Raw genomic sequence first — 91,656 nt, 5'->3', positions numbered from 1 at the left:
GAAGACCAACTCGAAGAAGCCCTGCGCATCAACGAACAACTCCGCCGCGACGCCGGACAGCAACCCGCCGCCGACACCTGATCCACCCACCAGGCCGACGAGACCGGCCTGTCGGTGAGCGAGACGCGCTCACGACAGGCCGCCCCGGGCACCGTCCCCCGGCAACCAGCAACCAGCAACCGGCCACCGGCCACCGGCCACCGGCCGACCGAGCAGCCCGTTCGCGGTCCCGTACCGCGTGACGCCTCAGCGGGGACCGAGGGCGCCGGCGCGTCGGAGGAGGTGGTGCGCGGCCGGCCGTCGGGAGTGGGGAAGCAGGAGGCCGGGTATCCGTGCCCTGGCCGCGCGGGCACGCCGGGAGGTCAGCATCGGGTAGACGTCGAGGAACTCGTGCCAGGTGGCGCAGGCGGCTTCGACCCGCCCGGCGGCGAGCTGGCGTTCGGCCAGCTTGCTCAGGACGACGGCACGGGAGCGGGACTCGGTCCGCGACCTGCGGGCGGCGGACGTCTCGAAGAACTCGATCGCCCTGGCCGGATCGCCGAGTTCGGCCTCGACGAGGGCACGTTGGTGGTCCCACGAAGCCCGGTGGTAGTCGCCGACCGGCGGCGGCGGGCCGGTCACGTCCGCCAGGAGGTCGCGGGCGCCGCCGATGTGGCGCAGTGCGGCCCTCCGCTCGCCGACCGCGGCTTCGGACAGGGCGAGCTGCCCCAGGACGGAGGCCCGGAGGCGCGGTGCCGAGGGACTGATGCGGCAGTCGGCGGCGGCCTGCGCCAGTCTCAGGCTCTGCCGCCGATGGCCGAGTTCGTAGGCCTGGGCGGCCATGATCCGTAGCGTCATCGCCTGGGTGGCCGTGTCGCCGGCGAGGCGGGCCAGGTCGAGGGCGAGGTGGTAGTACCGGGCGGCGAGGCCGTTGAGGTCGTCGTCGGCGTGCATGAAGGCGCACAGGTAGCACAGCCGGGCGGTGGCTCCGAGGATTCCGGCGCGCCGGACCGGCGGCGCGGACGCGGAGAGCATGTGCGCCGCCGTGGTCGCGAGGAACACGGCGAGCGCGATGCGGGCCCGGCCTCCGCCGTGGGCCCGGTCGATCGTGGAGAAGACGGGAAGCAACAGCTCCAGCATGTCCGGCTGTGCCGGGGGCCCCGCGTCGCCCACGGCCACGACCGGGCCGACGAGGTCCCCGAGCAGGACCGGCAGCGGACCCGGCCGCACGGTGACGCCCCCGCCGACGGACGGCGCCCGGTACGGGAGGAGGTACCCGTGGCGATCGGGTGCGGCGGCCGCGGAGGCGAGCTCCACGAGCGCTGCCGGGAGTTCCGGCGGCGGGACGACCGGTGGCGGGAGGACCGGCTGCGAGTCGCCGAAGCCGGCGTCGTCCAGGGTGACGGGCCGTCGCAGCCGACGGCTCAGGGCCGAGCAGACAAGGTGGGTGACGGGCTTGCGGGGGACCACGCCGGTGAGCCACTGGTGCACCGAGGCGCGCCCGTAGGACAGGGCGCACCCGGACTCCGTGCCGATCCGGTTGACGGCCCGGGCCAGTTGTTCTCCGGTCCACTCGGCTTCGCCGAGCAGTTCGCGAAGGCGGGTGTTCGGCACACGATGGACGCCCATGGCTCTCCTGCCGGGTCTTCGAGGCCCTGCCGACGGATGCCCGACCCGACCTCCGAGGCACGCGGTCGCGCTCCGCACTCTGCGCCATCCTAGCCGCCCGCACCATTTCGACGGATGCCCTTTTCCTCATCAACTCCGCTGATTCCAGTGGAAGTTGACACATCCGAACAATTGACGGCCCGACCGCCGGGAAGGCCCCGCGAGTTCGGTCGCAGACTCCACCATCAAGGACGACGGAACGTTTCTTCGAACCCAGCTCAGGGCGGAGGCGGGATCCATGATGTCCGGCCCACAGAGTCCCACGACCACCGGAAGTGTCGTACACATGTTCCCGGGTCAGGGGGATTTCGGCCTGACGGCACTGCTTCGTACACTTCCCCGCGCCCGGTCGCTCGCAACCGCGGTCACCGAGGTCTTCGAGGAGGCCGACGCCGTGGCCCCCGAATTCGGCGTGCCGCCGATCGGCCCCCGCCTGGCCGGCAGCCCACCGCTCAGCGTCGGCGCACTGGCCGCCGACCCGCCCGGGACCGTACAGCTCGCGCTGTTCGGCGTGTCGCTGGCGGTGCACCGGGCCCTCGAAGCCGACGGCTGCCGGGCGCACCGCCTCCTGGCGGTCAGCTTCGGCGAGATCCCCGCGCTCACCGCGGCCGGGTGCTGCTCGACCGCCGACGGGGCCCGCCTGGCATGCCGGCTCGGCCAGGTGCTCACCGGCCGCAGCGGCGGCATGACGCTGCTGGGCACGGGGCCGGCCGCAGCCGCCCGACTGATCGCCGCGGCAGGGCCGGGCGCCGGCGCCGTGGTGGTGGCCTGTGTCAACCACAGCGGGGAGACGGTGCTCTCCGGGCCCCTGGACGGGCTCTCCGTCCTCGAACGCTCGGCGACGGCGCGCGGCATACCGGCGCGACGGCTGCGGCTGCCGTTCATGAGCCACCATCCGGCGCTCACCCGCGAGGCCCGAGCGTTCGCGGACTTCGCCGGGCGGCTGCGCCTGACTCCCCCGCGCCGACCGGTCTACTCGGTGGTGAGCGGCCGGTTCCACCGGTCGGACACCGATCTGCCGGGAGCGCTGTCCGCCTGTCTGATCAGGCCCTTCGACCTGCCGGCGGTGCTCGGCGCAGGCCTGACGGACGCCTCGCTGATCGTCGAGGCGGGCACCGGCAGCACCTTGACGAACAGCGTGCGGCGGATCGATCCGTACCGGGAGGCGCTGGCCCCGATCGCCGACGGCCGATGGCCCACCGGCCCGCCGGCGCCGCTCCCCTCCCCGCCTCCCGGCCCGTCCCCCACCGCGACGGACACGGGTGCGTCGCACCACAGCCCGACCGCGACGACCCCTACGACCGCGACGACCGCGCGGAGGCACACATGAGCGCCGGACGACCGGCCGACGACCGGGCCCGGGCGATCGACGTCCTGACGCGCCTCTCGGGACTGCTCCCGCCCCGGCGGGCCACGGAGTTCGGGCAGCTCCTCGGGGACCACCGGGCAGGACACGAAGCCCTGCGCACCGACATCAGCGCGCACCGGCGGCTGGCGCGCCTGGCGGCATCACTGCCACCCGCCGCCGAGGTGGTCGCCGACCCGGCCCTTCTGGCCGCTCTCAGCGAGGCGACGGCACTGGCCGACCCCTCGCTCTACCAGACCTTCCTGTCCCACTACGTCCTGTGCGTCGGCTCGCTCGTCCTCCTCGGCGGCGAAGCCGCGGACGGGGGCGGCGCGCTCGCCCACGCCCGCACCAAGGGCTCCTTCATGGTCACCGAGATCGGCGAGGCCGGCAGCCACCTGGAGATCCGCACCGAGGCCCGGTTCGACCCGGTCCACCGCGAGTTCACGCTGCACACCCCGGACCGTCGGGCCGCGAAGTTCTCCTCCGTCGCGGCGTTCGGCCTGCCGCAACAGGCGGTGGTCTGCGCACGGTTGCTGGCCGGTGCCCAGGACGGGGGCGTGTTCTCCTTCCTCGTCGACATCACCGGAGCGGACGGCCGCCCGGTGCCGGGCGTGTCCGTCTCCGACCCGATAGCGGTCGACGCGCTCCCCCTGCCCTACGGCCTCGTCCGCTTCCACGGTGCCCGCGTCCCGTACGGCCGGTGGCTGGCGGACGGCGCCGCGATCGACCCCGCGGGCGTACTGCACGACCCCCTGTCCGGTCCCGACGCCCGGCTCCGGCGAACCCTGAGCTGTGGTCAGGGGCTCTGGGCCACCCTGCCGTCGGCGATGGCGGCCCTGTCGGGCCGCAGTGCGGCGATGGCCTGGCGGTTCAACGCGGGCCGCCGGTCGAACGGACGTCTGGCGCCCGGGAGGCCGCTCCTGGAGTACCGCACCCAGCAGCACGCCGTCGTCGGAGCCCTGGCAGCGGCCCACTCGCTGCGCCGCACCGCCCGGGCCGCCCTGTCCACCTGGGCGGACCTGCGCGCCTCGGGGGCCGCCGCCGGGCCGGACCCGGCGATGGCCTTCTCCCCCTGGGCCGCGGTCGACCGCTCGCTCGCCCTCCACAAAGCGCACAGCACCCGGACCGCTGCCGAGGTCATCGGCTCCCTGCAGCACCGCTGCGGGGTGTCGGGCCACTTCGACCGGAACCGGCTCCCGGGCTACCTCGGGTTCGCCCGAGCCTTCGACAACGCCGGCGGGGACAACACCCTCATCCTCCTGGACGCCGGCCGCGCCCTCGCCGAGGAAGCCGAGGAACGGGCCCGCTCGGGTCCGCCGCCGACCGACCCGGGCGCACTCCCGACCGACCCGACCGACCCGGATTGGTGGCCCGCGGTCGTCACCGCCCTGCAGGACCGCCTCGCCGCCGACCTCGCCGCGGCACGGTCCTCCCGCGCCGGGGCGGGCCACCGCGACCTGGAGCTGTGGAACCCGCTGCTGGAGGATGCCCTGGAACTGGGTGACGTCCAGGCCCGCCGGCTCGCGGCCGAGGCCGCTGCGGGAGGCAAGGACACGGACGGGCACGACCGGCCGGTTCCGCAGGCGGACGACCTCGCCGCGCTGGACGGCCTCCGCCAGGCCCGACGCCTGGCCGGCCCCCTGCTGGCCGCCGGCGTGCTCGCACCCTCCACCGTCCGCGGCCTGCCCGCGGCCATGGACGCCCTGTGCGACCGGCTGCACCGGGCCCTGCCGGACATCGTGGCCGCCCTCGATCCCGGCGCCGCCGTCGCCCGGACCCCCTTGGACGGGCCCGACTGCACCACCGCACTCCTCACCGCCCACGGCGCCGCCACCGACGCCGACGAACGCACCTGGAGCACCTCGTGAACCCGAGCGGATCCCCCGGCATCGGCGTCCTCGGCATGGGCACCCACCTGCCCGCCACGGTGCGCGGCAACCACGAGGTCGGCCCGCCCGCCGGTGTCTCGGCCACCTGGATCACCGAACGCACCGGCGTGACCGAACGGCACCGGGCCGCACCCCACGAGGCCGCCTCGGACCTGGCGGCAGCCGCCGTACTGGCTGCCTGCGAAGCCGCCAAAGTCGCGCCGGACCGGCTCGACCTCGTCGTCGCGGCCACCTCCACACCGGACGAGCTCGGACCGGCCACCGCCTGCCGCGTCCAGGCCCTGACAGGCGCCACCAACGCCGTCGCCCTCGACGTCAGCGCGGCCTGCTCCGGCTGGCTGTTCGCCGCCAAGGTCGCCCACGCCTGGCTGGCCACGACGCCCGGTGCCCGGCACGCGGCGGTCGTCGGCGTCGAGGCCTACTCGAAGTTCGTCGACCCCACCCACCGCGGCACCGCCGTCCTGTTCGCCGACGGCGCCGCCGCGGCGGTCCTGGGCCCCGTCGACGGGGACGGCGGCTTCCACGACTTCCACCTCGGCTCGGACGGCCGCGGCGCGCACCACGTGCTCATCCCCGCCGGCGGCAGCCGGATCCCCGCCGGGACGGCGAGCCTGGACGCGGGGCTGCACCACATCCACATGGACGGCCGCGCCGTACGCGACTTCATCACCGAGATCTTCCCCCGCCTGGTGGAGCACGCCCTCACCCACCACGGTCTCGGCCTCGACGACGTCGACGCCTTCATCACCCACCAGCCCAATCCCGTGCTCCTGCGCGCCGTCGCGGACCGGATCGGCATCCCGGCCGAACGCCTGCACATCACCGGGGACCTCACGGGCAACATCGGCGCGGCCTCCGCCCCGTTCGCACTCGCCGACGCCGCCGCCCGGGGGCTGCTGGCCGACCGGGCGCGCGTGCTCGTCTGCGTCTTCGGCGCCGGCCTGACCTGGGGCAGCACCCTGCTCACCTGGACGGGGGCGCGCTCCCTGCGCGCGTCCGCCCGAAGCGCCGACTGACACCCCGCCGGAAACCGGAGGAAGCCCCATGACCGTCCTCGACCACTTCCGCCTCGACGGCCGCCGCGCGCTGGTGACCGGCGCCTCCCGCGGCATCGGCCGGGCCGTGGCCGTCGCGCTCGCCCAGGCCGGCGCCCGACTGGCCCTCTCCGCCCGCACCGCGCCCGCGCTGAAGCACACCGTCGACCAGGTGCTCCGCTACGGGGCGTCCCCGGTCCTGGTGCCCGGCGATCTCGCCGACACCGGCCGGGCCGTCCTCGTCGACCTCGCCGCCGAGGCCCTGGGCGGCCTCGACATCGTCGTCCACAACGCCGGCGTCCTGCCCACCAACCCCGACGGAAGCACGCTCCTCGCACCGCTGCAGCACCTCCCCCAGGCCGCCTGGGACGAGGTCGTCTCGGTCAACCTCAACGCCACCGCGGCGATCTGCCGCCACGCCCACCCGTACCTGGAGCGGTCCGACGGCGCCAGCCTGGTGCTGATGTCCTCCGTCGCGGGTCTGGTCGGCACGCCCATGATGGAGGCGTACGCCGCGACCAAGGCCGCCCAGGTCTCCCTCGCCCGCAGTCTCGCCGCCGGCTGGGCCCGCAGCGGCATCCGGGTCAACGCCCTCTGTCCCGGCTGGGTCCGCACCGACATGACGGCCGCCGTGCACAGCGACGCCGCGCTCAGCGACTGGCTGCTGGCCCACGTTCCCCTGGGGCGCTGGGCCGAACCGGAGGAGGTCGCCGCAGCGGCGCTGTTCCTGGCCTCGCCCGCGTCCGCCTTCCTCACCGGGCAGGCGATCGCCCTGGACGGCGGCCTCTCGGTCCCCGACGGCGGACTCGCGGGCACCCCCAAGCCGCCCTCCCCGTTCGCAGCGCCATGACCTCCCCGCCTTCCGCCCCCGGCGACCGCGCCAGGGCGGTGATCGCCGGCATCGGCTCCTGCCTCCCACCCCTGGTGGTGACCAACACCCAGGTCATCGCCCGTGGCAACCTGGACACCACCGATGCGTGGATCACCGGCCGCACCGGCATCCACCGCCGACGGCTGGCCGGGCCCGCCGTCAGCACCGGAGACCTCGCCACGGCCGCCGCCCGCGCGGCGATCGACTCCGCCGGATCCGCCGTCCCGCGACCCGACCTGCTGCTGCTGGCCACCACCACGCCGGACCGGCCCTGCCCCGCCACCGCACCGGAGGTCGCCCACCGGCTCGGTCTCGGAACGGTCCCCGCGTTCGACCTCGCGGCCGTCTGCTCGGGCTTCCTCTACGGCCTGGTCACGGCCTCCGCCCTGCTCCGCAGCGGGACCTGCCGGGCACCCCTGGTGGTCGCCGCCGAGAAGTACTCGACGATCGTCGACCCCTTCGACCGCGACACCGCACCGCTGTTCGGCGACGCCGCCGCCGCGGTGGCGCTCCGTCTCGGGGACGCCGACGAGCCCGGGGCCGTGCTGGAGACCGACTGGGGAAGCGACGGCGGTGGAAGCGACCTGATCACCGTCGCCGCGGGCGGCTCGCGGCTGCCCGCCGCCGCCGCCACCGGCATCGGCATCGACACCGGCATTGGCATCGACACCCCCGGACACGGCGACCGCTGCTTCCGGATGCGCGGACGCCAGGTCTACGCCCACGCCGTGCGCCGCATGACCTCCTCCTCCGAGGCCGTGCTCGCCACCACCGGCTGGCGGCCCGAGGAGGTCCGGGCCTTCATCGGGCACCAGGCCAATCAGCGGATCCTGGACGCCGTCGCCGACCGCCTCGGCGTCCCGCCGCGGCACCGCCTGGGCAACATCCGCGAGGTCGGCAACACCGCCGGCGCCTCCGTACCGCTCGCCCTCGCGGACGCAGCCGCCCGGCACGCCTGCGCCCCGGGCGCCCGCACCCTGCTCACCGCCTTCGGCGGCGGCCTCACCTGGGCGTCCGCGACCCTGCTGTGGCCGGACGCACCCGTGCGGACGGCCGCCCCCGAACCCCGCCCGCCGCTCCACGACCACCAGGAGGTCAGCCCACCGTGAACCCCGTCCGCGAACACCTGGTCACCCTGCTCACCGAGAAGTTCGAGGCGCCGCCCGGCTCGATCCACGACGATGCCGCCCTCGGGGACCTCGACCTCGACTCCCTCGCCCGGGTCGAACTGGTCTTCAGCCTCCAGGACCACTGGGGTGTGCCCCTGGACGACGACCGCGACTCCACCGGCGATGTGACGGTGGGCCGACTCGTCGACCGCATCGAGACCCTGCTCGCGCAGTCCGCCCAAGAGCCCGACCGATCCGAATGAGCACGGCTCACCCACCGCTCGCCGTCACCGGGATCGGCCTGGTCACCCCGGCCGGCCACGGAGCCGGGCCGACCTGGCGCGGTGTCCTGGGAGCCGTCGGCACAGCCGCCCCCGACCCGGCGCTCACCGGCCTGCCCGTCGTACTGTCCTGCCGGGTCCCCGAGGACTCCGCGACGCAGGCCGGAGAACGCCGCTCCTGGCAGCTGGACCGCGCCACCCGCTTCGCCCTCGCCGCGGCCCGGGAAGCCGTCGCAGACGCGGGCCTCGATCCCGCACGCTGGGACGGCGCACGGGTCGCGGTGGTCCTCGGCTCCGCGGCCGGAGGCGTGGGCAGTTACGAGCACGCGGCGGAGCGCCTGCGCACCCTGGGACCCGCAGCCGTGTCCCCCGCGGCGCTTCCCGCCTTCCTGCCGAACATGGCCGCGGGCCGGATCGCCATCGAATTCGGCACGACGGGCCCGGTGATGCACACCGCCACCGCCTGCGCCTCCGGGGCCACCGCCATCCACACCGCGGCCCTGCTGCTCCGCACCGGAGCCTGCGACGTCGCCCTGGCCGGCGGCACCGACGCCATGATCACTCCGGTCTGCGTCTCCGGGTTCGCCAGGATGAAGGCCCTTTCCCGCAACACCGATCCCACCCGCGCCTCCCGTCCGTTCGACGCGGACCGCGACGGCTTCGTCATCGGCGAGGGGGCGGGCTTCCTCGTCCTGGAACGCCTGGCGGACGCGGCCTCGCGCCGGGCCGCCCCCAGGGCGCTGCTGGTCGGCGCCGGGACGGCCGCCGACGCCTTCCACCCGGTCGCACCGCACCCGGACGCCCGCGGTCTCGAACAAGCCGTCCGACTGGCCCTCGCCGAGGCCGGGGCCGGCCTCGGCGACGTCGACCACATCAACGCGCACGGCACCAGCACCCCGCTCAACGACTCCGCGGAGGCCCGCCTGATCCACCGGCTCTTCGCCCGGCGCCCCCCGTCGGTCACCTCCGCCAAGGGCGTGCTCGGCCATACGATGGGCGCCGCCGGCGCCATCGAGGCAGCCCTGACGGTTCTCACCGTGCAACACCGACTCGTGCCCGGAACAGCGGGGTTCGCCCTCCCCGACTGGGACACCGGTGGGATCGACCTGGTCCTCGACGGCCCCCGCCGCCAACGCCTCCGGCTCGCGCTGAGCACCTCGGCCGGATTCGGCGGCCACAACACCGCCCTCGCCTTCGCCCCCGCCGGCCCGTCCCCGGACTGACCGGTGCGCGCGGCGCCGGTGCGGGAGCAGTCGACGCACGGTCCCTGGTCGTGCCGGAGGGCGAAGAGCTCCAGCAGGTGGGTGCGTTCCCGCAGGTGGTGCGGATCAGTGGGCACGTCGACCCCGGGCATCAGGCTCGGCGGCGGCCCGCGACGCGCTCGGGGATCGGCCGGCGCACGTCGTGCACCCGTCCGAGACGTTCGGCGAGTCGGACGACGGCGGCGGCGGTGGGGTCGATTCGCTCCAAGGGGTGACCTCCATGGCACCGCCCTGGAGAACGTCGAGGGCCTGCGGCCGCTGACGGACACGGCCTCAGGCGCACGGAGATCCCCGGAGGGTCTGGCGCGCGGGCCCGGGCTCCACCCACGAGCCCGCGATCACTGCGTCCCGTGCCACGCCGTGGTGACGGCGACGATGGTCCGGGCCAGGGCCGCGGGCTGCTCGCGGGCGATGAGGTGTCCGGCGCCCTGGACGGGCCGGACGGTGGTGCGCGGAGCCAGGCGCAGCAGCTGGTCGATGTCCTCGGCGGTGACCGAGGAGCCGGTGTCACCGTGGACGAGCAGGACGGGGAGGTCGAGTTCCGCGGTGATCCGCCGGAGCCGTGGGACCTGGCCGAGGATGTCCTCGACGAGCAGGGTGTAGGCGCCGGTCAGGCCGCCTGCGGCGAGGAAGCGGCGGACCCGGGCGGGGTCGAGGCAGGGGACGACATCGACCAGCACCAGTCCTGCCACCCGTGCCCGCGTCGCCGGATCGGCGAGGGCGGCGACGGCGGCGAGTCCGCCCAGCGAGGCACCGACGACCACGGCGCCCGGCGGCTCGGCCAGGAGCATCGCGGCGATGTCCTCCGCGCACGGGGCCAGCGCCTGCGGACGGCCGTCACTGTCACCGTGGCCCCGCTGGTCGTAGGCGACGCAGCGGAAGCCGGCCCCGACGAGGACCTCGCTGACGGGAGCCCACACCTTGCGGCGTTCACCTCCGGCATGGAGCAGGAGGTAGGTCGGTCCGGCACCGACCTCCTCCCCCCGCAGGACCGCATCGGGGCGAGCCATCCACCGAGGCTGCGGGACGGCCGGATCTACCGGTTCCATCATGGACCTGACACCTCACCTTCTTCTCCCCCGCCCGAAGGAATCGGGTCGTCAGGGGCCGCCCGGTCCCCCCGAACCCGAACGCGACGTCCAGTACCGCCCGAAGACGCACACCAGGAACCGAAACTACACCGGGCCCGTGCCCGTCGAAGGCACAACGGCAGACCGTGCTCCCCATCGCCCCGCCGGCCAGCCGGCTCGGGGTGGTTCCTCCGCGTTGCGGCCGTCGCCGCTCGCGGCGGGGCGGGCACCACTCCGGGCGCCGGCCCCACCGCAGCGGGTCAGTGATCGTCGGCCGGGGTCAGAACGCCGGCCGCCAGGCGCGGGACGGGTCGGAGTCGCAGTTGTAGATGACGGTGGGCGTGTTGTTCGCGCCGCCGCCACCGGCCGGGCTCAGGCACTTGCCGCTGCTGTAGTTCACCAGGTAGGTGCCGCTGAAGTACCACAACCGCGACGAGTCGTCGTCGCAGAGGTAGATGACGGTGGCCGTGTTGTTGCCGCCGGCACCGCCCGCCGGGCTCAGACACTTGCCGCTGTTGATGTTGAGCACCTGCCAGGTGTTGTTGCCCTTGTTGACCAGGTACCACTGGCGGGACGCGTCGGAGTCGCAGTTGTAGATGACGGTGGGCGTGTTGTTGGCCCCGCCGCCACCGGCCGGGCTCAGGCACTTGCCGCTGTTGATGTTCTGCAGGTACGAGCCGAGCCCTGCCCGGACGGCCTGGCCGGTGGCCGAGGCGGCGGGCGCGGAGAACAGCGCACCGCCGATCATGGCTGCCGCCGCTACGGCGACAGAGGTCCTACGGGAGATCCGTGCCACGGTCTGTGCTCCTTCTGATCGAGAGGACAGAGGAACCGGGGTAGCAGAAGAAGCCTCGCAGACGACCGATGACAGGTCCATGCCCATCCACGAAGAAGGCACAAAGACGTTCCGTCCCGTACGGACACCGTGGATCACACGGATCGGGAGAGCTGTTCGCGCACCCATTCGGGATCGGGGTTGGTGTGGGACCGACCTGCCACGACGACCGTCGGCACGGTCTCGTTGCCGTCGTTGGCCGCCCGGGCCACGGCGGCGCCCGCCGGGTCCCGCCAGATGTCGACCCAGTGAAGGCGGCGGGCGCTACGGCCCAGCCGGATGCGCAGCCGGATGCAGTACTTGCAGCCCGGCCTCCAGTAGACGACCGGTCGGCCGTCGACCGCGCTGCGGCGCTGCGCCTCCGCCGCGGCGACCGACCTCGGGAAGATCAGGGGCGAGTTCACGCCGGCGAGCGCCAGGAACGCCAGCAGGAGCCCCGCGGCCGCGCCGGGGCTCCCGGAGAAAAGCAGCCCGGCGGCGACGAACGAGCCGCAGAGCACGAACAGCAACGACAGGAACCATGGGCGTATCACGGTGACGCACGCTACCAACGGGGCGGCGTACTCCCCGGACCGGGCCGCCCACCTGGGAGTTGACCGGGCAGCACGGGGAGCCTCGCTGGGGCAGCCGCACACCGGACGGCATCGGCCCCGCCCTGCCGGGGTCGACCGACAGGGCGGGGGACGGGGCGGCAACTGGCCTACGACGGCTACTTGTTGACCGTGAACCCCTGGTCCTTGCCGTACTTGACGCTGGTCTCCTGCCAGGCGTTCAGGCCGGCCGTGAGCGTGGTGGAGGAGACGTACGCCTTGCCGACGGTGTCGTTGAAGACCGAGTTGGCGTACACCTGGAAGGGCAGGTAGGACCAGTCGGCGCCGACGTTGCGGGCGGAGTCCGCGAAGATCCGGTTCGCCTGCTGCCCGCCGAAGTACGGGAAGTCGGCGTCCAGGAAGGCCGGCGACTCCAGGTCGGCCCGGGTCGCGGGGAAGGCCCCGGCGGCGACCCGGGTGCTCGCGCCCGCGCCGGTGGTGGCGAACTCGGTGAAGGCGTAGGCGAGTTCCTTGTTCTTGGCTGCCTTCGGCACGGCCAGCGAGCTGCCGCCGTTCTCCGCGCTCGCCGTACCGCCCTTGGTCCACTGCGGGAGCGGGGCGACCCGCCAGTCGCCGGACGCGGCCGCCACACCGGAGACGAAGCTGGCCGGCATCCAGGCGCCGATGGCCAGGGTGGCCACCGTGCCGTCGGCCAGGCCCTTGTACCAGGAGTCGCTCCAGGAGCTGATCGGCGCGACCAGCTTCTCGTCGAGGAGCTTCTGCCAGGTGCCGGCGTACGTCCTGGTGCCCTGGTCGCCGAAGTCGACGGTGACGTCGGTGCCCTTGCTCTTGTAGGGGCGGCCCCCGGCCTGCCAGATCAGGCTGGTGGCGAAGCCCGCGTCACCGGTGTCGTTGGTGATGAAGAGCTTGGGGTCGGCCTTGTGGAGGGCACGGGCCGCCTCCACGTACTCGTCCCAGGTGGTCGGCACGGCGATGCCGTGCTGGTCGAAGACCTTCTTGTTGTAGAAGAGCGCCATGGGGCCGGAGTCCATCGGCAGGGCGTCGACGGCCCCGTCCCGGTGGACGGCGTTCCACGGGCCGGGGGTGAAGCCGGAGGCGAGCTTGTCCGCTCCGTACGGGGCGAGGTTCTCGACGGACTTGCCGATCGCGAACTGGCCGAGGGCGTAGTACTCGATCTGCGCCACGTCGGGGGCTCCGGAGCCGGCCGCGATCGCGTTCTGCAGGGCGGTGTACTGCTTGTCGCCGGTGCCCGCGTTGACCAGCTCCACGTCCACCTTCGGGTACTTCTTCTCGAAGTCCTCCGCGACCTTCTTCAGCGTGGGTTCCCAGGCCCACACCGTCACCTTGCCGCCCTTCTCCAGCGCGGCGGCGACGTCCTTCGGTCCTGCGGAGGCGGAGCCGTCGTCCGTGCCGCCGGAGCCGCAGGCCGTTGCGCCGAGGGCGAGTGCGGACACCACGGCGACGGCGCCGAGCAGTCTGCGGGTGACGGGGGTGCGCATACGCATGGGGGAGCTCCTGAGGACGAGGGTGGGAGAGGGTGCGGTGCGGGTGGTGCAGGTGGGAGGGGAAGCTATGAGGGTGGTGCAGTCACTCCTTGACGCTGCCCGCGGCCAGGCCGGACTGCCAGTAGCGCTGGAGCAGCAGGAACACCGCCACGATCGGGACGATCGTGAGCAGGGACCCTGTGATGACGATGTCGAAGACGGGTTCGCCGCCGGCGGTCTGCGCCTGGGCGTTCCACGCGTTGAGCCCGAGGGTGAGCGGGTACCAGTCAGGGTCCTTGATCATGATCAGCGGCAGGAAGTAGTTGTTCCAGGTCGCGACCATCGAGAACAGCAGCACGGTCACCGTCCCCGGCATCAGCAGCGGCAGGGCGATGCGGAAGAAGGTGCGCAGTTCGCCGGAGCCGTCGATCCGGGCGGCCTCCAGGAGTTCCGTGGGCACGGCCTCGGCGGCGAACACCCACATCAGGTAGAGGCCGAACGGGGAGATCAGGGAGGGGATGATGACGGCCCACGGGGTGTTGGTGAGCCCCATCCTGCTGAACATCAGGAAGGTGGGCACGGCCAGCGCGGTGCCGGGTACGGCCACGGCCCCGATGACGACCGCGAAGACCGCCCGGCGGCCCGGGAAGGCGAACTTGGCGAGCGCGTAGCCGCCGAGGACGGCGAGGACGGTGGCGCCGCCCGCGCCGGCGGCCACGTAGAGCAGGGTGTTGAGCAGCCAGCGGACGAAGGCGCCGTCGTCGTAGGTGAGGGTCCGGGTGATGTTGTCCCACAGGTTGACGTCGTCGGCGAACCAGAGTCCGAAGGAGTTCATCAACCCCTTCTGGTCCTTGGTCGCGTTGATGAACAGCCAGGCGAGCGGGAGCAGGGTGTAGACCAGGACCAGCGCGGTGACCAGGGTGAGCGGGACGCTCGGACGGGGGCTCAGCGGGGTGCGGGGGCTCCGCCGGCGGCGCTTCGGATCGGAGCGTGCGGCGGACGGGGCGCCGGTGGTGGTGGCGCGGTCGGCCGGTGCGGTCATGGACGCAGCGGTGGTGGAACTGGACACGGAGGGGGTGGAGTCGGACGCGGAGGTGGCGGGGGTGGCCGCCGCTGCGGGCGCGGGGACGGGAGGGGTGGTCATCGGTTCAGCCCTTCCGCATGCCGCGCAGCTGGACGGTGTAGGCGATGACCGCGGTGATCACGCCCATCACGATGGCCACGGTGGCCGCGTAGTTGTGCTGCTGGCCCGCGAAGGACAGCGAGTAGGTGTAGAGGTTGGGGGTGAAGTCGCTGGTGATCGCGTTGGGGGCGAGCTTCTGGAGGATGCTCGGCTCGTTGAAGAGCTGGAAGCTGCCGATGATCGAGAAGATCGTCGCGATGACCAGCGAGCTGCGGATGGCCGGGAGTTTGACGGAGGCGATCACCCGCCACTCCCCCGCGCCGTCGATCGCCGCCGCCTCGTAGAGCGAGCGGGGGACGACCTTGAGGGCGGAGTAGAAGATCAGCATGTTGTAGCCGACGAACTCCCAGGTCACGATGTTGCCGATGGAGGCGAGGACCAGGGACGGCGAGAGCGGGTCGGGCAGGGTGACGCCGAGGGCGTCGTTGATGTTGCCGACCAGGCCGAAGCGGGTGCCGTACATGAAGCCCCAGATCAGGCTGGCGACGACGGCGGGGACGGCGTACGGGAGGAACACCGCGACCCGGAAGAACGTCCTGCCGTAGAGTCGGCCGCTGTCGATCGCGAGTGCGACCAGCAGCGCGACACCCAGCATCACGGGCACCTGGACCAGCAGGAAGAGCCCTACCCTGGCCAGGCCCTCCCAGAAGCGGGTGTCGGCGAGCGCCTCGCCGTAGTTCTCGAGGCCGACGAAGGAGGTGCCCCCGATGAGCCGGTCCTTGAAGAGGCTCAGGTACAGCGCGTACCCGATCGGGGCGAGGAGGACGAGGCCGAACACCGCGACGAACGGGCCGGCGAACCCCCAGCCCACGAGGGCCTCCTTGCGCAGCCGGAGGCGGGGACGTGGTCGGCGCGGGGGTGGTGCTTCCGTCGCGCGCGTCGAAAGGAGCGTCATGGCGGGGGTCCTTGCATCGGTGACCGGAAAGTGCGGTGGCGGAGGACGGGTGGCGAGTGCCCGGGGACCGGTGAACGGCTCCGCGGCGACTGGCCAACGAAGGATGTTTACGTAATCATCGGTGTGGCGATCGTGGCACTCCCGATGAGGAGCGTCAAGCACGAAGCAGAGACGAACGAGAGGAATCCGGTGAGGGGCATGCAGACGAGCGACCGGTCGGCCGGCACGGGCGCGGGGGGCGCGGGATCCGGCTCGGAGGCAGGCCGGGCGACCGACGGGGAGGCCGGCGGGACAGCCGGCGGCGGGCGCGGCCGGGGCCGGGCCCGCCGGGTCTCGATGGCGGACGTCGCCGCCCTCGCCGGGGTCTCCTCGCAGACGGTCTCGCGCGTCTCCAACGGCGACCCGGCCGTCATCGACAGCACCCGCCAGAAGGTCCTGGACGCCATGAAGGAGCTCGGCTACCGGCCCAACAGCGCCGCCCGCGCCCTCAAGCGCGGGGAGTTCCGGGCGATCGGCGTGATCACCATGGGCCTCTCCAGCACCGGCAACGTCCGGACCCTGGAGGCGATCGCGGGCTCGGCCGCCCGCGCCGGCTACGCCGTCACCCTGATCCCCCTCGACGCCCCGACGCAGGACAACGTCCGCGGCGCCTTCACCCGGCTCGACGAGCTGGCCGTCGACGCCGTCGTCCTCATCATGGAGGTGCACCTGCTCGACACGACCGCGTTGACCCTGCCGCCGCACGTCAAGGTGGTCGTGGTCGACTCCGACGCCACCGGGCGCTTCCCCGTCGTCGACACCGACCAGCGGCAGGGCGCCCGCACCGCCGTGCAGCACCTGCTCGACCTCGGGCACGAGACGGTCTGGCATGTCTCGGGCCCCGAGGAGTCCTTCGCGGCGGACCGCCGGTCGGACGCCTGGCAGGCGGTGCTGCGCGAGGAGGGACGACGGGTGCCGCCGGCGCAGCGCGGCGACTGGACGCCCGAGTCCGGGTACCGGGCAGGGCTGCGGCTCGCCGAACAGGCCGACTGCACCGCCGTGTTCGTCGCCAACGACCAGATGGCCCTGGGCGTGCTGCGGGCCTTCCACGAGCGGGGCCTGCGGGTCCCGCAGGACGTGAGCGTGGTCGGCTTCGACGACATCCCGGAGGCGGCCTCCTTCATTCCGCCGCTGACGACGATGCGTCAGGACTTCGCCCGGGTCGGCGAGTTGTGCGTGGACGCGGCGCTGCGGGAGCTGCGCGGCGAGACGGTGACGGGCGTCCGGCTGGTGCCGACCACCCTGGTCGAGCGGGCGAGCACGGCGGCCCCGCGGCCGGGCGCCGCCGTGACTCGGCAGAGGCCGGGCGGGCGGCGCTGACGGGGGCGCTGACAGGGGCGCCGAAGGACGCGTCCCACGGGCCGACCGACCGGCGGCCCTCCGGAGCGGCCGGACGCCGGGTCGCACAACCCGTCGTCCGGCCGCTCCCCCGTCACTCCCCGATCGGGCCGAGGTCCGGCGTCCCGCGGAACTCGACCGTGCGGGCGCGGTGCGCGGAGTGGAGTTCGAGCACCACGACCTCGTTGGTCCCGGCCCGCAGGACCGGTGCGGGCACGTACAGCGAACGCTGCGGCCCCCGGGACCAGTAGCGGCCGAGCGGGAAGCCGTTGACCCAGGCGTTGCCCTTGGTCCAGCCCTCCAGGTGGAGGAAGGTGTCGGCGGGCGCGGCGACCTCGAAGCCGCCGCGGTGGAAGGCGGGCCCGACGGGCGTCGGCGCACCGGCGGCGAAGGGCACGTCCGCCAGGCTGCTCAACGGGAGCGGGCGGCAGCTCCATTCGGCGGGTTCGGCCCCGTCGAGCAGGACCTTGCCCAGCAGTCCCTTGCGGTCGTGGATGCCGGGGCCGTAGTTGACCCGCCCCTGGTTCTCCACCAGGACGGTGAGGGTGCTCCCGGCGGCGGGGGCGGTGAAGGCCAGGGCGTGCTCGTGGTTCTCCCGCTCCAGGACGCCCACGGGCCGCCCGTCGACGAAGACCTGGGCGCGGTCGCGGACCTGCTCGACCTCCAGCAGGACCGGGCCGGCGGCCGGCAGCACGGTCTCGTAGAGCACGAAGCCGAAGTCCTGTGCCAGTTCCTCCATGGTGAGCGGCCGGGGCGAGCGGACGGCCGGTGCCAGGGCGGCGGCGTTCGGCAGCAGTTCGGCGCTCTCACCGAGCACGACCGGGGGGAGGGCGAGCTTGGGGCCGCGCGCGGGCACCGGCTCCTCGGGCACGGGGGCGTGCTTGGCGATGACCTCGCGGAAGGCGTGGTACTTCGCGGTCGGGTCCCCGGCCTCGTCGAGCGGCGCGTCGTAGTCGTAGGAGGTCACGGTCGGCCGGTAGGTGTGCTTGTCGTTGGCGCCGTTGGTGAAACCGAAGTTGGTGCCGCCGTGGAACATGTAGAAGTTGACCGAGGCGCCGGCGGAGAGGAGCTCGTCCAGCTCGCGGGCCGCGTCGTCCGGGTCGCGGACCACGTGCCCGGCACCCCAGCGGTCGAACCAGCCGATCCAGAACTCCGTGGTCAGCAGCGGCGAGTCGGGCCGCTTGCGGCGCAGCTCGGCCAGGTGCTCGGCGGCGCGGCTGCCGAAGTTGGCCGTGGCGAGCACGCCGGGCAGCGCGCCGCGTTCGAGGTCCGACGGCTGGTCGCAGGTGAACAGCGGCACGTCGATCCCGCAGCGTCGCAGCGAGTCGGCGAGGTGTTCCAGGTACGCGGTGTCCTCGCCGAACGCCCCGTACTCGTTCTCCACCTGGACGGCCAGGATCGGGCCGCCCCGCGAGGCCAGGTGGGGCAGGAGCGGGGTGAGCAGGCGGCGGAAGTAGTCGTCCACGGCGGCCAGGAACCGGGGGTCGCGGGAGCGCAGCCGGATGTCGGGTTCGGCGAGCAGCCAGGACGGGAGGCCGCCGCCCTCCCACTCGGCGCAGATGTAGGGGCCGGGGCGCAGCAGGACGTGCAGACCCTCGGCGGCGGCCAGTTCGACGAACCGGGGCAGGTCGAGCCCGCCGTCCAGCCGGAACTGCTCCGGCCGGGGCTGGTGGAGGTTCCAGGGCACGTAGGTCTCCACGGTGTTGAGGCCCATCAGCCGGGCCTTGTGCAGCCGGTCCGCCCACTGCGCGGGGTGGACCCGGAAGTAGTGGAGCCCACCGGACAGCAGCCGGAAGGGTTGGCCGTCGAGCAGGAAACCGGCCTGGTCTGTCTGGAGAACGGGCATGCGCGTCTTGCTCCTGTGGGAAGGGGTGCGGTGCGGCAGTGGGCCTGCCCCTTCGAATATGTTTACGTAACCATCGACCCCGTGGCAAGCTTCCGGGCAGCCGGGACGGTCCCACCGGAAGGGAGCATTGACGGGCGGACCGGGCAGCCCGCAGACTTCGCGTACCGGCGGCGCTCCCGTCCGGACCATCAACACCACCGCGGGCCGTCGCCCGCGGGCCGGCGGCGCCGCGAGCTCCTTGTCCGGTCCCGCCTCGGCGCGGATCCGCCCGGGGCCTGCCGACGGGCGGGCCTCCGAACACCAGCCGAGGTCCGGGTTGAGCAAGCTGATCAAGGTAGCGAAGACGTCCAAGGCGCTCGGCGCGCCCAAGGCGCCCAAGGCGTCCAAGGACCCCGAGGGCCGGATGGCCCTCGCCGACCACCTGCGGGAGCTGCGCAACCGGGTGGCCAAGTCGGTCCTGGCGATCGTGCTGTTCACGGTCGTCGCGCTGGTCTTCCACAAGAGGATCGAGGACTTCCTGCTGCAGCCGCTCCGCTGCACCCCGGAGATCCTCGCCGCGGGCAAGGAGAAGTGCGCGCAGGTCTCGACCATCGGCCTCACCGCCGGCTTCAACTGGATGCTCAAGGTCGCCCTGACCACCGGCGTGGTGGCCACCGTCCCGGTCTGGCTCTACCAGGTCTGGGCCTTCGTCGCGCCCGGTCTGCACCGCAACGAGCGCAAGTACACCCGGATCTTCGTCGCCTGCGGCGCCCCGCTGTTCCTGGCCGGGGTCGGCCTGGCGATGGTGCTGCTGCCGACGACGGTCCGGATGCTCATGTCGTTCACCCCCGACAACACCACACCGATCCTGCCGCCCGACGACTACTTCGACATCGCCACCCGGCTGGTCCTGGTCTTCGGCCTGGCCTTCGAGTTCCCGCTGCTGCTGGTCATGCTCAACCTGACCGGCATCGTCACCGGCAAGCGACTGCTCGGCTGGTGGCGCGGCATGGTGATGGGCATCACCGTCTTCGCGGCGTTCGCCACCCCGAGCGTCGACCCGCTGAGCATGCTGGCGCTGGCCGCGCCGATCTGGGCCCTGTACTTCCTCGCCTGCGGGATCGCGGTGGCCAACGACCGCCGCAAGGCCCGGCGCAACCCCGACCTCGGGCTCGACGACGACGAGGCCTCGGAGGTCGACCTCACGGTGCGGCCGGTACCGGCGGTGGCGGCCGTCGAGGCCTCCACCCAGCCGTCCGCGAGCGTCGAGGTGCACCTGCCGCGCCAGGAACACCCGGAGCACCAGGAACACCGGGCGCGCCTGGACGACATCACCTGATCCTTCGGCGGGCGCCCCGACCGCAGCACGTCACGGCGCCCGCCGGCCTGTGCCCCGGCACCGCGGACGCCTGCGTGCCGGTGCTCCGCCGTCCGACCGTCCGACCGTCCGACCGGGCACCGGCCGTCACGAGCGGTGGGCGCCCGAAAGCGCGCTGCATTCGCCGCCCGCTGTGTCCCCCTCACATTTCGCCGGTGCGGATCGCTGGTTGTCGTGCTCGCAAAGAAACACCCGCGGACTTTCCGGCCGTCGAGGCCGGGGATTCACCGCGAGGCACCGATCCCGCACGTATCCCTTCCGCGACGGATTCCGCGGAACGACCGGCGGGGCCACGTCCGGAAATTCCCCCGCACCGGGCCGGGCCGCTCCATCGGCACTGGCGCCGACACCGGGCGGTACCTGCAACCGCCCCCCACCCTCTGCTCCGCATTCGCCGGCGGACCACTACCCATCATTTCCCCACCATTTCCCCGGCGAAGAGTCGAATACCCAATGACCACCATCGGAGTCCATTCTCTTGAATGTCCGAATCGGCCGGGTATTCTTCACCGCAAGGCCGATCACAACGGGAGAGCCGGGGCGGAAACGCCGCCGGGACCGTGATCGGCCGTCCGCCCGCACGACCGGACCCCCTCCGGGTCCGGCATCTCCTCGAATCCCGTGGAGCCAGCCCATGCGCGTATCCGACAACTCCCCCACCCTGCAGCCGGCCGCCTACCTGTGCCGCCCCCCGAGGAACCCGAGGACGGCGTACGGCGACGGCGAAGCCCTCAGGCACTTCGCCGCCCGCCTCGGACTGCCCGCTCCGGTGTTCTACCTCGACGACGTCCACCCGTCCTCGTGGGGCCACCGGTCCCGACCGCAGTTCGAGACACTCGTGCGCGCGGTCATCGACGGCACCCACCGACTCCTGCTGATACCGGGCCCCTGGGTCTTCTCCAGCGACGAGGGCCGCATCCGGCTGTCGCTCCGGGTCCTCAGCGCGGCCGGCTGCACCCGGGTCCTGGCGCTGCCGAAGCATCACGCGACCGTCCTCCAGGAGCACCCGGCGACGGTCGGCGAGCGCCCCGGACGAGTGCCGGGCCAGCGGAGGCCTTCCGTCTGACCGGAACGCTCCGTCCGACACCGCGGCAGCCCGGTGACCACGAACTGACATCGGACCAGGACGGAGGTGCGGCGAGGGAGGAAGGCGGGGCCTCGGGGCGCGGGTGATGCCGATAGCGGATCGTGACACGCGCCCCTCCTCTCGCCGCGGAACCGGATGGGGCGCAGCGCGCCGCCGGGGTCCTGCGGATCGGGTCCGACCTGAACTACCCGCCGGTCGCGCTCCGTGGCGCGGACGGCAGGCCGGACGGCCTCGACCCGGACCTCGCCGAAGCCCTCGGGCGGGTCCTGGGTCTGCGGACCGAGCTCGTCGACACGCCGTTCGACGAGCTGATGCCCGGTGTCGACCGCGGGCTTCTCGACGTGGCGATGTCGGGGATCAGCGACACGCCCGCACGGCGCAACGCTCTCGGCGAGGACGGTATGCCGACAGGCCGCCCCGGCGTGGACTTCGTGGACTACTTCGTCGCCCGGACCTCGATCATCGTGCAGAACGGCAACCCGAAGGGCATCCGCACGCTGGACGAACTCATGCCGTGCTGCCCGCCGTGCTGCCCGCCGTGTTGCCGACCGGTTCGAGTGAGGTCGGCGCGGGTGGTGCGGAGTTCGGTGCGGACGCGGGCGACGTGGTTCTCGACGGTGCGGGTGGAGAGGAAGAGGGCGGCGGCGATGTCCTTGTCGGTGACGCCGGTGGCGAGGAGGTCGCAGATCTGTTCCTCGCGCGGGGAGAGTCCGTCGCCGTAGCCGGTGCGGCCGCGGAGGACTGGGGGGCTACCGGTCCCGTGCCCAGGTCCGGCCGGAGAGATCCCCTCATCCGAACCGAACAGCCAGCGACACCGTCACACGGCAATCAACATGTCGAGGGGTAGCCCGACCACCTCCCCACAAGACCGAACCTCCGTCGGCCCTGACCAGGCCCGGAACAGCAGCGCCCGACCGAGGGAGCACCGCCCGCACGGCGTCCGACCGGAGGGTGCGTGCTGCGCTTCCCCCGGGCGCCGCCGCCTCCGTCGGACGGCGCGGTACGGGAGGAGGTGCACCGACCTCCCATCTCCCACTGCTGATGTGCTTTCTGATGGTTCGTCGGCAGCGACCGTTCGGCGAGGACGAGGCACGGGGCGGACGACGATGGTGGGTTCACCGCCCTCCGACACCGGAGCGGACCACTCCGTTCCGTCCGACCACACGTCACAAGGTGGTCTCGACACCTACGTGCTCTTGACGTGACTTCCGAAACAGAGGTGTCATATCCCCACTACGTTCGAGTCTGTTGGTTTCTGACGCATTGTGTTTGCTTTGCTGTTCACCGACAACGTAGTTCCCGCTCAGCCGCGTTCCTCCAGATCGTGGTCCGCCACCTCGGGCCCCACGTACCAGCGCCCCACCGCACCCGGCACCCTGCCGTCAACGGGTGCGGTCCCGAAGGAGCTCCCCATGTTCCGTACCACCAGCCGGACCGTCGCCGCAGCGGCACTGCTGCTCAGCCTCGGCCTGACAACCGCGTGTTCGACCGGCAAGGAGGCCGCCTCCGGCGGAGACGCCGCGGTCGCCAAGGTCGACGGCAAGATCTCGATCACCTACCTGCAGAAGCAGGGTGACCAGGAGTACTTCGTCGGCGAGGCCGCCGGCGCCAAGGCGAAGGCGGCCGAGCTGGGCATCGACCTCAAGGTGGTGAACCTGGGCAACGACGCCAACAAGACGATCAGCGAGGTCCAGGCGGCCGTCGCCCAGAAGACCAACGGCATCATCATCGTGGTGCCGGACCCTGCGGTCGGCCCGCAGGTCGTCCAGGCCGCGAAGGACGCCAAGCTGGCGCTGCTCACCTCGGACGACCAGATCTGCACCAACGGCCCCGACCCCTCCACCTGCGCCAAGGAGAACCTGGTCCCCCGGATCGGCTTCTCCGGCAGCCAGATGGGCGGCGAGGTCGGCAAGCGCGCCGCCGAGGAGTACAAGAAGGCGGGCTGGAACCCGGCCGAGACCCGCACCATCTCCGCCTGGAAGCAGGACGTCACCGTCTGCGGCGACCGGGTCAAGGGTGCCAAGGAGGCGTTCGGTGCCGCCGCGCCCGGCGTCCAGAACATCGACGTGGCCACCGACAACACCCCGACCGGCGCCCAGGACAAGATCGCCGCGACCGTCACCGCCAACCCCGGTGTGAAGAACTGGGTCGTCTGGGGCTGCAACGACGAGAACGTGCAGGGCGGCGTCACCGCGCTGGAGAACGCCGGCATCGGCGCGGACCGGGTGATCGGCGTCGGCATCGGCGCCTACCTCGCCTGCAAGAACTGGGGTTCCGGCAAGCCGTCCGGCATGAAGGCCGCGCTGTTCATCAACGGCAAGGACGTCGGCGCGCTGGCCGTCCAGACCATGTACGACAAGCTCAAGAACAGCAAGGAGTTCCCGAAGGAGGCGTTCGCGCCCACCACCATGGTCGACGCGGCCACCTGGAAGTCCGCCGGCGTCACCTGCGGCTGACCTCCCCGAACGGTCGGCGCACCCACGCGGCCCCGACCCGACCCGCCTCCGGCCCCACCAGCTGCCCTGACCCGGGGCCGGAGGCGCGCGGCCGGACGTCCCCGCCGCCCCGATCGGCCCCACCCACTCCCCGACAGACCTCCCGAGGACCCTCCATGAGCAAAGCCCACGACCCGACTCCCGCCCCGCGCCCGCCCACCGGCCAGGGCCCGGCAGGCTTCGCCGGCGTGCACCAGGTGACCAAGCGGTTCGGCGCGGTGCAGGCGCTCGGCGGAGTCACCCTCGACTTCCCGGCCGGTCAGGTCACCGCCCTCATGGGGGAGAACGGCGCCGGCAAGTCCACCCTGCTCAAGATCCTCACCGGCGACCACCAGCCGACCGAGGGCCACGTCGTCCTCGACGGCCGCCGCATCGACCTCGCCTCGCCCGCCCAGGCCCGCGCCGCGGGCATCCGGATCATCCCGCAGGAGCCGGAGATCATCCCGCACGTCTCGGTCGCCGAGAACGTCTACGCCGGCGCCCTCCCCCGCGCCGCGGGCCGCCGGCTGGACCGCGCCGAACTGCGCCGCCGCATCACCGGCGACCTCCAGCGCCTGGGCTTCGACAAGGTCCTCGACCCCGACCTGCTCGGCTCCCAACTCACCCCCGCCCAGCGGCAACTGGTCGAGATCCTGCGCGCGCTCACCGGCGAGGCCAAGGTGATCGCCTTCGACGAGCCGACCTCCTCGCTCTCCGAGCACGAGGTCGACGCCCTGTTCGCCCTCATCCGCCGACTGCGCGACCAGGGCGTCGCCGTCGTCTACGTCTCGCACCGGATGCAGGAGATCTTCCAACTCGCCGACCGCATCGCCGTCCTGCGCGACGGCACGCTCGCCGGCGTCCAGGACGCCGCCACCACCACCGAGGGCGAGCTCGTGCGCCTCATGGTCGGCCGCGACCTTTCCGCCATGTTCTCCCGCACCCGCGTCGCCACCGACCGCCTCGTCCTCGACGTCCGGGGCGTCACCACCGACGACGTCCACGACATCAGCCTGCAGATCCACGCCGGCGAGGTCGTCGGCCTCGCCGGACTCATCGGCGCCGGACGCTCCGAACTCGCCCTCGCCCTCGCCGGCGACCGGCCGATCCGCTCCGGGACCGTCACCCTCGACGGCCGGCCGCTGCGCTCCGGGAGCCCCGGCGACGCCATCCGCGCCGGCCTGGGCCTGGCCCCCGAGGAACGCAAGGCCCAGGCCCTGTTCCTGCACCGCTCGATCCGCGACAACACCTCCACCGTCGTCCTGGACCGCCTGCGCCGCTTCCGCTTCGTCAAGCGCGCCGCCGAACGCGAACTCGCCCAGGAGTACACCGACCGGCTGCGGGTACGGACGCCCTCCGTCGAGCACGAGGTCCGCAAGCTGTCCGGCGGCAACCAGCAGAAGGTCGTGCTGGCCCGCTGGCTCGCCCGCAAGCCCAAGGTCCTGATCCTGGACGAACCCACCCGCGGGATCGACATCGGCGCCAAGGCCGAGATCTACCGGATCATCGCCGACCTCGCCGCCGACGGCGTCGCCGTCCTCGTCATCTCCTCCGAACTCCCCGAGATCCTCGGCCTCGCCGACCGCGTCCTCGTCATGCAGAACGGCCGCGTCACCGGCGAACTCGACCGCGCCGACGCCACCGAGGAGGCCATCCTCAGCCTCGCCATGGCCGACGACATCGCCACCGTCCCCACTCCTGGAGCATCCGCATGAGCACCACCACCGGCACCCCGCCCGCAGCCAAGGCCGGCGGGAACCTGCCGCACACCTCCGGCGGCGCGACCAGGATCCTCGCCTCCGTCGGCGCCCAGAACCTCAGCCTGATCGGCGCCCTCGTCGTCGTGCTCGCCCTGTTCGGCACCCTCAACGACAACTTCCTCAGCCTGGGCAACATGCAGGTCATCGCCGAGGCCGCGACCATCACCGGACTGCTCGCCGTCGTCCAGACCGTCGTCATCATCATCGGCGGCCTCGACATCTCCGTCGGCTCCCAGGCCGGCGTCGCCTCCGTGGTCAGCGCGATGGCCTTCACCAGCACAGGATCCAACCCCTACCTCGGCATCGCCGCCGCCCTGGCCGTCGGCGTCCTCGTCGGCATCGTCAACGGCCTGGTCATCGTCTACGGCCGCGTCAACCCCACCATCGCCACCCTCGCCGGCCTCGCCGCCTACAAGGGCCTCGCCCAGCTCCTGTCCGACGGCCGCGCCCAGGGCTACGTCCTCAACGACGACCTCTTCGTCTTCCTCGGCCGCGGCAAGATCGCCGGCCTGCCCGTGATGGTGTGGATCCTCATCCTGGTCGCCGTCGCCGCGCACGTCCTGCTCAAGTACACCGACATCGGCCGCAACATCTACGCCATCGGCGGCAACGACACCGCCGCCCGCCTCGCCGGCATCAGCATCAACAAGTACCTGATCGCCGTCTACGGCCTGATCGGCGTCGTCGCCGCCGTCGCCGGCGTCCTGCTGACCGCCCGCACCGGCAGCGGCCAGCCCGTCTCCGGCAGCGAGGGCCTGGAACTCAAGGCCATCACCGCCGCGGCGCTGGGCGGCGCGGCCCTCAAGGGCGGCAAGGGCGGCATCGGCGGCACCCTGCTCGCCGTCGCCCTGCTCGGCTGCCTGGAGAACGGCCTCACCGTCCAGGGCGTCAACTCCTTCTGGCAGAACGTCGCCCAGGGCTCCCTGCTGGTCATCGCCGTCGTCATCCAGCAGCGCCGCAGCGGCGAACGCCCCATCGGCCTGCCCGCCTGACCGCTCACCGTCCTCGAACGCCCCGTGCGGCGCGGCGTCCCGCCGATTTCCGGGACGCCGCGCCGCACGGGGCGCGGGCGCGCGGCCCTGTCGCCGCCGAGCCCTCCCCTCCCCGGTCCGGCCGGGCCCTCCCCTCCCCGGTCCGGCCGACCAGCTCCGTCCGCTGATCACGGCCGCTACGATGTCGGCGCAGACATCAGGGGAAGGGGCCGGCATGAACAGCGCGGCGAAGCCCGGCGCTGCCGCGCGTTCCGCCCGGCGCCCGGCGTCCCAGGCCGACGTGGCGGCCCTCGCGGGAGTGTCCTCGCAGACGGTCTCCCGGGTCGCCAACGACCGGCCCAACGTCGAACCGGAAACCCGCGAGCGGGTGCTCTCCGCCATGCGCATGCTCGGCTACCAGCGCAACAGCGCGGCCCGGGCCCTCACCCTCGGGCGCTTCCACGCCCTCGGGGTGGTGACCTTCGACGTCACCGCGCAGGGCAACGCCCGGACCCTCGCCGCCATCTCCCGGGCCGCCCAGGCCGCCGGCTACTCGGTCCACGTGGTCTGCATCGAGGACGAGACCGAGGAGGCCGTCCAGCGCGCCGTCCGCCTGCTCACCGACCAGGCCGTCGACGGTCTCGCCGTCATCGAGGCCCAGATCCTCGACCGGCCCGGCTTCGCCATCACCTCCGGTGTGCCGGTCGTCGTCGCGGACGGCGATCCCGACCGGCGGTACACCTCCGTCGACACCGACCAGGCGGCGGGCGTCACCGCCGCCGTCCAGCACCTGCTCGGCCTCGGGCACCGGACGGTCCGGCACATCGGCGGCCCGCAGAACTCCTACGCCGCCCGCCGACGGGCCGCCGCCTGGCACAGCGCCCTCGAGGCGGCCGGAGCCCCCGTGCCGCCGATCGACTTCGGCGACTGGACCGCCGCCTCCGGCTACGCGATCGGTCGGCGGATCGCCGCGCAGCCGGACGTCACCGCCGTCCTCGCCGCCAACGACCAACTGGCGCTCGGCCTGCTGCGCGCCCTGCACGAGGCCGGGCGCCGGGTGCCGGAGGACGTCAGCGTGGTCGGCTTCGACGACATCCCCGAGGCGGCCTTCTTCGTGCCGCCGCTGACCACCGTGCGGCAGGACTTCGACGAGGTCGGGCGCCAGTGCGTGGCCCGGCTGCTCGACCGGATCGAGCCGCCGGCCAGCGAGGGCGACACCGTCACGGCGGTGGTGGTCCGGCCCGAACTGGTCGTCCGCGCCAGCACCGCCGCACCGCCGCCCGTCCGGCGCGCGCGACGCACCTCCTGACCGGTCGGGGCCGGTACCGCGGGCGCACACGACGGACGCGCGCGTCCCCGGCCGTCGACCGGGCTGGGGACACGCGCCGCCACCCGGCGGGTCAGCCGATCCTGAACCGCTGCCCGGCACCCGCTCCGCAGGGCTCCTGCACCAGCGCCGCTCCCGGCTCCGCGGCGTTCGCCGCGACGGCCAGGCACTTGCCGCTGTGTCGCGCCACCAGCGCCGACCAGCCGCCACCGGTGGGACGGACCGACCACTCCTGGTTCCACGCCCCGCTGCACCCGTACTGCACCACGGGAGCACCGTCGGCCGTGGACTCGCCCGCCACGTCCAGGCACAGCCCGCCGGCGCGCACCACCACCGACACCTGGCCGGGGCTCGCCGCCCGCAGCGACCACTGCTGGCCCGGGGATCCGGTGCAGCCGGCCTGGACGACGGCGCCGCCGGCGGCCTCCACGCCCCCGACTGCCTCCGCGCACAGGCCGCTGCGCCGGACCGTCACCGGCTGCCACACGTCCGCGGCCGCGCCGCGCACCGACCAGGACTGGTTGCTCCCGGCGGTGGCGGGCCAGACGCCCACCGGCGCACCGTCCCACCGGGCCGCGTCGCCGACGTCCAGCAGGAGCCCGGTCGCCCTGTTGACGAAGGTGCCGCGCCCGTCGCCGGTGCTGGAGCGCATCCACAGCTGCTTCGCCGCGTTGCCGGGATCGGCGTAGCCGAGCGCGCCTGCGGTGACCGCGAGCGCCTTGCCCGTGGCGGCGTTGGCGATCCGGTAGGTCGCCATGCTGTCCCAGCTCCCGCCGACCCGGGTGATGTTCCACTTCTGGCCCGGGTCGGCCGGGTCGGGGGTGCGCTGGACGGGCCCGCCCTGGGCGGAGGGTCCGGCCGCGAGGGCCAGGCCGCTGTTCCCGTTCAGCAGCTGCCGGGAGTCACCGGCCGGGGTGGCCGCCGTCGAGGCGTTCACCCCGGACGTGCCGGGCAGGACGAAGGTGGTGACCGACCCGGGCCCGACCGTCGTGGTCAGCGTGGCGGCCGCCGTCACGGTCAGGTCCGCCTCGCGCCGCAGGTCCTTGGTGGCGTCGGTGGTGTAGCGCTGGACGACGGTGCCGGCGCCCGGCTTCTGGTAGCCGGCCAGGTCGAGGGTGAGGGACTGCGCCGCGCCGGTGTCGTTGGTGTGGACGACGACCGTGCCCGCGCCACCCGGCCGCAGCGCCGCCAGGGTGGCGGCGGAGTCGGTGGCGACGACGCGGGCGCCGGGCCGGACGAACCGGGTGTAGTGCGCCATCGCCCAGTACTTCTTGTTCTTGCGGACGGGCTCGGCACCGGGGTCCTCGGGTGTCAGGTCGACCTGGATCAGACCCCAGTTGGAGTTCTCGTGGGCGGGCGTCATGTTCTCGTAGTCCTCGACGGCCTGCCAGAGCACCCAGGCCCGCGGTTCGAGCTCCTTGAGGTCGCCGGTGATGCGGTCGGCGAGGTCGAGGGCCGGGTCCATGGCGGTGAAGTCCTGCGGTCCGCTGCCGCCGAGGTCGACCTCGGACATCCACAGCGGCTTGCCGGAGCCCTTGGCGATGTCCCGGGCGCCGACGCGGTCCCGCGGGCTGTAGGTGTGGACGTTGAGCTTGCCGATCGCCGCCCGGGTCGCGGCCGGGTAGGAGTTCCAGTCGTCGCGGAACATGGCCGGGTCGGTCTCGTCCATCGCCGCCACCGGTGTGGCCAGTCCGGCCGCGTCCAACGCGCCGCGCAGGCTCCCGATCATGCGCGCCTGGGAGGCGTGGTCCCAGTGGGAGCCCTCCTGGGGGCCGCCCGCGCGCCAGTACCCGGTACCGGGCTCGTTGACCGGCGACAGGGAGCCGAAGGTGACGCCGGTGGACTCCTGCACCCGCTTGACGGCCCCGGCCAGGTAGGCGGCGAACTTCTCGTACTGGTCCGCGCGGAGGTTGTCCTGCCAGCTGTTGACTGCGCCGGAGACCAGGCCGCTGTTGGTCATGAAGTACGGGGCGGAGTTGGAGTACGCCTCGAAGGTGTCCGCGCCGCGGCTCTTCGCGGCGGTGAGCCACCAGCGCTGGTCGGCGTCGGCGGCGGCGTTCCAGTGGTCGGGGTTCGCCGGGTTCCACCAGTCCGCCGGTCCGGGACCGCCGCCGGGTCCGCCCGCCTGCGGGGCGTTCTGCGCGGGACGGTTCCAGTAGCCGGGAACGGCCGCGCCGGGCCGCATGTACGGCGCGGTCTCGGGGCTGTCGCCGCCGCCGATGTTGTAGCGGGCGACGGTGAGGCCGAGGCCCTCGGCGCCGAAGAGCTCGTCGGCCAGCCGGTTGCGCTGGGCCTCGGGCCAGCCGCCGGTGACGTTGGCGAACCAGCCCAGCGAGGTGCCCCAGCCCTGGAAGGGCTGCTGCTGGTAGGAGGGGTCGAGCCGGACGGTGAGGTGGGCGGCGGGGGCCGGTTCGGCGGCCGCGACCGACTGCGGCGGGGCGAGCAGGCCGGCGCCGGCGGCCGCGACCGCGACGGCCGCCGTGAGGCAGTTGCGGGCCGGGCGGTGCCGGGGCTTCGTTCGGGGTGCCATCGGTCCTCCAGGGACGGGAGCGGGCAGGCGAACGGCACGCCCCTCGGGTGGGGGGAGGGGCGTGCCGTCGGGGAGCCGTGAAGGAGGGTGGGGCGGGGCCGTGCCCGTCCGGCGGTGGGGCGGGCGGGGCCGGGCCCGGGGTCAGACCGTGACGGTCCGCCGCCCGAACTGCTGGTTGGTGCCGCTGTTGCAGGCCCACTGTTCGAGGGCGGCGCCGTCGGTGGTGGCCTGGTTGACGACGTCCAGGCACTTGCCGCTGTGCCGGGCGATCAGCCGGACGTTCCCGGAGCCGTCGGCCACCCGCTGGACCTGCCACTGCTGGGACGGGACATCGGCGCAGGTCCCCTGCACGGCGAGGGCCCCGTCGGCGGTCGACCCGCCCTCGATGTCCAGGCACTTGCCGCTGTGCCGGGCCATCACCTGCACGTAGCCGGTGCCGAGGTTCTTCAGGAAGAAGTTCTGGTTGGCGCCGTTGCCGCAGGTCCACTGGAGCAGCCGGGCCGACTCGCCGAAGGAGTAGTCGCCGACGTCGACGCACTTGCCGCTCTGCCGGCCGACCAGTTGCTGCCAGGTGGCCTTGAGCGGGGCGATCCGGCCGGCGGCGGCGTTCACGGTGATCTGCGGCGAGTAGCCCAGCGTGAGGGTGGTGTCGGTGGGGAAGGCCAGCGGGAGCCACACGTACTGCGAGTCGTTGACCGTGCCGCCCGTGGAATTGCCCCAGCGGTCGCCCATGTAGAGGTAACTGGTGCCCTGACTGCCCGCCACCGGCAGGACGAAGGCGGTCTGACTGGCATAGGTGACGCCGTCACCGGCGTCCCGCAGTCCGCTCCAGGCGCCGGTGATGCTGCCGGCGGTCGCGTACTTCTGCTGGTTGGGGGCCCAGCCGCTCGCGCCCGAGGTCAGCAGGAAGTACACGCCGTTGCGCTTGAACAGGGCCGGGGCCTCGCGGGACTCGCCGTTCCACAGGCTCTGCACCTGCGCGTCGATGCCGGTGTAATCGGCGGTGAGGCGGTAGACGTGCAGGTCGCGGTTCTCGTTGGCGGCGGAGACCATGTAGCCGGTGCCGTCGTCGTCGACGTAGGTGGTGATGTCCCGGGACATCGCCCCGAGCGGGCGGAAGCTGCCGCGCCAGCTGTAGTCGCCGTCGACGGTGGAGGACACCGCGACGGCCGCCCGGGCCTCGCTGTAGTCGGTGGCGCTGCCCTCCTTGTGCATCCACATGACGAACTGTCCGGTGGCGGCGTTGTACATCACCTTGGGGCGCTCGATGTTCGCGCCGGCCAGCTCCGGGTCGGTCGCCTGCGTCAGCACGTGCCGGCGGAACTCCCAGGTCTTCAGGTCGGTCGAGCGGTACGCGGAGACGTAACGGAACGAGTTGTCGGCGTTGCGGTTCTCGCCGAACCAGTAGTAGTAGGCACCGACCTTGATCACACCGCCGCCGTGGGCGTGCAGCGGGTTGCCCGCGGTGTCCGCGAACCGGGTCCCGTTGGTGACCGTCACGGTGACCGCCTCCGCCTGTCCGGCGCCCTGGAACAGGGAGGCGCACAGGGCCAGCACGGCAGCGCCGACGGCCGTTCTCAAACGCAGCATGTCCACACTCGTCCTTCGTTCGACGACGCGCCCGCGGGCCGGTCGTGGCGCGGCGGACCGTCCGGCCGGTGCGCGATCCGCGCGGCCGGTGCGGGTGGTCCGCGCGGCCGCGCCGACGCCTCCGCCCGGGCCGGGCGGCGGCCGGGATCTCTCGCGGGCGCATCGTGGGTGGGGTGGCACCGACCGTCGGCGACAGCGCGTCCGTCGCTGATGTTCGCGCAAACAATCGGGGTGATGGAGAGTTTCAAAGTGCTGTTCGGTTGTGTCAAGACTTCTGACCGATTGACAGGCGAAGCGGGGCAATTGGACCCGAACCATCCACCAGGGGCATACGTACGACCACGCATCGTCATGTTCGGGCGTTGCTTTTCGTTGAGTTCTGTTCGATCGAGGAGTGGGCTGCTACATACTGGGAGACGTGATTTCCTTTCCAGCCCCGCTGCCTCGCCGGGGCAGGGCCAGTGCTGGACCGCAGAGGTTCGCCGGGTTGGCGCTGCCGGGCCATCAGCCGGTTGGAGGTCGCGAGACGTTCAGCTCGGAAGGGGAGCGACGGCAGAGCCGGTCAGGGCCCCCGGACTCACGGACCCCTGCCCGGACCCTCGGTGGGCGGGAGGCCGTCCCCGCCTACTCGGCTCTGACGACGAGGACTTCGTCGTCCGGGACGCGGAAGGAGCGCACCGACCCCCAGTACGACGTCAAGCCCGACCGCACTGAGCACGTTCTGGAGCGCTTCCCGGACCGCACGTTCGCGTTCGACGAGTTCGGCCCGCTCGGCATCCGGTTCGGCCCGCTCGGCATCCGGCGTCGCAAGGGCACCGCACTCAAGGCGATCCGCGCCGCCCGCCGGGACGGCGCCCCGGTCTACGTGAGCCCGGACAACCTCTCCGCCCACAACGGCAAGAAGACGGTCCGGACCCGCGAACTGCACGCCTACCTGCGCTGGCGCAACGCCAACGCCCGACACCCCGACGTCTTGGCCGTGCAGCGTCGCGAACGCGCCCGCATCCCATCCGGATCCGGATCCGCAGCCGCAGCGAGAAAGGCATCCGCCGGGGCGGCCGTCTCCCGACGCGTGCCGCGTGATCGGTCACGTCTGCGGGGAACAGGAGGAAACTCAATGGCGGGGCCGCCCACCTCGTGCTGGAGTGGGCGGATGGATCACGAAGAAGTGCTCGCCCTGTTCGACCGCCGGATGAGGCGCGACGCGCGGCCCGACGCTGCCGGAGCCCGCGTCGAGCGTGACGGCGACGTCGTGCGGCAGGTCGGCGAGGATCACGACTGGAACGGCGTCCTCTGGTCGGACCTCGACGATGCCACGGCGGATGCGGCGATCGCGGCGCAGGTGCGCTACTTCGGCACGCTGGGGCGCGAGTTCGAGTGGAAGGCATACGCCCACGACCGGCCCGGCGATCTCGGGAGGCGGCTGCGCTCGGCCGGGTTCACGGCCGAGCCCGAGGAAGCGGTGATGGTCGCGCGGATCCAGGATCTGCCCGTCGACATCGCGCTGCCCGAGGGCGTCCGCCTGCTCCCGGTGACCGATCCCGCAGGAGTGGATCTCGTGGTGGACGTCCACGAGCAGGCCTTCGGCACCAGCGGAGGCGGTCTGCGGCAGCGGCTGCTCGCCCAACTCACCCAGGACTCGGACACGGTCAGCATGGTCGTCGCGATGGCCGGCGACCTGCCCGTCTGCTCGGCGCGGATGGAACTGAACCCGGGCACGGAGTTCGCGGGCCTGTGGGGCGGCGGCACCGTGACCGCCTGGCGGGGCCGGGGGATCTACCGGGCCCTGGTCGCCCATCGCGCCCGGATCGCCGCCGACCTCGGCTACCGCTACCTCCAGGTCGACGCAACCGACCAGAGCCGCCCCATTCTCCAACGACTCGGGTTCGCCGTCCTGACCACCACGACTCCGTACGTCTACCCGCCCCAGCGCAACGACCGCGAAGCGCAGCGCGGCAACGCGGCCACCGAACACACCCGGTGAACCTTCTCGGTCACAGCACCAGGGTGGACGGGCGGGAGCGCGGCAGTCCGTCCCCTCCGTCGTGGAGGCCGCGGATCCGATGGGAGCACGGTGTGGACGACCACGGTGGTGGAACGGCTCCCGACGGCGCCCGGGGCTTCTCCTTCACGGGGCGGGACACCGAGTTGCGCGCGCTGCTGGGCACGGTGTCCGGGGTGCGTCCGGCGGTGGTGCTGGTCGAGGGCGAGGCCGGGATCGGCAAGTCCCGGCCGGTCGCGGAGGTGTCGATCACCGCCGCGTGATGGGTCGGGCCGTGGGTGTCGACTCCGCCGGTGATGTCCGGGCCGTCGTGCGTCATGCCGGTCATGTCCGTCCTTGCCGCTTGTCCGAGCCGGGGGCGGCACGCGCCGGTCGGGCGGGTGGACAAGACAGTGACGGGGCCTCTGGCCAGGCTCCTGTGAAGTCACAGCGCCCGTCCGCCGCGTGCGGGGTGATGCAGCCGATGAGCCGACAAATCCGGGTCACCACGAACATCATCACTGTCAGTCGACGGTCCAGGTCTGCACGGCGGAGCGGGTGTCGGGCTGCAGGCTGCTCGTCCTGTGGCAGCAGTACATCGAGCCGACAGTGCGACAGGGCATGAATGGCGCTCGAACATGCTCCAAGAGTGAGCTTTTCTAACAGCTTCAACCACGAAGGTGTCAGGGCGCCGCGCGGGCGTCAAGGCCTACCCGGTCGTAGCTTCGACCGCTTCCGTACCCGGTGGGCCGGGCATGCCGAAGGGCCCGCCCCCGGGCTCGGGGCCGGGGACGGGCGTTCGGGGGCGCGGTCCGGGGCTACTTCACGGATCCCGCGGTGAGGCCGGAGACGACCTTGCGCTCGATCAGTGCGAAGAGGACGACGACCGGCACGATGGCGATGACCGAGCCGGCGAACAGGAAGTTCCACTGGACGGTGTAGTTGCCGATGAAGCTGTTGATGCCCACCGTCAGCGGCTGGTTCTCCGGGACCGTGGACAGGGTCAGTCCCATCACGAACTCGTTCCAGGCCGCGATGAAGGTGAAGATCATCGCGGTGACGACCCCGGGCATCGCGAGCGGCAGGGTGATCCGCAGCAGCGCTCCGCCCCTGCCCAGTCCGTCGATCATGGCGGACTCCTCCAGGGCCACCGGGATGGAGGCGAAGTAGGCGGTGAGGATCCAGATGGCGAAGGCCAGGTTGAAGGCCGCGTTGCACAGGATCAGCGTCCACACCGAGTTCAGCATGTCCAGTTGGTAGAACTCGCGGTAGAGGCCGACCAGCAGCGAGGTGGGCTGGAACATCTGGGTGACGAGCACCAGCAGCAGGAACAGCTTGCGCCCGCGGAACCGCACCCGGGCGGTGTAGTACGCGGCGGGGACGGCGACCAGCAGCACGAGCAGGGTGGACCCGGCGGCGACGAGCAGGGTGACGCGGAGGTTGTCGCCGAGGTGGGACTCGCGCCACACGTCGACGAAGTTCGCCCACTCGAACGAGGACGGCAGGTAGCCGGCGTCGCGCAGTTCGTCGGCCGGCCGCAGTGCGGTGATCACCATCTCGGCGTACGGCAGCAGGAATCCGGCCGCCAGCAGCCAGGCGGCAGCGGCGATCAGCAGGGTGCGCGGGCGCAACGTTCGGGCGGAGCGCGGAGCGCCGGCCCTCGTGGTGCGGGCGGTCTTCGCGGTGCGGGCGGTCACGGCGGGCGGGGCGGTCTCCGCCGGCGCGAGAGTGGAGCGGGCCATCAGTTCTCCTCCTGGTTCCAGCGGCTGGCCTTGAGGAAGACGACGACCATGACGACGACGAGGGCGAAGTTCACCACGGACATCGCGGCGGACTCCCCGATGTCCGAGTTCTTGAGCTGGTACATGAACACGGTGGTGGTGGCGGTGTCACTGTCCGGGCCGCCGTGGGTCATGCTCCAGATGATCGGGAAGGAGTTGAAGACGTTGATCAGGTTGATGACCACTCCGACCAGGAACGCCGGCCGCAGCAGCGGGAGGGTGATCCGGAAATACGTCTGCCAGGGGCCGGCGCCGTCCACCCGGGCCGCCTCGTAGACCTCGCCGGGGACGGTCTGCAGCCCCGCCAGCAGGGTGTAGGTGGTGAAGGGCAGGGAGACGAAGACGGCGACGAACATCATCCAGGGCCAGGCCGTCGCGGGGTCGCCGAGCCAGTCCCGTGGGCTGTCGATCAGACCGAGGTCGGTCATGAGGGTGTTGAGGACGCCCGCGGTCTGGTTGAGCATCCACTTGAAGCCGATGGCGGTCATCACGACCGAGGCGGCCCAGGGCGCGATGAGCGCCCAGCGGGTGAGGCGCCGGCCGGGGAACCTCTGGTTGAAGAGCTGGGCCAGCGCCAGGGAGACCAGCATGGTCGCGCCGACCACGACCACGGTCCACACCACGGTCGACAGGACGACCGAGGGCAGTGACGGTTCCGCGAACAGCTGCTTGTACTTGTCGAACCCGGCCGAGCCCCGGACGAATCCGCTGCTGCTGATCCTCAGGAAAGAGGTGCGGACCATCTCGTAGACCGGCCAGAGGACGACCAGGGCGATCAGCAGGACGGCCGGCCCGATCCAGGGAAGCGGTCCCAGCCGGGCCAGGCCGCCCCTGTCCTTGCGGACCGGGCCGTCCTTGCGGAGCGAGCCGTCCTTGCGGAGCGGGCTGCCCTTGCCGGCCGGGCCCGATGTGGTTGAAGTGGTGGACACGAGGGAGTGCCTGCCTTCCGTGACAATGCGGTGCGCGGGCTGCCTACTTGTCGGAGACCGCTGCCTCGGCCTTCTTCTGCAGCTCCCCCAGGACCTTCGCCGGGTCGTTCACGGCTGTGCCGCCGCTCTTCTTGATCTCGGCGGAGACGGCGTCCCAGGCGGTGTCGCCGAGCGGGTAGAAGGCCGCGTTCGGCAGCAGCGCGAAGAAGGGTTCGAGGTCCGGGTGCTTGCCGCTGCCGGTCATGTCCTTGAGGGTGTCCTCGGTGACGGGCATCAGGTTGTAGAGCTCGTCGAACTTGAGCGTGTTCTCCTTGGCGTACGCGAAGTCGAGGAACGCGCGGACCTGCTCCTTGTGGCCGGGGCCCTTGAACGCCATCATCCAGTCGGCGACACCGAGCGTGGACTTCAGCGCACCGGCCTTCCCGGGGATCGGCGCGACGCCGTAGTCGACCTTGCCGTCCTTGGACATCTGGATCAGCGAGGGGTGGCCGTTGAGCATCGCGGCCTTGCCGGCCGCGAAGTCCGCGAAGGCGGTCTTGCGGTCCGTCGTCGCGGGGTTGGCGTAGGTCAGGCCGGGGGCGACGAGGTTCGTCTTCAGCCAGGTGAACGCGTCGATGTTGGCCTGGCTGTTGAGCGTGTAGGCGCCCTTGGGGTCGGTGAGACCGCCGGCGTTGCCGAGCTCCCAGATCAGCGACTCGCCCTGGGCCTCCTCGGAGCCGAGCGGCAGCGCGTAGGGGGTCACGCCCGGCACCGCCGCCTTGATCTTCTCGGCGGCGGCCTTGACGTCGTCCCAGCTCTTGGGGGCCTCGGTGATGCCCGCCTGGGCGAAGAGCGCCTTGTTGTAGAAGAACGCCCGCGCCGAGGCGACGAACGGGATCCCGTAGGGCTTGCCGTCGACCTCGCCGGCCTTGGCGAAGCTGTCGATCAGGTTGGTCCGGGTCGGCTCCGACAGCACCTCGTCCGCCCGGTACAGGAGGTTGTCGGCGACCTTGTCGGCGTAGCCGCCGGTCTGCAGGACGTCGGGCACATTGCCGCTCTGGATCATCGTCTTGACCTGCGAGTCGATGTCGTTCCAGTTGATCACCTGGACGTCGACCTTGATCTTCGGGTTGGCGGCGGTGAACCGGTCCGCCACGTCCTTCCAGTAGGACGCCGAGCTGTTCGAGGCCTTGTCGCCGTAGTCGGCGGCGACCAGCTTCAGCGTCACGTCCTTGTCGGCGGAGGCCGTGCTGCCGCCGCCACTGCCGCAGGCGGTGAGGGCGAGCGCCCCGAGGGCGCAGGCAGAGACCGCTGCGAGAGAGCGCTTGTTCATCGTCAGTACCGCCTTGTCTCCCGGCCGGTCTCGACGACGCGGCCCAGTGGGGGTCCGGAAACTGCCGCAGAGTTCGGAGCGTGCATACATGTGGAAGATCCAAGCATGTTTCGCTCATGAACGAGCATCTGTGGTGGGCAAAGTAAACACGAGGAGGCGGGCCCCGAGCCAGACCCGTTACGCAAACGATGCCAACACGACAGGCCTCGAGCACGGGAGATGCACAGGAAGCACACCGCACAGGGGCGTTCGCTGTTCCGGCGCCGCCGGGCAGCGCCGCCGGGCGGCCGGCGCGCTTCGGCTCACCGCCCTCCCGCCCGCACCGGAACGGAAAACGCCCGGCGGGCTGCCGCGAGAGCGGAGCCCGCCGGGCGAGGGTGCTTCGTACACCTGGTTATGGCGGCGTGGGGGTGGTGCGGGAGGGTCAGACCGCGATGACCTCGATACCGGCCTCGATGAACCGCGCCGCCATCTCGGGGACCAGGCCGGAGTCCGTGACCAGCACGTCGATCCGGTCCAGGCCGCAGATCCGGGCGAAGGCACGTCTGCCGATCTTGGACGAGTCCGTCGCGAGGACCACCTTCCGGGCGCGCTCCGCGAGCAGCCGGCTGATGCCGGCCTCGTCCTCGTGGTGCGTCATCACGCCGAGCCTCGGGTCGACGCCGTCCACACCCAGGACCGCGACGTCGAGGACCACCTGGTTCAGCACGCCCTCCGTCAGCGGCCCGACCAGTTCGTAGGTCTGGGGCCGCGCCACGCCACCGGTCACCACCAGCTTGAACTGCGGGCGGACCGCGAGTTCACCGGCGATGTTCAGGGAGTTGGTGACGATGGTGTAGAGCGGCCCGGAGGCCGCCTCGCCCCGCTCCGCGGGCCCGCCGCCGGCCCGGAGCACCAGCGCCCGGGCCACCTCCGTGGTGGTGGTGCCGCCGTTGAGCCCGACGACGTCCCCCTCGCCCAGCAGCTCGGCCACCGCGGTCGCGATGCGCTGCTTGTCCGACACCCGCCGCGAGGACTTGTAGCGCATCGGGAGTTCGTAGGAGACGCCGTGCGCGATCGCCCCGCCGCGGGTGCGGACGAGCAGCCGCTGCTCCGCCAGCTCGTCGAGGTCGCGCCGGATGGTCGCCGGCGACACCGCCACCGAAACGGCCGCTTCGTCGACGTCCAGCTTGCCGTCGACCGCGAGCAGTTCGAGCAGCTTGCTCCACCGCTCCTGCTTGGACATGCGCAGCAACCCTTCTTCGACTGGAACTCCGGCACCGCACCGCGCCCGGCGGGAACGGATGCCGCCTCGGGCGGCCGGTCCGCCGACCCGGGACGTGTGCGCGGAGTTGATCGTATCGCCGCAGCGTCGCGCAAGGCGTGGCACGGGCAAGCCGCGCACGTCACACGACATTCGGCGGCCGACCTCTGGACTCGGCAAGCCTTCCGCGTGGATACTGCGCTCACACATCTTGATGGATTTCGCATCTTAAGCGCAATCAGTGCGCATCTTCGATCATCCAGGATGGTTCGACACCCATGATCAGCAACCCCTCCCCGCGCCCGGCCGACCCCACTCCCCCAGCCGTGCCCCCGCCCGACGAGCACCCGCCGGGCTGCGTGATCGCACTCGACGTCGGCGGCACCGGGATGAAGGGCGCCGTGCTCGACCACGGCATGCGGCCGCTGCACACCGTGCACCGACCCACTCCGCGCGCCGACGGGCCCGCCGCCGTCCTCGACGCCATCACGGACACCCTGCTCGACCTGAACCGATCGGCCGTCGGGTCCGGACTCCCGGTGCACCACACGGGGGTGGCCGTCCCCGGCATCGTGGACGACGTCCGCCGGCGCGCCGTCCGGTCGGTGAACCTCGGCTGGAGCGACCTCCCGCTCGCCGCCCTGCTGGAGGAGCGCACCGGCCTGCCCGTCGCCCTGGGCCACGACGTCCGCGCGGGCGGTGTCGCCGAATGCGCGATGGGCGCCGCCCGCGGGGCTGCCGACGTCCTGTTCGTCGCCATCGGGACCGGCATCGCCGCGGCCCTCGTCTGCGACGGCCGGCCGCTGCTGGCCGGCGGGTACGCGGGCGAGATCGGCCACATCCCCGTCCCGTCCGGGGCGGGGGCGTGCGCCTGCGGTGGCGCCGACTGCCTGGAGACGGTGGCCTCCGCCGCCGCCGTGGCGTCCGCCTACACCGCCCGCACCGGCCGGCCCGTCTCCGGCGCGGCCGACGTGGCCGCCCTCACCGCGCAGGGCGACCCGGTGGCGCGAGCGGTCTGGGACCGGGCCGCGACCGGACTGGCGGAAGCACTCGCCACCACCGCCACCCTGCTCTCACCGGAACTGATCGTCCTGGGCGGCGGTCTCGCCGAGGCGGACCGGCTGCTGCTCGACCCCGTGCGGGCCGGCCTGGCGGAGCGGCTCACCTTCCAGCGCCGTCCCGTGGTCGTGCGGGCCGAACTCGGGGACCGGGCGGCCTGTCTCGGCGCCGGCCTCGCGGCCTGGCGGGCGGCCGGACACCCCGTCACCGCCGGCCGGACGGGAGCACCCGTCCGATGATCCTCACCGTCACCCTCAACGCCGCGCTCGACGCCACCTGGAGCGTCGACAGCCTGCGCCCCCGCACCTCCCACCGCGTCGACGACGCGCAGGAACGGGCGGGCGGCAAGGGGATCAACGTCGCCCGCGTGCTCGGCGTCCTCGGGCACGACCCGGTGGCCACCGGCCTGGTGGGCGGGTCCACCGGCCGCCGGATCCTCGACGAACTCCACAGCGCCCGGATCCGGAGCGAGTTCGTCGAGGTGGCCGGCGAGTCACGCCGGACCCTCGCCGTCGTCTCGCGCGACGACGGCGACGCCACCGTGTTCAACGGGCGCGGGCCGTCGGTGACCGAGACCGAGTGGCAGCGTTTCCACCGCCGCTACGCCGATCTGGTCGTGGCGGCACGCGTGGTGGTCCTCAGCGGAAGTACCCCGCCCGGCCTTCCTGCGGACGCCTACGCCCAGTTGGTGCGCACTGCGGCGGCGGCCGGCGCGCTCACGGTGCTCGACACCAGCGGTCCGGACCTCCTCCGGGCCCTCGAAGCCAGGCCCGACGTGGTCAAACCCAACGCCGAGGAGATCGCCGCGGCGACCGGGCAGTCGGACCCGGTCGGTGCGGCCGCCGCGCTGCGCTCCCTGGGCGCCCGCACGGTCGTGGCCTCCGCCGGCGCCGACGGTCTGCACGCCGTCACCCCGGAGGGCACCTGGCGGGCAGTGCCCCCGGAACGTCTGGCCGGCAATCCGACGGGCGCGGGCGACGCCTGCGTGGCTGCGATCGCCGCCGGGCAGGACGCGGGCTCGGCCTGGCCGGACATCCTCCGCAGGGCGGTGGCCCTGTCGGCCGCCGCCGTCCCCTGCCCGGTCGCCGGCGAGGTCGACACCGCTGTCTTCCGGCGGCTGCTCCCCCGGGTCGTCGTCGAGGCGGTCCCGCCGGGCCCGGGGCGATGACTCTCCTCACGTCGTGATGTTTGCTCGATAGTGATTGATATCTGCGATTTACGAGCAACTCTTGACAGAAAGACTGCTTGTGAAACAGCATGCTGAGCAACCGGACACCCGCTCCACCTCCTCCGGCCCCCTCCGCCCGCTCCCACCGCAAGGAACCCGCGTGACCACCTTCGAAACCTCCCGCACCTCCGTCGAGATCGCCTCGCAGCCCGCGACCTGGTCGCAGGCGGCCCGCTCCGCCGGCTCGCACACCGACGCGCTGCCGCGCCGCGGTGAGCGGGTCGCGGTGGTCGGCTGCGGCACCTCCTGGTTCATGGCCCACGCCTACGCGCAACTGCGCGAGAGCGGCGGCCACGGCGAGACCGACGCTTTCGCGGCCTCCGAGTTCCCGCTCGGCCGCGCCTACGACCGCGTCGTGGCCCTCACCCGCTCCGGCACCACCACCGAGGTCGTCGACCTGCTGGCGAAGCTCAAGGGGAGCGTCCCGACCACCGCCCTCACCGCCGACCCGGCGACCCCCGTGATGACGGCCGCCGACCACGCCGTCGTGCTCGACTTCGCCGACGAGGAATCGGTCGTCCAGACCCGGTTCGCCACCACCGCGCTCGTCCTGCTGCGCGCACACCTGGAGGCCGAGGGCACCCTGCCCGCCGGGGTGCGCCCGGTCGCCGAGGCCGTCCAGGACGCCCGACTCGCCCTCGACACCCCCTTGGCTCCCGAGCTGAGCGGCGCCGACCAGTTCACCTTCCTCGGCACGGGATGGACGTACGGCCTCGCCCTCGAAGCCGGCCTGAAGATGCGCGAGGCCGCGGGCGCCTGGACCGAGGCCTACCCCGCCATGGAGTACCGCCACGGCCCGATCAGCATCACCGGCCCCGGCCGGGTCGCCTGGCTGTTCGGTCCCGCGCCGCAGGGCCTCGCCGACGACGTCGCCCGGGTCGGCGGACTCTTCCGGCAGGCCTCGGGGGGCGGATCCGGATCCCTCGACCCGCTCGCCGACCTGATCCTCGTCCAGCGGCTGGCCGTGCTCCTCGCCGAGGCCCGGGGCTACGACCCCGACCGCCCCCGCAACCTCACCCGATCGGTGATCCTAGGCCCCGCCGCCGCCTGACCACCCGTCCCTTCCGCTCCGCCACGCCCTCCCTTACGCCCTCCCCGCGCGGACTCCCTGCACCGCGCACACCACCAGCGCCTTCGTGGAGAACCCTCATGCCTCTGACACCCACCGGCGACATCGTCGGCCCCGCCCGCACCGGCGCCCACGGCGTCGGGGCGTTCAACGTCGTGCAGATCGAGCACGCCGAGGCCATCGTGACCGGCGCGGAACGGGCCGGCCGGCCCGTCGTCCTCCAGATCAGCGAGAACACCGTCCGCTACCACGGTGCGCTCGCCCCGATCGCCCTCGCCTCGCTCGCGCTCGCCCGGGCGGCCTCGGTGCCGGTGGCCGTCCACCTCGACCACGCGGAGTCCCCCGAACTCGTCCACGAGGCCGTCGACCTGGGCTTCACCTCGGTCATGTTCGACGCGTCCAGGCTCGACTACGACGCCAACGTGTCCGCCACCCGGCAGATCGCCGAGCACTGCCACCAAGCCGGCGTCTGGGTCGAGGCCGAACTCGGCGAGATCGGCGGCAAGGACGGCGCCCACGCCCCGGGCGTCCGCACCGACCCCGACGAAGCGCGCGCGTTCACCGCCGCCACCGCCGTCGACGCCCTGGCCGTCGCCGTGGGGAGCTCCCACGCGATGCTCACCCGTGACGCCGCCCTGGACCTCGACCTGATAGCCCGGCTGCGCGCCGGCCTCGACGTGCCGCTCGTCCTGCACGGTTCCTCGGGCGTCGGCGACGCAGACCTCGCCAAGGCCGTCGCCGCCGGCATGACGAAGATCAACATCTCCACCCACCTCAACAAGCTCTTCACCCGCACCGTGTCCGACCGCCTGCGAGCGGCACCCGACACCGTCGACCCGCGCACCTACCTCGGTCCGGCACGCGACACGGTGGCCACCGAGGTGACCAGGCTGCTGGGCGTCCTCACCGCCCGCTGACGGGTCCACGCGGCACCTGATCACGGTCGGGCAACGTCGCGGGCCGGGCGGCCGGTTCGGTGCCGTGAACGCTGCTCCTGCCCCACCCGGCGGAACACGAACCGCCGCGAAGTTCAACGTGCCGGCCAACGGGACCTCGTTCCGCGCCGAACTTGCCCTGAAGGGCCTGAACGCCGAGCGCCACCGCTTCGACTTCGCCAACTACTTCCCGAAGGACTGGAAGCACGTCGACGACGACACGATCGTCGCCCAGTGGTTCAGCACCCAGCCCGGCAACGACGGCGTCAAGCCGGTCCTGGTGCTCTCGGTGCACGGCGCCGACCGGCGGCTCAAGGTCCACTGGCTCAAGGACCTCGCCACCTTCGCGGAGTACGAGACCCTGATCCCGCTCGGCACAGTGCAGTTCGGACACTGGAACCGCTGGACCTTCGACATCACCTGGTCCACCCCGTCCGCACCGGGTTCGTCCAGGTCGGCTCCCACCACGGCGACAACAACTACCACCGAGGCGAGCCACCGCACTTCAGAACCGGGATCCGCCGCACCGCCGTCGACGCTCCCCACACCCGCCCCACCCACGACACCACCGCAGGCCACGCCGGCCCTCACCATCGACCAACCTGTTCCGCCCGCCACAACAGAGCTGTCCACAACCGGTACCGGGGCAGGTGTCGCCGTCGCCTTCACCACAGGGTCCGTCGCTGTCGCCGTCGGCACCTTGCCCATCGCCGCCGCAAACCGGGCACCCACCGACGCGGTTCCACTCCCGCAGGACCGAACGCCGACGGTGACTCAGCTGAACTCCCGGAGGAGCCCGTCACGCACGGTCCGCGCCTTGGACCACGCCACCGGCCATGTCGATCCCGTCGCCGAAGTACCGAGCCCGACATTGTCACCGGTGCCCGGCGACCGGTGTGCGGTCGTCACGATGGCCGGGGCTCTGAACGCGGTGGACGGGTCCGAACGGCGAAGAGGGGATTTTCGCCGTCCGGACCTCGCTCTCGCCCACCGCACCCTCTTCTCACCCCGATCCATCGCCGCAAACCCCCTCGGGCGGACCCTCACCACCACTCGGTCCAGCGGGACATCACCCTGGGACGGTCGTGCCTGAGACCGCCGCACTCATGACTGTGCAGTCGCCACGAGCGACCCGGTCGGTTCCTCGATGGTGAACCGCGCTGAGAGCCCGATCTCGTCGTCCTGAACGGCGGTGCGGCCCCACAACGCCGGTTCGCCATGCCCCGCCGGGGGCGCGGGTGCCGGTCGGCTGTGAGCGGGGACAGTGACCTGTCGGTGGGATGTGGGTGGCCCCCGGGACGGTAGGGACTGGGCGTGAGCAGCCGTGAATGCCGCCCCGCCCGTCAGACCACTCCGAGCTCCGGGAGCCCGCCATGCCCTCCGTACCCCAGGCCCCGCCGTGGGACGTCCATCGACTGCCCCGCGCCGAGGGGAAGTGCTTTCTGGTCACCGGCGGCAACGCGGGCATCGGGTACTTCGTCGCCGAGCAGCTCGCCGGAACCGGGGCCACGGTCGTGCTCGGCAGTCGCGACCCGGTGAAGGCCGGAGCCGCGATCGCGTCCATCGGCTCGCGCGTCCCCGGTGCCGAGGTGCGGCACCTGCCCCTGGACCTGGCCGATCACGCTTCGCTCCGGGCATCCGTGGACGCGCTCGGGCTGGACCGCCTCGACGCGGTCGTCCACAACGCCGGGGTGGCGCTCGACCGTCCACCGCGCCGCGAGACCGCGGACGGCCACGAGCTGATGTTCGCGACCAACCACCTGGGGCACTTCGCGCTGACCCACCACCTGGCTCCCCTGCTCCTGGCGACCCCGGGGAGCCGGATCGTCACCACCGGCAGCTTCGCCGCCAAGTCCGAACGCCTGGACCTCGACGACCTCCAGAGCACGCACGACTACCGACCGAAGCGCGCCTACTCCCGCTCCAAGCTGGCCCAGATGCTCTTCTCCCTCGACCTCGACCGCCGCCTGCGCGCCGCCGGCAGCACAACCCTCAGCGTGCTCGTCCACCCGGGCGGCGCGCTCGACTCCCTCACCCCCTCGCGCCCTCCGATCCATGTCCGCACCACCCGCGAGCGGCTGAGCCACCTGCCGCTCGGCCTCGTCGTCCAGGGCAAGGACGCCGGCGCCTGGCCCGCCGTCCGGGCCGTCCTCGACCCGAGCGTCCGCGGTGGCCAGATGCTGGGGCCCCGGGCGTTCGGCCTGCGCGGCACACCCACGACCGAACCGCTCTGGAACCACCTCACCGACACCACCGTCGCGGCACGCCTCTGGTCGGCCAGCCGCGACCTGGTCGGCGTCGACCCGACCTTCACCACGAGCCGGTAATGGTCGCCCGGATCTGCCATGATCACCGGCGTGGAAGGGGGACGTAGTGCACAAGCAGGCACAAGCGCCGGGCGCAGACCGACAGGGCCGCCACGGTGACTTCCGGTTCCGGACCGGAGATGTGCTGATGCTGGAGTGCCCGTTCACCCGGGTCACTGTCACCGCGATCTCCCGCTTCCACATCTCCGTGCGCTGGCCATGGGCAGAGCCCGACCCCGCGCCGGGGGGCATCGACTGGAATGGCGACTTCGCGATTCCGACACCCGGGAGCCGCGAGGCGCGGCGTCTGTACTACCGGACCGAGCCGACCGCCGACAGGCTCCGGGCAGGTGACACCTGCCTGGTGGGGATCCCGCCGACCGTGGTCCATGTCGTGGCGACCCACCACTTCGACCCGCCCCTGGTCACCGGCATGCTGCCCCGGCCCGCGTCCCTCCTGGAGGTCCTGCCGCAAGGGGAGAGCCACACACCCGAGTCCGAGTCCGAGGAGCAGGAATTCGCCATCGACCCTGCAGGCGGTGAGCCGATCCGCCTCGAACTGCTCCTGCGCCCCTACGCGTTCCTCGCCGCGGGCGACGAGGTCGCCGATCGCCGGGGACGGGCGTGGCGGTTCGACGGCCCCTGGGCCTGGTCCCCTTTCGACCACGACCGGCCCCGCACCCCGACCTGGCCACTGACCCTGCTCGCCCGCGACGGCGAACCCACACCCGAGCAGACGGCCGACGTGGCCCTCGCCACGGCGACGGGCAGTCACACGCAGGAACTGTGGCGATGGACCGAGCTCACCCAGGCCGAGCCGACCTCTCCCCCGCCGGACGACTGACCAGCGCCCTCGAACCGCCCCGATAACGGCCGGCGCTGCGCCACCGCTCATGGTCCGGACAGCTCCGTGCGGAGGGCCACGCCGAGGGACCCGCGCCGTACCGCTGACCGTCTCCAGCACCTCCGTCGGTGGCCCGGGCTACTCTCGTCCGACGACGAAGGGCCAGGCAAGGGGCGCAGCGGTGGGACTGGACGAGAGTGGGGAGGCCGGCAGCTGGCCGACCGGTCTGACGGACGGGGAGAGCCGGGCTCTGCTGGCGAACGGCGAACTGTCCTGGTGCTACGCGTATCTGGATCTGCGGGCCGCGTCGGGCGGCCGCCCGGAGGCGGTCGGGGACCGGTTCGCTGGCCTCGGCGTCGAGGGTGGCGAGGGGCTGTTCGTCCTGGGCGAGGCGCTGTACTCGTCGGGGCGCGAGGACGTGGTCGTGCTGCTCGACGGGGCGAGCGGTGCGGTGTACCTGGCGTGTCCCGACGGGAACGGGCTGCTCCGACGTGACCTGCTGGCCAGCAGCCCGCGCGCCCTGATCGCGCTGATGATGGTGGTGGAGTCCATCACGCTGTGCGCCGCGGGCGACTACGAGCGGGCCGAGGGCGACGACGGGGCACCGTACGGGCCCGCGACCGTCGACGCTGCCGTGCGGCTCGGTCTGCGGGAGCTGCGCGAGGCCGACCCGGAGCTGTGGGAGCGCACCGGTGGAAGGCCCGCGCACTGGGAGAGCGCGCTGCTGGTCCGTGCGCTGGCGTGGGGCGCCGAGCCGGGGAAGGCCGGCGACACGTCGTTCGTGATCGGTCCCGACCTGGTCGAGGATCTCGCCGAGCTGACCGGCGACGGCACGGTACGGCGGTTCCGGCCGGACGAGCTTCCCGACCGCCTCGTCCACGGCCCGACACGACGCCTGCTCACCGACGTCGGCCTGCCGGTCTCCGGGCGCTGCGCCCTGGCGGTACCGTCCAACGGGCCGCTGGTGACCATGGCGGAGCGTCACTCCGACGACTTCGCACCTGCCGACGACGGGGAGTCGGAAGGTCGCCGCCACCGGGGCGAGTACGTGGCGCTCGGCCGATGGATGTACGACCTCGATGTCGCACTCGACGGCGCCACCGGGCGGATCGAACTGTCCGACGAGTTCGACGACGACCGGCCCGCGCCCTACCTCCACCGCGATCTCGGCACGATGCTCCATGTGCTGTGGACGTACGAGCGGCTGCGTGCGGAGCGCCGCCGCTGGAGCCGTCCGGTGGATCCGTCGCCATGGGCCGTCTTCCGCCCCCGCGAGTTCCTCGACGACATCGCCGAGGGCGTCCTGCGCGCCCTCGACCCGCCCGCCTGGGCCACCGAGGACCACTTCTGGCCGATCCGCGCCGACGACTGCCACATGGGCGAACTGCTGGAGTAGGCCGCGGCGGCACCACAGCCGGAAACCGTTGCGGCCGCCTCATCCGAACGGGGCTTCACGGTGACCGGTCCGGAACGCGGATCTGCCGGCGGAGCCAGGAGTCGAGGACCGCGTAGTCACCGTCGGTCAGGCCGATGCGGGGATCGACGCGATGGAGCAGGGCGGGCCCCGGATGGTGGGCGGTGACCCAGGCCCGATCGGTGCCGGTGACCTCGTCGTCCACCCAGGCGAACGGGCGCCCCGCGGCCCAGTCGACAAGGGCACGGGTCTTCCAGTGCAGTCCGTGCCGCTCGTCCTGCTCGTCGCTGTCGGACGGCTCAGGCCAGCTGACCACAGCGAGCCTGGGAAGGCCGATGCGGGGCGCGATGCACTCGTTGGCATCGTCCATCCATGTCGTCGCCCACACAACGTCGCAAGGGAGCGCCAGCAGACGGGGCCCGTGAGCAGGATCGATCCTGCTCAGGAGCGGATTCGCGTCATCACCGAGTGCGTGAGCGCCCGTCGCGAAACTCGGATACCGATCGGGCGCCGCGCCGAACGGGATAAGAGGTCCGTCGACGTCGAGGAACAGCAGCGGCCGCTGCGCGAAGCCGGTCATGCCAGCACGATAGCGATCGCCACCAGCGGCACTCGCCACGCGACACCGAATGGGCCCAGGCACCTGCCGGTGACCGGGAACCCCGCAGTGTGGGGAGGTACCAGTACGAGCACGCCCCCGCGCCACAGGTGCGTGCATACGGGTCCAGCACCCGCTCGGCCTCGGCCTTGGAGCCGGGGTCGGTGATGAGGATCCAGGAGCGGTGCTGCCAGGGCTTGAGCGCGTCTTCGGCCGGTCGGCGACGCCGGGTGGATCTCGGCGAATCGGCCCCGCCACTTGCGCGCCGTGTCCGGATGCAGCCCCGTCTCCCGGGCGATGTGCGCGCGACCGCGCGCCGCATGCAGCACGACCTGGTCGCGTACCCGCAGTCGGTGCTCGGTCCTGTGGCCGTGGGCGGCCTTCTTCGACCGCGCGCGTTCGGCGGCGGTCGGGGCTGTCGGGCAGGCGGACATCGCGGGCCGGCCGATCAGCAGAAGTGGACGGTCGGGCAGCCCCGAGGGAGCCGCTCTCTCGGGGCTGCCCGACCTCGGCGTTCACTCGCGAGGGTGGCAGCTCTGGCAGCCGGACCTGAGCCGAAAAGGAGTCGCGTTCTCTGCGATGCGCCGTTAGCGTGCGCCGCGTGGACGTTGAAGATCCCAAAGAGGTGGTCCGGCGAGGGTACGACCTGCTCTCGGAGCACTATGAGCGGGCATTCGGCAGCGAGACGAAGTACGGATCGTGGATCGAGGAGTTGCTCGGCCAACTGCCGGAGGCAGGCACCGTCCTGGACGTCGGGTGTGGCACCGGCGTCCCCGCGGTCCGGTCCTTGATCACGGCTGGTCACCGCGTGACGGGCGTCGACATCAGTGAGGTCCAGATCCGCAGGGCGCGGGAACTCGTGCCGGGCGCCGACTTCGTCCGGGCTGACGCCACGACCTTGGAGTTCCCCGAAGAGAGCTTCGACGCCGTGGTCTGCCTGTACGCCCTGATTCATATTCCGGTGGAGGAACAGCCCGCCCTGCTGAGCCGGATCGCTTCCTGGCTGCGGCCCGGGGGCTGGTTCCTGGCCACCGCCGGGCATCGAGCCTGGACCGGGACCGATGAGAATTGGCTCGGTGGCGGCGCGGCGATGTGGTGGAGTCACGCAGATGCCGCGACGAGCCGCTCATGGCTCGTGCGGGCCGGCCTCGACGTGGTTCACGAAGCGTTCGTGCCCGAGGGCGACAGCGGCCATGTCCTGCTCTGGGCTCGGCGCTCTTCGGAGTGACAGTGGCGGGAAGGAGCGGGGGCGTCGGGGCAGCCCCGATCGTGCGGGGTTCCGGATCGGCGCGGACGGCCTGCCACCTTGCTCGCCGACTGGAGCCAATCTCTGATCCAGGACCCAGAGATGATCTGACCTTGCCTCACCCCCGAGGCCGGAACGCCGACAGCGGACCGCCGGAGACGGTGGGCCGCTGTGAACGGTCATGCTCCGTAGCAGCCGGGGTCGGTCCGCGCCGGCCGGGACCGCGTGGGGCCTCCGGCCGGGTGGTCGTGGGGACCCTCCGGCCGGAGGCGTTCGCCCGTCAGGCGGCCAGGCCCAGGCCGAGGGTGACGGCGACGGGGGCGAGGTAGAGGAGGGGGAAGGGCACGGTCTTGTAGGAGCGGGCCCGCAGGCAGGTGATGACGGCGCCGAGGAAGTAGAGGATCAGGCCGGTCGCCGCCGCGACGCCGAGGGCCGGGACCACGAGACCCACGAGCAGGCCGGCCGCACCGGCGAGCTTCGCCAGTGCCAGCGGGCCCCACCACGAGCGCGGCACGCCGTACTCGACCAGCGGCTGGGTGACGAACTCCGCCCGGCGGGCGAGCGAGACGCCGGAGAAGCCGACCCACAGGGCGCTGACAACGGCGAGGACGACGTGGGCGACGGACATGGCGAGAACCCCGGTTTCGTGTGGAGGAGGAGCGGTGGAACCGCTGCGCTTGCTCGAACACTCCACTGACCCGCCGGCCGCACCGGATGTGACAGCAGTACCGGAAACTTTTTCGCCGGCCCGCAGCCGCGTGTCGGCCCGCCGGTCCGAGAGGCCCCGGGCGCCCGGTCACCGGTGTGCGGTCGTCACGGTGACCGGGCTCTGAGCGCGGTGGGCGGGTCCGGACGGCGGAGAGGGGGGATATCCGCCGGCCGGACCTCACTCTCGCCCACCGCACCCTCTTCTCACCCCGATCCGCCATCGCAAACCACCCCGGACAGTGTCGGTCGCCGCCCGGACCGGACTCGCGGGGTCAGCGACCCGCAGGGGTGGCGGGGTGCCCACCAGCGCCCGCGGTGTTCCACGCGGCTTCGATCATCCGGAAGATCTCCTCGAGCGCCAAGTCCGGGTCGGCCGCCTCCCGGGCCAGCGTGAAGGCGTCGATCGCGAATCGTGCGATCGTCCGGCACGCCGTGGTGCTCTGCCCCGACCCGGCGTCTGCGGTGGCGTCGTCCGCCGCGACATCGTCCGCCGCGACATCGTCCGCCGTGACCGCGACGTCCGCGGCGATGGCCGTGGCCAGGGATTCGGCGTGGCGCAGCCTCATCGCCTCCTCGTACTGCCGCAGGGCGGGCGAGGTGTCGATCATGTGCCAGAGGGGTGCGGCGCCGTCGGCGGTGCAGTGGTGCACCAGGGCCCGGATCTCGCGGTGCAGCGCGGGGACGAGCGGCTCGTGCGGGGCCCGGGCGGTGACGGCGTGGACGAGGCGCTGCTCGAAGTCCTGGTCCTGTTCGAAGACCAGGGCCTCCTTCGAGGCGAAGTGGGCGAAGACGGTGGTGACGGCGACGTCGGCCTCGGCGGCCACGTCGCGGATCCCCACGGCGTCGTAGCCGCGTTCGAGGAACAGCCGAAGGGCGGTGTCGGCGATCTTCTGGCGGGTGGCGGCCTTCTTGCGTTCGCGGCGCCCGGCCGGCTCGGTCCTCTCGGTCATCCGGCCACGCTACCAGGACCAAAATCCTCACAACTACAAAACACTAACGGTTAGTGTTATGGTCGTCCGTATGAAGAAGGTGATCTTCGCCGAGTTCGGCGATCCCGACGTCCTGCACCTCCTCGACACCGACGAGCCCCGCCCGGGGCCCGGTCAAATCCGCATAGCCGTCCGCGCGGCGGGCGTGAACCCCGTCGACTGGCGGGTCCGCGAAGGCCAGGTCCTCGGCGCCCACCCCACCCGACTGCCCTCCGGACTGGGCCTGGACGCCGCCGGGGTCGTCGACGGGATCGGCGAGGGCGTCCGCGGCACGCGGGTCGGGGACCATGTGTTCGGCGAAGGCGTCGACACCTACGCCGAGTTCGCCGTACTGACGGCCTGGACGGCGATGCCCGAGGGCCTCACCTTCGAGGAGGCCGCCGGCTACCCCTCGGTGGTCGAGACCGCGCTGCGGATCCTGGGCGAGGTGGGCGTCCGCCCGGGACAGACCCTGCTGGTCAGCGGCGCGGCCGGCGGCGTCGGCTCGGCCGTCCTGCAGATCGCCCGCGACCGCGGCGTCCGCGTGGTCGGCACTGCCGGCGCCCGCAACCAGGACTACCTGCGGAGCCTGGGGGCCCTCGCCACCACCTACGGCGAGGGCTGGCCCGACCGGGTGCGCGGGCTCGGCCGCGTCGACGCCGCCCTCGACCTGGCCGGCTCGGGCGTGATCCCCGAACTCGTCGAACTCACCGGCGACGCACGGAAGGTGGTCTCCATCGCCGATCTCGGCGCACCCGATCACGGCGTCCGGTTCTCCGGCACGGCCGGGAGCGTGCCGGAGGCACTCGCCACGGCCGCGGACCTCATCTCACGAGGAAGGCTCCACATCCCCGTCGAGAAGGCGTACCCGCTCGCCGAGGCCGCGGCGGCCCACATCGACAGCCGGGCCGGCCACACCCGCGGGCGCCGGGTCCTCGTCGTCCGGTGAACCCGTCGGCGCGTCAACCGCGCCTCGGCACACGCTCACCCGAATGTACGACCATTTTCAAGGTCGGACGGAAACAGTAATTCCGGGCGATGCGTTCGGTCCGACGCCCATCACAGGATTTCGATGGACTTCACCTGCGGCGGGTGGTTCGGGAACGTGATGTCGGTCCACCGGTTGATCCTCACCGAGTCGCCGTTGGCGTCGTAGTAGATGAGGTCGTTGTTCCCGGTGGAGATCCGGTCGACCCACCAGTTGCCGAAGTCGGTCCGACCGGCGTTCGCGTAGCAGTCCACGCTCTGGCTGCCGCCGCTGTGGGACCAGATCTTCAGGTAGTCCTCGCCTCCCCGGCACTCGATGTGGTTGATGGCGAACGCGTTGTTCGGCACGGCCACGGTGAACGCGGCGGCGGCGGCGAACGTGGCGGCGGCGACGCTCATGAGCTTCTTCGTCCTCGAGATCACGAATTCTCCTCGCACGAATCGAATACCCGGTCGAAATGCGCGAAACAATCACTGGTGATTGCATCGTGCTCGATCAGCATCCCGTCAGCAGTGGCTGCGGTCAATTGATTCTTCGGCGAACCGGCTCCGTGTCGGCCGGGTTTCCCCGAAGCCTCTCGTGCCGGACGGGACAGAAGCGGCTGGTGGGACCGGAGCGCAGGCCCGCGGGAGGAGGGGCGACGGCGCTCGCGTCGGCACCGGCCGCCCTCGCCACCACCGCCCCGACCTGCGGATACGTGCGTGCCGTCGGCCGGACCGCCGACGGACGGCACGCACCGGCTCGCCCCCATGTCGGCGGATGAGTGGAACCCGCCGCGCCGCGCCCGCTCAACAGGCGCACCGCAGGCGCGCGGACTACCCTTCACCACCCCTGCGGCACGCTCACGCTCCTCGGCGCCGAAACGCCGACAGCGGCCCGCCGGGGAGGGCGGGCCGCTGCGAGCGGTGGTGCGGGTGGTGCGGGGGTGCTACTTGCAGCTGTGCAACTTGCGGCGGTGCTACTTGAGGCTGTGCTACTTGAGGCCGGTGTGGATCGCGTTCACCAGCTCGCCGTTGGCGGTGTCACCGCTGAACTCCCAGAAGAAGGCGCCGCGCAGGTTCTGCCCCTTGGCCCACGCCATCTTGGCCGTGATGGTGGCCGGGGTGTCGTAGCTCCACCAGTTGGTCCCGCAGTGCGCGTAGGCGGTGCCGGCGACCGTGCCGGTGGCGGGGCAGGTGTTCTTGAGGACCTTGTAGTCCTCGATGCCGGTCTCGTAGGTGCCGGCCGCCGCACCGGTGGCGGTGCCGCCCGGGGCGGACTGGGTCACGCCGGCCCAGCCGCGGCCGTAGAAGCCGATGCCCAGCAGCAGCTTGGAGGCGGGCACGCCGATCGACCGGTACTTGGCGATGGCCTCGGCCGAGGTGAAGCCGGCCTTCGGGATGCCGTCGTAGGCGGTGAGCGGGGAGTGCGGCGCGGTCGGGCCCTTGGCCGCCCAGGCGCCGAAGAAGTCGTACGTCATGACGTTGAACCAGTCGAGGTACGGCGCACCGGCCGCGTAGTCGGCCTTGTCGATGTTGCCGCCCTGGGAGGCGTCGGCGGAGACCGCGACCGTGACCAGGTCGTTGCCGAACTCGGTGCGCATGGCCTGGGCCATCTTCTTGAACGAGTCGGCGCCGCTGGTGTCGCAGGTCAGGCCGCAGGCGTTCGGGTACTCCCAGTCGAGGTCGATGCCGTCGAAGACGTCGGCCCAGCGCGGGTCCTCGACCAGGTCGTGGCAGGACTTGGCGAACGCGGCCGGGTTCTGCACCGCCTGGCCGAAGCCGCCGGACCAGGTCCAGCCGCCGAAGGACCAGATCACCTTGATGTGCGGGTAGAGGCGCTTGAGTTCGCGCAGCTGGTTGAAGCTGCCGCGCAGCGGCTGGTCCCAGGTGTCCGCGACGCCGTCGACGGACTGGTCCGCGGTGTAGGCGCGCTCGTAGTCGGCGTAGGCGTCGCCGATGGTGCACTTGCCGTTCTGGACGTTGCCGAAGGCGTAGTTGATGTGGGTGATCTTCGCGGCGGAGCCGGAGGTCACCAGGTTCTTCACGTGGTAGTTGCGGCCGTAAACGCCCCAGTTGGTGAAGTACCCGAGCTTGACCTGGTCGCCGGTGACGATGTCGCCGCCGGTGGTGCGCACGGTGCCGGGCGCGCTGGCGGGGCCGGTCAGGTCGGCGGTGTCGCGGGCGACGACGGTGTAGGTGTAGCTCGTGCCCGCGGTGAGGTTGCTGTCGCTGTAGCTGAGGCCGGTCACCGTGGCGACCTTGGTGCCGTTGCGCAGGACGTCGTAGTTCTTGATGCCGGTGTCGTCGGTGGCGGCGGTCCAGGACACCTTCAGCGAGGTGTCGGTGATGTCGGAGCCGACCGGGGTGCCGGGCGCGGAGGGCGCCTTGTTGCCGGGCAGGTCGGTGCCGTCGCAGGAGGCGCCGTTGAGCTTGCAGCCGGTGGGCGCGCCGGGGCCGGCGCCGTTGAAGCCGAAGGTCACGGAGGCACCGGGGGCGAGGGTGCCGTTCCAGCCCTTGTCCTTGGCGGTCCAGTGGTTGCCGGTGCTGGTGACCGTGGCGTCCCAGGCGGAGCCGACGCTGGTGCCGGCGGGGAAGTCCCACTCGATCGTCCAGGACGTGAGCGTGGTGGTACCGGTGTTCTTCACCGTCCACTTGCCGTCGAACCCGGAGCCCCAGTCGGAGCCCTTGGCGAAGGTGGCGGTGGCCCCGGCGGCGGCCTGGGCGGGGGTGGACAGGCCGACGACGGCGACCAGGGGCAGGGTGAGCGCGGTCAGGCCGGCTGCGGCGGCTCTCAACCTCTTTGTGGGCAGGGCGAAGCGAGTCAGCAAGAGGGGGCTCCTCGACGTGGGGGCGGACAGGGGTGGGGAGTCCGTGACCGCACACTGCGCGACGTCCGCCGCAGGGTGCTTCGGTGAGACTAGAAAGGTCCAGACCAACCAGTCAAGAGGTTCAGACCACTTTTCCTTTACCTCCCCTTTGCCGAAATGAGGCATGCCGGACCGGGAGCCCGACGACCTGCCCCGATCCGACGGACCGTCAGATCTGTTGTCCACGGCGACATTCCGGACACGGTCGAGGCGCCGGAAGGCGGGCACGGTGAGTCCTGAGCACGGCAGGAACGGCAGGAACGGCCCACTCGGTCACCCTCCCGGGTGACGCTCCGCCGGTTTCGACCCCGGTCCCCCGACCCGGCCCGCACAGTGGAAGTCCCGACCGCACCCGAACGGCGCAGTCGGGGCCGATGCCCGGTCGGCCGAGGCCGGGCCGCCGCGAGAGAGGGAACACCATGGCCCACGAGGCTCACCGGCGCGCCGAGCTGGTCTTCACCCTGTTCGACGCCAACGGCAACGGGGTGCTCGAAGGCGAGGACTTCGACCTGATGACCGAGCGCATCCTGGCCGTCGCCGACGGCTCCGCCGAAGCCGACCGCCACGCCCTGGCCGACAGCCTGCGCCGCTACTGGGAGGTGCTGCTCGGAGCGTTGGACGCCAACGGCGACGGGGTGATCAGCCCCGAGGAGTTCCGCGGCTTCGTCCTGAACCCCGAGCGCTTCGGCGCCACCATCGCCGTCTTCGCGGACGCCCTGGCCACGCTCGGCGACCCCGACGGCGACGGACTGGTCGAACGGCCGCGGTTCCTCGCGCTGATGACCGCGATCGGCTTCGAGAAGCCCAACATCGCCGCGTTGTTCGACGCCTTCGGCCCCGACGCCGGCGACCGCGTCGCCGTCACCACCTGGGCCGACGGCATCCGCGACTACTACTCCCCCGAGAAGGCCGGCATCCCGGGCGACCACCTCGTCCCGGCCTCCGCCTGACCACACCCGGCTGCCCCTTCTGCCCCCGTCCCACCTCGGCAACGCCAACCCCGGAGGACCCACGCATGACCGCACCGCGCATCGCCCTCGCCGTCGGCCGCGGAACCGGACCCGAGCTCGCACCCGTCTTCGAACGGGCACTGGAACGGATCACCGCCCTGCACGGCACGCGAGCCGAGGTGGTGCGGTCACCGCGGCTCTACCACTCCTACGTCTCGCTGCGCCAGGAGGCCCGCGGCACCGAGCAGCTCGAGCGGCTCACGGGCGAGGACGCCGCGCACTACGAGCGGTTCTGCCGGGAACAGGCCGCCCGCGGCGTGCAGGCGGTGTTCCGCACCGCGATCAATGCCCAGTCGCTGTACCTGGTCCGTCAGCGGCTCGCCGCCGTCAAGGTCGAACCGCTCACGGCCGGTCCGGCCCGGTTACTGCTGGTCCGCGACCAGGCGCAGGGCTTCTACACCGGCGAGAACCGGCACACCCCCGACACCGTGGTGCGCACCATGGAGTTCAGCCGCGCCGTCACGGTACGGATCCTCGAGTACGCCGTGCGCCGCGCCCGCGCGCTCTGGCCGCAGGGCCCCGCCCGGGTCGTGATGGCCTACAAGTACCACCTGCTGGACGGGGCGTTGGACCACTGGACCGAGGGCCTGGCCGAACGGCTCGGCGTGGCCGTGGAACTGTTCCAGCCCGACACCGTCAACCGCAACCTGATCACCCACGGCCCCGAGGACCGCACCGTGCTGGTCGCCGGCAACGAGTGGGCGGACATCATGCACGTGGTGCTGCTCGACCGGTACGGGGCGCAGCGGCAGGAGGACCGGTGCACCGAGAACGTCCATCTGGCGCCGGAGTTGCATGAATTGACGGAATACCAGACGGTGCACGGCTCGGCCGACGACCTGGCCGGGCGGGACGTGGTCAACCCGGTCGCCACGCTCCGGGCCGCCGCCCGGATCGCCGAGCGGCACGCCCATTGCCCCGGCGCCGAGGCGGCCCTGGAAGCCGCGCTCACCGCCGTCCGCGGTCGCGGCATCCGCACTCCCGACCTCGGCGGGCAGGCCGGGACCGCCGAGGTGGCGGACGCCGTCCTCGCCGAGGTCACCGCAGCCGCGACCGGGGCCGGCGTGGGTGCCGCAGAAGCCGGGGCGGGCGCCCGGTGACCGGCGCGCCCCGCTCCGCGCTGCTCGTCGTCGACCTGCAGAACGACTTCTGCGCCGGCCCCCTCGCCGCCGCCCGCTTCCCCGGCGACCCCGAGCGGCTGGCCCGCGCCGCCGCGAACAGCGCCCGCGCCGTCGAACTGGCCCGGGCGGCGGGCCTCGACGTCCTGTTCGTCCGCTTCCTCGGCGACCCCGTCCACCAGGGGCCCGCCTGGCGCCGCAGGGACGAGTTGCTCGGCAAGCAGCCCAAGTGCCTGGAGGGCAGCTGGGGCGCCGACTTCCACGGCGTCCGGCCCGGCCCGGGTGAGGAGGTGTTCACCAAGCGCGCCGTCTTCGACGCGTTCCTGGACGAGCGCCTCGAACCGCACCTGCGCCGGCGCGGGATCGACCACCTCGTGCTGGCCGGACTGTTCGCCGACGTATGTGTCGACTCCACCGCCCGCACCGCCTTCCAGCGCGGCTTCCACCTGACCGTCCTGCGCGACTGCACCACGGCACTGCACCTGGCCGACGCGGACGTCCTGCGCTTCATGGCCCGGGTGTACGGGGCCCGCGTCACCGACCTCTCCGACGGCCCCTTCGTGCCGGCATCCGTGCCCGCCCCACCCGCTTCACCCGAGCCGGTGACGCGACAGTGACCGCCGTCGGCACCCCCGGCGTCGGCGCGGGCGTGGGCCGCACCGCCCTGCTGGTCGCCCACGCCCGCGCCCTGGAGGCCCGCCGCCCCGACCCGCTCGCCGTCGACCCGTACGCGGAGCACTTCGTGCGCGCCGCGCCCGGCTGCGCCGACTGGCCCCGCGACCCCGTACAGGTCGCCCCGGGCGACCCGATGTGGGAGCGCCTGGCCGGCTACTTCGCGCTGCGCACACGGGTCCTGGACACCCACCTGCTCGACGCCGCCCGCGCCGGCACCCGCCAGGTCGTCCTGCTCGGCGCCGGGCTCGACTCCCGCGCCCACCGCCTGCCCTGGCCGCCCGGCACCACCGTCTGGGAACTCGACCGCCCGGACGTCCTCGCCTTCAAACAGCACGTCCTGGACAGCCTGCCCGCCGCCGCACCACGGGCCGAACGCCGTACCGTGGCCGTCGACCTCACCACCCACTGGAGCGGCGCCCTGCGCCGAAGCGGCCTCGACCCCGACCGGCCCACCGCGTGGCTCGCCGAAGGGCTCTTCCTCTACCTGCCCGCCGAGGCCGAACTGCGCGTCGCCACCACCCTCGACCTCCTCAGCGCCCCCGGCAGCACCCTCGCGTACGAGATCAAGAGCGCACCCGAGTCCGCCGCCGTCCGCACCCACCCCGTCTACACCACCGCCCGCGACCGGCTCGGAATCGACCTCCTCGCCCTCTTCTCCCCCGACCCCCGCCCCCGCACCGCCGACCGCCTCACCACCCTCGGGTGGCACACCACCACCCGCTCCCCCTTCGACCACCCCACCCCCCGCCTCCGCCGCACCCCGCACGACCCCTTCGACGCCAACCGCTGGATCACCTGCCGCAAGACCAGTCCCCCGCGACACCGGGACACGTCCTGGTAACGGTCGGCGCCCGGGCGGACGGCTCCCGCGAGGTCGTGGAGCGGGTGATCCACGGCCGCGACGACGCACGCGCTCACCCGATCGAGACCGTGCCGACCCGAGGACCGTTCCAGCGGGCACGGCAGCGGTGATCGGGTCGGGTCAGCTGGCTGCCGCGGTCGGAACGGTGAAGGTCTCGCGGGGCCCGAAGTCGCTGTACTCCACGGTGATGACGCTGGTGACGGTCGTGCCGTCCTTCGGCACCTTCATGGACTGCGACACGGCCAGGATGCGTCCGGCCCGGTCGATCCAGACGTCGTAGTCCTTCGCGGCGACGCCCTTCTCGGCCATGTGCCGGTGCTCATCGGGGTCGATGGCCTTGATCTGGGCTGCCGTCAGACGGGCCCCGAGGTGGAAGGCCGGGACGCCGTTCTTCTGCTCCATCCCCTTGCGAGCGGCGGGGCCGGCTTCGACAAGGGCCTTCGCGTAGAGGCCGGCGCCGTCGTCGTCCGTGGCGTCCTCGCTGCTGCCGGACGGGCTCCAGGTGCTGCCCGGCTTGGTCTTGTCGCGCATGAAGATGCCGTTGCCGGTGTTGACCGACTCCATCCAGAGCACCGGCTCGTCGCTGCCGCTGATCGTCATCTTCGCCTCGTTCCGCCCCTCGTGGCCCGGCGTGTTGATGTTGGTCCGGCCGGTCGAGGTCATCACCGTCCCCTGACCGTTCGCGGTCGCCGTCGTCTTCATCTTCAGCGTCGCGGCGTACGGCGTCCGGTCCGCGTTCGCCAGGGCCACCGCCGGGTCGAACGCACCGGAGGCGTCGACCGGCGCGCCCGCAGGAGTCGGCGTCGCGGTGGGCGTAGGAGTCGCGGTCGGCGTGGGCGTGGGCGTCGCGGTGGGCGTCGGCGTGGGGACGCTCGGAGTGCCGCTCGCGGTCGCGCTCGCGGTCGCAGTCGCGCTCTGCGCGGTCGAGCCACCGGCGGCCGCGGGGGTGGACGCGTCGCCGTCGTTGCAGGCGGCCACGGCAGACAGGGCGATCACCGTGGCAGCGGTGATCAGGGTGGTACGGCGGATCGTCACAGAGGTCTCCGGTCAGGTGAGGTGAGCAGGGAGAACACTTGCACGAACCACTGACATTCTCGAAGTCGTATTCGCGGACGGTCCTCGGCCGTGGTCTTCACCACCGACGACACACTTCAGCCCCCGAACGCGCGCGCACAGCCCGCCGACGCTCGGCCGGATGACGTCTGCCGCTGCGCGGCGCGGGCAGGCCCGTTTATTGACTGGTCGTGACGCACGGGACGAGCCAGACTTCGTGGCCATGAACAGCACGATTGCTCAACGGGTCGGCGAACTCGACGCGGACTCCAGCGAAGTGGCGGAGGACGCCCAGTATGCGCTGATCGCCATGGGGCCCGACGTGCTGGCCGAGTTGACGGCGGCGACACCTCGCCTCGGGGTCTTCGGGCAGCTCTGCGCCATCGAGGTCTTCACCGCACTCAAGGACCCGCGACCGGGAAGCCTACTGATCGACCTGCTGGAGAGCGGGAACGCCACCGTCCGCCAATGGGCAGCCACTGCCCTGGCGGACCTGGGGATCAAAAGCGCCGTGCCGGCGCTTCGCCGAGCCTACGAAGCCTTCCGGTGGCGAGGCGAGGCCCCCGACGACTCCGAAGGAACTGCACTCCGCTGGGCGCTGACGGACCTCGGCGCCCGCAAACCCGTCCTCCCCCCTCGGGCCGCCGCCCTCCGGGCCTCGCCGGACACCCTGGATCCGGCCTGGCCGACCGCTCACCTCGCCGAAGTCATCGAGGATCTCGCCGCTCACGATCAGGCGGTGCTCCATTTCCAGGTGTGGCGGATCAAGCAGGACAAGGGGATCTACAGAGACCACGGCCCAGCTGTCGATTGGGATGTCGACCGCCGCTCGCCCTGGGACCGGATCGTCGCCGACTGCCGGGACTGGGCACTTCTGGCAGCCGAGGCGACCGACAAGGCTCCCGATCTGATAGCGACGATCTGCTGGATCGACGCCTCGGACCTGTGACGGCACCACCTCGCGGACCGGCATCACGGCAGCGCGCGGCCGTCGGAACGTCGCCGGAGGCCGAGAGCACCTGTGCGACGTCTCGGCCCGGGCCGGCCGCCATGGCGACCGGTGAGGTGGAATGAGGCCGATCCGACCATGGGTCCGAGAGCGAAGTGTGGTGCTTGGTGGGGACAGTACTCAAAGGCGTAAGTCGTGTGCGCTGGAACGAGTTGAAGCATGCATACGGGTCTGCGGCAGAAGTTCCCGGTGTACTGTCGCGGATCGCGTGGGGCGACGCCCGGGTCGGTCGGGAAGCCCTGGATGATCTCAGTCTCTGGATCGGTGAGCTGGCAGTCTTCGACGCGACTGTCGCCGCCGTCCCCTTTCTGTGGGAACTCGCGGCCACCGAGGCCGTCAAGTGCCGGGCCGGGGTGATCAGGTTACTGCAGACGGTCCTCGAGCACGGCAACCCGTCGAAGCCGAACGTGCAACTGCAGGCCCACCGGGCCGTGCTGAGCCGCCGACCGACAGCGGCTCGGCTCACGCACGACCGTGATCCTGTGGTGAGGGCAGCGGCTCGGGACCTGGTTGCTGCGATCGACAGCCACTTGAGTGAGCCCTGCTGCCACGTTTGATTCAACGGACTTCCCTGGTGCCCCGGCGGCGGTCCTGTGCGGCCGAGGAAGCCGGGAAAGGCCCGAGAGTGGTCAGTCGACGGCCTCCGCCGAGCGGCGGAGGCCGCCCGGCCCCGCGCCCAGGCACGCTCGGCTGGTTCGTCGAAGGGAGCAGAACAGGTTTCGGAGACACCACCGCGTCAGGCGCGGCTTGGACGGAGCACGGCCGACGAGGCTCCGGAGGCCCGGGCCACCGTCACAGGACCCACAGGACAAGGACCGGCCAGCCCACCACCGGCAGAATTCCAACAGTCCAGCCGAGCCCGAGCAGTCCCCACCCCGCATCGACGCCCGGACGCGCCACCCACCACGCGACCAACAGCACCGGAACGGTCGGCGCTGCCAGGAACACCCCGTCGTACAGCCAGACCACCGAGCCGACCGCGATGAGAGCGACACTCGCAACGCACACCGTGCGGAACGCGTCCCGCTCCCGGCATGCCAGCGCCGACCCGATCAGGAGAACGACGAGGGCCAACGGCCCCGGGAAGAGGACCGCCGCCGGCAAACAGCCCAGGACGGCCAGTGAAACCAGGTACTTGGCCCGTGACGGTGCTCGGTCGATCGACATCACGGTGTCCCCCACAATAGATTTGAACGCGTTCAAAGATACCGCGAACATCGGCGCCTGCCCACACCGCCCGCCGAGTTGCGTTCGCCCCCGTGGCGAAAGCCGTCGGCCCCAGGCGGGGTCGCGCCGGGTTCAGGACGGTTCTGCTTCAAGCGAGTTGAGGCAGCCTTCGACGACGCCGTACTGACCGGCGGTCTCACCTCCTGCGGCGACGCTGCGGACAGGGGCCGAATCGACCCTCGTCGGTCCCCTCCGCGATGCAGCAGGCAGAACGGGCAGCCCCTGGCCCCGAGGCGCCTCACCCACAACGGCCCTGACGGGGCAGGTCGCCCCGGCTCCTGGTGGCGGCTCAGCCCGATCCGCGGCTCACCGCCGACCGACGCCTCGGCCGTCGAGATGGTCGACCAGCGCGGCCTCCTTCCGGCGCAGCAGGTCACGGTCGACGGCGGGCAGCGATGCCAGGGCGTCGACCAGGACCTTCCTGCGAGGAATGTGGACCATGCTGCCCGAGTAGATCCGGCAGCCCGAGCACCAGACCAGACCGACGCAACGTTCGAAGCTGCGGGACTCGGGCGGATGGAGGCGGTACTCGTAGGAGTGAACGGGCTCGTGGCACACGATGCAGAGCCGACGGACGCCGTCGAGAACCGACCAGCCATCCCATCGCTTGCGCCAGGACTTCCGGCCGGTGGGTGCTCTTCATGTCGTCATGGCGATCATTCTGCCCCGGGACAACCGCACCCGACAGGAGCAGGAGGACCTCGGCTGCCGGGATCGAGGACCCGAGCCGGCCGTTCCGAACACGGAACCGGCCTGCCTACCCCTCGTCGACCTCCTGGTCGGCGGCTTCGTTGGCGCGGTCGATCTCGGCCATGTGCTCCTCGGCCCAGGTACGCAGCCCTGCGAGCGCGGTCTCCAGGGACAGCCCGAGGCCGGTGAGCCGGTAGAAGACCCGCGGCGGCACGGTCGGTTCGACCCGGCGCGACACCAGACCGTCGCGGGTCAGGCTTCGCAGCGTCACGGACAGCATCTTCTGCGAGACGCCGGGCATCCGGCGTCTCAGCTCCGCGAAGCGCACCTCGTCCGGTGCGGCATCGGCGAGCGTCCTGACGGCCATGGACGTCCACTTCGTGCCGATGCGATCGAGCAACTGCCTTGTCGGGCACTGGGGATCGAAAAGATCGCCGCGTGCCCCGCGATCGGCGGCCCGGGGTCCTCGGGTGGTCACCTGCGGCTCACCACCTTCCCTGAAAGTGCCGTCTAGGAAGCGGCCGGACGGTTACCTATCGTTCTGTGGTCACCAATGGTAATCAGCAGCAGGAGCCACCGTGCCCGTCAGCACCACACCCCGACTGCACCGCATCGCGACGAACGGCATCCGACTCAACGTCGCGATCGCCGGGGACGGACCCGCCGTTCTGCTGCTGCACGGCTTCCCGCACACCTGGCAGGTCTGGAGCAGCATCATCGGTCCACTGGCCGGACGGCACCGGGTCATCGCCCCGGACCTGCGGGGCCTCGGCGCCAGTGAGCGTGCCGTCGACGGTTACGACGCGGGCACCCTGGCCGCCGACGCCGAGGGGCTGCTCGACGCGCTCGGCGAGTCCTCGGCAGCGGTGGTCGGCATCGACGCGGGCACCGCGCCCGCCGTCCTGCTCGCGCTGCGCCGACCCGGCCTCGTACGGCGCCTGGTCGTGATGGAGGCACTGCTCGGCCGCCTGCCGGGAGCCGAACACGTCGTCGCGGGCGGCGCCCCGTGGTGGTTCGGCTTCCACAGCGTTCCCGACCTCGCCGAGACCGTCCTGGCCGGCAACGAGGCGCCGTACATCGACTGGTTCCTCGACTCGGGGACGCTCGGGCGCGGAGTACCCGACGACATCCGCGCGGCCTTCGTCCACGCCTACACCGGAAGCGAGGCCCTTCGCTGCGCGTTCTCCCACTACCGGGCCCTGCCCACCAGCGCGCAGCAGCTCCAGGACGCCGTCGCGACGACCCGGCTGACCGTGCCCACGATGGCCGTCGGCTCCCACCCCGTCGGCACCGGGCTCGAACGCCAACTCCGGCCCATCGCCGACGACCTGGTCGGGCACCGGCTCCAGGACTGCGGCCACATCATCCCACTCGACCGCCCCGACGCACTGCTCGCGCTCCTGGCCCCCTTCCTGTCCGCCGACCTGCCGAAGTGATCGGAGCGGGGCCGAAGAAGCACGGTCGGCGGTTCGGGCGTCCGTCCCGGCGGTGAGTTTCCCTGGACCGCCGGATCCGGCCGTGCGGGCCGGGGTTCGGCAACTCTCACGAAGACCGACCGGCCCGTAGGAGCGGCCCGTTACTCGCCCAGCGGCGCCTGCTGGCGGTCGTAGTGCTCCTGCGCGGCGAGGAGTTCCTCTCCATGTCGGCCGAACCACTGGATGAGTTCGGTCAGCGGGCCGGCCAGGCTGACGCCGAGTTCGGTCAGGCTGTAGGTGACCTGGGGCGGGTTGGTGGGCGTGACGTCGCGGTGGACGAGGCCGGCCCGGGCCAGGGTCTTGAGGTTCTGCGACAGCATCTTCTGGCTGATGCCGCCGACTCGTTGGTGCAGCTGCGCGAAGCGGTGCGGGCCGGCGATGAGGGCCGAGACGATCAGGGTCGCCCAGCGGCTGGTCGTCCGGTCCATGATCGGTCTGAGTGCGCACTTCTGGTCGAAGGTGTCGTGGGCCAGGAGCCGGGCGGCCGTCGCGGCCTGCTGGGTTTCGATCACGGTACGAGCTTACAAAAAAGTACGTACTTCCCAGTAGTAATCAGCTTTCCTACGGTGACTTCGCAGGTACCGACGTTGGAGGAGTCACTGTGAGCACGAGCAGCAAGGCACGTACGGCGATCGTCACGGGCGCGTCGAAGGGCATCGGGGCGGGGATCGCCAAGGCGCTGGCCGGGGCGGGCGCGGCCGTCGTGGTGAACTACCGGGAGGACGAGGAGGGGGCCGAGCGGGTCGTCGCGGCAATCACCGCGGAGGGCGGCCGGGCGTTGGCGGTCCGGGCGGACGTGGCCAGCGGTGACGACGTGCGCCGCCTGTTCGACCGTGCGCGCGAGGAGCTCGGACCGGTCGACGTGCTCGTGAACAACGCGGGGGTGGCCACCTTCGCGCCGCTGTCGGGCATCACCGAGGAGGAGTTCCAGCGCCAGATGAGCACGAACCTGCTGGGGACGATCCTCACCACGCAGGCCCTGGCCGCGCAGGACGACATCGGCTCCGCGTCGGTCGTCAACGTCTCCACGGCGGGCACGCTCACCCACCCGGTGTACGCCTCGCTGTATGTCGCGTCCAAGAGCGCTGTCAACGCGTTCACCGTCGTCGCGGCCAAGGAGCTGGGCCCGCGCGGCATCCGGGTCAACGCGATCATGCCCGGACCGTCGGACACCGAGGGCACCAGGGCGATGGGATTCCCCGGCTCGGCGCAGGAGGCGCAGGCGGTCGCCGGCACCCCGCTGGGCCGTACGGGCACCCCGGCCGACTACGGCCCCTTGGTGGCGTTCCTGGCTTCCGACGACGCGCGCTGGATCACCGGGGACGTCATCCTCGCTTCCGGCGGGATGCGCTGACACCCCCTCCGTCCGGCCGCGGTCCGACCAATGGTGCTGGTCACAGCCCTGAAGGAGGGCTGTGACCAGCACTTCGGACAGCAGATCTAGGCCAACGGGCGGCCGGACTCCCCCGGTCGGTCCGGCCGGGTCCGACGGCGCGCGAGGCCGACGGCGGTGGTGGCGGCCAGGAGGGCGAGGACCAGGCCGACGTTGCGGAGCAGACCGAGCGCTTCGGTCGGGGTGCCGCGATGGAGGGGCGGGGCGATCGTGAGTGCCCAGGGCAGGACGGCGAGTGCGATGCCGCCGGTGTGCAGGGAGTCGGTGTCCGGCCCGGTGGGGCGCAGGAGGTGGACGAGACCCAGCACGAGGGCGGGCCAGACCGGGGAGAAGTCGAGCATGACCTGTTGAAGGGGTGGGAAGACGAGGTGGGCGTAGTCCTCGGGCCGGGTGACGAGCCACAGGACGGTGAGGCCGCTCAGCGGCAGCGCGACGGCGGCGGCGGAACCGACCGCCCAGGAGCGGGACCGCCGGGAGAGGTCGACGGCGTCGGGCGGTGCGATCAGCACCAGGACGGCCGTGACGGCCCAGAGACCGGGCTCGGGATGCGGGGTGAACGCGGCCACCGCAACGGCCACCAGGAGCAGGGCCCGGGCCGGGGTCCAGCGACCGAGGGCGAGACACAGCAGGGCGAGAACCCAGGGAGCGCTCTGCGCGGCGGCCACCGCCCAGTGCGCGTCGGGACCGGCGACAAGGGCGCCGAACAGCAGGTGGAGCAGGCTCAGGGCGGCGCCGCCGGCCAGCAGGAACGGCGCGGCACCGGCGAGGATCCTGCCGGCCGGATCGCTGGAGCTGAGCCGGGTCCGCAGCCGCACGGCGTGTGCGGCGAGGGCGGCCCATTCGCGCAGAGCGGTGCGGGGGCCGGCGTGCTGGACGGCGTCGGCGAGGACGGCGTTGATCTCCTCGCCGTGCGCGGCGCGGTACTCGGCCGGGTAGAGGCTGTCGAGGGGAAGGCGTCGCAGCAGGGCGGGCAGAGAGGTGTGCCGGTCGGTCATGCCGTCCCCCAGTTCGTGCGCAGCGTGGGCCGGGGGCGCGGGGCGCCGAGGGCGAGCCGGCGTTCGGCCTCCGCCACGCCGGCGCGCAGCCGTTGTGTCTCCTCGGTCAGTGTGAGGCGGCCCTGTTCGGTCAGCTCGAAGTTGCGGCGCAGCCGGCCGGCCACGACCTCCTCGTGGGCGATCCGGATCAGGCCCTGCTGGAGCAGGCGGTCCAGGGCCGTGTAGAGGGTACCGGTGAGCATCCTGGTGCGGCCTTCGGTGATCGCCAGGACTTCCTGGAGGATCGCGTAGCCGTGCCGGGGCTCGTCGGCCAGTGCGGTGAGTACGAGCCTTGCCGGCTCCTGCAGTTGACGGTCTGCCATACGGGAACCATAGATCATTGATTTAGATATGTCGATGGATTAGCTATGCTCGGGCGGACGGTGCCTCGGTGCGCGTCCCGGCGTGGGTCCCGGGGTACGGCGGAGGACCGCACACCGGGACGGGGTCACCCGCCGATCACATGGGCGGCGATCACCCTCGGGGTCGGTGCCTCGGCCAGCTCGGCGATCCGGACCGGGACGCTTCATTCCGTCCGGTGATCGGCTCGCTCGAACTCGGCGCGGTCGCCACCCGACGAGTCCCGTTCGGCCTCGACGAGGTAGTCCGACAGGAACGTGGCCGCGTCCGGCGTCGTCGCGCGCAGTGCGACCATGCCGGCCACGATCGCCTCGCACAGCCTGACCTGAAGCTCCCCCGCACGTCCGGGATCCGCCTCGACGGCCGCCAGCGCACTTGCCTGGGCACCGACTTCCGCCAGCAGGCGGAGCCGGTTCTCCACCGCGGACTCGCCGGAGGCGGCGCAGCGGGCGGCCAGTCGCGCGTGGATGCGGTCGATCTGCGCCCACACCCGGGGCTTCCCGACCCGGAGGTGGCCCTCCAACTGCCGGACGTAGTCCTTGAGATCCGGCGGTACCCTCATGCCCTGCACCTCGGGGATCGGCACCAGGCGCAGTTCCTGGCCCTCGCCGAGCACGAGCCGGGCGGGGTCGACGTCGACGATCGCGTGGAAGTAGCGGATGGTGCCGGTGTCCCCCTCCGCGCGGACGGGGTCGAAGGGCAGCAGGGCTTCGACGTCCAGACCGGTCTCCTCGCGGAGTTCCCTGCGGGCGGTCTCGTACGGGGTCTCCCCGGTCTCAGCGTGGCCGCCGGGCACGACCCAGTGGGCCGGCCAGCGGATGTCCGGCAGGTCGTCCCTCAGCTGGAGCAGGATCTCGCCCCCGGGAGTGGTGATCATCGCGTCCGCGCTGGTGAAGTCGGCACTCATCGCTCAGGGAGTCCTCTCCGTCACGGGGGTTCCTCGGCCCGCCTCGACCGGCCGCGTGCGGCCGGTCCTCACGGTCGATACCCCGCGAACGGCCGCCGAGACCTGCGAGCAGGCTGCCGCGCCGGCGTGTCGGGGTCGGTCGGGCCGAGGGAGTCCGGCCCGACCGACCCCGGGGGTGTTCAGGTGGACAGGCCGGGGAGCAGGGGCGCGGCTGGGGGTAGGGCCCCGGGCTGGGCGGCGGGCTCGACGGCGGGTCCGGCGGCCGGTTCCTGGAGCGGGTGCGGGGCCGGCTGCGGTTCGGCGGGGTGGGCGGTGGTGGCCGGGTCGGACGGAGCGGACTCGGTGGTCCGGGTGGCCTCGGCGCGCACCATGGCGCCGATGGCGGAGAAGACGTCGAAGGGCATGGTGGATCTCCTGCGGTACGGCATGGACAAGGGGTCGCAGGAAGCCGGGCCGGGCCTTGCACGGCCGGGGTGGGTGGTGCGTGGGCCCGAGGTTGCCCGGCGGGACCTCTCAGCAGCGGAGGACGACACCTCGTGCGCCGGTGGCCTCGGCCCCGGTCCATCCGGAGTACGGGGGCCAGGGTGCGGCCGGTCCGGCGGGACCGTGCACGGTGTACGCCTCGGTGGGCGGCAGTGGTGGCTGACCGCAGCCCGTCGCGCAGGCCGGGCCCGCGCGGTGGGCGCAGGCGTGGAGCGGGACGGTTCCGTGGCTTCGGCGACGCTCGGCGGGTTCCGGGCACTCGTCGGTGCCCGGCGCGGCCAGCGGCAGCGGTTCCGCTCCCCCGGCGGGGGTCTCCTGGGCGGTGACGCAGTGCGCGCCGGCCGCCCACGGCCGGGCCTCGGCGGCGTCCGCCCCGCCCAGCAGGACCAGCGCCGCGCCCAGCAGCGCCGTCACGGCGCACCGCAGCACGGACTGCCAGTGCCGGGGCGCACACCGCATACGACGAACCTTCCCGAGGAGTGGGCCCCAGTCAACCGCTCCGGCCGGTCCCGGAGCACGTCCGGCTCACCCGCCGGTGGCGCGGTTTCACCCGTCCGGACGGATACGGCTCCGAGCCGGCGCCGAGCACGGACGGCTGCGGCGTAGCTCGGTCGCGGTGCGGCCCAGGCTCTCGGAGACCGACGACGCGCCGGCGCCGAACTCCATCGGGCCCGCCCCGTGTCGTACGCGTCAGCGAGCCCTTGGCATCGAGCCTCTAGTGGTGTGGAGCCGCTCCAGTGCGGTCGGCCCGCAGAAGTTCCCGTGCGTGCGCGGCATACCGGGGCGAGAAGTACGGGTTGCGACTCAGCGCCTCGTTGAGCAGCTCGGCCGCGCCAGGAAGTCCGAGGGCCTGCTCGATCACGCCGCGGCGGTATGCGCCGAGTGCCCCGGCGCCGCCCGGCGTGGCCGCGAACCGGGCATGCGGCAGCGCCTCCTCGTCCCGCCCCGCACGGTGCAGGGCCCAGGCCAGCTCCTCCGCCACCAGCGGGCTCTGCCGCCGCTGCCACTCCTCGGTCAGCAGCCGGACCGCCTCGGCCGGTTCGCCGTGGTCGGCCAGGTAGCGGGCCAGCTGGAGGTCGACCGGCCCGGTCGCGAGCCGGACCTCGGCGCCCAGCGTGGCGAACTGCGCTTCGGCGTCGCCCCGGTGGCCCGTGGCGAGCAGCAACTCGGCGTACTCCAGCAGGAACTGCGGTTGCGGCATCCGGGCTACCAGGTCCGCGTACCGGCCCAGCGCCTCGTCGGTCCGGCCGAGCGCGGCGGCGGACCGGGCCAGCCCGAAGGCCGCGAAGTGGTCGTCGGGCTGCGTCGCGAGCGCCTGCCGGTAGTACTGCTCGGCCGCCTCCGGCCGGCCCTGCTCCCAGTTCAGATCGCCCAGCCGGTGCGCGCTGAAAGCCCGTTCGCCCGGAGTGACCGCCAGCTCGAGGGCCCGCTCCAGCGCCATCACCGCCTCCGCCGTCCGTCCGTGCGTCTCCAGGTCGTACGAGGCCCGGGTGTAGGCGGCCGTGGTGGGAGCCAGGTCCAGCAGACGCTGGGTGGCGGCGGTGGCGGCGGTCAGGTGGCCGAGCTGGAGCTCCGCGTCGGCCAGCACCGCGTATCCGGCGGCCCGGTCGGGGGCCATCGTGGTCGCCCGCTGTCCGAACCCCCGTGCGGTGTCGAACTCGTGACGGGCGTTGGCGAGCATGCCGGAGCCGACCAGTGCCTCGTGGTTGCGCTCGGGGCGCAGGACGAGGGAGCGGGTCAGTGCGCGGTCGGCCTCGTCCAGCAGCCCGCCGTCCAGAGTGGACCTGGCCCGGTCCACCGCGGCGATGCCCAGCTCGGCCCAGGCGGTGGCGTCCGTCGGCCGCTGCCCGGCAACCTGCCGGGCAGCGGCGAGCGGGTCGGCCGACGGCGGCGGGAGCAGCACCGCGACGCCGGCCGGGCGCCGGACCGGACCGCTCGACCCGACGGCCAGCAGTCCGGCCGCGCAGACCAGCACCAGAAGTCCGCGGCCGATCGCTCCGGCCGGCTCCGGGAGACGGATCACGGGCCCGCGTGCGGCAGGTTGACGTACGGGAAGGTGTCGGAGGCCGGCTTGGGCTGCCAGTCGAAGGAGGGCGGCGGAAGCAGGTGCGCCGCCGAGCGCTCGGAGGGCTCGCCCTCGAGCATCCGCAGCAGCGGTACGTCGATCTCGTCGTTCAGCCGCCGCCCGTTGGGGTAGCCCTGGAGGTCCCGCTCCAGCACGCCGTACGGATGGGGGGCGGAGCTCACCGGGGTGGTGAGGTTGAGCCGCAGTTGGTCGGCCCAGCGCAGGGCGGCCGGGTCGGCGTCCGCGTTCATCGCCTGGGTGTTCAGGTCGATGCCGAAGCGCGATCCGTTGTCCTTGCCGAAGCCGCTGAGGAACAGCGCCCGGATGTCGGTGCGCGGTCCGGCCGGGGCGGCGAATCCCTGGGCCGCCTCGATCCGGCGCGGCGGTGCGGGGTCGAGCCCCGCGGCAAGGAACTCCTCGTCCTGCGCGTCGAGGTCGGCCGGACGGGCGTTGAACCGGTCCTCCGGCCCGCCCGGCCTGGAGAGCCCGGCGAAGGTGCCCCAGAGCGCGAACACGATGTGCGGGTTGCCCAGCCGGGCGACCTGCCGAAAGCTCGCCGCCTGGGTCCGGAGGTCCTTGGAGAGGTCGGCACTCTCACGGGAGACGGTGGCCCAGACGCCGGCCACCGGATTGCGCTCCGGGTCGCCGTTCAGGGCGAGTTCGCGCTTGGGAAGCTGAAGCACGAGGGCACTGACATTGAGCGCCGAGAGCGGTCCGGCGGCGGGCAGTGCGCCGGGCACCGGTCCGACGGTGCCGGCCGTGAAGAGCCCGAACACCCGGCTGTCGGCGACGAACGGCTCGGCGATCTGGCCCGCCAGGGTCCGGCCGCCGCCCGGCAGAGTGAGGGTGGCCTCGCTGCGCAGCGCCCCGTAGTCGGGCATCAGGGCCAGGCCGGTGTGGGTGGGCGCGGCGGTGCCGTCGGAGATCAGCGTCTCGGTCCGGCCGTCCCTGATGCGCTCCAGGGTGTAGCGCTGCTTGAACAGCAGCGTGCTGTCCTGGAGCGAGCGCACGGGGCCGATCGCGACCGGTCCGGTGCCGAACGGCCGCCGGTCCTCGTTCCGGAAGGTCCACCGATAGGTGGTGTCCGGCCGTCCGGTGCCCCGGCCGTCGACGTGCAGCTCGTACCTGGCCCGGGTGGCGAAGGGGTAGTTCAGCGGACCGGAGCCCGGGAGCTGGCCGGGCTGGACATCGACCACGAGGGTCACCCGGTCGTGGTCGTCCGGGCTGGTGAAGGCGTACACGTCGGTGAGGTTCGTCTGCCCGTCGGCCAGCACGGCGGGCGAGTCGAAGTGCCCGCCGGCCTGACTGCGGCCGAGCAGCGGGCCGCCCAGCGAGGCGGCGGTCAGGAGGGTGACGGTACTGCCGAGAAAGGCTCGGCGACTCGGGCGGTGGGCACCGGCGGACATCGCGGCTCCAGAAATCGCGGGATGGCCTGCCCAAGTACCTTCGGGAGAAGAGGCATTGGACAGCGAGAGGTGGCCCGCTGCGCGCACGGCCAGGGCAACCCTAGGCCCGAGTGGATCTTCTCGTGCCCGACATCCGCCGACTCCGGCGGGCGAGTCGTGCAGTTCCCCCGTCCGGCCCAACTTCTGCCGGGGGCAGTGTCTTCGGGAGTGATGCGTGCACGGATCGCCGCTGCCGACCGCTAGCCTTCGAGCACTTCCACTGATCGGCGCCGACCGGTTCCCCGGCTCGGCCCGCTCGGCCTCTACTCCGGCGTTCTCCGCCGCCCGCCCAGCCCCTCCTTGGAGTTCCACCGTGCGTATCCTCCGCAAACTCGCCATCGCCGCCACCACCCTCGCGCTGGCCGCCCCGATCGCCCTCGCGCCGTCCGCGCAGGCCGTCGCGCCGACCTTCCGGGCGGCCCAGCGGGATCCCGGGCTCTACATCTCGCCCTGGGGCAGCGCCAGCGTCCGGGTCAGCGAGACCACCAAGTCATGGCTGGACGCCAACGGCATCAAGCTGGGCGCGATCGCACCGTTCACCCTGGACGCGGACGGCTACGGATTCGACATGCCGATCGGCTCCGCCGCCGGTGACCACCTGGACGACAAGGGCCGGATCTACTACCCGGGCGGCATGACGCTCACCCAGGAGAGCAGCGGCACCGTCGTCGAGCTGCAGGCCACCTGGATCCGGTTGATGCCCCAGCCCGGCTACTCGGCCGGGGTCAAGGCGAACGCCGAGGAGGTCAGCAAGGAGACGCTGATCGCCTACACCACCCCGGCCGAGGTACTCGCCAACGGCCGGCCCACCCTCACCGGTTTCACCCTGGACAAGGTGCCGTTCCATGTCACGGAGGACGCCGCCGCACTGACCGCGAAGTTCTTCGGCAACGCCCTCGAGACCGACTCGACGTTCGGCACCCTCACGCCCCGCTTCGACTACGTTCCCACCAAGTAGTAGTCCTTTGCGCGGCGCTGTGCGGGCCGGCCAGGGACGGTGATCGGCGGTTCGGCGCCGGTACCGCCTCGGATGCCCGGTCTCCCCAGGTGAGGAGTCGGAGGGGTTCGCGGCGGAGGTCCTCGCCCCGCCGCGAAGCTCCGACCGGCAGGACGAGGACGTCGGCTGCCGGCGCGGACTACTCCTCCGGACGGGTGGAGCGTTTCGACGGGGCCGGCGGCGTGTGCGTCGCCGGCCCCGTGCCGGTCCCGGCGGATCGCCCGCCGCCTGGTCGACGCCGCCGCCGTCGCCCAGCGGCTCACCGGACGCCTCGGCGCCACCATCACCCTCCGGGGCCACGGCCCCGAAGGCGGCGCCCACTTCACCGTAACCCGCCCCGGCGACAACTGATCGCCGGCCGACGGGCCCGACTCACGTGCGAACGGCCGAAAGACCAGGTCTTCGCAGGTCAGGGCCACTATCCGGTATGATGGCCCCTCACCAATCGGGGGGTCGAATGAGCCAGCCCGAGCCGTCGGCTCTGGGACCGCTGCTGCGCGCGCACCGCCACGACGCCGGGTTGACCCTGGAGGAGCTGGCGGAGGAGTCGGGCGTGAGCGCCCGCGCCATCGGCGACATGGAGCGCGGCCACAGCCGCGGTCCCCAGGCCCGCACCGTCCAGGCCCTCGCCGTCGCCCTGGGGCTCACCCGGGCCGCCACCGAGGAACTGGCGGGCGCCGCCCGCGCGGGCCGGCGGCGCCAGCAGACCGCCGCCGCACCCGGACTCTGCGACCTGCCGCCCGCGGTACCCGACTTCACCGGCCGCGAGACCGAGACCGCCTGGCTCGGGCGGAGCGTCACCGGCCGGACGGGCCCACCGGTCTCGATCGTCTCCGGCGCGCCCGGTCTGGGCAAGACCGCCCTGGTGGTGCACGCCGGGGCGCAGCTGGGCGGCCGGTTCGCGGACGGCTGCTTCTTCGTCGACCTGCGCGGTCTGGACGCCGAACCCGTCGTGCCGCACGACGCCCTGGCGCGCCTGCTGCGGGCTCTGGGCGTGCGCGAACGCGACCTGCCGGCCGAGACGGACGAGCGCCGGGTGCTCTACCGGCGCCTGATGCGGGAACGGGAGGCCCTCGTCGTCCTCGACAACGCCGCCCACGAGGAGCAGGTCCGCGCCCTGTTGCCCGGCCCGGGGTCGAGCAGGCTCTGGGTGACCAGCCGCCGCACGCTCGCCGGGATCGAGCACGCGCGGCGGCTCGTCCTGGCGCCGCTGCCCGTCGGCGCCGCCACCGCGCTCCTCGGCGCGATCCTCGCGCAACGCGAGGAAGAGGAGGAGGCGGCAGCCGGTACGGACGGCTCCGACCCGGCGGTGCTCACGCGGATCGCCGAGCTGTGCGGACACCTGCCGCTGGCACTGCGCATCGCGGGCAACCGGCTGCTGAGCCGGCCCGCGTGGAGCGCGCGCGGCTTCGCCGAGCGACTCGGGGACGAGGATCTGCGCCTCCAGCGCCTGACCGCGGGGGACCTGCGCATCCGCTCGGCGTTCCGGCTCTCCTACGAACAGCTCGCCGAGCCGGTGCGACGCCTCTTCCGCCGGCTGGCGCTCGTCCCGGGGCCGGACTTCGGCCCGGGGGCGGGCGCCGCCCTCACCGGCCTGGGCCCGGACCTCGTCGAGGAGATGCTCGACGAGCTCCTCGACCTGGGCCTGCTCGGCCACACCGCCACCGACCGGTTGCTGTTCCACGACCTATTGCGGCTCTACGCCCGCGAGCGGTTCCAGGAGGAGGAGAGCTCCCAGGAGCGCGCCGCCGCCGAGGCCGCGCTGCACCGTTGGCTGCTCGACACGGCGGCGGCCGCCGGCCAGTGGTTCCAGCCCGGCCCCTCGCCATCCGGCGCGGCGGCGTCCGCCCCGGCAACGACCGACGGGGCGACGTCGGCCGGCGGGTTCGGCTCGGCGCGGGCCGCGCAGGCCTGGCTGGAGGCCGAGAGCGCCAACTGGCTGGCCGCGCTGCGCTCCGCGGCCGCGGCCGGCCGCCATGCCGAGGTGGTGCGGACCGCGGAGTCCATGCACTGGTTCTCCGACCGCTGGACCCACTGGGGCCACTGGCCCACGGTCTTCGGGCTGTCCCGGACGGCAGCCCACGCGCTGGGCGACGACGTCCTGGCGGCGACCCACGCCAACTACCTGGCCTGGGCGGTGCACTACTGCTCTCACCAACCCCGCGAGTCGTCGGCGATCGCGGAGCAGGCGGCCGAGCTCGCCCGCCGGGCCGGGGATGTCACCCAGGAGGCGTGGGCGCACTTCTACGCGGCGGCCGCCGCCGTCCGGCTGGGCGAGCCGGACGAGGCGGTCCGCCGGGCCCGGCGGGCGGCGGAGCTGTTCGCGACGGCGGGCGACCGCGAGGGCCACCCGCAGGCGCTGCTGGCCCTGGCCTCCGCCCAGGCCCGCACGGGCAGCCACGGGGACGCGGTGGCCACCACCGACGCCATCCTCGACCTGCTCGCCGACCCGGCCACCGCGCCCGCCGCGCACATCGGCGACTTCACCCGGACGAACGCGCTCGCCCAGAAGGGACGGGCGCTGCTGGCGCTCGGCCGGCCGCGGGAAGCCGAGCACACCTACGCCGACGCACGCCGGACGGGCGCCCGGGTCGGGGTGCCGCTGCTCCAGGCCATCGCCGGGCTCGGCCAGGCGCGGGCCCTGGCGGAGCTCGGGGAACCGGAGCGCGCCGTCGGGGCCGCGCGGGAGGCCCGGGCGTTCGCCGAGACCGCCGGGGACCCGGCCCGGCTGGCCGAGGCGACCGCCCTGCTGACCGAGCTGGCGGCGGCCGGGGACTGACCCGACCGGCTCGGCCCGAACGGAACCCGGCGGTCGGCCCGGCCCGAACAGCACCTTCCGGGCGGTCCCGCAGCACCGCGGCCGGCGCCGGGTCAGGCCACCGTCCCGGGCCGGGTCGCACCGATCGGCCCGACCGGGCCCGGCACGGCGGGCCAGGTGTCCGGCTCCCGGGAGCCTGCCTGCCATTCGCTCGGAGTGACTCCGTAGGCGGCCCGGAACACCCGGCTGAAGTGGCTGGTGCTCACGAACCCCCAGCGCTTGGCGACACCCGCCACCGTGGCCGGCCGGGCCGACGGCCGGGCCAGCTCGCGCCGGCACATCTCCAGGCGCCGACGCTGGATCCAGCGGCCCACGGTGACACCCTCGTACTGGTAGAGCTTGTGGAGGTAGCGCACCGAGAAGTGATGGGCGGCCGCGATCCCCTCCGGGGTGAGAGCGGGGTCGCCGAGCCGCCGCAGGATGTACTCCTTCGTCCTGGCGATCGTGGCGCGCACCTCCTCGGGCACCGGTCGGGCCGCCCGCCGCCGGTGTTCGTGGGCGAGGACGGTGAGCAGGTCCTGGGCCGTGGTGACGAGCCGGGCGGTCAGCTGCGGGTCCAGCGAGACCACCGGCCGGGCCAGCCGCCCCAGATAGGCGGCCACCAGCGCGGCCGTCCCGGTGTCCGTCCCGAAGGCCCTCCCGGACAGCTCCAGCAGATCGTCCTCGGTCAGCCCGGCGGCGGCCTCCCGGGGCCAGTGGAAGGCCGTGCCGGAGAAGTCCTCCGACACCTCCAGGACCACCGGGCGGCCGGCCCGGGCGACCGCGAACGCGCCCGGCCGCAGCGACAGCCGGCTGCCGTCGAGGAGCATGGCGGCCGTGCCCCGGTGGGGCAGCACCAGGGTGACGTGTTCCTCCCGGCCGCACAGCACGACGTTGCGGCCGAGCGCGGCCGGCCCTGGTCCGGCCACGATCGTGGAGATCTGCAGCGGGCCGAGCCGGTGACCGGCGACGCTCGCGACATGGGGGACGGCCCGGGGTGAGGTCGGCTGCCGCGCGGCCGACGGGGCGGGCGCCGCGCCGGGTGACGGTGGGGCGAGGGTGAGGACAGGCATCGGTGCTCCTGCGGTGGCCGCCGGGTGGTGCCCGGGAGGGCCGCGTTCTGACATGGGGTGAGGGTCGGGCGCGGGGCAGCACCGGCCAGGTGCCCGGGCCGTCGCCCCGGCCTGCCGGCGAGCCGCTCAGGCCCGCCCACTCATCCCACCGTGCCGGGCTGCGCGTGACCAGGAAGAACAACAGGAGGAACTTCGGGAGGAACCCCGGGAGGAACTGCGCCTCCGCCGCCGTTGCGGGCGCGTCGGCCCCACGGCTGTCGAGCAGGGAAGGCGGCCGGTCCGGTGTCGGCCTCTTCGGCGGACGCGAAGGTCCCGCCGTTGGGCGCACCCGGGAGGACACGCGTGCCCGTCGCCCGCCGGGTGGCCGAGGCCGGCGGGCGAGCGGCTGCGCCCGCTACCAGGGGTGGCGGTGCAGGGCGAGGTGCAGGGTGTCCACGGCCTGGACGAGGGCGGCGCGGGCCGAGGCCGTGCGGCAGTGGGAGTCGAGCAGCACGAAGCCGTGCACGACGCCCTGGTAGCGGGTGGACACGACCGGTACTCCGGCCGACCGCAGCCGGGCCGCGTAGGCCTCGCCCTCGTCCCGCAGGACGTCCGCCTCCGCGGTGATCACCAAGGCCGGTGGCAGGCCGGTGAGTTCGTCCGGGCGGGCGCGCAGCGGCGCGGCGGCGGGCTGCGTGCGGTCGGCCGGGTCGGGCAGGTAGGCGTCCCAGTAGCGGCGCATGTCCGCCCGGTGCAGGAAGTAGCCCTCGGCGAAGTCACGGTAGGACGGGGTGTCGAAGTCCGCGTCGGTGACCGGGCAGAGCAGTACCTGGTGGAGCAGCCGGGCTCCGCCGCGCCGGCGCAGGAGCAGGGTCAGGGCCGCGACCAGGTTGGCGCCCGCCGAGTCCCCGGCCGCGGCGATGCGGCTCCCGTCGAGCCCGATCTCGTGCCCGTGCTCGGCGATCCAGCACGCCACGGCGTAGCACTGCTCGACGGCGACCGGGAACCGGGCGGCGGGCGGCCGTCCGTAGTCGACGAAGACCACGGCGGCGTCGGCACCCACGGCGAACTCGCGCAGCAGGTGGCGGTAGCTGTCGGCGTCGCCCAGCACCCAGCCGAGGCCGTGCAGGAAGAGGACGACCGGGGTCGGCCGGGCAGCGTCGACCGGCCGGATCACCTGGATCCGGACGTGACCGGCCGGAGTCGGCAGCGCCAGCCAGCCGGCGACCGTGTCCTGGTGAGCGTCCGACGGGTGCGGTCCGGCCAGGAAGGAGAGATCCAGGGGCGCGCTCTCCCCGCTCGCCGCGTCCGGGCGGCGGGCGCGGGTGGCGAGGAACTCCCCGAGGCCGCCGTCCAGGACCGGGCCCCGGCTGTCGGAGGTGGTGCTGTCGGACACGGGTGCGCTCCTGGCGTAGTGGCCGGTCGGGCCGGAATCCGCTCGTCTCCTGCGGCGGGCGGTGACCGCGGCGCTCCCGGGCACGGCCACGGGCCGGGGGTACCGTGACCGTGCCCGGGGGCCGAAGCGCCTGGGCGCTCCTCGCCACGCTAGGCAGCGGCCGCCGCGGAACAGTGCCGAGAGGGAACCGGAATCGGCCCCACCGCGCACGGCCGTCCCGGCTCGCTCGCCGCCGTCAGGCCTCGTCGGCGCGCCGTGCCCGCCACTCGCGCGGGGACGTGCCGTACGCGGCCCGGAAGGCCCGGCTGAAGTGCGCGGGGTTGACGAACCCCCAGCGCTGGGCGACCGCCGAGACCGTCGGCGCGGTGCGGCCCCGCCGGCCGAGCTCCCGGGCGCACTCCTCCAGTCGGCGACGCTGGATCAGCCGGCCCACCGTCACCCCCTCGCCCTCGAAGAGCCGGTGCAGGTACCGCACCGAGATGCGGTGGGCGTCGGCGATGCTCTGCGGGGTCAGCCCGGGGTCGCCGAGACGGCGGTCGACATGGGCACGGACCGCCCGGACGAGGTGGGCGTTCGCGTCGTCCGGGGCGGCGGTCGGCCGGCCGGCCAGTTCGGCGACGAGGGTGACGACGAGATCGGCGACGCTGCCGGCCAGCAGGTCACCGACGGCCGGCGGGTAGCTGGGCGCGGCGTCGGCGAGGGTGTCGAGGAACGGGAGCAGCACGGCCCCGAGGCTCTCCTGCGAGGTGACGGCGTACCCGGTCACCCGACGGATCTCGGCCTCCGGCACACCGAGCAGCCGGTGCGGCAGGTGGAACACGTGGGAGCGGAAGCGCTGCGGGTAGTCCACGGAGTAGGGCCGCGCGAGGTCGTACAGCACGAGGTCGCCGGCCGCCATCTCGGCCCTGCGGCCGTCCTGGGTCAGCACGGCACGACCGGACACCTGGACGCCCACCGCCACCTGGGCCTCCGCCTCGGGTGCGCGCGCGATCAGGCCCGGTGTCCGGGAGAGCCGCGTCGCGTCCGCCTCCAGTGTGGAGACCCGCAGGCAGCCCAGCCGGTGCGAGTCCAGCCGGCCGTCGAACGGGCCGTCGGCGAGCGGCACCACCTCCACCGGCGCCAGGGCGGACGACACCGCCCGACCCCAGTGCACCGCCTTCTCCGCGTCCGGCACCGCAGCTGTCGTGACCCGCAGGTTCACCGGGCAGCCCCTTTCTCTCGACATGCGCGGCCGAAGCCCCGCACGACCAGCCTGCTCCGGGGAGTGCGGGGTCGCCTAGGTCATCTGACTGTCGCTCCGCCGGGTGCGGGGGGCCGTGCGCCGTGAGGCACGACGGAGTGCACCAGGAGCACAGTGGGCGGCGCCGGGCCGGAGGCGGCAGCGGGCGGGCACGCGTCCGGCCCCTCGGCGTCAGTGGCCCTCCAGGGCGCGGGTGAGTGCCGCCCGCGAGGCGATGCCGAGCTTGGGGAAGACCTTGTACAGGTGCGCCGCGACGGTGCGGTGCGAGAGCCCGAGCCGGTGGCCGATCTCCTTGTTGCTCAGGCCCGACGCGGCGAGCCGGGCGATGCGCAGCTCCTGGCCGGTCAGCGCCTCGGTCGCCCGGTGCGGCTCCGGGGCGAGCGGGCCGCCGGCGGCGCGCAGCTCCTCCTCGCAGCGCAGCGCCCACGGCTCCGCCTGGAGCCGCCGGAAGGCCCGGTGCGCCGCGCGGAGCATTTCGCGGGTCTCGGCCCGGTGGCGTCGGCGCAGCCACGAGCCGTGGGCCAGCCGCAGCCGGGCGAGTTCGAAGACCCACTGCTCGGCGCCCGGTGTCCGGTACGCGGCGCGGTAGGCGTCGTCGGCCGTGTCGTCCTCGGCCGTCAGGGCGGCCGCCGCGGCGAACAGGAAGGCGTGGTGGCCGGAGATCTCCCCGGGCCGTTCGGCCGACCCCGCGGCGACGAGGGCGCGGACCTCGCCGCGCCGACCGGTGTGCGCCGCGGCCTCGGCCAGGTCGAAGGCCAGCTGGTGGAACCAGGGCAGGCCGCCGGGCAGTCGCCCGGCCGGGGTCAGCCCGGTGAAGTGTGTGTACGCCTCCTCGTAGCGCCCGTGCGCCAGAGCGGCCAGGCCCTCCAGATGGGTCAGCCGGTCCAGCACGGACCTCATCCCGGCGCGGGCCGCCACCGGCCGGATCAGCCCCGCCGCGGCCGCCAGCCCCGCCTCGTCGCCGCGGCCGGCGAGGAAGTGCGCGTGGTAGTGCCGGAACAGCAGCGCGTTGCAGTGGTAGCCGAGTTCCTCCGCCGCCTCGGCCTCGCGCAGGCAGACGGCCGCGCGGTCCCAGCGGCCGCGCAGGAAGTCCTGGTAGCACTTGGCCTTCGCGACCGAGCCCTGGGTGGCGTAGCCGTGCAGGCCGGTGAAGCGCCGCCACAGGTCCCCGTCGGCCACGTCGACCGCCGAGGCGGTCCAGAGCAGCAGCCAGGCCGCGCCCGCCTCCTGTGCCTCGCTCATCCGGTCGACCACCGCGCCCAGCTCCCGGGCCACCCCGCGGGCGGTTCGGGCCGGGTCGAGCCAGGCCCGGTGGCAGAGCCGGCCGGGCTCGGAGACGTGAGCACGGTGGCGGTCCAGTGCCTGCCAGGCCCTCGGGTCACCGGTGTGGGTCGCGGTGAGCAGCAGTTTGAAGAAGACCTGCTCGGCCAGCCCGTCGAAGGGCTCGGCGCCGGGGGCGGTCAGCTTGTCCAGGGCCGCGGGCAGCAGCGCGGCCGCCGACTCGAAGTCGATCCGGTGGCTCTGGTCGACGTAGACCACCGCGTAGGCGAACAGCGGGGCGATGTCCGGCGGCACCGGCCGGCTCTTCAGCTCCTCCACCAGGGCCGCGGTGTAGCGCAGTTGCCCGCCGCGGGCCGCCATCACGGCCGCCCAGGTGAGCCGCCGGGCGCGCTCGTCCGCGTCGGCGCTGAGTGCGGCGGCGCGGTCGAGCAGCAGTGCCCCTTCCGCGTCGCCGCCCCGGCGGGCCAGCCGGCTGCCGGCCTCCTGGAGGCGGCGGGCCAGGTCCGCGTCCGGGAACAGCGCCGCCGACGCCTCGTGGACCAGTCGCTGCGGGTCCTCCGGCGCCAGGCAGTCGGCGAGCGCGCGGTGGGCCTCGCGCCGGGCGGCCGGCGAGGCCGCCGAGATCACCGCCGTACGCACCAGCGGGTGACGGAAGACCAGCCGCCCGGCCGCGTCCAGCCGGGCCAGGCCACTGGCCTCGACCTGCTCCAGGGCCTCCCGCGCGTCCGCTCCGGCGACGGCCCGCAGCCAGACCCCGCCCGAGGAGTCCGGCCCGGCGGCCAGGGCCGCCAGCAGCAGCAGTCGCCCGGCCGCCGGGGTCACCGCGGCGAGCCGCCCGGCGAACATCCGCTCCAACCGGCGTCCCAGCGGCAGGCGGTCCGGCAGCGGGACAACACCCCGCTGCTGCTCCGCGGCCAGCTGGCGCGGCAGCTCGACCAGCGCCAGCGGGTTGCCGGCCGCCTCCCGCAGGACCCGCCGGGCGGCGGTCTCCGCCAGCTGCGGGTGGTTCCGGTGCAGCAGCAGGGCGGCGTCCGGCTCGGAGAGCGCCCGTACCTCGATGGGCTCGGCCGACCACGACTGGGCCACCGGGCCACCGGGCCGGCTCGCGCCGACGATCACCAGCGGCAGTTCGGCGCAGCGCCGGCGCACGAACGCGAACACCGTGGCGCTGGAGGAGTCGATCCAGTGCAGGTCGTCCAGCAGCAGCAGGAGCGGCCCGCCCTGCGACAGCTCGGCCAGCAGGGCCAGCGCGGCGGCGCCGACGGCGAACCCGCTCGGCGCCGCGCCGGCCTGGATGCCCAGGGCGCTTTCGAGTGCCTCCCGCTGATGGGCCGAGAGCGTGCGGGAGTCGCTCAACGGGGCCCAGAGTGCCTGGTGCAGCGCCCCGAACGCGAAGTCGGTCTCCGCCTCGGCGCCGACCGCCCGCAGGACGGTGAACCCGCGCTCACGCGCCTCGCGGGCCGTCCGCTCCAGCAGTGTGCTCTTGCCGACGCCGGGTTCGCCCCGCACCAGCACGGCCGAACCGCCCGCGCCGTCGGCCGCCCCGGCGAGTGCCGCGTCCAGCAGGTCCGTCTCCCGCCGGCGACCGATCAGGTGCGGGTCGCACCTCTCCCACACCGTCGCTCCCCCGGGGCCGGCGGCCGCCCGGAGGGGGTCCGCAGATCGTTCTGCCCACGCTGGCGCGCGGCAGCCGGCAGGCCGGGTCGCCCGACGGCGACCCGTCGCCGGGCAGGGTCAAGGCTAACCGCCTGTCAGCCGTGCGCGTGCCCGGGGCGGAGACGCCCACGGGCCCCTCGGCTGCGCGTCGGCGCAGGTGAGGGGCCCGTGGGGCGGGCGGTTCCGCAGTGGTGCGTGGACGATGCACCGGTGGAACCGCCAGGCCGGATCGTCCGGACTCGGGTCGGGAGCGGCAGGTCGCGACCCGCGCGGGTTCGGGTCGGGAGCGGGAGGTCGCGACCGGCGCGGGTCAGGCGCCGACGAACTCCAGCAGGTCCTTGGTGAACGCGGCCTCGTAGGCGCCGACCAGGCCGTGCGGGGCACCCGGGTAGACCTTGAGCACGCCCTGGGAGAGCAGCTTCACGGCCTTCTCGGCGGAAGCGGCGATCGGGACGATCTGGTCGTCGTCACCGTGGGCGACCAGGACCGGGATGTCGATCTTCTGGAGGTCCTCGGTGAAGTCGGTCTCCGAGAACGCCTCGATGCAGTCCAGGGCACCCTTGAGGCCGGCCTGCATGCCCTGGAGCCAGAACTCGCGGCGCTTGCCCTCGGAGACCTCGGCGCCGGGCCGGTCGAAGCCGAAGAAGGCCTCGCTGAGGTCGTAGTAGAACTGCGACCGGTCGGCGGCGACGCCGGCCCGGATGTCGTCGAAGGCCTCGATCGGGGTGCCCTCCGGGTTCGCCCCGGTCCGCAGCATCAGCGGCGGCACGGCGCCCAGCAGCACGGCCTTGCGCACCCGGTCGCTGCCGTGGCGGCCGAGGTAGCGGGCCACCTCGCCGCCACCGGTGGAGTGGCCGACCAGGACGGCGTCCGTGAGGTCGAGCTGCTCCAGCAGCTCGGCCAGGTCGTCCGCGTACTGGTCCATGTGGTTGCCGTCCCAGGTCTGCTCGGAGCGGCCGTGCCCGCGCCGGTCGTGGGCGACGACCCGGTAGCCGGCCTCGGCGACGGCGACGGCGAGGCTGTCCCACGCGTCGGCGTTCAGCGGCCAACCGTGCGAGAGGACGACCGGACGACCGGTGCCCCAGTCCTTGAAGAACTTCTGCGAACCGTCGGAGAGCGTGATGTAGGGCATGGTGTGCCTTTCGGTGTCGGTGGTACGGCCGGGCCCGGTGGGCCGGGCCGGAGTAGGTGGTCCCGCCGCGTGCGGTGGGCGGGCCGTTGGAGGTGGGAGGAGACGGAGCCGGTCTCAGCGGCTGGGGGCCACCGGCTCGGGGCGGTGCAGCAGGACGCGGACGGCGAGTCCGCTGCCGACGCCGCCGAGCAGGGTGACCGCCACCCACCAAGCGGCCCAGGGCGCCAGGCCCAGGGCCTGGTCGACGGAGTAGCGGCCGGGCCCGGTGAGCGCGAGTACGGTGGCGACGACGATCAGCACGAGCGGGTACTCGTAGCCGTCCTTCTGCACCCAGAGACCGTGCGGCCACTTCACGGTCAGGGCGACCGTCATCACCCCGGCCGCGCCGGCCGCCGCGAGCGGGGTCAGCGCACCGGCCGCCAGCAGCAGGCCCGAGCCGATCTGGCCTGCCCCGGCCGCGAGGGCGGTGAGGGTCCCCCCGCGGAAGCCGTCGTGCCGGAACTCCTCCGTGCCGCCGGCCAGGCCGCTGCCGTCGAGCCGGAAGCTGACCTTCTGGATGCCGTGGCCGGCGATCAGCAGCCCGGTGACCAGGCGGAGAACGAGCAGACCGGTGTCCATGGTCACGTTCCTTCTCCCGCTCAGCCCGCGGCGTGCGGGGAGATCATGGACTGCGCGTAGACCACGCCCATCCCGTACGCGCCGCCGTGCTCCTTGACCACGTCCAGGGTGTCCGCATAGGTCTCGGTGCGGGCCCAGTCGCGCTGGAGCTCCAGCAGTACCTGGAGCCAGGTGACCGTCACCGCGCCGGCGGCGGTCATGCGCTGGAGGGCGTGCTCGTGCGCGGCCGGAGTGACACCGGCGGAGGCGTCGGCGACCACGTACACCTGGTACCCCTGGGCTAGCGCGGACAGCGCCGGCAGAACCAGGCAGACCTCGGTCCAGAGGCCGGAGAGCACGATCTTGCGACGGCCGGTGGCCTTGACGGCCTCGACCAGCGCGGCGTCCTCCCAGGCGTTCATCGAGGTGCGGTCCACGATCTCGTGCTTCGGGAAGACGGCGCGCAGTTGCGGGAGTATCGGACCGGAGAAGGACTCGGCCGCGACGGTGGAGAGCACCACCGGCACGTCGAAGACCCGGGCGGCCTTGGCCAGACCGACGGTAGCGTTGATGACCCCGGCCCGGTCCGCGCTCGCGGCGCCGAAGAACATCTGCGGCTGGTGGTCGACGAACAGCATCAGCGCGTTGTCGGGCGAGATGAGGTCCGGGCTGGGCCGGGCGGAGACGTCGGCGAGGTCGAAGGCGAGGTCGGTCACGGTCAACTCCTTGGGAGAGGACGATCGGGTTCGGTCTGTCGGTCAGGTCGGTCGGTCAGGTTCGGTCTGTCGGTCGAGCGGTGTCGGACGGACGGCAGGTCAGCCCCCGTAGCAGGGGTCGACGAACCCGGCCGGGCCGGCGGGTTCGAGCCCGCGGGCGAGCCGCCACCGGTACTGCTCGTCGGAGCCGGCCGCCACCTCGGCCACGCGGTCGGCCTGCCGGGCTCCGGAGGCCGACGGCGGCAGGGAGGCCTGGTAGCCGCCGAAGCGGGCGACCGGGCTCCAGGCGGGGCTGATCGGCGGCGCCGCCTCGTCCAGGCCCTCGTACTCGGCCACCGCGTGGACGAGCCGGCCGCCCACCACGGTGAGTACGGCCTCGATGTGCGGGATGTCCTCCGCCGGGACGGTGAAGTAGTCGTGGGAGAGCACCGCGAAGTCCGCGAGGAAGCCCTCCTTCAGCAGCCCCTTCACCTCCTCCTCGCCGGTGATCCGGGCGCCGCCGCGGGTGTACAGCTCCAGCGCGCCCTCCCGGGAGAGCAGCCGCTGCGGCGGGTAGAGCGCCCGACCGCCGACGGTCCGCCCGGTCACCAGCCAGTGCAGGGCCACCCAGGGGTTGTAGGAGGAGACCCGGGTGGCGTCCGTGCCGGCCGCGACCGGCAGGCCGAGCGCCAGCATCTCGGTCACCGGAGGGGTCCGGGCGGCGGCCTCGGCACCGTAGCGGTCGACGAACGCCGACCCCTGGAAGGACATCCGGTTCTGCACGCTGATCGCACCGCCGAGGGCGGCGATCCGCTCCAGACTGTGCGGGGAAACGGTCTCGGCGTGGTCGAACAGCCAGCGGTTGCCGGCCGGGAAGAGCCCGTCCGCGGCGAGCTTCTCGAAGACCGCGAGGTCGCGCCGGATCGTCTCGTCGTACGTCGCGTGCAGCCGGAAGCCCCAGCCGTGCTCCATCAGCAGCCGCACGGCCTGCTCGAACCGGCCCTCGTAGCCGGCCTCCAGCTCGGGACGGGGCTCGCTGAAGTTCTCGAAGTCGGCGGCGGCCCAGGTGAGGTTCTCCCCCGCGCCGTTCAGCCGCAGCCACTCGTCGCCCTCGTCCGGGCGGACCGTCTCGACCCAGCGACGCAGGTCGTCGAGCTCCTGTCCGGCCGTCTGCGGGAACAGGTGATAGGCGATGCGCAGCGTGAGTCGTCCTTCGCGGGCGAGCTCGACGACGGTGGCGTAGTTGTCGGGGAAGTTCTGGAAGCCGCCGGCGGCGTCCACCGCCGAGGTGAGGCCGAAGCGGTTCAGCTCGCGCAGGAAGTGCACGGTGGAGGTCTTGCGGTCCGCCTCGTCCAGCGCGGGCGCCTTCGCCAGGGTCGAGTACAGCACGAGCGCGCCGGGCGCGGCCAGCAGGACACCGTTGGGTTCGCCGTCCCGGCCCCGGACGATCTGGCCGCCACGCGGATCAGGGGTGTCGCGGGTGAATCCGGCCGCGCGCACGGCGGCCCGGTTCAGGACCGCCGACTGGTAGAGGTGCAGGACGAAGACCGGGGTGTCCGGCGCGACGGCGTTGAGCTCCGCCGGGGTGGGCAGCCGGCGTTCGGCGAACTGCTCGGCCGTCCACCCGCCGACCACCCGGATCCACTGGCCCTTCGGGGTACGGGCGGCCTGCTCGCGGAGCATCGCGAGGCCCTGGCGCAGCGAGCGCACACCGTCCCAGCGCAGTTCCAGCACGTAGTTCAACCCGCCGCGGATGACGTGCAGATGGGAGTCGTTGAGGCCGGGCACGACCCGCCGGCCCAGAGCGTCGACCACCCGGGTGTCCGGTCCGATGTGGGCCGCGACGGCGTGCTCGTCCCCGAGGGCGAGGACGCGGCCGTCGCGGACGGCGAGCGCGGAGGCCTCGGGCCGGGCCCGGTCGCCGGTGTGGATCTTGGCGTTGCGCAGGACGAGGTCGGCGGGGTGCTGGGGCGGACCGGCAGCGGGCACAGTGCCGCCGACGGGCATGGAGTCAGCCATGATCGTCGCTTTCAGGAGGAGTTCAGAGGGTTCGGCGGACGCCGGCCTGGCGTTCGAGGTCGCGCAGCTGGACCGTCAGGCCGCCCTCCACCGCGTGGTGGGCGGGACCGCTGCGGCCGATCGGCAGGACCTCCTCGCCCCTCATGTCCTCCAGCATCAGCGCGAACGCCGTGTAGAGGGCCACGGCCGCGAGCAGCAGCCCGAGCGCGCCGGAGAGGGTGCCCAGCGGGGCGAGGCCGGTCAGGTTGGAGAGCGCGGCCACCGCGAACCGGGGCACCGCGGTGCACAGCACCAGCCAGAGCGCCCGCTTGCGGCCCGCGACCGCCGCCATCATCAGGGCGAACAGCGCGAAGGTGGCGTTCAGCACGCCCAGGACGCGGGTCCCGCCGACCGGATCCACCACCAGGACGAGCGAACTCGCCAGCCAGAGACCGGAGAAGCAGGCCATCAGGGTGGCCGCCAGGACGTCCCGGGCACCGAGGGCGAACACCGCCACCACCAGTTGCAGGACGAACGCGGGCAGGATCGCCAGGCCCACCGCCCGCCGGGCGCCGTCCTCGAAGACGCCGAGCTGGAAGCAGCCGACCATCACCGAGGCGATCCCGACCGTGTAGAACCCGAGCGGCATCGGCGACGCGATCGGCCGCAGGTTGATCCGGGTCATGCCGCGCAGATCGGGCTCGAAGCGCCGGCCGTCCGGCGCTCCGGCCGGGGAACTCTCACTGGTCGTCATGGTCCCTGTTCCGATGGGGTGGAGGAGAGGTGCGGTCCGGGTCGTGCCGGTCCCGGCCGCCGGGGCGCGGCGGGACCGGCGCCGGGGTCTGCCGCGGTCTGCCGCGGTCTGCCGGAGTGGCTGCGGACAGGGCCGACGGTAGCCAGCCGGCCGGGTCCCGAGTGCTCCCTGGCTGCACCGGGCTTGCCCACGGGTGCACCGGTGCACCGGTGCGGCGGAGCACGGCGGTACGGCGTGGTCACCTGGCTCCCCCGGGCCGGCCTCGGCCCAGGGGGAGGCCGTGGAATCCCCCGATCAGCGGGGCACCTTGGCGTGGAGCTCCATGTAGCCGACGTAGGCGAGGAAGGCCGCCAGCGTCTGGAACGTCCGGCCGCTGATGCTGAACGTCGGCGTCTGGCCGCTCAGCCGCCGGTACACGAACGTCGAGGCGTCGTCCCAGTGCTGCTGGAGGTCGACGTTCTCCGGGCCCATGGCGTTCGAGGTGTAGTTGCGGATGTTGCCCCGGACGTTGTCGAAGATGCGACCGAAACGGGCCGCCTCGGAGGTCGCCTGGATGATCGTCACCATCTCGCGGGCGAAGCCGTTCGAGTCGCGCTGGAGGCGGGTGGCCGCGGTCGCGATGCTGGTGAGGGCGTTGGTGAGGTTGGCGTAGCCGATGGCCCGCCCGGCCCGCTCGCCCGTGCCGCCGCCGGGCAGCCGCGAGTAGTTGCCGTCCCAGGGCAGGCGCTGGAAGTTGACGCTGTGGGTGACCTGCTGGAACTCGGTGGGCCAGACGTCCGGGAAACCGTAGTGGGTGCCCGGGTGGTTGTCGTACGCCGGCTGGTAGAAGCCGGCGAAGTAGAGGTTGTCCGCCCACCAGTAGAGCGATCCGCGGTACTGCCCGTGCGTGAGGATGCGGGCTTCGACCAGGCGGGTCGGCAGCAGCGTCGTCTCGTCGAGCTGGGAGGCGACCTCGGGGTGGTTGGGGATGTCGTGGCCGCTGATCCGGTGGAGCTGGTCGATGGCGTACCAGTAGTTCGAGTGCGCGGCCTCGCCGCCCCATTCGAGGTCGCCGATGTCCCAGTCGAACTTGGTGATCGAACCGCTGGGATCGGCGTGCGCGGCCGGCGCCGACGCCGCCTGCGACAGGCCGAGCGCCAGACCGAGCGCGAGGAGGAGGGCGACGAGCCGCCGGCCCACTGCGGTGTGGATGTGCACGAGTTGACTCCTGTGAGAGCTGATCGGGAACACGACCAACCCTTCCAGCGGAGAGGACGCCGACTTCGCCCCCAGCGCACATCCCCCGTCCCCACGGCGCACAACGGCCGGACGCACGGGCGCAGAACGCCCCGTGCCCCGACCGGAAGATCCGGTCGGGGCACGGGATGGCAACGTGTCAGGGGTTCGTGCCGTGTTGTGTCACTGAAGGCTGAGCCGGTGGGGGTGGCCGGGATTCCGGGGGCACACGAAGACGTACAGGATCCCGTCACGGCTCACGAGGACGGACGTCGCCCCGATCGCTCCCTCCAGCGTCGCCCGGTCCTCCACCGGGACCCAGCTGCTGCTGAAGCTGTCGCACTCGTAGCTGGCGATGGTGAGGAGAGGTTCCATGGGCTGTCCGCATTCGCAGTCCATGGGTGCCGGATCCGTCACGTGCCAGGAGGCGAATCCGCCGACCTTCCAGCCCGGGGCGATCGAGAGGTCGCTCCGGTAACCGACGTCGTCCGGCTCGCGCTCGTCCTCGGGTACCTCCCACTTCTCTATGCGCCGGCGCAGACGGTCGGGAAGCAGATCGATGTACTGGTGCTCCACCACCTGCTCCGGGTGCAGGACACAGGGGTCGAGCACGTACCCCGGAGCACCGACCACCACCGGCTCCGGCTGCTCGGCCAGTACCTCACGGACGTCGGCGGAACGGCGCCAGCGCAGGTCCAGCGCCAACTGGTGGCCGGTCCCGTGGGCGTTGAAGGGGCACCAGAACACCTGGAGCACGTCGCAGTCGACCGGCCCGCCGAACAGGTCGGGCACGTCCTTCCGGTAGAGCTGGGCGACTGCCAGAAGGGGGATCGGGTCGGTGTTCGCCAGCCACGGGGCGTGGCGCCCGCGCTTCAGCGAGGCCAGGACCTCCCGTTCGGCGTCCGTCAGTCCGGGCCCGACTCCCGGCTCCGGGGTGCGCCGCCAGGCCTCCGCCCGGATCCGACGCTTGAGCCGGACGTTCTCCACCCGCTCGCCCGAGCTCCGCTTGTGCGGGTGCGTACACACCGGCCACGGCTCGTCGGCCGGCCAGAGCATCGGCCCGCCCACGGAACTGTCCCGCACGCCGGGGACCCCGGGCCTGGGGTGCAGGCGAGTGGCGGTCCGCCGGTACCGGGCCAGTTCCGGGAAGAGGCCCTCCACGTCCACCGGCCGCTCGGGTGTCGTACGGGCCACGCCTGTCCTCTCGTCCTGCCGTCACACGCCTCATGAGTGCGTCCCGGCATTCTGACATCGTTCCAGCAGGTCAGCGGCCGTCGATGCCCCAGGCGGCCGCTGGGGCGTCGACATCGGCGCGGGCGTCCGCGGAGCGGGTCCGGTCACCGGGCGGCGGGGGCGGGTGGCGTGTCAGGTCCTACTGCGGGGGTGACACACGGCTCGTGTCGCCGCCGAGTTCGGCGTACAGCTCGGTCCACCGGCGGTCGGTGTCGGTCGGCGGACGGCCGTCGCAGTACGTTCTGGTCCCGTTGGCCGTGTAGAAGCGCATCATCTCCAGCACCGCCCGGGGGTCGGAGTTCTCCCGTCCCGTGTACTTGGTGCCGGGGTCCTGGCTCTGGTGCTGGATGCAGGACGGGGACGGCGTGCCGGGCTGTGCGTCGAAGCTCCCGTTCGGCTCGGCTCCGCACGCCGTCAGCGGCGCAGCGGCGAGGAGGATCAGGCACAGCAGGTGCGCGCGGCGGGTGGTCACGGTGGTCGGCCTCCGGTGGGGACGGGTGTTCACAGGGTCGAGGGGAAGCTGCGGACGACCAGCCCCACCCCCACGGTCAGGATGAGCAGGGCGGTCAGCAGGGCGCTGTACGGGGCGATCCGGCGCAGCCGACCCACGAGGGGGCCGTCCGCCACGCCCGCGAGCCGGTCGCCGAGGCGGACCAGGAGCAGGCCGACGGCGGTGAGGGTGGCGGCCATGCCCAGGCCGTAGGCGAGCACCAGGGCCGCGCCGAAGAGGGTCCGGCCGAGGGCGACGGCGCCCAGCAGGACCACGAGGGCGGACGGGCTGGGGACCAGGCCGCCGGCGATGCCCAGGCCGATGAGGGTGCGGCGGCCGGGTGCCGCGGGGTCGTGGTGGTGATGGTGGCCGCCTCCGAACAAGCCGTGTCGGTGGCCGTGGCCGTGCGACTGGTCGTGGCTGTGGTCGTGATCGTGCGAGTGGTCGTGGCCGTGGCCGTGGCCGTGATCGTGCTCGTGGTCGTGGTCGTGCGGGTGACTGTGCCCGTGGTCGTGCGAATGGGCGGCGTGTGCATGGGTGTGCGCGGCGTGTGCGTGCGGGTGCGGGTGCTCATGATGCGCGTGGTGCTCGGTCGGTGCGGGTGACGCGGACACGTGCGCGAGTTCCCTTCGGGGTTCGATGTCCGCGTCCTCGTGGGAGTGCCGGTGGTGCTCGTGCACCCGGGCACTGCTGCGCGATCGCCGGAGCGCGTCGCGCAGCAGGCCGGCGCCGACGGCGGCGACCAGGGCGCCGCTGAGTACGCCCAGCCAGCCGAGCAGCACATCGCCGGCCAGCGAGGAGAACGCGGTCAGGCACAGGCCGATGACGAGGACGCCGGCGGTGTGGGTGGCCGTGACTGTCGCGCCGACGGTGACGGCGTCGCGGGTGCTGCCCCGGCGGCCCGCGAGGTAGGCGGCCATCACGGTCTTGCCGTGTCCGGGCAGCAGCGCGTGCCCCGCGCCCAGGACGATCGACAGCAGGACGGCGAGCAGACCGAGGGGGACGGTGAGGCGTTGGGCGGCGCCGAGTTCGGTGAGGCGGGCGTCGAGACTGCTGAGCCAGGCCGTGGGCCCGGTGCCCTC

General features: G+C 72.9%; 81 protein-coding genes and 1 pseudogene (1 of these 82 running past the window's edge). 37 read left to right on the top strand and 45 right to left on the bottom strand.

Features of this window, described 5'->3' with window-relative positions:
• Window positions 1-246: 246 nt before the first annotated feature.
• Window positions 247-1,608 carry an NsdA family TPR-like regulatory protein gene (locus tag IF01_RS0122950; protein WP_043477806.1) on the bottom strand — a complete coding sequence of 454 codons (1,362 nt, stop codon included), beginning with the start codon at window positions 1,606-1,608 and terminating at the stop codon, window positions 247-249.
• A gap of 433 nt (window positions 1,609-2,041) precedes the next feature.
• Between IF01_RS0122950 and IF01_RS42190 the strand changes: the two genes are divergently transcribed.
• From IF01_RS42190 to IF01_RS0122915, 7 genes are read left to right on the top strand one after another with little or no spacing between them, the layout of a single operon-like run.
• Window positions 2,042-2,977, top strand: a complete 936-nt coding sequence (locus IF01_RS42190; protein WP_063764279.1) for an acyltransferase domain-containing protein — start codon at window positions 2,042-2,044, stop codon at window positions 2,975-2,977.
• The gene (locus IF01_RS48420) at window positions 2,974-4,863 is read left to right on the top strand and encodes an acyl-CoA dehydrogenase family protein (RefSeq protein ID WP_157855315.1); all 1,890 of its coding nucleotides are present in this window, start codon (window positions 2,974-2,976) and stop codon (window positions 4,861-4,863) included. The genes IF01_RS42190 and IF01_RS48420 overlap by 4 nt, the downstream gene beginning before the upstream one ends.
• 35 nt (window positions 4,864-4,898) lie before the next feature.
• Window positions 4,899-5,900 carry a 3-oxoacyl-ACP synthase III family protein gene (locus IF01_RS0122935; protein ID WP_037780810.1) on the top strand — a complete coding sequence of 334 codons (1,002 nt, stop codon included), beginning with the start codon at window positions 4,899-4,901 and terminating at the stop codon, window positions 5,898-5,900.
• 28 nt (window positions 5,901-5,928) lie between these two features.
• On the top strand, window positions 5,929-6,768 hold the full coding sequence (locus tag IF01_RS0122930) for an SDR family NAD(P)-dependent oxidoreductase (RefSeq protein WP_030395384.1): 840 nt from the start codon (window positions 5,929-5,931) through the stop codon (window positions 6,766-6,768).
• Window positions 6,765-7,898, top strand: coding sequence for a beta-ketoacyl-ACP synthase 3 (locus tag IF01_RS0122925; protein ID WP_051755974.1), 1,134 nt, complete (start codon window positions 6,765-6,767; stop codon window positions 7,896-7,898). Before IF01_RS0122930 ends, IF01_RS0122925 begins: the two co-directional genes overlap by 4 nt.
• Window positions 7,895-8,161 carry an acyl carrier protein gene (locus tag IF01_RS0122920; RefSeq protein ID WP_030395382.1) on the top strand — a complete coding sequence of 89 codons (267 nt, stop codon included), beginning with the start codon at window positions 7,895-7,897 and terminating at the stop codon, window positions 8,159-8,161. The genes IF01_RS0122925 and IF01_RS0122920 overlap by 4 nt, the downstream gene beginning before the upstream one ends.
• Entirely contained in the window at window positions 8,158-9,402 is a 1,245-nt protein-coding gene (locus tag IF01_RS0122915) for a beta-ketoacyl-[acyl-carrier-protein] synthase family protein (protein ID WP_030395381.1), read from the top strand. Before IF01_RS0122920 ends, IF01_RS0122915 begins: the two co-directional genes overlap by 4 nt.
• Window positions 9,403-9,779: 377 nt before the next feature.
• Here the strand turns inward: IF01_RS0122915 and IF01_RS0122905 are convergent, their stop codons facing one another.
• From IF01_RS0122905 to IF01_RS0122880, 6 genes are all read right to left on the bottom strand, one after another.
• Entirely contained in the window at window positions 9,780-10,451 is a 672-nt protein-coding gene (locus IF01_RS0122905; protein WP_030395380.1) for an alpha/beta fold hydrolase, read from the bottom strand.
• Between the two features lie 340 nt (window positions 10,452-10,791).
• On the bottom strand, window positions 10,792-11,307 hold the full coding sequence (locus tag IF01_RS0122900; RefSeq protein WP_157855314.1) for an RICIN domain-containing protein: 516 nt from the start codon (window positions 11,305-11,307) through the stop codon (window positions 10,792-10,794).
• 134 nt (window positions 11,308-11,441) lie between these two features.
• Complete coding sequence (locus IF01_RS0122895; RefSeq protein WP_030395378.1) at window positions 11,442-11,879, bottom strand: glutaredoxin domain-containing protein; 438 nt, start codon at window positions 11,877-11,879, stop codon at window positions 11,442-11,444.
• A 176-nt stretch (window positions 11,880-12,055) separates the two neighbouring features.
• Window positions 12,056-13,396 (bottom strand): ABC transporter substrate-binding protein, encoded by a 1,341-nt coding sequence (locus IF01_RS0122890; protein WP_030395377.1) that lies wholly within the window; start codon window positions 13,394-13,396, stop codon window positions 12,056-12,058.
• 88 nt (window positions 13,397-13,484) lie between these two features.
• Complete coding sequence (locus IF01_RS0122885; RefSeq protein WP_030395376.1) at window positions 13,485-14,423, bottom strand: carbohydrate ABC transporter permease; 939 nt, start codon at window positions 14,421-14,423, stop codon at window positions 13,485-13,487.
• Window positions 14,424-14,529: 106 nt separating this feature from the next.
• Window positions 14,530-15,459, bottom strand: coding sequence for a carbohydrate ABC transporter permease (locus IF01_RS0122880; RefSeq protein ID WP_030395375.1), 930 nt, complete (start codon window positions 15,457-15,459; stop codon window positions 14,530-14,532).
• A gap of 336 nt (window positions 15,460-15,795) precedes the next feature.
• On the opposite strand from IF01_RS0122880, the gene IF01_RS0122870 reads away from it, so the two are divergent.
• Window positions 15,796-16,818, top strand: a complete 1,023-nt coding sequence (locus tag IF01_RS0122870) for a LacI family DNA-binding transcriptional regulator (protein WP_037780803.1) — start codon at window positions 15,796-15,798, stop codon at window positions 16,816-16,818.
• A 112-nt stretch (window positions 16,819-16,930) separates the two neighbouring features.
• Here the strand turns inward: IF01_RS0122870 and IF01_RS0122865 are convergent, their stop codons facing one another.
• Window positions 16,931-18,682 carry a glycoside hydrolase family 35 protein gene (locus IF01_RS0122865; RefSeq protein WP_030395373.1) on the bottom strand — a complete coding sequence of 584 codons (1,752 nt, stop codon included), beginning with the start codon at window positions 18,680-18,682 and terminating at the stop codon, window positions 16,931-16,933.
• A gap of 403 nt (window positions 18,683-19,085) precedes the next feature.
• Between IF01_RS0122865 and tatC the strand changes: the two genes are divergently transcribed.
• The 3 genes and pseudogenes from tatC to IF01_RS50195 all read left to right on the top strand — a co-directional run.
• Complete coding sequence (gene tatC / locus IF01_RS0122860; RefSeq protein ID WP_051742997.1) at window positions 19,086-20,000, top strand: twin-arginine translocase subunit TatC; 915 nt, start codon at window positions 19,086-19,088, stop codon at window positions 19,998-20,000.
• 673 nt (window positions 20,001-20,673) lie between these two features.
• Window positions 20,674-21,105 (top strand): hypothetical protein, encoded by a 432-nt coding sequence (locus IF01_RS0122855; protein WP_030395371.1) that lies wholly within the window; start codon window positions 20,674-20,676, stop codon window positions 21,103-21,105.
• Between the two features lie 122 nt (window positions 21,106-21,227).
• Window positions 21,228-21,605 (top strand): annotated as a pseudogene (locus IF01_RS50195) (transporter substrate-binding domain-containing protein); the annotation flags it as partial.
• Here IF01_RS50195 and IF01_RS48415 read toward each other — a convergent pair.
• On the bottom strand, window positions 21,563-21,814 hold the full coding sequence (locus IF01_RS48415; protein WP_244215596.1) for a LuxR C-terminal-related transcriptional regulator: 252 nt from the start codon (window positions 21,812-21,814) through the stop codon (window positions 21,563-21,565). The pseudogene IF01_RS50195 and the gene IF01_RS48415 sit on opposite strands and share 43 nt — an antisense overlap.
• Before the next feature lie 724 nt (window positions 21,815-22,538).
• On the opposite strand from IF01_RS48415, the gene IF01_RS0122845 reads away from it, so the two are divergent.
• The 4 genes from IF01_RS0122845 to IF01_RS0122830 all read left to right on the top strand — a co-directional run bounded on the left by IF01_RS0122845 (window position 22,539) and on the right by IF01_RS0122830 (window position 27,640).
• On the top strand, window positions 22,539-23,582 hold the full coding sequence (locus tag IF01_RS0122845; RefSeq protein ID WP_030395369.1) for a substrate-binding domain-containing protein: 1,044 nt from the start codon (window positions 22,539-22,541) through the stop codon (window positions 23,580-23,582).
• A gap of 155 nt (window positions 23,583-23,737) precedes the next feature.
• A complete protein-coding gene (locus IF01_RS0122840; RefSeq protein ID WP_030395368.1) occupies window positions 23,738-25,315 on the top strand; it encodes a sugar ABC transporter ATP-binding protein in 1,578 nt (525 codons plus the stop codon).
• Window positions 25,312-26,352: an ABC transporter permease gene (locus IF01_RS0122835; protein WP_030395367.1), complete on the top strand. Its 1,041-nt coding sequence runs from the start codon at window positions 25,312-25,314 to the stop codon at window positions 26,350-26,352. The genes IF01_RS0122840 and IF01_RS0122835 overlap by 4 nt, the downstream gene beginning before the upstream one ends.
• Before the next feature lie 214 nt (window positions 26,353-26,566).
• Window positions 26,567-27,640 carry a LacI family DNA-binding transcriptional regulator gene (locus IF01_RS0122830; RefSeq protein ID WP_051755965.1) on the top strand — a complete coding sequence of 358 codons (1,074 nt, stop codon included), beginning with the start codon at window positions 26,567-26,569 and terminating at the stop codon, window positions 27,638-27,640.
• A gap of 91 nt (window positions 27,641-27,731) precedes the next feature.
• Here IF01_RS0122830 and IF01_RS0122825 read toward each other — a convergent pair whose 3' ends face one another.
• Window positions 27,732-30,188, bottom strand: coding sequence for an RICIN domain-containing protein (locus IF01_RS0122825; protein WP_063764277.1), 2,457 nt, complete (start codon window positions 30,186-30,188; stop codon window positions 27,732-27,734).
• A gap of 141 nt (window positions 30,189-30,329) precedes the next feature.
• The gene (locus IF01_RS0122820; protein WP_030395364.1) at window positions 30,330-31,778 is read right to left on the bottom strand and encodes an RICIN domain-containing protein; all 1,449 of its coding nucleotides are present in this window, start codon (window positions 31,776-31,778) and stop codon (window positions 30,330-30,332) included.
• A 1,153-nt stretch (window positions 31,779-32,931) separates the two neighbouring features.
• Between IF01_RS0122820 and IF01_RS0122815 the strand changes: the two genes are divergently transcribed.
• Both IF01_RS0122815 and IF01_RS0122810 read left to right on the top strand, forming a co-directional pair.
• Entirely contained in the window at window positions 32,932-33,762 is an 831-nt protein-coding gene (locus IF01_RS0122815; RefSeq protein ID WP_051742972.1) for a GNAT family N-acetyltransferase, read from the top strand.
• Window positions 33,763-33,854: 92 nt separating this feature from the next.
• Window positions 33,855-34,043 (top strand): ATP-binding protein, encoded by a 189-nt coding sequence (locus tag IF01_RS0122810; RefSeq protein WP_030395362.1) that lies wholly within the window; start codon window positions 33,855-33,857, stop codon window positions 34,041-34,043.
• A gap of 534 nt (window positions 34,044-34,577) precedes the next feature.
• Here the strand turns inward: IF01_RS0122810 and IF01_RS0122805 are convergent.
• From IF01_RS0122805 to IF01_RS0122790, 4 genes are all read right to left on the bottom strand, one after another.
• Complete coding sequence (locus IF01_RS0122805) at window positions 34,578-35,501, bottom strand: carbohydrate ABC transporter permease (RefSeq protein WP_030395361.1); 924 nt, start codon at window positions 35,499-35,501, stop codon at window positions 34,578-34,580.
• Window positions 35,501-36,469 carry a carbohydrate ABC transporter permease gene (locus IF01_RS0122800; protein ID WP_078880209.1) on the bottom strand — a complete coding sequence of 323 codons (969 nt, stop codon included), beginning with the start codon at window positions 36,467-36,469 and terminating at the stop codon, window positions 35,501-35,503. The genes IF01_RS0122805 and IF01_RS0122800 overlap by 1 nt, the downstream gene beginning before the upstream one ends.
• A 43-nt stretch (window positions 36,470-36,512) precedes the next feature.
• A complete protein-coding gene (locus IF01_RS0122795) occupies window positions 36,513-37,781 on the bottom strand; it encodes an extracellular solute-binding protein (protein WP_030395359.1) in 1,269 nt (422 codons plus the stop codon).
• A 424-nt stretch (window positions 37,782-38,205) separates the two neighbouring features.
• The gene (locus IF01_RS0122790; protein ID WP_030395358.1) at window positions 38,206-39,006 is read right to left on the bottom strand and encodes a DeoR/GlpR family DNA-binding transcription regulator; all 801 of its coding nucleotides are present in this window, start codon (window positions 39,004-39,006) and stop codon (window positions 38,206-38,208) included.
• Between the two features lie 296 nt (window positions 39,007-39,302).
• Here IF01_RS0122790 and IF01_RS0122785 point away from each other — a divergent pair, with 296 nt between their 5' ends.
• From IF01_RS0122785 to IF01_RS0122750, 8 genes are all read left to right on the top strand, one after another.
• Entirely contained in the window at window positions 39,303-40,322 is a 1,020-nt protein-coding gene (locus IF01_RS0122785) for an ROK family protein (protein WP_078880208.1), read from the top strand.
• On the top strand, window positions 40,319-41,251 hold the full coding sequence (locus IF01_RS0122780; RefSeq protein ID WP_030395356.1) for a 1-phosphofructokinase family hexose kinase: 933 nt from the start codon (window positions 40,319-40,321) through the stop codon (window positions 41,249-41,251). The genes IF01_RS0122785 and IF01_RS0122780 overlap by 4 nt, the downstream gene beginning before the upstream one ends.
• Window positions 41,252-41,411: 160 nt before the next feature.
• Entirely contained in the window at window positions 41,412-42,362 is a 951-nt protein-coding gene (locus IF01_RS0122775; RefSeq protein ID WP_030395355.1) for an SIS domain-containing protein, read from the top strand.
• 98 nt (window positions 42,363-42,460) lie between these two features.
• Window positions 42,461-43,297 (top strand): class II fructose-bisphosphate aldolase, encoded by an 837-nt coding sequence (locus IF01_RS0122770; protein ID WP_030395354.1) that lies wholly within the window; start codon window positions 42,461-42,463, stop codon window positions 43,295-43,297.
• Between the two features lie 64 nt (window positions 43,298-43,361).
• Window positions 43,362-44,408: a heparin lyase I family protein gene (locus IF01_RS45775; protein WP_279617274.1), complete on the top strand. Its 1,047-nt coding sequence runs from the start codon at window positions 43,362-43,364 to the stop codon at window positions 44,406-44,408.
• Between the two features lie 280 nt (window positions 44,409-44,688).
• Window positions 44,689-45,642: an SDR family NAD(P)-dependent oxidoreductase gene (locus IF01_RS0122760; protein ID WP_030395352.1), complete on the top strand. Its 954-nt coding sequence runs from the start codon at window positions 44,689-44,691 to the stop codon at window positions 45,640-45,642.
• A 127-nt stretch (window positions 45,643-45,769) separates the two neighbouring features.
• On the top strand, window positions 45,770-46,465 hold the full coding sequence (locus IF01_RS0122755) for a hypothetical protein (RefSeq protein ID WP_063764278.1): 696 nt from the start codon (window positions 45,770-45,772) through the stop codon (window positions 46,463-46,465).
• A 181-nt stretch (window positions 46,466-46,646) separates the two neighbouring features.
• A complete protein-coding gene (locus IF01_RS0122750; RefSeq protein ID WP_030395350.1) occupies window positions 46,647-47,861 on the top strand; it encodes an SUKH-4 family immunity protein in 1,215 nt (404 codons plus the stop codon).
• Window positions 47,862-47,916: 55 nt separating this feature from the next.
• On the opposite strand, the gene IF01_RS0122745 is transcribed toward IF01_RS0122750, so the two are convergent.
• Window positions 47,917-48,459: an HAD domain-containing protein gene (locus IF01_RS0122745; RefSeq protein WP_030395349.1), complete on the bottom strand. Its 543-nt coding sequence runs from the start codon at window positions 48,457-48,459 to the stop codon at window positions 47,917-47,919.
• Between the two features lie 619 nt (window positions 48,460-49,078).
• Here IF01_RS0122745 and IF01_RS0122740 point away from each other — a divergent pair.
• Window positions 49,079-49,705: a class I SAM-dependent methyltransferase gene (locus IF01_RS0122740; RefSeq protein ID WP_030395348.1), complete on the top strand. Its 627-nt coding sequence runs from the start codon at window positions 49,079-49,081 to the stop codon at window positions 49,703-49,705.
• Between the two features lie 298 nt (window positions 49,706-50,003).
• Here IF01_RS0122740 and IF01_RS0122735 read toward each other — a convergent pair whose 3' ends face one another.
• Both IF01_RS0122735 and IF01_RS0122730 read right to left on the bottom strand, forming a co-directional pair.
• Window positions 50,004-50,351 carry a DoxX family protein gene (locus IF01_RS0122735; RefSeq protein ID WP_030395347.1) on the bottom strand — a complete coding sequence of 116 codons (348 nt, stop codon included), beginning with the start codon at window positions 50,349-50,351 and terminating at the stop codon, window positions 50,004-50,006.
• A gap of 352 nt (window positions 50,352-50,703) precedes the next feature.
• The gene (locus IF01_RS0122730) at window positions 50,704-51,381 is read right to left on the bottom strand and encodes a TetR/AcrR family transcriptional regulator (RefSeq protein WP_030395346.1); all 678 of its coding nucleotides are present in this window, start codon (window positions 51,379-51,381) and stop codon (window positions 50,704-50,706) included.
• Between the two features lie 70 nt (window positions 51,382-51,451).
• Between IF01_RS0122730 and IF01_RS0122725 the strand changes: the two genes are divergently transcribed.
• Window positions 51,452-52,348: an NADP-dependent oxidoreductase gene (locus IF01_RS0122725; protein ID WP_030395345.1), complete on the top strand. Its 897-nt coding sequence runs from the start codon at window positions 51,452-51,454 to the stop codon at window positions 52,346-52,348.
• A 110-nt stretch (window positions 52,349-52,458) separates the two neighbouring features.
• Here the strand turns inward: IF01_RS0122725 and IF01_RS0122720 are convergent, their stop codons facing one another.
• Together IF01_RS0122720 and IF01_RS0122715 are read right to left on the bottom strand one after the other, a co-directional pair.
• Complete coding sequence (locus tag IF01_RS0122720; protein ID WP_199523246.1) at window positions 52,459-52,785, bottom strand: beta/gamma crystallin domain-containing protein; 327 nt, start codon at window positions 52,783-52,785, stop codon at window positions 52,459-52,461.
• 575 nt (window positions 52,786-53,360) lie between these two features.
• Entirely contained in the window at window positions 53,361-55,196 is a 1,836-nt protein-coding gene (locus IF01_RS0122715) for a glycosyl hydrolase family 18 protein (RefSeq protein WP_037780747.1), read from the bottom strand.
• Between the two features lie 458 nt (window positions 55,197-55,654).
• Here IF01_RS0122715 and IF01_RS51570 point away from each other — a divergent pair, with 458 nt between their 5' ends.
• From IF01_RS51570 to IF01_RS0122695, 4 genes are all read left to right on the top strand, one after another.
• Window positions 55,655-56,185, top strand: coding sequence for an EF-hand domain-containing protein (locus IF01_RS51570; protein ID WP_030395342.1), 531 nt, complete (start codon window positions 55,655-55,657; stop codon window positions 56,183-56,185).
• A gap of 65 nt (window positions 56,186-56,250) precedes the next feature.
• Window positions 56,251-57,345 (top strand): isocitrate/isopropylmalate family dehydrogenase, encoded by a 1,095-nt coding sequence (locus IF01_RS0122705; protein ID WP_030395341.1) that lies wholly within the window; start codon window positions 56,251-56,253, stop codon window positions 57,343-57,345.
• On the top strand, window positions 57,342-57,980 hold the full coding sequence (locus IF01_RS0122700; protein ID WP_078880204.1) for a cysteine hydrolase family protein: 639 nt from the start codon (window positions 57,342-57,344) through the stop codon (window positions 57,978-57,980). The genes IF01_RS0122705 and IF01_RS0122700 overlap by 4 nt, the downstream gene beginning before the upstream one ends.
• Window positions 57,977-58,879: an SAM-dependent methyltransferase gene (locus IF01_RS0122695; protein WP_037780744.1), complete on the top strand. Its 903-nt coding sequence runs from the start codon at window positions 57,977-57,979 to the stop codon at window positions 58,877-58,879. The genes IF01_RS0122700 and IF01_RS0122695 overlap by 4 nt, the downstream gene beginning before the upstream one ends.
• A gap of 141 nt (window positions 58,880-59,020) precedes the next feature.
• Here IF01_RS0122695 and IF01_RS0122690 read toward each other — a convergent pair whose 3' ends face one another.
• A complete protein-coding gene (locus IF01_RS0122690; RefSeq protein WP_094745622.1) occupies window positions 59,021-59,935 on the bottom strand; it encodes a hypothetical protein in 915 nt (304 codons plus the stop codon).
• Window positions 59,936-60,176: 241 nt separating this feature from the next.
• On the opposite strand from IF01_RS0122690, the gene IF01_RS0122680 reads away from it, so the two are divergent.
• Both IF01_RS0122680 and IF01_RS0122675 read left to right on the top strand, forming a co-directional pair.
• The gene (locus tag IF01_RS0122680; protein WP_030395336.1) at window positions 60,177-60,902 is read left to right on the top strand and encodes a HEAT repeat domain-containing protein; all 726 of its coding nucleotides are present in this window, start codon (window positions 60,177-60,179) and stop codon (window positions 60,900-60,902) included.
• 197 nt (window positions 60,903-61,099) lie between these two features.
• Entirely contained in the window at window positions 61,100-61,519 is a 420-nt protein-coding gene (locus tag IF01_RS0122675) for a hypothetical protein (RefSeq protein ID WP_244215593.1), read from the top strand.
• Between the two features lie 235 nt (window positions 61,520-61,754).
• On the opposite strand, the gene IF01_RS0122670 is transcribed toward IF01_RS0122675, so the two are convergent.
• The 3 genes from IF01_RS0122670 to IF01_RS0122660 form a co-directional block, all read right to left on the bottom strand.
• Complete coding sequence (locus IF01_RS0122670; protein ID WP_157855312.1) at window positions 61,755-62,132, bottom strand: hypothetical protein; 378 nt, start codon at window positions 62,130-62,132, stop codon at window positions 61,755-61,757.
• Between the two features lie 363 nt (window positions 62,133-62,495).
• Window positions 62,496-62,630: a hypothetical protein gene (locus IF01_RS51105; protein WP_255360187.1), complete on the bottom strand. Its 135-nt coding sequence runs from the start codon at window positions 62,628-62,630 to the stop codon at window positions 62,496-62,498.
• Between the two features lie 316 nt (window positions 62,631-62,946).
• Entirely contained in the window at window positions 62,947-63,357 is a 411-nt protein-coding gene (locus IF01_RS0122660) for a winged helix-turn-helix transcriptional regulator (RefSeq protein WP_030395333.1), read from the bottom strand.
• Between the two features lie 100 nt (window positions 63,358-63,457).
• Between IF01_RS0122660 and IF01_RS0122655 the strand changes: the two genes are divergently transcribed.
• Window positions 63,458-64,315, top strand: coding sequence for an alpha/beta hydrolase (locus IF01_RS0122655; protein WP_030395332.1), 858 nt, complete (start codon window positions 63,458-63,460; stop codon window positions 64,313-64,315).
• A 140-nt stretch (window positions 64,316-64,455) separates the two neighbouring features.
• On the opposite strand, the gene IF01_RS0122650 is transcribed toward IF01_RS0122655, so the two are convergent.
• Window positions 64,456-64,866, bottom strand: coding sequence for a winged helix-turn-helix transcriptional regulator (locus IF01_RS0122650; protein WP_030395331.1), 411 nt, complete (start codon window positions 64,864-64,866; stop codon window positions 64,456-64,458).
• 89 nt (window positions 64,867-64,955) lie between these two features.
• Between IF01_RS0122650 and IF01_RS0122645 the strand changes: the two genes are divergently transcribed.
• Window positions 64,956-65,708 carry an SDR family NAD(P)-dependent oxidoreductase gene (locus IF01_RS0122645; protein ID WP_030395330.1) on the top strand — a complete coding sequence of 251 codons (753 nt, stop codon included), beginning with the start codon at window positions 64,956-64,958 and terminating at the stop codon, window positions 65,706-65,708.
• Between the two features lie 86 nt (window positions 65,709-65,794).
• Here the strand turns inward: IF01_RS0122645 and IF01_RS0122640 are convergent, their stop codons facing one another.
• The 7 genes from IF01_RS0122640 to IF01_RS0122610 form a co-directional block, all read right to left on the bottom strand.
• Entirely contained in the window at window positions 65,795-66,742 is a 948-nt protein-coding gene (locus IF01_RS0122640) for a hypothetical protein (protein ID WP_030395329.1), read from the bottom strand.
• On the bottom strand, window positions 66,739-67,104 hold the full coding sequence (locus IF01_RS0122635; RefSeq protein ID WP_030395328.1) for a PadR family transcriptional regulator: 366 nt from the start codon (window positions 67,102-67,104) through the stop codon (window positions 66,739-66,741). Before IF01_RS0122635 ends, IF01_RS0122640 begins: the two co-directional genes overlap by 4 nt.
• 203 nt (window positions 67,105-67,307) lie before the next feature.
• Complete coding sequence (locus IF01_RS44200) at window positions 67,308-68,048, bottom strand: NUDIX domain-containing protein (RefSeq protein WP_051755957.1); 741 nt, start codon at window positions 68,046-68,048, stop codon at window positions 67,308-67,310.
• 179 nt (window positions 68,049-68,227) lie between these two features.
• Window positions 68,228-68,452 (bottom strand): hypothetical protein, encoded by a 225-nt coding sequence (locus tag IF01_RS0122625; protein WP_030395326.1) that lies wholly within the window; start codon window positions 68,450-68,452, stop codon window positions 68,228-68,230.
• Between the two features lie 109 nt (window positions 68,453-68,561).
• The gene (locus IF01_RS0122620) at window positions 68,562-68,990 is read right to left on the bottom strand and encodes a hypothetical protein (RefSeq protein ID WP_030395325.1); all 429 of its coding nucleotides are present in this window, start codon (window positions 68,988-68,990) and stop codon (window positions 68,562-68,564) included.
• Between the two features lie 256 nt (window positions 68,991-69,246).
• Window positions 69,247-70,554: a tetratricopeptide repeat protein gene (locus IF01_RS0122615; protein WP_030395324.1), complete on the bottom strand. Its 1,308-nt coding sequence runs from the start codon at window positions 70,552-70,554 to the stop codon at window positions 69,247-69,249.
• Entirely contained in the window at window positions 70,551-72,002 is a 1,452-nt protein-coding gene (locus tag IF01_RS0122610) for a DUF4331 domain-containing protein (RefSeq protein ID WP_030395323.1), read from the bottom strand. Before IF01_RS0122610 ends, IF01_RS0122615 begins: the two co-directional genes overlap by 4 nt.
• 352 nt (window positions 72,003-72,354) lie before the next feature.
• On the opposite strand from IF01_RS0122610, the gene IF01_RS0122605 reads away from it, so the two are divergent.
• Together IF01_RS0122605 and IF01_RS0122600 are read left to right on the top strand one after the other, a co-directional pair.
• Complete coding sequence (locus tag IF01_RS0122605) at window positions 72,355-72,999, top strand: hypothetical protein (RefSeq protein ID WP_030395322.1); 645 nt, start codon at window positions 72,355-72,357, stop codon at window positions 72,997-72,999.
• Window positions 73,000-73,495: 496 nt separating this feature from the next.
• A complete protein-coding gene (locus tag IF01_RS0122600) occupies window positions 73,496-75,817 on the top strand; it encodes an ATP-binding protein (protein WP_051755954.1) in 2,322 nt (773 codons plus the stop codon).
• Between the two features lie 92 nt (window positions 75,818-75,909).
• Here IF01_RS0122600 and IF01_RS0122595 read toward each other — a convergent pair whose 3' ends face one another.
• From IF01_RS0122595 to IF01_RS0122535, 13 genes are all read right to left on the bottom strand, one after another.
• Window positions 75,910-76,908 carry a helix-turn-helix domain-containing protein gene (locus IF01_RS0122595; RefSeq protein ID WP_051755951.1) on the bottom strand — a complete coding sequence of 333 codons (999 nt, stop codon included), beginning with the start codon at window positions 76,906-76,908 and terminating at the stop codon, window positions 75,910-75,912.
• Between the two features lie 394 nt (window positions 76,909-77,302).
• Entirely contained in the window at window positions 77,303-78,283 is a 981-nt protein-coding gene (locus tag IF01_RS0122590) for an alpha/beta hydrolase (RefSeq protein WP_030395319.1), read from the bottom strand.
• Window positions 78,284-78,518: 235 nt separating this feature from the next.
• Entirely contained in the window at window positions 78,519-79,484 is a 966-nt protein-coding gene (locus IF01_RS0122585; protein ID WP_030395318.1) for an AraC-like ligand-binding domain-containing protein, read from the bottom strand.
• A gap of 210 nt (window positions 79,485-79,694) precedes the next feature.
• Window positions 79,695-82,421: a helix-turn-helix transcriptional regulator gene (locus tag IF01_RS0122580; protein ID WP_030395317.1), complete on the bottom strand. Its 2,727-nt coding sequence runs from the start codon at window positions 82,419-82,421 to the stop codon at window positions 79,695-79,697.
• Window positions 82,422-82,770: 349 nt separating this feature from the next.
• Entirely contained in the window at window positions 82,771-83,592 is an 822-nt protein-coding gene (locus tag IF01_RS0122575; RefSeq protein ID WP_030395316.1) for an alpha/beta fold hydrolase, read from the bottom strand.
• Window positions 83,593-83,706: 114 nt separating this feature from the next.
• Window positions 83,707-84,210: a DoxX family protein gene (locus IF01_RS0122570; protein ID WP_030395315.1), complete on the bottom strand. Its 504-nt coding sequence runs from the start codon at window positions 84,208-84,210 to the stop codon at window positions 83,707-83,709.
• Between the two features lie 20 nt (window positions 84,211-84,230).
• Complete coding sequence (locus IF01_RS0122565) at window positions 84,231-84,905, bottom strand: hydrolase (protein ID WP_030395314.1); 675 nt, start codon at window positions 84,903-84,905, stop codon at window positions 84,231-84,233.
• A gap of 99 nt (window positions 84,906-85,004) precedes the next feature.
• On the bottom strand, window positions 85,005-86,903 hold the full coding sequence (locus IF01_RS0122560) for an amidohydrolase (RefSeq protein ID WP_030395313.1): 1,899 nt from the start codon (window positions 86,901-86,903) through the stop codon (window positions 85,005-85,007).
• A gap of 22 nt (window positions 86,904-86,925) precedes the next feature.
• The gene (locus IF01_RS0122555; protein WP_030395312.1) at window positions 86,926-87,636 is read right to left on the bottom strand and encodes a GPR1/FUN34/YaaH family transporter; all 711 of its coding nucleotides are present in this window, start codon (window positions 87,634-87,636) and stop codon (window positions 86,926-86,928) included.
• A 294-nt stretch (window positions 87,637-87,930) separates the two neighbouring features.
• Window positions 87,931-88,833 carry a ribosome-inactivating family protein gene (locus IF01_RS0122550; protein ID WP_030395311.1) on the bottom strand — a complete coding sequence of 301 codons (903 nt, stop codon included), beginning with the start codon at window positions 88,831-88,833 and terminating at the stop codon, window positions 87,931-87,933.
• 201 nt (window positions 88,834-89,034) lie between these two features.
• Window positions 89,035-90,045, bottom strand: a complete 1,011-nt coding sequence (locus IF01_RS0122545; RefSeq protein ID WP_030395310.1) for a hypothetical protein — start codon at window positions 90,043-90,045, stop codon at window positions 89,035-89,037.
• A gap of 178 nt (window positions 90,046-90,223) precedes the next feature.
• The gene (locus IF01_RS44195) at window positions 90,224-90,556 is read right to left on the bottom strand and encodes a hypothetical protein (RefSeq protein WP_051755945.1); all 333 of its coding nucleotides are present in this window, start codon (window positions 90,554-90,556) and stop codon (window positions 90,224-90,226) included.
• A 29-nt stretch (window positions 90,557-90,585) separates the two neighbouring features.
• On the bottom strand, window positions 90,586-91,656 hold the 3' portion of the coding sequence (locus IF01_RS0122535; RefSeq protein WP_051755942.1) for a nickel/cobalt transporter. 639 nt of this gene lie beyond the right edge of the window; the window shows 1,071 of its 1,710 coding nt (coding positions 640-1,710); its start codon lies beyond the right edge, outside the window — the gene reads right to left on this strand; it ends in the stop codon at window positions 90,586-90,588.

Source organism: Kitasatospora purpeofusca (genome assembly GCF_000718025.1).
Taxonomy (GTDB): domain Bacteria; phylum Actinomycetota; class Actinomycetes; order Streptomycetales; family Streptomycetaceae; genus Kitasatospora; species Kitasatospora purpeofusca.
This window is presented reverse-complemented; position numbering and strand designations above follow the sequence as displayed.

Excerpts from the sequence above, each read along its gene's own strand:
- IF01_RS0122785 (WP_078880208.1), top strand. The coding sequence starts at position 39,303 with ATGATCAGCAACCCCTCCCCGCGCCCGGCCGACCCCACTCCCCCAGCC.
- IF01_RS0122905 (WP_030395380.1), bottom strand. The coding sequence starts at position 10,451 with ATGGCTCGCCCCGATGCGGTCCTGCGGGGGGAGGAGGTCGGTGCCGGA.
- IF01_RS0122555 (WP_030395312.1), bottom strand. The coding sequence starts at position 87,636 with ATGACGACCAGTGAGAGTTCCCCGGCCGGAGCGCCGGACGGCCGGCGC.
- IF01_RS0122680 (WP_030395336.1), top strand. The coding sequence starts at position 60,177 with ATGAACAGCACGATTGCTCAACGGGTCGGCGAACTCGACGCGGACTCC.
- IF01_RS0122720 (WP_199523246.1), bottom strand. The coding sequence starts at position 52,785 with ATGAGCGTCGCCGCCGCCACGTTCGCCGCCGCCGCCGCGTTCACCGTG.
- IF01_RS0122745 (WP_030395349.1), bottom strand. The coding sequence starts at position 48,459 with ATGACCGGCTTCGCGCAGCGGCCGCTGCTGTTCCTCGACGTCGACGGA.
- IF01_RS0122820 (WP_030395364.1), bottom strand. The coding sequence starts at position 31,778 with ATGCTGCGTTTGAGAACGGCCGTCGGCGCTGCCGTGCTGGCCCTGTGC.
- IF01_RS0122795 (WP_030395359.1), bottom strand. The coding sequence starts at position 37,781 with ATGAACAAGCGCTCTCTCGCAGCGGTCTCTGCCTGCGCCCTCGGGGCG.
- IF01_RS0122570 (WP_030395315.1), bottom strand. The coding sequence starts at position 84,210 with ATGGACACCGGTCTGCTCGTTCTCCGCCTGGTCACCGGGCTGCTGATC.
- IF01_RS0122840 (WP_030395368.1), top strand. The coding sequence starts at position 23,738 with ATGAGCAAAGCCCACGACCCGACTCCCGCCCCGCGCCCGCCCACCGGC.
- IF01_RS0122575 (WP_030395316.1), bottom strand. The coding sequence starts at position 83,592 with ATGCCCTACATCACGCTCTCCGACGGTTCGCAGAAGTTCTTCAAGGAC.
- IF01_RS0122885 (WP_030395376.1), bottom strand. The coding sequence starts at position 14,423 with ATGACCGCACCGGCCGACCGCGCCACCACCACCGGCGCCCCGTCCGCC.
- IF01_RS0122805 (WP_030395361.1), bottom strand. The coding sequence starts at position 35,501 with ATGGCCCGCTCCACTCTCGCGCCGGCGGAGACCGCCCCGCCCGCCGTG.
- IF01_RS0122950 (WP_043477806.1), bottom strand. The coding sequence starts at position 1,608 with ATGGGCGTCCATCGTGTGCCGAACACCCGCCTTCGCGAACTGCTCGGC.
- IF01_RS0122845 (WP_030395369.1), top strand. The coding sequence starts at position 22,539 with ATGTTCCGTACCACCAGCCGGACCGTCGCCGCAGCGGCACTGCTGCTC.
- IF01_RS0122930 (WP_030395384.1), top strand. The coding sequence starts at position 5,929 with ATGACCGTCCTCGACCACTTCCGCCTCGACGGCCGCCGCGCGCTGGTG.
- IF01_RS0122865 (WP_030395373.1), bottom strand. The coding sequence starts at position 18,682 with ATGCCCGTTCTCCAGACAGACCAGGCCGGTTTCCTGCTCGACGGCCAA.
- IF01_RS0122610 (WP_030395323.1), bottom strand. The coding sequence starts at position 72,002 with ATGTCCGCCGGTGCCCACCGCCCGAGTCGCCGAGCCTTTCTCGGCAGT.
- IF01_RS0122770 (WP_030395354.1), top strand. The coding sequence starts at position 42,461 with ATGCCTCTGACACCCACCGGCGACATCGTCGGCCCCGCCCGCACCGGC.
- IF01_RS51570 (WP_030395342.1), top strand. The coding sequence starts at position 55,655 with ATGGCCCACGAGGCTCACCGGCGCGCCGAGCTGGTCTTCACCCTGTTC.
- IF01_RS0122925 (WP_051755974.1), top strand. The coding sequence starts at position 6,765 with ATGACCTCCCCGCCTTCCGCCCCCGGCGACCGCGCCAGGGCGGTGATC.
- IF01_RS0122755 (WP_063764278.1), top strand. The coding sequence starts at position 45,770 with ATGCTGGAGTGCCCGTTCACCCGGGTCACTGTCACCGCGATCTCCCGC.
- IF01_RS0122870 (WP_037780803.1), top strand. The coding sequence starts at position 15,796 with ATGGCGGACGTCGCCGCCCTCGCCGGGGTCTCCTCGCAGACGGTCTCG.
- IF01_RS0122790 (WP_030395358.1), bottom strand. The coding sequence starts at position 39,006 with ATGTCCAAGCAGGAGCGGTGGAGCAAGCTGCTCGAACTGCTCGCGGTC.
- IF01_RS0122825 (WP_063764277.1), bottom strand. The coding sequence starts at position 30,188 with ATGGCACCCCGAACGAAGCCCCGGCACCGCCCGGCCCGCAACTGCCTC.
- IF01_RS0122880 (WP_030395375.1), bottom strand. The coding sequence starts at position 15,459 with ATGACGCTCCTTTCGACGCGCGCGACGGAAGCACCACCCCCGCGCCGA.
- IF01_RS0122780 (WP_030395356.1), top strand. The coding sequence starts at position 40,319 with ATGATCCTCACCGTCACCCTCAACGCCGCGCTCGACGCCACCTGGAGC.
- IF01_RS0122760 (WP_030395352.1), top strand. The coding sequence starts at position 44,689 with ATGCCCTCCGTACCCCAGGCCCCGCCGTGGGACGTCCATCGACTGCCC.
- IF01_RS0122915 (WP_030395381.1), top strand. The coding sequence starts at position 8,158 with ATGAGCACGGCTCACCCACCGCTCGCCGTCACCGGGATCGGCCTGGTC.
- IF01_RS0122835 (WP_030395367.1), top strand. The coding sequence starts at position 25,312 with ATGAGCACCACCACCGGCACCCCGCCCGCAGCCAAGGCCGGCGGGAAC.
- IF01_RS0122935 (WP_037780810.1), top strand. The coding sequence starts at position 4,899 with ATGGGCACCCACCTGCCCGCCACGGTGCGCGGCAACCACGAGGTCGGC.
- IF01_RS0122730 (WP_030395346.1), bottom strand. The coding sequence starts at position 51,381 with ATGACCGAGAGGACCGAGCCGGCCGGGCGCCGCGAACGCAAGAAGGCC.
- IF01_RS0122635 (WP_030395328.1), bottom strand. The coding sequence starts at position 67,104 with ATGGCAGACCGTCAACTGCAGGAGCCGGCAAGGCTCGTACTCACCGCA.
- IF01_RS0122855 (WP_030395371.1), top strand. The coding sequence starts at position 20,674 with ATGCGCGTATCCGACAACTCCCCCACCCTGCAGCCGGCCGCCTACCTG.
- IF01_RS0122735 (WP_030395347.1), bottom strand. The coding sequence starts at position 50,351 with ATGTCCGTCGCCCACGTCGTCCTCGCCGTTGTCAGCGCCCTGTGGGTC.
- IF01_RS0122595 (WP_051755951.1), bottom strand. The coding sequence starts at position 76,908 with ATGCCTGTCCTCACCCTCGCCCCACCGTCACCCGGCGCGGCGCCCGCC.
- IF01_RS0122640 (WP_030395329.1), bottom strand. The coding sequence starts at position 66,742 with ATGACCGACCGGCACACCTCTCTGCCCGCCCTGCTGCGACGCCTTCCC.
- IF01_RS0122705 (WP_030395341.1), top strand. The coding sequence starts at position 56,251 with ATGACCGCACCGCGCATCGCCCTCGCCGTCGGCCGCGGAACCGGACCC.
- IF01_RS0122625 (WP_030395326.1), bottom strand. The coding sequence starts at position 68,452 with ATGCCCTTCGACGTCTTCTCCGCCATCGGCGCCATGGTGCGCGCCGAG.
- IF01_RS44200 (WP_051755957.1), bottom strand. The coding sequence starts at position 68,048 with ATGAGTGCCGACTTCACCAGCGCGGACGCGATGATCACCACTCCCGGG.
- IF01_RS0122560 (WP_030395313.1), bottom strand. The coding sequence starts at position 86,903 with ATGGCTGACTCCATGCCCGTCGGCGGCACTGTGCCCGCTGCCGGTCCG.
- IF01_RS0122815 (WP_051742972.1), top strand. The coding sequence starts at position 32,932 with ATGGATCACGAAGAAGTGCTCGCCCTGTTCGACCGCCGGATGAGGCGC.
- tatC (WP_051742997.1), top strand. The coding sequence starts at position 19,086 with ATGGCCCTCGCCGACCACCTGCGGGAGCTGCGCAACCGGGTGGCCAAG.
- IF01_RS0122600 (WP_051755954.1), top strand. The coding sequence starts at position 73,496 with ATGAGCCAGCCCGAGCCGTCGGCTCTGGGACCGCTGCTGCGCGCGCAC.
- IF01_RS48420 (WP_157855315.1), top strand. The coding sequence starts at position 2,974 with ATGAGCGCCGGACGACCGGCCGACGACCGGGCCCGGGCGATCGACGTC.
- IF01_RS51105 (WP_255360187.1), bottom strand. The coding sequence starts at position 62,630 with ATGGTCCACATTCCTCGCAGGAAGGTCCTGGTCGACGCCCTGGCATCG.
- IF01_RS0122890 (WP_030395377.1), bottom strand. The coding sequence starts at position 13,396 with ATGCGCACCCCCGTCACCCGCAGACTGCTCGGCGCCGTCGCCGTGGTG.
- IF01_RS0122725 (WP_030395345.1), top strand. The coding sequence starts at position 51,452 with ATGAAGAAGGTGATCTTCGCCGAGTTCGGCGATCCCGACGTCCTGCAC.
- IF01_RS0122830 (WP_051755965.1), top strand. The coding sequence starts at position 26,567 with ATGAACAGCGCGGCGAAGCCCGGCGCTGCCGCGCGTTCCGCCCGGCGC.
- IF01_RS0122620 (WP_030395325.1), bottom strand. The coding sequence starts at position 68,990 with ATGCGGTGTGCGCCCCGGCACTGGCAGTCCGTGCTGCGGTGCGCCGTG.